The organism is uncultured Aquimarina sp., assembly GCF_947495315.1.
In the GTDB taxonomy this organism is placed as follows: domain Bacteria; phylum Bacteroidota; class Bacteroidia; order Flavobacteriales; family Flavobacteriaceae; genus Aquimarina.
In genome coordinates, this window is the sequence record NZ_CANLYD010000013.1 from 57,672 (window position 1) to 173,014 (window position 115,343).

Genomic DNA, 115,343 nt, shown 5'->3' on the forward strand with positions numbered 1-115,343 from the left:
ATCAATATCATCAATTTTATTGTCAGTTAAGGTATATTCATAGTTCGTTCCCCAACCAATTTTCTCGAAAAACAATATACCTAATATCGTTATTATAGCTGGTAATACTAGGCTACACAGAATATATATCGGTTTACCAATTCTCCAATTGATATATTTTAGTCCTTCTTTTTTCTTTATCAAATAAATTATTGCTCCGATACCAGGAAAGAACATGGAAAGACCAACAAATATTGGAAACAAAATGGACTCTTCTCCTCCGCCTAAAATAGCTATTATCTGGAAAATATAGGTTAGTATAAATAACACTATGATATAAACCCAAACACTTTTTTCTAATTTTATCATTTATCTAAGTTTGTTTTCTTCTTGTATCAATTTTCATTCCCTTTTTTAACACCGATTGAGTATCTGGTTAACTCCAAGAAAATAAACAAAATTATGCCTACTAGTTTTATATAATTGAAAATGTATTCAGATTTCAGATTCTAAATCAGAGGTCGGAATATGAATCATTACTCGGTTTTGACTATTTCCTATACCAGAGATAAGAAAAGGTATCAATACAACAATGCTGATTTTAAATTTCATCTTTTAATGTTACCCAACAAAAATGTAATGTTACTATTTAATTTTTCTACTAGGTTCTAATTGATAAATAGAATTTATTTCTACCGCATCAAAAACAATATTGCTACCATTAGATTTTATCTTTTCCACAACTATATCATTTTGATTGGCTAAATCAGATGACGCTTGTAATGGATTATTAAACAGCATTACATCAGTAAGGCTTTCTAGGTTATATAAAGGCCATAGATTATCAACCTCATTATTTTCCAAAATCACCCATCTAAGATTGTTTTTTTTCGAAAGTGGTACAATAGAATGAATTTTATTTCCATTAAGATTAAGGTTTTCTAACTTAGTAAGATTCGTTAAAGGAGTTAAATCACTTCTCTTATTATTATCTAATCGCAAATAAGTAAGGTTCTTAGCATGTTCAAGTCCTTTTAAATTAGAAATTCCACGATTCACCAGCACCAACCTGGTTAATGATTCCATAGCAGTTTTAGTAATCTCACCGGTAGGCTTATCAAAATGATTTCTAATAGCATTTTCTAAATAAAAATCTGGAATGGTAACCTTTTCATTTTGGGCAATCCCCTGAATTACAAATAAAAACAATCCTATTTTGAGATAATGCTTTAGGTTTTTCACACATATAAATTAGTTTAGTTCTTAATTAGTAATATAGTCAATAACCAATATATAAAAATAAATTATCCAAATCATATTCTTCCCACCCTAAACGGGTAGCTTTATTGATTTTTTGAGATAATATTTTCCTTTTCTTTCTAATTGATCAATTTATATTTACATTGAAATTATTACTGATTGTCCGTAATGTCTCATAATAATAACTTGAATGTCGGGTCAAGCGCAGTCGAGACCTTATTTTTAACACTTTAGGTTTAATGACCTCTCGACTGCGTTAGAGGAGACAATGGGTTATAACAAATTACGGATATTCAATAAATTATTTTATTTTTTAGTTGATATGAATGAATACCTTTTTAAATCTGAGAGACTCGGTTTTCGTAACTGGACACGAGATGATATAGATCCATTAGCATCCATGAACAATGATGATGATGTCATGGAGTTTTTTCCTTTTAAGCCCTCTAGAAAAGATACAGAAGAATTCATACTAAGAATGCAAAAACAGTTTACTAAAAATGGTTTCTGTTATTTTGCGGTAGATATTCTTGGTTCTAAAGAATTTATAGGATTTATAGGACTCTCTGAACAAAGTTATTTAGAAAATCAAGGAGCATTTGTAGATATTGGTTGGCGGTTAAAAAAAAGCGTGTGGAATCAAGGGTATGCTACAGAAGGCGCGAAAGCTTGTTTGGATTTTGGGTTTAATACGATTGGTTTGGATCGTATTTACTCTGTTGCTTCAGAAATTAACTTAAAATCTGAATTGATCATGAAAAAAGTCGGAATGACTAAGATCAAAATTTTTGATCATCCTAAGTTAACTGATTATCAAGATTTAGTATCTTGTGTGTTATATCAGAAAATGAAATAGCATGAAATCAATAGCAAAAAAAATCCTTACAATTCTTATTTTAGGTTGTATAAGTTTTTTATCGGCTCAGGAAGAAGAACTTCACCAAAAAATCAATCAGGATATGTATGGTAACTTTTCTGAAGCTTATGAAAAATTAGACTATCCCCTATTTGCATCAATTCATAGTAAAGAAATGATTAGAATAACCGGTGGTAATGGTGGAGAAATTAAAAATGTAAAAAAATATCTGGAAAGTTCTCAAAAAAGATGGAGTGACCCTAAAACGAAAGCATCACCTATTGATTTTAGGTTGTTTGAGAGAGTGACTTCGGACTCATTAGTATCTGACCGAGGCATTTATAGAGTAACCTATAGAAATGATAACGGTGAAACGAAATATTCTTATGGACAATTTCATGTAGTATTACGGTTAGAAGGTGGTTTCTGGAAAATACTTATAGATTATGATTCTAATGAGAAAAACACTATAAATAAACAATCTTTTGATGATGCTTTTTCTCTTTCAGACTATAAAAAATACTGGAAACATAAGTAATGTAGTGCTTTACTGCTACATTTGAAGAATTCTATCGTTAATTAGACTGTATGAAAAAAATAACCAAAAAAATTAGAGTACTACTCGTACTATCTTTAGTATTACTCAATATAGGGTGTGATCAAATATCAAAGACCGTAGTACGACAAACGATTGCACCTAATCAAAGAATTGAAGTATTCCAAAATAATCTGGTACTTACCAAAGTCGAAAACAGAGGTGCTGCTTATAGCTTAGGATCTGATCTCGCTCCTTTACTAAAAATAATTCTTTTACAGATTTTACCTATTATTGTTCTACTCTTTTTATTAAGGCTTATTCTTATTAAAACAAATTACTCTAAGGAAACTATACTTGGTTTTACTTTTATTATTGGTGGTGGGATTGGCAATCTTTTTGATCGTATTGTTTATGGATCTGTAACTGATTTTATGATTATGGATTTGGGAATCATAAAAACTGAAATATTTAATATGGCAGATGTTTCAATTATGGTTGGATCTTTTATCATATTGATTACAGTACTTTTTAATAAAAAAGGATCATTCTTTAAAGAAGTAAATGAATAATATGAGTTGGATCAAAGAAATTTCGTTCGAAAATGCTACGGGTCAACTAAAACGAATATATGATCGTGTAAAAGGTTCCAATAATAATATAGATAATGTTCTATCTATTCATAGTCTGCGTCCACATACGTTGGTAGGTCATATGGGGTTGTACAAAAACGTGCTACATAATGCAAATAACACCTTACCAAAATGGTATTTAGAAACGCTTGGTGTTTATGTAAGTCATCTGAATCAATGTAGTTATTGTATAGATCATCATTCGGCTGGATTGCAACGTTTGTTAGCTGACAATAATAAATTCAAGCAAATTACAGAGTGTATCCAAAATGATCAAACAGAGTCTTTTTTTAGTGATCAATATCTGGAAGGATTGCGATATGCTAAAAAATTGACATTATCACATCATATAATTACCCAATCTGATATTGAGAATCTTAGAAAACACAATCTAACAGACGGAGAAATACTAGAAATCAATCAGGTTGTGAGCTATTTTAACTACGTAAACAGAACAGTGGTTGGTCTTGGTGTCAATACAGATGGTGATATCATTGGCTTATCTCCTAACGATAGTAACGATCCGGATAATTGGGGGCATTCTTAAAAAGTATTCGAAATATTTTTAATTCAGTTTTTTGTTAGTAACCAACTTATTTATACTGGTTATTCTTCTACTACTAGATGAATCTTTGGTTTAATAAGGATAACGATTAGGTATCCGGTTATAAGTCCAATAACCGAAAATATTAAATCATTACTATCATATATATTATCACCTCCCAAATTGTGGAGTTTCAATTCCTGAGATATCACGTAAATTCCACCTAATACTGGAGCTATAACATATATAAGATTTCTTTTGATTTGTCTTTTTCTACTCAGTATCCGTAGATTCAAGTAAAGTCCAATTCCTGTCAAGATTAGAGTTCCAATAACAGCTTCAAAGAAGTTTGGCAGTGATAGTAAAGTGATTTTTATCCATTCAGGAGAACTACTATTCAAAACTGCAGGGCGGATAAATTTAAAAACCACAAACAGAATAATAAGTAAAATCTGAATTCGTACTAACTTTAATATATCAGTCATTCTACTTGTTGTTACCTGTTATACATAAGATTAGTTGTGTTTAATTAACTAATTTAATGATTATAAAAAGAATGAAAATACACCAAGATTTTTATGAGTAATACGAATGATTCTAAAAAAAGCGCTAGTCATTTGGCTAGCGCTAATACTGTTATTTTTTATGTATTGCCGTAGCAAGCTATTTTTAATCATAAACAGCACTTTCAGCTATTTTTCTATTCTTTTCCAAATCGGATTTCACGCTGTCTAACTTCATTCCTATTGTCATTAGTGCTACTTTTCCTAGGGGTAAACGAAGTGTTTGATTTTTCGAATTAATCAAGTTGATAATTGCTTTAGACGCTTTTATAGGATCGCCTTCTTGTTTCCCGTTAACACCTTTTAATTTAGTCCTAAACGCTCCTGCCGTTTCGGAATAATCACCAATTACTTTTTCTGCTTGTCCAAGTCTGTTACCTGCAAAATTAGTTCGAAAAGGACCCGGTTCAACTATTGAAACCTTAATTCCTAAAGGTGCCACTTCTTGTGCCATTGCTTCGCTAAAACCCTCTAAAGCAAATTTACTTGCATTGTATATTCCAAAACCTGCAAAGGCCTTAACTCCTCCGTGAGATGAAATTTGCACAATATGTCCTTTCTTTTCTTTACGCATAAACGGCAAAACAGTCTGTGTCATTTTTAATGTTCCAAAAAAGTTTGGCTCAAAAACGCTTCTCACTTCTTCCAAAGAAGTTTCTTCTACTGCGCCCACAAATCCTATTCCTGCGTTGTTAACCAATACATCTATTTTACTATAATCAGAGATGATTTTCTCAACACAATTTTTAATGCTCTCTTCATTAGTAATATCTAATACCATTGCTTTTGCTTTTTTAGTATACTTTTTATTGAATTCCTCAACTTGTGATTCCTGTCGAAATGTACCGATTACAAAATCTCCTTTTTCAATAACAGATTCTGCAAGTGCTTTACCTAATCCGCTCGATATTCCTGTGATCAACCAAATTTTATTTTTCATTATATTATTTTTTTAAAGTGTTAATAATTTCCGAGACTTCTACGCGATTTCTGTAGTCGCCACCTAAAGATTTTGCAAAAGAAATAGTAGTGTCTTTTTCTATAATGAAAACAGCAGGAATTGGTAATTCTCTGGAATCATCTGAGTAATGAGCGTCAAAATCGAATCCAAGTTCTGTCATTGTATCGACAGGTGCATCGGCATTTGTAAAAACAGTTGTATACTTTCTGGCAACAATATTTCCGTTATCACTCAAAACCTCAAAATCCAGTTCATTTTTTTCTTTTACGTTCAATGATTCATCAGGTATCTGTGGTGATATAGCCACTAATTCCGCTCCCAAAGCTTGAATTTCGGATAATGAATTTTGATAGTGTGCAAGTTGAAGATTGCAATACGGACACCAAGAACCTCTATAAAAAGTAAGAACAACTTTTCCTTTTCTCAGTAAATCTGAAAGTCTAATGGTTTTGTTCGTTGCATTCGAAAGAGAAAAATCTGGTGCTTTTTCACCAACTTCTAGTTTTAGAATTGATTTATGATTTAATTGCAGATTTTCTGCGTCCTTGTCAAAAACATTAAGTGCATCTTTAGGAAGCATCGTTCCTAAATTTGTACGCAGCCCTTTTAAGTTTTCTTGATAAGAATTTGTCTCAGTGTTCATTTTACTTTGTTTTTAGATGAAGTCAAAATTGACTTTACAAAGTTGTGGTAATGCGCCACCTTAAAAAATGAACTGGATTAGGAAATTATCTTGAACTAGTTCAAGATTTTGTTGTGAGACGTTTACGTATTTTGCTTAAAAACTCTGGTGACATTCCTAGATATGAAGCTAAAGTATATTGAGGTACTCTTTGCACAATGGAAGGATATAGATTAAAAAACTCTAAGTATCGTTCTTCAGCAGACTTACCGAGATTGGATAAAACTCTTCGCTGAGAAAAGGCGAATGACTTTTGTGCAACCAATCTAAAAAAACGTTCGAATTTTGGATTTTTATAACAAAGATTCTCAACATCTTCGTAAGCAATTTGCTGAACGGTTGAATCTTCCAAAGCTTCAACAAACAAAGACGCAGGGCTTTGGTTTACATAACTATTAAAATCACTTATAAACCAATCTTCTATAGCAAACTGAATTGTATGCTCTATTCCTTCATCGTTCACAAAATAACTTCTAAAAGCTCCCTTTAACACATAAGTTTGATGGGAACAAATAAAATTCGGTTGCACAATAAATTGTCTTCTTTTTATTTTTGTGGTTCTCACTATTGAAATGAACTGTTTTTCATCTTCTTTGTGCAAAGAGACATAACGCTTAATATTATTTAGTATGTTTTCGTAATCTTTCAATATTTCTTCTAATATGTTACCTCGTCTCTTCCATCGTACTTTTGCATCCAGAATTGTATATACACAATATACAAACCTTATGCATCCGTTTTTTATAAATCAGAATCTGTTAAATTATTTTTAGCCATCCAATCGTCTATTATTTCAGGTGGTTTTATGATATCAAGAAACTCAGTAAAAGTATTAGCAATTAGTTGAGAATTATGTATTAACTCCTTAGAATTTGAACCACAGTCGTGATAAACATATATAACTTTTGGATTTTTTTCTTTCGCTTTTATGTAGAAACCATCTCCGCTTGAATTTTCGTCGGGAGCAATACAAATAAATCCTTTTTTTATTAATTCAAACCCAGGAAAAGTCTCCGTTGCATCAAACTCTATATCTTCAAAGCTATTAAATTTAGTATTTAAAAGTGGTAGCTCACTCTTCTTTTTATTTTTTAAAGATTCCCATCCGTAATTAAAAGGGATTCCAATTTTAAGATCAGTTAGCGGGAAATCAATCATCAGCTGTCTAAACCATTTTGGAATTTTTCTTCGCGTATTCCATTTCAGAATTTTATATTCTGATATAGAAGCTCGTTTTCCAGTATTCAGCTCAGGATAGTCTTTAAAGAGTCTATCTGCTTTATTTGTAATTTCTTTAAACATCATTGTTTATTTCAATCCAATATCCATTTGGATCTTGAAAGTAAACCTGCTTAATTCCATCTTTTCGTATGTAATCTTTGTTTGGTGTACCAAGCCAATCAGAGTAGTCAATTTTTAGTTCTTCTAGATACCCTACAAATGAATTAAAGTCAGGTGTTGTTAATGCAAAATGAACAGCTTTATTAATTTTTATTTCAGAATTTGGACGAGGAATCAGATGAAGCTGTTTACCCTCACCAAAAGATAACCATCTGGTTTTAGAGTCAGAAGCTGTATTTTTAATTTCTTTAAGATGAAGTACCTTTTGATAAAACTCAATAGTTTTGTCGACATCTTTTACGGAAAGTGCTATATGATTGAATAAAAAAGTACGCATTTATTAAAGTTTATGATACCCAAATATCTTAATTATAATTTTATTATTTAAAAAAAACATCAATCCAAAAATTTTCTTCTATGTTCTAATTTTTCAAACCATTATGTAAAACGTTTTTTCTATTCAGACTAAAATCGGTAGCCTACACTTAATGCACGACGATTAATAACATTATGGTCTGTTTTATCGGCATTAAATAAATTCACTCCCATACCAACTAAAACTTCAAAAAAAATTCCGTTTTTGATAACCCATTTGTAACCCAAACTTAAACCAAGTGATAGATCAATTACATCTGGCCCTTCATTTAAAGTAATATTTCCATTCATATCAGTTAATTGTTTTCCATCGGTTGAGCCTAATGTTCCAAATCCTTCAACAAAAAAACCTGAAGCATATTTTTTTCCAAAGTATCTCCTATAAAAAGGAGAAATAAGAAAATTTGTGTCTTCATCATTTCTTTGACTAAAAACATACAAAGCGGTAATTCCAAGGGAAGATTTTTTATTTAAATTTCTTTCGTAAGTTGTTTCGAAAAGTCCCAATACTGTAAAATATACATTAATTTTTACATCATTTCTCTTTTCGAATGGATTTATAGTATCATTTTGGTTTTGTGCTTTCGCAGTAAAAAGAAAGCATAATAAAGCAATTACTGAAATTGTTTTTTTCATATAAACGTTCATTTAAATTTAGTAAATACCAAAACTAAATGAATCGAAATTAAAAAGGTTTCAATAACTTAACATTCAATAAATTGGTACTTATTAATTAGAATTTCGATACGCTTTTGGAGTTATTCCTGTAACTTTCTTGAATGCTTTGTAGAAGGCTTTTTTTGAAATACAACCTGATTCTAAACCTAATGTTAAGTGACTATAGTTTTTAAATTCAGCATCTAAAATCATTTTCTTGGTAGTTTCAATACGATAATGATTTATGTAATTTGTGAAATTTTTCTTTGTAATAGAATTTACAAACTGTGAAGCATAATCTGGGCTTATTCCTAGCTTTTCAGCGACTTTCTCCCTGTTTAATGTATTACCCTATAACCATGATTGTTTTACAAAGAATTTTGAGTTTTTTAAAATGAGTGTTGTCTGATGTAAACGACTCTGTATAGTTCTCTTTTTTTTAAATCAGTATATGTTAAATATCTCTGTTCTTTGTTATAACCAGTTCTAATTTTCTTTTGTGTATTCATAATTTTCTCCATCACAAGCTCCACTTAAAGTATTCTGTAGTTTATCATCTGAAGTAAGAATTAATATTTGTTTTTGTTCATCAAATCCACAGTTAAAAAACCTTACATCAGGAGATGAATATGATAATTCTACAAACTTTTGAATTGTATTGTTCTCATTTCCATAAAGAGGGCTTTCATTTGTAACGGTATAAGTTCCTTCAAGTTCATCAGATATATTATTTTCTATAGATCCTCTATTAAATGTTCCTCCTGGATTTATTTGATAGAAATGAGTATCATTTTCATTAGGTGACATAGACCCACCTGCAGAAGTATTTATTATCTTGGTTAAATTCCATTTACCAATTACTGAAGACTCGTTAGTTTGTTCATCGTCATTATTATCACAACTAAATAATGTTATCATTGATAAAATTCCAATAAATATCTTTTTCATTTTTTGAATTTAATTAATGTTATTATGTAGATGTTTTTATTCTGAAAAGGTTGCGTAAACATCTTGTTTATTGCCAGTTGCGTTGGCTAGCACTAAACTAGTAAAAGAAAACGGACCAAGTAATTAATTATACACGTCTTAAGTTTGATTCTCAATACATTTATATATTAATCAGAAAGTACAAATGCAACAGTTATCCATAGTCCAATAGCAATCAATAAATAATAATAGAAAAGAGCTGTTCCTTCTTGAGAAATATTGAAGATAAAAAATGTAAATGCAGTTAACGTAGTATGCATAATCATCGGTGGCAGTAAACTGTTTGATCTATCATAAAGCCAAACCATTAGTATACGCATTGGTATTAAACCAGCATAATGGAAAAAAAATCCAGGTAAAAATTTTTCCAAAACTAAATTTCCAGAATTATCACCACATCCCCAAATAACAGGTAGAAAGTGCCATACTCCCCATAGAACACCAACGAATATACCTGTTTTAAAAACCCCATATCGTTCTTTTAGGTTGGGGACAGCAAAACCTGACCAACCCAACTCTTCTAATAAACCTCCACCAATAATTCCGTATATCAATGCACTTAAAATCAAATTGACTTTGTTTTGAGTTGAAAAAATATCTGGAATATATGTATTTGAAAACTGGTATAATATAAATAGCGAAAGTCCTGAAAGAATTGGTACCGTTAAAATAGCGATTAAATAAAATTTAGCACTTAATCGCCAATTAGTTAATTTTTCAAATAGTGTTTTAAATCCCTTTTTTCCCTTTGTAACACCAAGCAATATAAAACTTGCGACCACTGGACCCAGTAAAAAAGGAATCATTGCTATCGGTAATAATGTGTCGAATTGTTTTGGAGTTGCCAGAATACCGGTCTGATTACTCACAATAAGAACTCCACTCCACGAAATTATAAATGTCAGAGCGAAAAAGAGTGTAACTGGGTTCTTTTTTATGAATTCTCTCATAATTATTGTCAAAGCGCAGTGTATGAGTAGTTACTAGCGATAGGAAGCCATTACTTATGCACCTTTGGTGGATGTTTAGTATTTATTGTTTCTTCTTTGTTTTTTTACATTCTTTATCATTTTTCCAAAATCTTTATCCTTCTTTTTTCTCTCTTTGGCATCTGACTCAAAATGTGTTCTTTCTTTTTCCATTTTAATGAAGTTCGTATAAGAATCAGAATCTAACTCTTGATTTTCAATAGCAGCCAATACCGCACATCCTTTTTCATTTTTATGAGTGCAATCACTAAATTTACAATTTTGAGCAAGATTCAAGATTTGGTCAAATGTTATCTCAAGACCATCAGAAATATTAGTTATTCCAACTTCTCTCATTCCTGGGTTATCAATTAATAATCCATTTTCTAAAACAATCAATTCTCTATGACTTGTAATGTGTTTTCCACGGTCAATACGCTCACTAATTTCTCCTGTTTCCATCAAATTAGTTCCTATCAAAGTATTAATAAGTGTAGACTTTCCTACACCTGATGAGCCTAGCAAACAATAAGTACTGCCTTTAATTAATTCAGATTTTAGTTGCTCAATTCCCAATTGAGATTGATTACTTATTGTAAATACAGGAACGATTTTAATTCTTTCTTTTATTTTAACTAGTATCTCTTCTAATTTCTGTTTTTCTATTAAATCTATTTTACTTAATACAATAATGGGTTCAATTTTAGATGCATTACAAATTGTTAGGTATCGTTCTAAACGATTGACATTATAGTCTCTGTTTACAGACTGAACGATTAGTCCAAAATCAATATTAGTAGCAATAATTTGAGTTTGACCCAATTTACCAACGGCCTTTCTTTCTACAACTGACTTTCTGGGAAGTATAGCATGAATTAAAGCCTTGTTTTCGTCATATTCTGAAATCGACACCCAATCACCAACAGCTGGAAAATCATTTCTATTTTGGGCCGTAAATCTTAAATTCCCAATGAGTTCAGCATCAAATTCGTTCGTTATCGTTTTTATAATATATCGGTCTTTATGCTCCGAAATCACTCTTCCAATATCAAAGGAATCAAGATTATTTTCTTCTCTGTATTCTCCCAATTCTTTATAGTATCCTAAGTCTTCAAGTGTCATTTCTATTCATTCTTATTAACACAACGGTTTCATATACGTTGTTACGTGCGGTCAATTTTATTCCAATACTATCACTTCGATTTTTTGATTAACGAGACTTTTAAAATGATTCAGTTCTTTACGATTTTTTATTTCGTAATGAATAGGGATAACTTTTTCAGGTTTAATCCTATTTACAATGACAGCCGCTTCTTCTTCATTCATTGTTAAATTGTCTCCTCCAATTGGTATTAAGGCAATTTGAATATTCTTTAGTTCATTCATTTCTGGAATGTAATCTGTGTCTCCTGCATGATATATACTTAGCTTTTTGTCAAGAGTCAATACAAAACCTACATTTTCTTTTGATTTAGGATGCGCTTTAATCCACAAAAAAACAGATTTTGTATTGTAAGCCGCTATTGTATTTATACTAATTCCATCAAAATCTATGGTTTCGTTTGGTCTGACAACTTGTATTGTATAATCATTACCTTTTAGTTTTTTAGCAACTCCTTTGGAACAAATAATTTTTGTTTCCGATTTGAGAATTTTTTCTAAATCTTTAATTGATAAGTGGTCAGGATGTGCATGAGTTATCAATATGTAATCCGCTTTTTCAGTAGTTTCGATTTCAACTGGATCAATGTAGACTATTTTATTACTCGTTTTTAGCTGAAAACTAGAAGGAAAGAAATGGGATTTATTTACTTTAATTGTTCCCCATGTGGTCAACGTAGCATTTTCTCCTATATTAATTTGTCTTAGGGTTGAGTTTCTTTTTTCGCTGATTGATATCTTTACCATAGCACAATTTTGAGTTAATAGAGGTATTAGTATAACAAGAGTTAGCGCAAGTATTTTTTTCATTATATAATTTCACTTTGCTTAGAACAAGCAAAACTAGCATGATAGCCAATTATGGACTATGACTTTTGTCATTTTGAGAAAAACAAAAGTGATGTTGTTAGTATAAAAAGAGGGTTGTTCTATGTTTACTAAAGAGACTCCTTTGCTTGCGTATAATGGTTGTATATGGTTAGTTGTGTGGCTCGCTCACCTAAAATAGCAAAAGGAAACCGAACCTTAGGGAAATCCTATGGATTTTCCTAGCATATGCAGATCCAAGTAAATAGTTATACGCTTGGGCACTGCTTTTATTTTATTTTACCATCATGAAACGCTGCCCTTTTCCAATTCCCGTCTTCATTCACCCAAACATTGGTTATTCTATATTCATTTTTTTGGATCTCTTCCTTTTTTTTATTTGAAACGGCTACCTTCCCAGTTACAATTGCCATATTTCTATAAAATTCAATTTTTATTTCATCCATTTCATACCGAATAACATCGAGATTTCCTGAATTGATTTCATTTTCTCTTTTACTCAAATAATTAAGCCAACTCTTTTTTCCAATGGATTTTGAATTTCCATTTGTGTGCAAATAGTTTTCAGTTATCATTGATTCTAGTACTGAAACATTTCCATTCCGAAATGCTTTATTGAATTCACTAATCGTCTTTAGCAATTCTTGTTTAGATTTTTCTAATTCGTTATTGGTTGCATCATCATCTTTACATGAAGATAAATTCAAAGCTATAATGACAGCTAATATTACTTTAAAGAATCTCATATGTTAGTTTAGCTTATTGAGTGAGGTTGTATCCAACATGCGTATATAATTACTAAAAATAACTATATATTATATCTTCATTTATAACCCTTTAATTCTACAGCTAGTTTTTATTTTTCGTTTTAAAAATAGTATAAAATCCCCTACAAAACAAAACAGTATTTACTCGTAATACTTCCTTAAAACAAAAATGCGCGACTAAAAAGTCACGCATTTTATATATATCTTAAAAAAAGTAACCTACACCACAAACAATGGTTTATCTGCCATCATAGCATTTACATCATTTGCAATACTATGCAACTCTTCTTCATTTTCTACATTATTGATTACTCTATCAATTAATTCTACAATTTCCAGCATATCATCCTCTTTTAATCCACGAGTAGTAACCGCTGCAACTCCAATACGAATACCGGAAGTTACAAATGGTGATTTATCATCAAAAGGGACCATATTTTTATTCACCGTAATCTCCGCAACGCCAAGTGCTTCTTCTGCTTGTTTACCAGTTACGTCTTTGTTACGTAAATCGATTAACATCATATGATTATCAGTACCTGCAGAAATTACTTCATATCCCTTTTGGACAAAAGCTTCCGCCATTGTTGCTGCATTTTTCTTTACTTGTATGATATAATGCAAAAACTCATCTGTCAATGCCTCGCCAAAAGCAATAGCTTTTGCTGCAATGATATGCTCTAATGGACCTCCTTGATTTCCAGGAAAGACAGCGCTATCCATTAAAGAAGACATCATACGCTTCTTACCGCTCTTTAGTGTAATACCGAAAGGGTTTTCAAAATCTTTACCCATTAAGATTAACCCGCCTCTTGGTCCTCTTAATGTTTTGTGGGTTGTAGTAGTTACTACGTGACAATGAGGAACTGGATCAGCAATTACACCTTTGGCAATTAGTCCTGCAGGATGTGCAATATCAGCTAATAAAATAGCTCCTACGCTATCTGCAATTTCTCTAAATCTTTTATAATCTATTTCTCTAGAATATGCAGATGCTCCAGCAATAATTAGCTGTGGCTTTTCTGCTGTAGCAATCTCTTGAATTTTATCGTAGTTTAATCTACCTGTCTCCTTCTCTACTCCATAAAAAACAGGATTGTACAATTTACCGGAAAAATTAACTGGTGATCCATGTGTAAGATGTCCTCCGTGAGAAAGATCAAAACCTAGTATTTTATCTCCTGGTTTCAGACACGCGTGATAAACCGCGGTATTCGCTTGAGATCCAGAATGAGGTTGTACATTAGCATATGCTGCTCCGAACAATTCTTTAGCACGATCTATAGCAATTTGCTCTACTACATCTACTACAGAGCATCCTCCATAATAACGTTTTCCTGGATAGCCTTCTGCATACTTATTTGTTAATACAGAACCAGCTGCTTCCATTACTTGTTCACTTACAAAATTTTCTGAAGCGATCAATTCTAATCCATTAATCTGACGTTCTTTTTCGTCCTGAATTAAATCAAAAATCTGTTCGTCGCGTTGCATGTTTTTTTATTTATAAAATAGATGCCCAAAAATAGGAACATTCCTTAAAATAAGCTGATGGAATATTAATAAATATGAACATTTTCTTCACAATTAGAAATATCACATTTTTTAATTAACTTTCACATAAATAAAATATGTAAAACGTTCTAAAATTATATATTTGATGATGAGAAGTACCAACAACTTATTAAAAAAACGACAATGCCCATAACTGCAAATAACCCAAATAGAAAAACGTGGATCAAAACTCCTACTAATACTGATTTTCCAATTCAAAATATTCCTTTTGGGGTCTTTCTTACCAGAGATGACATCATTACTATAGGAACTCGAATCGGAGATACCGCCATTGATCTGGGAGCACTTCATCAACTTGGCTATTTTGATGGAATTCCATTGACCGATGATATATTTTTACAGGATTCTCTTAACGACTTCATATCTGATGGAAAAAAGACGTGGAGATTAGTACGTAATCGTATTGCCGATATTTTTGATACCGAAAACGACGCCTTAAAAAGTAATAAGGAACATTGTAAAATAGTACTATTTACGTTGGATGAAATAGAAATGCAATTACCGGTGACTGTAGGAGATTACACAGACTTTTATAGTAGTATTGAGCATGCAACCAATGTAGGTACTATGTTCAGAGATCCTGAGAATGCTTTACTTTCTAATTGGTTACATATACCTGTTGGATACCACGGACGTAGTAGTTCTATAATTCCATCAGGAATTCCTGTACATCGACCACAAGGTCAGAAACTAATCAATGGTACAGAAAATCCAATTTTTGGCCCTTCACGATTAGTAGACTTCGAATTGGAGATGGCGTTTATTACTACAGATGCTAATCAGCTTGGAGAGCCTATTCCAATTGAAGAAGCTGAGGATTATATTTTCGGATTGGTATTGTTTAATGACTGGAGCGCACGAGATATTCAGAAATGGGAATATGTCCCTTTAGGCCCTTTCCTTGCTAAAAACTTTGCTTCATCCATATCACCTTGGATTGTTACGCTCGATGCTTTAGAACCGTATCGAGTTACTGGACCAAAACCGTTAAAAGAACAGCTTCCATATCTTCAATACAAAGGAGACAAAAGTTTTGATATTAATCTGGAAGTTGCCATACAACCGGAAAAAGCAAAAGAAACTATAGTTTCTAAAAGTAATTTTAAACATATGTATTGGAATATGTCTCAGCAACTTGCTCATCACACTGTTAATGGATGTCCGGTTAATTCTGGAGACATGATGGGTAGCGGAACGATTTCCGGACCAACTCCTGATTCTTATGGTTCTATGTTAGAATTAAGCTGGAGAGGTGAGAAACCAGTACAACTTAAGGAAGGTGGTAGTCGTAAATTCATAGAAGATAATGATACTGTTATTATAAGAGGGCATTGCAAAAAAGATGGTGTTAGGATAGGTTTTGGTGAGGTATCTACCAAATTACTTCCTGTATTTAAAAAATAAAATCAATTATCATCCATATGAAAACCTCAAAAAGTTACTTTGAGGTTTTTTTGTTACCTTTTGGCACCAAAATTGAATAGATGTCCCCCAAACGTATTACATTATGAAAAGAACTCTACTTTTATTTTTAATTACTACCCTTACCTTCTCTTGTGGAGGAAAAAAAAAGACATTCACTGCTCTTAATACAGGAAACTATGATCAAGCGATTAATACTTCAGTTAATAAATTAAGAGCTAATAAAAACAAGAAAGGGAAACAAGATTATATTCTAATCTTAGAAGAAGCATTTTTAAAAGCAGTTGATCGTGATATGAATGCTATTGCTTTTCTTGAAAAAGAAGGAAACCCAGCCAATTTAGAGCGAATTTATAATTCTTATAACACTTTAAAAAACAGACAAGAACGCATTCGTCCCCTACTACCACTATATCATGTAGAGCAAGGACGTAATGCAAATTTTTCTTTTGATAATTATGATCAAAGAATTCTAGATACTAAAGAAAAATTATCTACTTATTTATATAACAACGCTAAGAATTTACTCTCTAACGCAAAAAGAAAAACAGATTATCGTAATGTTTATAACGATCTGGTATATCTAGAAAAAATCAGTCCTAACTATAAGAATACAAACGATCTTATTGAGGAGGCACATTTTAAGGGAACAGATTTTGTTAAAGTTGCCATGAAAAATAATACGAACGTAATCATACCAAGAAGATTAGAAGACGATTTGCTAAATTTCAGCACGTATGGTTTGAATGATCTTTGGACGGTTTATCATAATAAACCTCAGCGTTCAGTAAAATATGATTACCTGATGGAAGTGTCTTTTAGAGAAATTAATATCTCACCAGAACAAATTAGAGAAAGACAACTAGAAAGAGAAAAGTTGGTTAAAGATGGTTGGGAATATCTATTAGATGAAAATGATGAATTTGTTCGTGATGAAGAAGGCAATAAAATCAAAGTAGATAAAATGGTAACTGTACGATGCGAATACTATGAATTCATGCAGTTTAAGGAAGCACAAGTAGTAGGTAATGTGCAATACAAAGACCTTAATACTAAACAATTATTAGATGCTTTTCCACTTTCAAGCACATATGTCTTCGAACATGTTTATGCAAACTATAATGGTGATAAACGCGCACTAGATGATGATTTGATTAGGTATTTGGGATTACAAGCGATTCAATTTCCCACAAATGAGCAAATGGTTTATGATTCTGGAGAGGATCTAAAAAATAAATTAAAAAGTATTATTACCAGATATCGTTTTAAATAATAATGTAATCCAAAAGTGTTTTAATCTGAAAACTGAGAAATGATTGACAAAGAAACATTACTTAGTGCAGGTGCTACTTTAAAAAAATACGTAAAAGGAGAATCACTTTTTTACGAAAACAATGATGCGCGATATTATTATCAGGTACATTCTGGTGAGATAAAAATGAACAACTATAATGATGAGGGCAAAGAATATATTCAAGGTATTTTTGACAATGGAAAAAGCTTTGGAGAACCTCCATTATTTGCAAACTTTAGATATCCCGCTAATGCAGAAGCCATTATAGATACTGAAGTCTGGCAATTACCAAAAGATAAGTTTTTAAAGCTTTTAGAAGAAAACCCAACAATTCACCACAAATTTACCAGTACTCTTGCCACTCGTTTGTATTATAAAGCCATGATGGTTTCGGAAATATCAACTCAGGAACCAGAACATCGTATCCTAAGGATTTTGGATTACTTTAAAAAAAATAATCAAAGTTCCTCGATAGAAACTTCTCGCTATAAAATAGAGCTTACCAGGCAGCAATTAGCTGATTTAACAGGTCTACGAGTAGAAACGGTAATCAGAGCTGTTAAAAAATTAGAACAAAAGGGAGAGCTATCTATTAAAGAAAGAAAAATATATCGGTAAGTTTCCTTTTTCCCAACCTTTATGATTAAGGTCATAAACTAAACGCCTCTTCCGGAAATATCTTTGAACATAACTTTAAAACAATACGTTATGTACTCAAAACTATTAAAAGATTTCAGAGAAATGTATATGGTCTATATTCCATTAATGATCATTCTTTCTAGTTGTTTAGGATCAGTTGCCGCAATGTATATTTTAATGCAGGACAGATCTTCGATGCAGGTAATTCAACTAACAGTTTGTGTTATTATTTGCATGGCATTTAATGCATCAATTCTAGCTCAAATGAAACCAAAATTTGTTTTTAATTTACTAATTGGTAGTCTTGCGATTAACACACTCTTAGTACTATTAAACTTTGGATATTATTCTTAATAAAGATGTGTAATGAAACAGATGAATGAACGAGATATTGAAACTAGAGATGATATTTTCAATATAGTATCACAATTCTATACTAAAGTAAGAAAAGAGAAAGTACTTGGTCCCATTTTTAATCACGTAATAAAAAATTGGGATGAACACCTAGATAGACTAACCGATTTCTGGGAAACAAATCTATTGTTTGTTACTAAGTATAAAGGGAACCCTATTAAGGCACATCAAGAAGTTGATGCTACTTTTCAGGGTAATATCACAGAACATCACTTCGGTATCTGGCTAAATTTATGGTTTACAACTATTGATGAATTATATTCCGGAGAAAAAGCTGATACTGCTAAAAGAAGAGCCAGAAAGATGTCTACTCATTTACATATAAAAATGTACGAATCCAGAACATCTCGTAAAAAAAATTGCCCTTTTAATAATAGCAAAAATGTTGTTAAACAAATTGATGCAAAACCTGTGGAGTAATTGCACTGTGCGATGCATGATGTACCGCAACTCCATTACGAATCACAATAAATTGCGGAGATTCATGGTATACCTGAAACTTTGCAGATATTTCTGAAGAAACATCTCGATAATTTAACAAATCGAGATAATAAAGATCTACTTGATTTTCAGTAATATCAAAACTGTTTTCAAAATTTCTGATCACCATTCTACTTATTCCACATCTTGTAGAATGCTTAAATATTGCTTGTGTTTTGGTACTCGAGGCATCTGTAATTTGATTTAATTGCTCCAAAGATTTTAGCTCTTGCCAAGGCAGCGCTTGTTTTTCTTCTTTAGGTTCTTTATCCTCTGATCCAAATATTTTTCCAAATAATCCCATAAAATCAATTTTCTAACGGTAAAGGTCGGATAAAAACAATAATAATTACATTTTTATTTAGCTCATTTTTATATAAATTTCCTAAATACAGTTATTAATATAAGATCTATAGGAAAATTTAGTTTTTCACAAACTTATAAGAAAAGTTAGTGGCTTTGTCTCTTAGCAAATAAAGTCCTCTTATGAGTTTCGAAACATCTATTTCTTCCTGACTATCTGAAGTATAGAATTGTTTCACTACCCTTCCGGTAATATCAACTATACTAAATTCTTGATTACTTTTAAGCCCTTGAATAAAAAGCGAATTCTGTACTGGGTTGGGGTAAATATTTACTAGATTTCTATTAAAATTATCAATAGACAATGTAGACAATGAAAATTCAATACTATTCAGGTTTAATAAAAACCCTACGCCTCCACTATAAACCAATCGAATGTTTTGTGTTCCTGAAGTAAGGTTAATATTTGTATTAATCGTTTGCCATGTTTGCCAATCTCCTGTATTGTCAACATTAATACTCCCTAAAGAAGTACCATCGCTCAAAATAGTAATTGTACCACCTTGCGAGCCCGAAGCAACTCTAATCGAAATGATATACATTCCCGTTGTTTCCACAGAACTTTGATACTCTGTATAATCCCCATTTTCTATAAAACCTATGTTCATACCTCCTCCATTATCGGACGTATCTTCTCTTTGAACACCTTGTTGTAGTGTATATTCTTCTGCTTCAATAATACCAGGTAATTCGTGAATTATTGTACAGGTATTTAAATTATCTACAGGACAAGCATCATCAGCATTAGTAACATATCCTGATGGCTGCGTACAGGCAGATTGTGGATCATTTAAATCTCCAAGTCCGTCATTATCGACATCTGCATACCACGTAGAAGGTGTAGTACAAGATTCGCAAGTTTCGCCTGGCAATCCATAGCAACCATTGCCTGTTGGTCCAAATCTCGGATCCCATAAAATCCCAGCTACCCATCTTTCACCTCCATTTTCATAAGCACCGACATCTGGATTTGCCCCAATAAAACCATCTGTAATTCCAGTTATTACCCGACCTTGATCTATAGGACCTGACTCATTTTTTAAATAAAAGTTTCCCATGTTTGGGTTTTCAAATGCAGAAGGATCGGTAACTAAATTATTTTGCTTATCGGATTGTGGTTCCCATTCACCTTTGAATCCCAAATTATTCCAAACCTTTACATTGGTAAAAGAAGTCCCTTCTTTATGCCAGGCTCCCATTTCGTCAGAATTGTCATAAAAGGTATTATTAAAAACATCTATATCTTTTCCATCCCAATTAATCTGAACACCTGCCCACTCTGTATTCCAAACTACATTATGATGAACAGAAAATGCTTCTGCGTCATTATCCAAATAAATACCAGCCGCTTTTCTCTTAGAACCTCTGGATGCTGTATCGTGAAACCAATTATGATGTATTTCAGTGTTTTGGGGTCCTCCCACCGTATAAAAAGTTCCACAATCATCTGCTATCAGATTACTTTTATACACATCGTTATACGCAATTTCACAACGGTTCCCATTATAATTGATACCATCTCTACCGCCATTAAATATGGTATTCCTTAAAATTTTATTGTCAGTACCACCTCTAGCCACCAAAGGAGCATCATAAGATCCTAAGTAATTAAAATCGTGAATGTAATTATTTTTTAACTCATTAAAATTACCTCCTAAACGTACTCCTGTTGCTGCACTAAAAGCGATTTCACATTTTTCGATACTATTCCTTGTACCGTTTACTTCAACACTTGGTTTTCCTGCATTGAAACCCCTAAAAATTCCTTGAGTATGATTTCCATAAAACGATGATATCCCAAAAAGTATATTATTATTAGAATTCGTCTTTAATTCGATAGCTCCACCGAAAACAGCAAGGTTTCTAACCTCAATATAACTTCTTCCGTTAAGATTTATAGTTATTTCTCTCTTTCTCATGCTTACCATTCCATCCTGAGGAGCGGTTCCATTAGGTAGCTGTACAAACAATTCTTTTGTATTCTTATCAAACCACCATTCATTCTGATAATCCAAAGCTGCTTTAACACCTTCTAGATAAAAATCTCCTCCATCTGCGGGAGCATGAAATGTTCTTATCCAATCTGGGTTTTTGTCTAACACAAAATTGACTCTACCTGATGTGCTGCTAGTTATAAAAGCTTTCCAAGCGATCCAACCGGAACCTGGTTTATCCCCATAAAAGAAAACCGAACCACCTGTCCAATCAATAGCAGGAATTTCTGAAGAAGTTAGAAAAGCATTATTTATAACATTACTTCCACTACCGCCATCATTACGTTTCGAATTCAAAGTAAATGGTTTTCCATCATCATTATTAGGCCAACGAGCTAAATCTAAAGCAACATCGCCATTTAAGACAAAGTTTTCTTGACCCAAATCCCAATCTACCTTAGTCTTATACACTACTCCACTATCTTGTGTCCATCCAGATAAAGCTTCCATAGCTGTAATTATTACTTTCTCTCCCGGAAAAGATGTAAAAACAATAGGACTACCTGCAGCTCCAGAATTAGCGGGACTTAGTGTTTCTTCATAAGTTCCTTCTCTTATAAATACAGTATCTCCTGCAACAGCCTCTGATGCCGCTTTAGCAATAGTTAGATAAGGACTATCAATTGTACCTGTATTTATATCATTTCCACTTTTGGAAACATAAATGTCTCGTGCAAAAATATTTCCGCCTATCAAGAATAAAATGAGAGCCAATATTCTTGAAATTCGTTTAGAAAAAATCATTTAAAATAGTTTTAAAATAGAAGTCGAGAATATAAGTTTACTTATAAAAGACTATAATTTTGATTAATAGCGTATGAAGGTATTACATAAAGATCTTGAGCTAATCTCAAAATAGAATCCGTTTCTATTTGATGAGAATTTGTTATCAAATCGTTATAATCCGTAAATAACGTTGGTTACCCAAAATTATTTATTGAAAACACTCTTATATATCTAAGGCTAACTTTTGTAAAATTGAATACCTTTATAATACACTAAGAAATTACCACACGGCTTTATAGACAAAAAGTCAGTAAAATCAAGCCCTTAAAAGACATTTTGACATTAACTTAGTATGGGAATACTATTTGCTCTATAGTGTATGAACACAAAATGAAATGAAATATGAACTTTAATAATTTCACCATAAAATCACAAGAGGCCATCCAACAAGCACAGTTGCTTGCTCAAGAGTATGGTCACCAGCAAATAGAAAATGAACATATTTTTAAAGCTATATTTAATGTAGATGAAAATGTGCTTCCGTTTATTTTAAAAAAGCTTAATGTAAATATCAACATCTTACAACAAGTACTGGATAGCACATTAGAAAGTTTTCCAAAAGTAAGCGGTGGAGAAATACAATTATCTCGTGAAGCAGGAAAATCATTAAATGAAGCAAGTATTGTTGCTAAAAAAATGGATGACGAATTTGTATCCATTGAACATCTTATAATAGCTATTTTTAAATCTAAAAGTAAAATTGGTCAAATTCTAAAGGATCAAGGCGTTACTGAAAAACACCTTAGAGAAGTAATTAATGAAATACGCAAAGGAGAAAGAGTAACTTCACAAAGTGCAGAAGAAACCTATCAATCTCTAAGTAAATACGCCAAAAACCTTAACGAACTAGCAGAAAACGGCAAACTAGATCCGGTAATTGGTCGCGATGAAGAGATTCGTAGAATTTTACAAATCTTATCACGTCGTACCAAAAACAATCCTATGCTAGTTGGAGAACCAGGTACTGGTAAAACTGCCATTGCCGAAGGATTAGCGCATCGTATTATAGCAGGAGATATTCCCGATAATTTAAAAGACAAACAAATATATTCTTTAGATATGGGGGCTTTGATTGCCGGTGCAAAGTTTAAAGGTGAGTTTGAAGAACGATTGAAGGCAGTCGTAAAAGAAGTAACTTCTAGCGATGGAAATATCGTTTTATTTATAGATGAAATCCACACTCTAGTTGGTGCAGGTGGCGGTCAAGGTGCTATGGATGCAGCAAATATACTCAAACCTGCATTGGCACGTGGAGAATTACGCGCTATTGGAGCAACTACTCTGGATGAGTATCAGAAGTACTTCGAAAAAGATAAAGCATTAGAAAGAAGGTTTCAGAAAGTAATCGTAGATGAACCAGATACAGAAAGTGCCATTTCTATCCTTAGAGGTATCAAAGAGAAATATGAAGCTCACCATAAAGTAAGAATTAAAGATGAGGCAATTATTGCAGCTGTAGAATTATCGCAAAGATATATCACCAATAGATTTTTGCCGGATAAAGCTATTGATTTAATGGATGAAGCTGCTTCTAAACTTAGAATGGAGATTAATTCTAAGCCTGAAGAACTAGATGTATTAGATAGAAAGATAATGCAACTGGAAATTGAAATTGAAGCTATCAAACGTGAAAATGATGAGTCTAAATTAAAATCACTCAATGCAGATCTTGCTAATTTTAAGGAAGAACGAAATGAGATTTTCTCTAAATGGCAAAGTGAAAAAGAGGTTGTAGATGCTATTCAAAATACCAAAACCAATATAGAAGAGTATAAACTAGAAGCGGAACGTGCTGAACGAAATGGTGATTATGGAAAAGTAGCTGAACTGCGTTACGGAAAGATCAAGGATTCACAAGAAAAATTAGAGGCATTACAAGAACAACTGAACCAACAACAAAGTAAATCTTCATTGATTAAAGAAGAAGTTACCAATGAAGATATTGCCGAAGTTGTTGCTAAATGGACTGGGATTCCTGTAACCAAAATGTTACAAAGTGATCGTGAAAAACTTTTGGTTTTAGAAAAAGAACTACAAAAACGCGTCGTAGGACAAACAGAAGCTATCCACGCAGTTAGTGATGCGGTTAGAAGAAGTCGTGCGGGATTACAGGATCAGAAGAAACCAATAGGATCTTTTCTTTTTCTAGGAACTACAGGAGTTGGTAAAACAGAATTAGCTAAAGCCTTAGCCGAATATCTTTTTAATGACGAGAGTTCAATGACTAGAATTGATATGAGTGAATATCAAGAACGACATGCTGTGAGTAGATTGGTAGGCGCTCCTCCAGGTTATGTTGGGTATGAAGAAGGTGGACAATTAACCGAAGCTGTAAGAAGAAAACCATATTCTGTAGTACTATTAGATGAAATCGAAAAAGCGCATCCAGATACTTTTAATATCCTATTACAAGTATTGGATGAAGGACGATTAACAGATAATAAAGGAAGAACAGCCGATTTTAGAAACACCATTATCATTATGACGAGTAACATGGGAGGTCATATTATTCAAGAAAAATTTGAAGCAGTAAAAGATGTAGATACTGCGATGGAAAGTGCCAAAATTGAAGTATTAGGGTTATTAAAACAATCTGTACGACCGGAGTTTTTAAACAGAATTGATGATATCATTATGTTCACTCCATTAACAAAGACGAACATTCATGAAATTGTAAAGCTACAATTGAAAAATGTATCTCATATGTTAGCACAACAAAACATAACACTTGATGCTACAGATGAAGCTATTAATTTTCTTGCAGAAAAAGGTTTTCAACCTGAATTTGGTGCAAGACCAGTAAAACGTACCATTCAAAAAGAGGTGTTAAATTCTCTATCAAAAGAGATTCTTGCTGGTAAGGTATCGACAGAAAGTATCATTTTATTAGACGAATTTGATAGTACCTTAGTATTCAGAAATCAAACAGACTTGGTGCTTTAACTGACGATACTGTTAATTAAATCTTAAAGAAAAAGGGTGGTTTTTTGTTAAAAACTAACCCTTTTTCACATTTATTAGGGAAAAAATAACATTGAAGAAGCTTCGAGATAATCATATTTTTACGGTTTTACCGTAGTTATCAACAGATTTATTCTTACATAGTTGATAAGTAATTCTTACAAGAGATAAAGTTTTAAGTAAATTGCTATGCAATGAAACCAACTTTAATATTATCTCTTTGTATACTTACATCGGCGATTTCCCTTGCACAAGAAAAGAGGGAGATTTTGGCTGATATTAAAAGTAAATACTTACTTATTCGGGAACTTGTAGATAATAATACACTCCGACAATATCATTCGGATTATACCTGTGAAGAGTCCCTTGAAAAAGGCACACTAACATTTTACTATAATAGCCGCGAACTAAAGCACATCATCCATCAATATACTCAAGGATATGTATCATACAAAGATGAATATTACATCTGGGATGATCAGTTATTCTTTGAGTTCTCTACACATAAAGTAAAATATCAAGATTATGAAAAAAACAGAAAGAAAAGAATTCAAAAAATAGATGTAACATTAACTCTGGAAGAACGGTTCTATTTTCATAATTTCGAACCTATAAAATGCCAGTTTAAAGATTTTGAAACCAGAAGCAACCGAGCTAAAAATCCAAAAACTAACTACGTAAAAAACCAGATTACTGATTGTAATCAGGCAAGTAGAGTTATTGAAAAATATAATGTTCTTTTGGAATATCAAAACATGACTATTGATGATTCCTGTATACTCCCCAGAAGCATAGCAAGAATCGTATCAGATGATGTGATATATAGTAATCTTGGTAAGAACTAATAGTGTTTTACTTAATAATAATTCTTTTCATCACTGAAGTATCATCGTGATATATTCGCATCAAATACAATCCTGCAGATAGATTAAGATGTATCCTCGTTGTTTCATTAAAGGATTGAGTGACTAACATATTTCCTAAGGTATCAAAAACCTCCACATCTCCGTGTTTTCCTTTTGCCAATAAAGTAATATAATCACTTGCCGGGTTTGGGTAAACAGAAAATTCTGGCCTCTCATTCTCATTTACAGATAATGTATTAGACCAAGTTTGCCCAATATTATCACCCCAAATATATTCTACTAAACTTGGTTGATCAATAAACGGATTACGATTAAACTGCCAGTTATAAATAATATTATTCCGATTCATTTCAAAATCATCAGGTGGGTCATTTCTATGCCAATCCAATAAAGTAGCTAGATCACCGAGTTCCGATATGGTGTTATCTGTATCGTCAGGAAAACCATTAACGACTTGCAAAGCATTATACCTCGTTACAAGGAAAAAAATGCCTCTAGCCACATCACCTTTCCAACTCCCTTGATTTGCCGCTGGACCATTGTATTCTCCATAATGTTGATTTCCTCTAGAACTATTCTCATTAGAATCTGTAGCCCTCAAACCGTGTGCATCTGAATTAGCATGACGTAATGAATCTGCATTTGTAGTAAAAAACCCAGACATACCATCTGCTATGTCATCAAACTCTCTGTAATCTCCAAATTCTCCTCTAGATCTTGGATACGTATGTTCTCGATTCCAGCTATCACTCGCATCTGTAAATCCTGCAAAATCTAACTTCGCACGATTTTGCTCCGTGTACAACAACCAAACTTGATTACTATTTTCTGGGCTTTGATCTGCACTACTTAAAATCTCAACAATATCTGCATAAGAATGAGTTCTTACTGTTGCAGGATCTGCTACAATATCCTGAATAGCTTGCACCAAAGCAGTATCGGCTAATCCTTCTAAAGGATTATAATAATCTACAGGTGCAGTACTAGCAACATTACCAAAGGTTGGATTCACTGGAGTTCCCCAAGATGCTACAGTAAAATCATTATCTGTAATTCTCACCTCCTTATTGTCATTCAAACGTACAAATCCTAAAGGAATTGATCCAAAAGTGATCTTCATCACCTCATCGCCTTCATCATCCGAATCATCAACAATCTGAATTGTATTAATAACGGTATTCATTCCAGTTGGAATAGTTACAGATGTGCTACCAGAATAATCTGAAGTCATAAAACCTTCGTTAGTAATTATAACATCAAAAGTGAGGTCGCTTGTAACATTCATCTCTGTAGTAAAGACAATATCAATACTATCCCCTTCATTATATTCGTCTAATGAGGTACTAATCATAATTCCATTAAACTGAACTCCACTTCCATCATTCAGAGCTCCTGGAGTTGGAGTTTTTACCTCATAAGTTCCATCATCTTTTCGCTGAATAGATTCTGTAGTTTTATTATTATTTTCATCTTCATTGATTTGTTCCATTAATCCTAGTAAAGTCATAAGACCCGTATCATCTGCATCATCAGTATCATGTATTAATGCATCCAATAAATTAGTAGTAGTTGCTACTGTTCCTTCCGGAAAATCAGCTTCATTACCTAAATAAATCGCCACTGCATCCGCTCCATTCTGTATGGTGTTTTCAAATAATAAAAAATCTGGCACTGGTGAAACTTCAGGGCCACCGATTAAGAAAATCCCATTAATATCAGTAGTATAACCGTCAAGATCGAGTGTAAAATAACTGGAATCACCTCCACTAGCAGAACCATTAAACAATACCAAAACTAACCCATCTAAAGAAAAATTAGGAGTATTGGATTTTAATTCTATGAACTCTTGTGTATCCGTACTAGGCGTATCAGAATCTAATTCATTAATTACAACCTGTCCGAAAGAAAAGTGAGAAAATAATATAGTCAAAACTAAAAAGTAGATGTTTTTCATAACAATAAAATTAGCATTACAAGATAGTTATAATATGTAGTTTATGAAGTTATCTTACTATTAAAATTCAGACTAGTAAAAAACACATATAATTAATTAGTAATGTTAAAGTTTAACTCATAAAATATACCATTCGGTATATTTTAGTTATATTTGATTCATTAAGTTTAGATAAATGCATACCAAAGCCGAACAAACTGCAGAATTTATTATCACTACGGTTGCACCTATTTTTAATAAAAATGGGTATGCAGCAACCAGTTTAAGCGATATAACTAAAGCTACTGGATTAACAAAGGGTGCTATTTACGGAAATTTTAAAAACAAAGAAGAATTAGCCATTGCGGCTTTTACGATGACTGTAAAAAACATGCTAAGACGTATTACAGATCATCAAACTCTTAGTGATTCTTCAATCGAAAAGTTATTTTTGGTTACTGATTTTTATCGTAATTATTATGATTATAGTCATGAACTTGGTGGTTGTCCTGTACTTAATATGGGAGTAGATGCCAAGCACCAAAACACTGCTCTTTTTAAATATGTACAGTATACCATAAATAAAATACAAAATAACCTAGTACTGCTTATAGATAATGGAAAACAAGCCGGAGAAATACAATATAAAATTGATTCTATTCTATATGCTAAAAGATTATATACTATGATTGTTGGTGCAATTTTTATGACACATACCATGGAGGATAATAGTTATCTTCTGCAAACAATGGATCAAATAGATGCCATTATTATAAACGAATTAAAGCTTTAAAACATTTTTTTTAAACCAAAATATACCGATTGGTATAAAAACAGTATACTACAATGACAACGTTACCGAAAATCCTAGAAAGCAAAGCTAAAATTAGATTCCAACATTGTGATCCTTTTAATCATCTCAATAATGCAGAGTATATTAATTATATGATCAATGCCAGAGAAGATCAAATAATTGATCATTACAACCTAGATCTTTTTAAAATGGCACAAACACAAGGCATAAGTTGGGTTGTTGGCACTAATCAAATTGCTTACTTACGACCAACATTCTTAATGGAAGATATCATTATTGACTCGCAACTTTTCTTTCACACAGAGAACGAATTACATGTAGAAATACGTATGTGGAATCACGACAAAACAGAGTTAAAAGCGGTGATGTGGAGTTCTTTTGTGCATTTTAATTTACTAAAACAAAAGCGTTGGAATCATACTCCAGAACTGATGGAGTTGTTTAATTCTATATTGAATCCTTTAGAAGCAACTACGTTTAATGAAAGAATTTTACAATTAAAACCACAAAAGGTGTAACATTTACCTTGTGATGGAGTCTTATAAATACATCAATCAACAAAATCTAACCAGTATGAAGTCTTCTGGAGATCTTGGCTCCTCTCAAAAGAAGAGAAGCTCATATTTTTTTATTGGATTTTTTATCATCGCTATTCTTTCTATGACCATAGTTGCCTGGCAATTGGGTCTATTAGGATAATGCTTTGAAACGTTTGCTAACTCCACTAAAACAACATAACCTCAATACAAGTTTTTAAAATGTATTGAGGCTACTCTTGTTTATTTATCTTTTCTTTCCTTATATTAATAGTTAAAGAAAATCACTTCTACAATTAAATTATTGAATATTATTAATCTTTTTAATCAATATTTCAGCGAATAACTTATAATCTCTATACTAAAAATAAAAAGAATTCGTTAACCAAAAATCTGGTTAACCAGTATATTTCATTAACTCAACTCTAAAAACTTAATAATGAAACCCAAATTTACTCTCTTAGGAAAAAACTTTTTTGAAAAACAAAATTTAAAATTAATAGGTATTCTATTATTCACCCTAGTAACTAATCAAACAATTTACTCCCAAACAGTAGTAGAAAGATACGGAAAACTACAAGTTAACGGAAGTCACGTAACGGCAGAAAATGGAGAAAAAATAAGCCTTGCTGGGATGAGTCTTTTTTGGAGCAACGCAGGAGATGGGGGTGATTTTTATAATTCACAAACAGTTAATCATCTTGCAGATGATTGGAAAAGTTCTATTGTAAGAATAGCTTTAGGGGTTAAAGAAACTTGGGATGGAGGAAATGGATATATTGATAGCCCGCAGGCACAAAAAACTAAAATAAAAGCAGTTATAGACGCTGCAATTGCTAAAGGTGTTTATGTAATTATAGATTGGCATACGCATGCAGCAGAAAGTTATGAAACTGAAGCCGCAGCATTTTTTGGAGAAATGGCAGAATTATACGGAGATAAAGACAATGTAATTTATGAAATATATAATGAACCTTTAGACACAACTCCCTGGAATACTGTTAAAAACTATGCAACCCCAGTAATTCAAGCTATAAGAGCAAAAGACCCTGACAACCTTATTATAGTAGGTACACCTACCTGGTGTCAGGATGTAGATAAAGCAGCCGCTAACCCCATTACAGGAGATCCTAATTTAGCATACACGTTACATTTTTATGCCGATTCGCATAAAGAATTTCTTAGAGATCGTGCTATTGCAGCAATGAATTCTGGTATTGCGTTATTTGTTACAGAATGGGGAACAACACATTTTAGTGGAAATGGAGGATATAATCCTCAGGAATCACAAACATGGATGGATTTTATGATTACTAACAATATTAGTTATGTTAATTGGACAGTAGCTCACAAAAATGAAGATTCCTGCGTTGTGAGTCCGGGTATGGATGTACAAGGACTAATAAACGGAAATCTTACGACATCCGGTATCTTTATCAGAAACCATTTAATTTCTCGTGCAGAAACATTGAGCGTAGATAATTTTACTATTAATAATGTAAAACTTTCATTAGATCAAAATCCAGTAAAAGATATTCTATCAGTAAATTCTTCTATCGTAATTGATGATCTTACTGTTTTTGATATGAACGGAAGATCTGTTTTTTATGAAGATATAAATCAAGACAATCCGCAGGTTAATATTGGAAACTTACAATCGGGTAATTACATTTTAAAAGTAAGTTCTAATAATGTATCAACTACTACAAAATTTGTAAAATTATAGATTTATAAAAATCTTATAAAACTTCTATTTGTAAAGCCTCTAAGAACTATCTTAGAGGCTTTATTATTTTATATGATTAAGAAAGTTGTTTTTCATTACACTAGCGTACTATCGATAGTCTATGGATTAATCTCATGTGCTAGCATACCTAATAGTGAATCTGGAAATTCTTTTAAAATTAAATACTTAGATGAGTATGTAATATATAACGATTCCATTTTCGAAGGCTCGAAAATTGGAGGACTTTCTGGTATTGAATATCACAAAGAGCAGAATACATATTATATTGTCTGTGATGATGCTAAAAATCCAAGATTTTACAAAGCATCTATTTCTTTAAAAAACAATAAATTCAATAAGATAACACTGGATAGACTTATAAAATTGAAGGATCCAAATAATCAATTTCTACATAAAAACGTAGCTGATCTAGAAGCTATAAGAACTTTCGGAAAAAACAAATTCATATTTACAAGTGAGGGATCTATAAAGCGCGACTATAATCCAGCTATTTTTATTACAGATGCTACTGGAAATTATCAAAACAAATTTCTACTTCCCCCCTATTTCTTAACAGATAGTACTTCTAAGAACATACCAAGACATAATGGAGTATTCGAAGGATTAGTAAATAATATAAATAACAAAGGGTATTGGGCGGCTATGGAGCTTCCTTTAAAACTAGATGGAGAAGAACCAACGTTTGATAATTCAGGAGCTCCTATAAGAATTACGCATTTTAATGTAGATACAAATCAAGCAGATTTTCAATTTACATATCCTCTGGATAAGCTCGCTAAAGATCCGAATGAAAAATTTGGAGTAAATGGCGTAACAGCACTACTGCAGCTTACTAAAAATCAATTCTTAATTGTAGAACGTGGATATGCTGCTGGCTATGGAACACAAGGAAATACTGTAAGAATTTACTTAACTAATATACAAGACGCAACAAATACATTAGGTTTTGAATCTCTAAAAGACAAAAAGTATCAATCAGCTATCAAGCAATTACTTTTTGATTTTGAATCTATTAGAAATCAACTGACCGATCAAATTGTTGATAATATAGAAGGAATCACCTTTGGTCCTATATTAGCTAATGGAAATCAATCATTACTTTTGATTTCTGATAACAATTTTAATCCTATTTCAGAACAAATCAATCAATTGATATTACTTGAACTCATTAAAACGCTATAGTCATGAAAATAAAATATATCTTAACTACTTTTTTACTGTTACTTCTAGTTTCATTTTCGAGCTGCGCTCAGAAAGCTGTAGAAAGTAAAAACACCACCACTACTTATATTTTAGTTAGACATTCAGAAAAAGATCTTAGTGACACGACCAACAGAAACCCTAACCTAACTGAAGAAGGTAAAAAACGATCAGAAAGTTTAGTAAAAATATTAGCAGATATAGAAATAGATAAAGTATTTAGCACAAACTATGCAAGAACACTTCAAACAGGGGAACCTATTTCTAAAAATAGAAATATTGAGATTACACTATATGATCCAAGAGATTTATATAATTCAGCATTTCAGGCTCAAACAAAAGGTAAAACTTCGGTAATAGTTGGACATAGCAATACCACACCTGCATTTGTCAATAAGATAATCGGTCAAAAAAAATATAATGATATTGATGAAAAAGACTACAGCAAACTATTTATAATCAAAGTTACAGGAGATATAATTACAGATACCGTTCTTAATATTAATTAGCAACAATCCTTCTCAAGATATACATAGATATCTTCTAGTTCAATTTTGGATAGTAGTTTTAATTGTTCATTTTCAAACATCACATCTAATCTAGATAATGATGTAGAAAGATTATCGGTTTTGTAATTCTTATAGTCTACAAATCGAATTCCATTAATTATTCTTGGATTATACGCTTCTCTAAATCGAATACCGCCTCCATCCACAGCGTATTTATACGCTAGGTAATCAATAGTAAAGTTCTCTTTATGAATCCAATACATAAATTCATCTTCAAAATCTGTTCCACCTCCTTCTTGATCGAACGTTACTTTAATTTTATAATACGATATATTTTTAATTTTAGATTCGCCTACTAATTCTTTATTTACAGCTGGTGCGTTCAACCCATAAGGTAAGTTTGCGAAATAATGTACCGAATTTACGCCATCACTAATTTTGGTAACCATCGAATCTACAACTTTTACACTACAGCTTTCAATGAATCTGGACAAACCTCGATTATTTAAGATGTCATGAACCATACCATCAGTACCTGATATTAATCTTTCTAATTGATAATTACCATTACTTCGTACACTTCTATACTCTTTTCCTCTAAACGTAAAACGAATACTAGCTTTATCAAATTTTGATCCTCCAGCATTTTCAATCGTCTTATTAACAATCTGTTCTACAGAAAACTGAACGGTAACTGTCGTAAAAGATGCTAAAAATAATAGTACTACTAAAAATGAAAACTTTCTCATAAACTCATTGTTAACTTGGGAACTAAAATAATTGTTACACTAAGAATAATTGTAATAGTTTTGTTAAACTAAAACATCATACTCACAACCCTATATTTTTTTCAAGGTTATCTAAATGTTACAGACGGTACTTGAGGGAAAAACTTTCATCATATTCATTAATTTTAAGTTTATTTTTTTTTGAAATTTGAAAAAGATAATTATTTTGCAATCCCTAAATCTTATTAATATTATGAAAAATATGTTACTTCTTTTGGTCTGCATAGCTATGCAACCATTGTTAGCACAAGATGCTGCCACCTACGAAAAAACTACGAAAGCTTTTCAGGAAAACTTTAATACTCAGAACATTGATGCCGTTTTTGATTTATATGCTACTGAAATGCAGGAAGAAATGACAAAGGAGGGAGTTTCTCGTTTTATCAAAGGGTGTCACTCACAATTCGGAAACTTAAAAACGTTGACTTTTATAGAATCGGCAGAAGGAATTAATAGTTATACCGCTGCTTTTGATAATATTAGTTTGGTAATGGAGCTAAAACTAAATGCAGATGGTAAAATTGCTACCATACAATTTCAGGAACCTTAGTAAAGTTTTTATCACAATATGAATCACAAAGCTTTCTTTAGGGAAAGCTTTTTGTATTTTTGTACTCTTTGCAAACTTTTTGCGCGCACAAATTATGAGTCAGAATAAGATTAACATACTTAATAGAAAAGCCAAATTCGAGTACGAATTTTTGGATAAATATACAGCCGGTATTAAACTTGTCGGGACAGAGATCAAAGCAATTAGAGAAGGAAAGGCTGGTATTGCAGAAAGTTTCTGTGAGTTTCATAATAATGGAGAACTCTTTGTGATTAATATGAATATCGAAGAATATTCGCACGCTACCTATTTTAATCATAATCCTAAAAGTGAGCGAAAACTACTACTAAACAAGCAAGAACTAAAGAAACTCGAAAAAGAAGTTAAAAATTCTGGACTTACAATTATACCTACTCGATTATTTGTAAATGATCGTGGCTTAGCTAAATTAGATATTGCGCTAGCTAGAGGTAAGAAATTGTACGACAAAAGAGAAACAATAAAAGATAGAGACAATAAGCGTACACTGGATCGAATTAAAAAGGATTATAAGTAAATTTACCCTACCAACCAGATTACTCTCTTATCATTTTTTCGTAAGCTCTTTGCTCTTCCTGCCGCAACTCAGGATTCTCCGGATCTTGATCTAATCGTTTAACTGCTTCAATATAATCAGGATGATTTTTATATTTTAATTCTAAAAAAGTGTAATCTGACAGAAATATAAATAGATATCCTAATAAACCGAAAAAAACTACTCTTACCATAAGTCTTTGGTAAAATGATCTTTTCTCTTTTATAATCTTAACAAAACCAATTACAAATACAACATTTAGAAAATTAACTCCAATAATCAGCAACTGATTTCCAAATGGCCAACGAAATATTTTAAACATTACTCCTAATAATAGAATGGAAATCGAAAATCCTGTGCATATAGCACCAATTATTCTCCAGGCTGAAATTCCTTGATACGACTCTTTTTTAAAAATTCTTCGGAAAGGTATCTCATTGAAGATCGCAAAGCCGAAATAAAAGTATAAACAAGATAATCCAAATAGTGATATTATAATCAATTCATTTCCGTAAGGCCAACCCAAAAAGTATATCACCATCCCTACTAAGTAAATAACAGGAAAAATATAGAGCTCTAATATTCTCATTACAATAAATCTAATTCTTATCCTCTAACAAAGGAACAAAGCGAAACTCTCCAAATTCGTGTTTTTCGAATTTAGTTTCACTTTTACGAATAAACAAAGTCATAACTTGTGGATCATTACCTACGGGAATCACTAACCTACCTCCAATTTCTAATTGAGCAAGTAACGGTTTGGGAACATATGGAGCTCCTGCAGTGACAATAATACCTTTATACGTTGCGTATTCTGGCAACCCTTTATAACCATCTCCAAAAGATAGGTATTTAGGGCGATATCCTAATTTAGGTAAAAACAACTTTGTCTTTTTAAACAATTCTTGCTGTCTTTCTATACTATACACTTTACAACCTAATTCGCATAAAACAGCTGTTTGGTACCCAGAACCTGTTCCTATTTCTAATACTTTATCGCCGCGCTCTACTTCTAATAATTCTGACTGAAAAGCAACCGTATAAGGCTGCGAAATGGTTTGATCAGCACCAATAGGAAATGCTTTATCCTGATACGCGTGATCATCAAAACCAGAATCCATAAATAGATGTCTGGGTATCTTACCAATAGCCGCAAGAACGGATGGGTCTTTAATTCCTTTGTCGATTAGTACATCGACGAGCTGTTTTCTTTTACCAGCGTGTTTTAATGTATCTTTAGATTTCATTAGGGTAGATTAACAGGCTAAAATTACATAAAGATTTTAAAGAATAAAGAACAATTTTAGCATTAAACTGATTATTTTACATTTTAGATAGAATTAAGATTTAGAATTTATAAATAATACTATTTTTGTGTAAAATCTTGAATTATGCTCAAAGCCGGAGTACTTGGCGCAGGACACCTTGGAAAAATTCACCTACGTCTCCTGGAACAATCCGAAAAATACGAACTCATTGGTTTCTATGATGCCAGTGACAAACAAGCAAAAGCTATTACTGAAGAGTTTGGTTACCAACTATTTAATTCTGTTGAGGAATTAATTAATGCGGTAGATGTTGTAGATATCGTAACACCAACTTTCGCACATTTTGAAGTTGCGAAACAAGCTATACAAGCTGGAAAACACGTCTTTATAGAAAAACCAATCACCAATACCGTTGAAGAAGCAGAAAAGCTTATAGCATTGGCCAATGCTAATAACGTAAAAGGTCAGGTAGGTCATGTAGAACGTTTTAATCCTGCATATACAGCGGTTGCTAATAAGATCGATAACCCAATGTTTATTGAAGCACATAGACTGGCAGAATTTAATCCTCGTGGAACCGATGTTCCTGTAGTATTAGATCTAATGATTCACGATATCGATGCGATTCTTAGTGTAGTACATTCTAATGTAAAACATATTAGCGCAAGTGGAGTTTCTGTAATTAGTGAAACACCAGATATCGCAAATGCAAGAATTGAATTCGAAAATGGATGTGTCGCAAACCTTACTGCAAGTCGTATTTCATTAAAAAACATGCGAAAAGCAAGGTTTTTTCAGAAAGATGCCTATATCTCTGTAGATTTCTTTGAGAAAAAATGTGAAGTTGTAAAGATGAAAGATGCTCCGGAACAACCGGGTGACTTTGATATGATTTTACAAAATGCAGAAGGTGTAAAAAAACAAATCTATTTTGATAACCCCGAAGTTCCGTCTAATAATGCCATATTGGATGAATTAGATACTTTTGCGGATGCCATTAATAATAATACTACTCCAATCGTATCCTTAACTCAAGGTAAAAAAGCATTAGAAGTAGCGTTACAGATTATAGCGTGTTTTAGGCAAAAATAAAGATATCAGAAAACAGGGAAGTCATACAATCAAAAAGCAAATTAACGGAAGAGGTTATTTTTGTATGATTACATTAGAAATCGTTCCTTCAAATAAAGGATTAGAGTTCTTTTATGAAAAAAATGAAGCAACTTATTGGAATGTTGCTATTGAATTAGGAGTTCGGCTGGCTTTCGAACAACATATATCTGGAAAAACACATTCTAACTATTCTATATTCGTAAAAGAATTTAAATGGATGGATGTGGATACGAATTTAATAACCGTTTGTTATGCATCTTGCAGAGCAACTTACAGTGCTTTTGACGTAGAAAAGGAATTTAAATTTCCTAAAATAAATAACGAAGGAGAATTTATTTTTAAACAATAAACAAACAATAGATTTCCGCCTACGCGGAAATGACATAAATTATAAATTTACTAATGAAAAACATAGCAGTAATCGGAGCAGGAACCATGGGAAATGGTATTGCCCATACTTTTGCACAAAAAGGATTTAAAGTTCAACTAATTGACATCTCTCAGCAATCTTTGGACAAAGGGTTAGCGACCATCACGAAGAACCTGGACAGGATGATTGCTAAAGAGAAAATTTCTGAAGCTGATAAAGAAGCAACGCTTGGAAATATTTCTACTTATACTAATATCAAAGAAGGTGTCGAATATGCAGGTCTTGTTGTAGAAGCAGCCACTGAAAATATTGACCTAAAACTAAAAATATTTAAAGATTTAAGTGAAGCTTGTTCGGAAGATACGATCCTGGCGACAAACACTTCTTCTATCTCTATCACTCAGATTGCTGCGGTTACCCAAAGACCAGATATGGTGATTGGTATGCATTTTATGAACCCTGTTCCTATTATGAAATTAGTAGAGATCATTAGAGGATACAACACATCAGATGAAGTTACTAATACGATCATGGAAATGTCTAAAACTTTAGGAAAAGTTCCTGTGGAAGTAAATGACTATCCTGGATTTGTAGCTAACAGAATCCTAATGCCAATGATCAATGAATCTATTGAAACTTTATACAATGGTGTTGCCGGAGTTTCTGAGATTGACACGGTAATGAAATTAGGGATGGCGCATCCTATGGGACCATTACAATTAGCAGATTTTATTGGATTGGATGTATGTCTTTCTATACTTAATGTAATGTATGATGGTTTCAAAAATCCTAAATACGCACCTTGCCCTTTATTGGTCAATATGGTAATGGCTGGAAAGCTTGGAGTAAAAAGTGGTGAAGGTTTTTATGATTACTCAGAAAGCAGAAAAGCGGAAAAAGTAGCGAAGCAGTTTGTGTAGAGGTATTTTTAGTTGATGGTTTATGGAAAAATAATAAATTTACTATATGAAGGTGTTTCTCTCTATTACAATAATAGTATTATTTTCTCTATTCTGTAAGACAGAAGATACAATCACGTTGAAGGATAAAGCTTCAATACAAACTCAGGATAAGTATGCCAAATACGATGCTCTTTTTAACAAACATCAGGAATTTATTGCAAAAGATTTTGACTTTCCGGTAGGCAAACCAAATGGGCGTAGTTATTATAACGCTCAAAAGTTTAGAACAAATAATCATTTGGGTGATGACTGGAACGGTGTTGGTGGCGGTAACTCTGACCTTGGTGATACTATTTATTCAATTGCTAATGGCTATGTATCTTTTGCAGAAGATATTGATGGTGGTTGGGGAAATGTAATACGTATCATTCATCAATACAAAGGCAACTATTATGAATCTGTGTATGCTCATTGTCAAACCATCAAAATAAAAAAAGGAGACTTTGTTAAAAAAGGAATGTCGATAGCAACTATAGGAAATGCAAACGGGCAATATTTAGCGCATTTGCATCTGGAACTTAGAGATGATATCTTTATGGATATCGGTGGCGGATATTCAGAAAACACAGAAGGATATTTAGATCCTACAAAATTTATAAATGAGAATTAATGGCAAAAATAAATCCATTCAGAGCAGTTCGTCCTACACGAGATAAAGTAAGTTTGATCGCTTCACGTTCTTATCAAAGTTATACTCCTGTAGAAAGAGATTCTAGAATGGATTATAACCCCTATTCTTTTTTACACATTGTCAATCCAGGTTATAAGTATCACAAAGAAATTTCGGGAGAAGAGCGTTATAAACTGGTTCGCAATCGATATTTAGAATTTAAAGAAGATGAGATTTTTATGCAAGATGAAACTCCTTGTTTCTATATATATAAAATTGTGAATCGTGAAAAAGAATCCTTCTCTGGTATTATTGCAGCCGCAAGTGCAGAGGATTATGAAAACGATATCATCAAAAAACATGAAGATACTTTATCAGATCGGGAGACCACTTTCAAACAATATCTAAAAACGGTAGGATTTAATGCAGAACCTGTACTTCTTACCTATCCAGATAATGACATAATCGCTCAAATAATTAAAAACGTTGCTCAAGAAAGAGCAGAATATGAATTTACAACTACCTACCGTGACACGCACTATGTATGGAAAGTGGATGATAAAAAAAGTATTGAAAAAATTCAATCTGCCTTTGATACAATGAAAACTATCTATATTGCAGATGGACATCATAGATCTGCCTCTTCTTATTTATTAGCAAAGGATCTAGCATCCGACAACTCAGAACATCAAGGTACAGAACCATACAACTTTTTCATGAGTTATCTGATCCCTGAATCAGACCTCAGAATATATGAATTCAACAGATTAATTAAAGATCTTAATGGCTTATCAAAAGAAGAGTTCTTAATTCGACTAGATGAATGGTTCAGAATAGAAAATCGAGGGATCGAAGTATACAAACCGTCACAACCACATCATTTCAGTATGTATCTTGATGGTGAGTTTTACTCTTTATACCTTAGAAAAACAATCTATGAATTCACGAATGCCTTAGAAGAATTAGATGCGCAGATTCTATTTAAAACTGTATTAGATCCTATTCTTGGCATTAAAGATCTCAGAACTGACAATCGGATAGAGTATTCTCATGGAAAGAATGATATTGTATATGTAAAAAGTAAAATTGATCAAGGAGAATTCGAAGTTGGTTTTGGATTATTCCCAGCCGCTGTAGAACAAATCAAAAAGATAGCTGATCAAGGATTGAAGATGCCACCTAAAAGTACCTATATCGAACCAAAATTGAGAAGTGGTATCACGATTTATGAATTCTGAAATTAGAAATTAAGGATAACCTCTTAAAAAGCATCATCCCAACTCTTTCTTCAAAGGAAGGTAATTAAAAAAGTGCGTCCTTTGAAGGAAAATATAGAAGTATATTATAGGTGATAAATTCAAAAAAAATAAGCTAAAGTATTAATATTATCTCCTTTCACTAAAATCAACATTACAATTCAGTTTTTGTAAATTTAGGTATCTTTGCACCTTATGAATTCTATCGAGGAAAACCTAAAACACATACGCAAAACGATTCCTAAAGAGGTAACTCTTGTAGCTGTATCTAAAACTAAGCCTGTTTCAGATTTATTAGAAGCTTATCAAGCCGGACAAAGAATTTTTGGAGAAAATAAGATTCAGGAAATGACCCAAAAATGGGAAAAAATGCCTAAGGATATTTCCTGGCATATGATAGGTCATGTACAGACTAATAAAGTAAAGTTCATGGCGCCATATGTAGATACTATTCATGCTGTTGACAGTTTTAAGCTTTTAAAAGAAATCAATAAACAAGCTATCAAAAATGATAGAACAATCAATTGCCTATTACAGATCAAAATAGCTCAGGAAGAAAGTAAATTTGGACTTAATACTAACGAAGCCATTGATTTATTGAATTCTCAAGAGGTTAAATCACTTGCTAATATTAACATTACAGGATTAATGGGAATGGCAACCTTTACTGATAATAAAGAACAAATCAAAAACGAATTTAACAGCATACAATCCTTTTTTGAAAAACTTAAAACTGATCATCCTACATTAAAAACACTATCAATTGGAATGAGTGGAGACTACCAACTTGCAATAGAATGTGGTAGTACCATGGTACGCATAGGAAGTTCTATTTTTGGTGCAAGAAATTATAGTCATTAAAAAATGTTACTTTAGGTCGAGAAATAAACTAATATATAAAGACTACCCCACCAGAAAAGAATGATGTACGCAATTTTAGATATAGAAACCACAGGAGGAAAATATAATGAAGAAGGAATCACAGAAATTGCGATCTACAAATTTGACGGCCATAAAGTAGTCGATCAATTCATTAGTTTAATTAATCCAGAAAAGCCGATACAACCCTTTGTGGTTAACTTAACAGGAATAAATAATAAAATGCTTCGTAATGCTCCTAAATTTTACGAAGTAGCTAAAAGAATTGTTGAAATCACCACAGATTGCATTATCGTGGCACATAATGCATCTTTCGACTATAGAATTTTAAGAACTGAATTTAATAGACTTGGTTTTGATTTTGAACGCCAGTCACTCTGTACAGTAGAACTCTCTCAAAAACTGATTCCTGATCAAAAATCATATAGTCTCGGAAAATTAGTTCGTAGTTTAGGAATTGCAATTTCAGATAGACATAGAGCTACTGGGGATGCACAAGCTACTGTAAAACTCTTTAAACTACTCTTATCCAAGGATGTAGAAAAAAACATTCTTAAAGAAACTGTCCGCTTGGACACTAAGAAAAAAGTAGACGATAAACTGCTTAAACTTATCGAGAATGTTCCATCAACAACAGGAGTCTATTATATGCACCGAGAAGATGGCACCATAATCTATATTGGAAAAAGTAAAAACATTAAAAAACGAGTTACTCAGCATTTCACTAATGATAATAGAAAATCAAAAAATATTCAGGAAGAAGTAGCAAATGTAACTTACGAAATTACTGGCAGCGAATTATTAGCGCTTTTAAAAGAAAATGAAGAGATAAAACTTAACAGACCCAAATATAATCGATCACTTAAAAGAACCAAATTTGATCAGGCATTATATCAATTTACAGATAGCAATGGTTATATAAATCTACAAGTGAACAAAGTTGATAGACGTAAATCTAGTATTACAACATTTACGAATAGACAGCAGGCTAAATCTTTTATGTATCGATGGACTGAAGAATATAACCTATGTCTAAAGTTAATGGGGTTAGATAAAGGAAAAGAAAATTGTTTTAATCATACTATTAAACAGTGTAATGGCGCGTGTATTGAAAATGAATCTATTGAGGATTATAATAAACGTGTACAAGAATTTATTTCTGATCATTCCTTTGAAAATAAAGACATGATCGTGATTGATCGTGGTCGCGATATCGATGAGCAAAGTGTAATACTAATAGAAGATGGCGAGTTTAAAGGAATCGGATATTTTAATCTTAATCATCAGATTAACAATATTGATATCCTAAGATCTATTATTGCTCCTATGGGTCACAATCCCGATGCGCAACACATTATTCAAAGTTATGTGCGGCAGCATAAAAAGCTAAAGATAGTTGCATTGGATAAAAATAAAACCGATTCAAAGGAGTAACATTTCTATCATAAAAGCTACTAAATATTATATACCAAATTACATTCAATGCATCAGTCCTTTTTTTCTGTTTTTTTTCTATTACTTTCCTTTTTAAGCATCGCTCAAGAAAATTACAACTACAAAAACCTGGTCGTAAGCGAAGCTGATTTAAAAGGAACTCGCTACGAAAACGACACTACAGCTAACGCCTTTTATATATATGAAAAAGGTTTTAGTAGAATAGAAAATGGTGGAAACTATAATTTATTAACGGACTATAGTGGAAAAATTAAAATTCTTAATAAAGAAGGGTTTGATAAAAGTACAATAGAGGTCTTTTTATACAGAAATAAGAGTAGAAAAGAAATCCTTAGAAATCTTATTGCATTTACTCATAATCTGGAAAATGGTAAAATCATAAAAACGAAACTCGAAGAAGACAAAGTATATAGAGAAAAATATGATGAGCATTATACATTAGTGAAATTCACTTTCCCTAATGTGAAACCTGGTTCAGTTATTACGTATTCATATCAAACAGAATCTCCTTTTATTTTTAATTTCAACGGATGGGATTTTCAGGATGACATCCCCAAAATGTATAGTGAATGTATTGCAGATCTTCCTGGAAATTACGTCTACAATATTAGATTAGTTGGTCCACTAAAGCTAGATGTAGAAGAAAGTTCCATAAAAAAAGAATGCATTGAACTAAGTAATAGCGCTACAGCAGATTGTGCCCATAATCAATATATTATGAAGAACATTCCTGCCTTTAAAAAAGAAAAGTTTATGACTGCCAAGAAAAATTACTTTTCTCGTGTAGAATATGAACTCAAAGAATATAAAGGTTTTGATGGAGTTAATAAAAAATATACCGAAACCTGGAAAAACGTAGATAAGGAACTTAGAACCGAAAAAACAATTGGACTACAACTTAAAAAAGTAAATGCCACTAAAAACATACTTCCTGATACAATAAAAGCAATGCCTATTGGTTTAAGCAAGGCTAAAGTAATTTATAAATACATTACTGACAACTATACCTGGAACGAAAAATATCATATTTTCAGAGATGTTGAAATAAAAGAAATAATAAAGTCTAAAGTTGGAAATGTAGCAGAAATGAATATTCTTCTACATAACATATATAAGGAACAAGGGTTTGCCGTAAAACCTGTTTTATTATCGACTAGAAATAATGGATATGCTACCAAAATTCACCCTGTACTTACTGATTTTAACTACTTAATCATTCAATTAGTAATCAATCAGGAAACTTATTTACTAGATGCGACAGAAAAAACTTTAGCATTTGGTCAAATTCCTTTTAGATGTTTAAATCAATATGCTCGCCTTTTAGATTTTAAAAATGGAAGTTCTTGGATAGATGTAAAACCCAAAAGTCGTTCATCCTACTATTATAGAGAAAAACTTAAATTAACCGATGAGCTAACACTTGAAGGAGTTGCAAAATACACTTATTATGGATATCACGCCAACTCTAAAAGAAAAGCATTTGATAAAGTATCAGAGGAAAAGTTTTTGGACAGAATTCTGATTCCAGATGAAAACCTTTTTACATCAGGAGCAAATGTGCAAAATCAAAATGATGTAGAAAAACCATTTATAGAAGAAATTAATTTTACAAAATCGACAGAAAAGATTGAAGATATCATTTACTTAAAACCATTTACCAAATCATTCTTTAAAGAAAACCCTTTTAAGCTAAATGAAAGAACCTATCCCGTCGACTTCGGATATAAAGACTCTTATACTTATATCGTTTTAATTGAAATCCCTGATAGCTATCAGTTTCTGGATATTCCTAAAAATCAAAATTATGCACTTCCAGGAAAATCTGGAAAACTAAGTTTAAACTTTCAACTGCAAGGTAACAAACTACAGATTAATCATACCATTACATTTTTATCGTCTTATTACCCTGTAGAATACTATGATTCTTTAAAGGAATTCTTCAATTTAATAGTCGACATGGAAAACAACACTGTAATCACGATAAAAAAAACTAGCTAATTTTTTAGTATTTTCGTTAAAATAATAAATTTTGAATAATCATTCGAAAAACAAAACCTGGAAGCATAAATTACACGAAGTAATTTATGAAGCTGACACAAAAGCCGGTAAATCTTTTGACTTAATCATTCTTATAATGATTCTAGCAAGTATCGTGCTGGTAATGCTAGAAAGTGTTTCTTATATAAACGAAAAATATGCTTCATTATTCAATATATTAGAGTGGATTATCACTATCGTATTTACTATCGAATATGTTTTAAGAATTATTACTATTAGTAAACCAAAGACCTATATTTTTAGTTTTTATGGTATTATTGATCTTTTATCTACCATTCCCAAATACTTATCCATTCTATTTGTAGGTACCCATGCACTTGTAGCATTAAGAGCATTGCGTCTATTAAGAGTTTTCAGGATTTTAAAATTGGCTCGTTTTATTGGAGAATCTAATAGCCTGGCAAAGGCGTTAAAAGCTAGTAGAGCTAAAATATCAGTTTTTTTATTCGCCGTTTTAATAGTTGCCATTATACTGGGAACTGTTATGTATTTAGTCGAAGGTCCTGAACACGGTTTTAATAGTATTCCTAGAAGTGTATACTGGTGTATAGTTACACTTACTACCGTAGGATATGGAGATATTTCTCCAGAAACACCTTTGGGACAATTAATCGCCTCTATGGTAATGATATTGGGTTATGGAATCATTGCCGTACCGACTGGTATAGTTAGCGCAGAATACGCTCAACAAGCTAAAGAAAATAAGATAAATCTTAACACACAACATTGTGCCAATTGTAATGCAGATAATCATTTAGATGATGCTAAATTCTGCTATAATTGTGGACATACTTTATTTAATGACTAATACATTAATTGTAGTTGTAGGCCCTACAGCAATAGGAAAAACAAGCTTAAGTATCCAACTAGCGAAGCATTTAAAATGTGAAATTGTTTCTGCAGATAGTAGGCAGTTTTATAAAGAAATGCGTATTGGCACAGCTGTTCCAAACTCTAATGAACTACAACAAGTCACACATCATTTTATTCAACATAAAAGTATAGAAGAAACTTATTCTGTAGGTGATTTTGAAAAAGATGCTTTAGATACACTGAACAAACTTTTCGAAAAAAATGAATTTGTGATCTTAGTTGGTGGTTCTGGGTTATATGTGGATGCAGTCACCAAAGGATTGGATAGTTTTCCTGAAATATCTGAAGATGTTAGAAAAGCTTTGAATAAGCAATATGATACTGAGGGAATAGAAAGCTTACAGCAACAATTAAAAACATTAGATCCTGTATATTTCGAAAAAGTAGACATACATAACACACATCGAGTGATGAGGGCTTTAGAAGTCTGTATCAGCAGTGGTAAGCCTTATTCTTCGTTTATTACTAAAACTCCAAAAAAGCGTCCGTTTAATGTTATTAAAATAGGCATTACTGCAGAAAGATCAATTATCTATGATAGAATAAATGAAAGGGTCGACATAATGATTAAAGAAGGGTTACTTGATGAAGTAAAGAGCTTATATTCATATAAATCATTAAACGCATTAAACACTGTGGGTTATAAAGAAATTTTCAATTTTATTGAAGGAACCTGGGATCTAGATTTTGCTATTTCTGAAATAAAAAAAAACACCAGACGTTTTGCCAAGAGACAACTTACCTGGTTTAGAAAAGATCTGGAAATACAATGGTTTGATTATCTATACAATCTTGAATCAATATTATCATATATTAAAAATCGCTATGAAGAATAACTCATAGCGATTTTATATATAATTAGTTACCGTTCGTTACCTAAGATTCGTCACTTCGTACAACAAGTCTGAATCCTTCTCCGTGGATATTTAGAATTTCCACATTTTCATCTTTCTTTAAATACTTTCTAAGCTTAGCAATATATACATCCATACTTCGAGAAGTAAAATAATTATCATCCCTCCATATTTTGGTTAGCGCTAGTTCTCTAGGCATCAAATCATTAAGATGCAATGCTAATAGACGCAATAATTCGTTCTCTTTAGGAGATAGTTTTATAGGATCTTCTTCTCTAAAAGTTAGAAATCTAAGTTTAGAATTAAGATGGAATCCTCCTATTTTGAATTCAAATTGTTTGCTATCTGCAACAGATTCTGTACTCTTACGCTGCATGATTGCCTGTATTTTCATCAATAAGACTTCGCTATCAAATGGTTTATTTAGATAATCATCTGCTCCTACTTTATATCCTTTTAGCACATCTTCCTTCATAGCTTTTGCCGTTAAGAAGATGATAGGAACTTCCTCATTTTTATCCCTAATTTCTTTTGCTAACGTAAATCCATCCTTATAAGGCATCATTACATCCAGGATACACATATCATAATCATCCTTTTTGAATTTTTCGAAGCCTTCCATCCCATTTTTAGCATGTACAACATCATAATCATTCATAACAAGATAATCCTTTAGTACAGTACCAAAATTCGGATCATCTTCGACAAGCAAAATCTTTTTGTTCTCTGTTTCCATATTTTAAGATATTAACGGTAATTTAGTTATAAATGTGGAGCCTTTTCCCCGTTCACTCTCCACCCATATTTGACCATGATGGTCGTCTATAATTCTTTTTACGTATGTCAACCCCAGTCCGTGACCTTTTACATTATGTAAATCTCCTGTATGTTCTCTAAAGAACTTCTCGAAAATCTTTTTCTGAGCTACTTTACTCATTCCAACTCCTTGATCACGTATTTTTAAGACAATACTATTTTTTACATTTTCTGTATATATATCAATTTTAGGTGCACCTTCTGAGTATTTTATTGCGTTGTCCAATACATTAACTACTACATTGGTCATATGGCTATCATTAGCCAATATACTAGATTTAAGTGCTCCTAAATGTGTTTTTATATAGCCTTTCCTATCTTCTACAATTAGAGAAACGTGTGTTATTGCATCTTCTATTATATCATGCAATTCTAGACGTTCCTTCTTAATATTTAACTCATTTTTCTCAAGTTGTGATATCCTCAAAACATTTTCTACCTGCGTAAGCATTCTCTTATTCTCTTCACGAATCATAGTCATATAACGATTCACCTTTTCTTGATCATCAGCTATTTTAGGATTTTTAACAGCATCTAATGCAAGGTTAATTGTTGCGATTGGCGTTTTAAGCTCATGAGTCATATTATTAATGAAATCGGTCTTTATTTGCGATATCTGTCTTTGCTGTAACAATTGAGATAAAGCACTTGAATACGCCACTACAATAACCAACGTAAAAATTATTGACAAAATTGCCATTCCCTTTATGGTCGATAATATATATCTATTCTTACCTGTAAAGTTTACATACAACTGATACAGACTCGAACCATCTTCATTATTCACAAAAAGAGGGACAGCAAAAGTATTACCATCACTTTCATTTGCACTAAAATCATCAGAACGTACTCGGGTAGCCAAAGCGTTACTATATATGGCATACTCGAAATCAACCTTCATATCGCGTTCAGCCAATTCTTTCTTAAGCAATCTCTTAACCTCTTCTTTCTTTACCCTACGATGTATAGGAATAAAATTTGCAAGTTGATCAATGACAATTTCATAATCACGTCTATGCAAATCAGTAAGAGCACTCAATCTGTCTAACTTTGATTTAGACCTTTGTCTTGTTTGATAACTCTGCTCCTTATCCTCTACTAATTCTGCATTTCGATTTAGTATATCCTTTAATCTTACAGTATCAATATTAAAGTCTATAAAAGAAGAAAATAATTTAGAATCTTCTTCTAGAACACCATCACCAAAAGCAAATGATCCTTTATCAAAACCTATGTCTAAGAGCTGCTGTATTGTTTTATTATCAGGTTCTTTAATACTATCTAAAATCTCCTGTAAGGGATAATACATTTCTTCAAACTCCCTATACTCAATCTTATTAGAGACAGAAATCAATATTTGCTTTGCATTAAAAGAAAACTGTTCCCTGTTATTCTCTACTGTATTTTGAATCCAATATCCCTGAACAAAAATAATACCGATTAATGATAAACTCATCAGAAGGATCAGTAATGCGAATAACCTTTTATTCATAGGTCAAAAGTAAGACTTTAACATTTAGCTACTTTAGGGTTTAACCAAATGTTAACAAAATGAAAGATTGGAAAAATAACGCAATTAAAGGGTGAGTTTATTATGGATTTTTTTAATTTGAAGCCAAGTTTCTTCTAAATTCGTATTAATAATTACAAAATCTGCTAATGGAATCTTTTCAGAGTCTTCCCATTGATTCTTCAATCTAGCAAGAACCTGCAATCTTGTAGTATTATCTCTTTTTAAAACTCTTTCTATTCTTGTTTCTTTAGGAGCGGTTACAAGAATTGTATAATCACATCGTTTGTAACCGCCATTTTCGAACAATATAGCTGCTTCTTTTATTACGTACTCAGACTTTTGTTTATTCTTCCATTTGGTAAAATGAGTAGCCACTGCTGGATGTACTATAGCGTTGAGTTTTTCTAGAAGTTCTTTATTATTAAAAACTTTATCTGCAATAAATGGGCGATTTAATTCTTGTTCAATATATGAATTCACACCTAACAGATCTATAATCTGCTTCTTTACACTAACATCTTCATTCATCAATTTTTTGGCCTCATCATCTGCAATATAAATAGGTACTCCGAGTTGTGCAAACATCTTTGCAACGGTTGATTTCCCGCTTCCTATTCCTCCTGTTAGTCCTATTATTTTCACGCTTAATTCAAAATTACAAATTGTACCTGTTTATCTTGTAAACGTACATCATGAATCGATGTTGGCATATCTATTAATTCTAAAATTAAGAAGGAACTATCCTCAGCCACCTTATTATAGTCTGCTATGACTTTAAAATCCCTTTGATTGATTTCATTATACTTATCAAGTCCTACTCTATACACTACTTTTACTTCTTTAGGGAAAATCTTAATTTCCTTACCATCAGGAACATTTATTAATGTTATTGGGATTTCCTGACTTCCTTCAGTAAATTTACTAACTAAAATATTTGCTTCTACTTCTTTTGGAACTACTTGAATTCTTGGTGGTAGACTATCAATCTTAATTGATAATATTTTTTTATAATCTGTATTTACCCCATCAAGTTTCAGGTTTTCGGTCGTTACGTGATGTATTGTATCTATGATTCTTTTAGGACCACTAATCATAATTGAATCCGGAGAAAGAACAACTCCTTCGTCACTACCATATCCAGGAGCATATTCGATTTCTTTTGTTAATCGTATTGGAATTTTCTTTTTTAAATTAATATCCAATATCACATTTAAGGTATCTTTTTGGACAGAAAGCACTCTGCCTTTAAAATTTAATTTATCTTTTAGAGATTGGTTTGCTTCGCCTAAATAAAAATAATAGTCATTTTCTTTAGTCTCTATAGCATTTGTAATATCAAATTTCAATGAAGGCTTACTCCAAGTATAGTTTATCAACCTAAAACCATTACCATTAAGTGTTAGTTTTAGGCCTTGATCACTATTCTCATCCAAAATTCTATCGTCTGGTAAATTGGTATACCGAACATCAAATGCAACTTCTTGTGTATAATTTTTAGAAAATTGTATAAAAAGCCATAAAACAGAGGTAAATGCCAAGAAAAACAGAAACGTTTTGACATTATTTCTTTTTAAAGAAAATCTACTTAATTTAGTTTTAGACATAGGCATTACTTTGAAAAAAACAACTTCTTAAATTGTTGTTCTGGAACTTTTTTCAATAGATGAATATAATAATAAGATTTTAGGAATCCTTTCCCATACCCATAAAATTGAACAAACACAGCAATAACAGACTGAATACCGATATTAAAACTACTATAATTTGTTAAGGCACTTACAAAAACAACAATAAAATACAACATCCATAATGCTAGAAAATACCAATGTCCTATAAAAACGGTAATCAAAGAAAATAATGTATACGCCATAAATAGTGTTGGAAACCAATACGTGATTTTTGATGTCTCGGGATGCCATAAATTAAGAATCGGTCTAACCAATCCAAATTTGTTAACCTGTACATAAAATTTATCCCAAGAAATTCTTCGTTTATGAAAAACTTTAGCATCTGGTATCAACGCAGTTTCATAACCAAGTTTCCAAAGTCTTATAGTAAGATCAGGATCTTCACCAGGATGAATATTTCCAAAACCTTTAGAAGCTTCAAAAGCTTCTTTAGATATCCCCATATTAAAACTTCGAGGTTGAAATTTACCAAATGTATTCTTTCTTCCTCTAATACCACCAGTGGTAAGATATGAAGTCATACTAAAACTTATAGCTTTCTGCAAATCAGAAAAATCCTCGTGCGCATCATCTGGACCTCCAAAACAATGAACAAAGTTTATTGACAAGAAATTTTCTACTTTACTCAGATAATCAGAAGGCAATAACACATCACTATCCAGAATTAAAAAATAGTTCCCTTTCGCCTTACCCATACCGTAATTACGAGAATCTCCAGGACCTGTATTTGGCTTTTTATAATAGCTAATATGTAACTTATTATCATATTTCTTAATAACATCTTCTGATGTTTCGGATGAACCATCTTCTATAATTACTATTTCATATGATTTATCATAATCCAGCAAGATCATACTATTTAACAACTCCTCTATTTCGTTGGGTCTATTAAATACAGGAATGATAAAAGAAAAAGAAACATTCATAGAGCAAAGGTAAATAAACGAAAGAATCCTAACATAGTATGGTACTAGGATTTTAGTAACTTATAGAGAATAATTGTATAAACCTACTTTATGCTATAGAAAATCTATTTCATCTGTGAGCTACTGTAAATACTATCGTTTCGCTACTTTTTTTTGATTTCACCGTAGCTATGCTATGCTAAAATCAAGAAAAAGCTAGTATTTATTGTATCTCAAAGCTTCATAACGAAGTTCTATAGCATAAAGCAGGTTAAATTAAAAAGCTCAATTCTGCCAGAGTTGAGCTTTTTTTAAGATATATTTTCTGTATACTATTATTCTTCATCTACAAATTTCTCCATAACCATCTGACTAACTCCCATATTAGAGAACCCTCCATCATGATATAGATTTTGCAGTGTAACTTTTTTAGTTAAATCCGAAAATAATGTGATTGTATAATCTGCACAATCATCCGCCGAAGCATTACCTAATGGAGACATTTTATCGGCATATTCGATAAATCCATCAAATCCTTTTACTCCCTTTCCTGCAGTTGTGGCTGTCGGAGATTGAGAAATAGTATTAACTCTTACTTTTTTATCACGACCAAAAAAATAGCCAAAACTACGGGCTATAGATTCGAGATACGCTTTATTATCTGCCATATCATTATAATCAGGAAATACTCGCTGAGCAGCCATGTAGGTAAGCGCAACAATACTACCCCATTCATTCATCGCTTCTTTTTTAAACAAGGTCTGCATTGTTTTATGAAACGAAAGTGCTGAAACATCCCATCCTTTTTCACTCCAATCATAGTTTAAGTCTGTGTAATGACGCCCTTTTCGTACATTAACTGACATTCCAATAGAATGCAGAACAAAATCAAGCTTTCCTCCTAATATCTCCACTGATTTTTCAACCAGATTTTCCAGATCTTCCAATGAGGTCGCGTCAGCTGGTATGATTTGAGAATTTGTTTTTTCAGCTAATTCCTTAATAGTTCCCATACGCATTGCAACAGGAGCATTAGTAAGCACAAAAGTACCTCCTTCTTCAAAAACACGTTCTGCTGTTTTCCAGGCTATTGAATTTTCATCAAGTGCACCGAAAATTATACCTCTTTTACCTTTTAATAAATTATATGACATTTAATAGTAAATTATAAATGATTTTATGAATTGTAAAGATAACAAAACGACCTAAACCAATACTATAACAGCATTAGTTTTGATAATGTAATAATGATTTTGCATGAGTCAAAGCTGAATCAGAAATATTCTTACCTCCTATCATTTCTGCAATTTCTCGAATTCTATCTTCATCACTTAACAACTTCAATCTAGTAACTGTAGTATTGTTTACGTCTTCTTTAAAAACTTTGTACTGACTCTGCCCATTAGCAGCTATCTGTGGTAGATGAGTGATACTAAAAACCTGTAAGTTCTTACTCATAGCCATCATCAAATCAGCCATCTTATGTGCTACCTCTCCAGAAACTCCAGTATCTATTTCATCAAAAATAATCGTTGGTAATTGTGTATATCTAGAGAGTATTGCCTTTATACCTATCATGATTCTAGAAAGCTCTCCGCCAGAAGCTACTTTCTTTAATTCTCCAAAAGATCCTCCTTTATTTGCCGAGAACAAAAACTCCAATACTTCTTTCCCATTAGAAAGATACTTTTCTTGTAACGTTAATGAACTTTTAAAACTGGCATTAACCATACCCAATGCTTTTAGGATATCTTCTAATTCTGACACTAATTTGGGTAGTGCTTTCGCCCTTTTTTCATGAATTTTAATAGCAACTTTATCTAATTGATCTTTTATAGTTTCTATCTCTTTTCTTAAATTTTCAATATCTCCTGTCAGAGACTCTGTTTTTGAAACTTTTTCCTGAAGCTCTTCTTTAATTTTTATAAGTTCCTCTACCGATGACACTGTATGTTTAGTCTGAAGATTATGTATCATCTGCAATCTTTGACCAACTTCTTCTAATTGTTCAGGATCTGCTTCTAATCGCTCTAATTCATTCTGTAATGAATCATTAATATCTTCTAACTCGATGTATACACTCTGAATTCTATCTGATAGTTCTTTTAATGCTCCAGAATATGGAGCTACTTTAGAAATATTAGTTTTTATGGTATTCAAAAGATCAGAAACTCCAACTTCTTCTGAAGAAATTAAAGAAACAGAGCCCGATAATCGTTCCTGTATTTCTTCAATATTAATGAGTGTTTCGTAACGCTCTTCTAGTTCTAATAGTTCTCCAGGCTTAAGCTTTGCTTCTTCCAGTTCATTTAGTAGAAAAGAGTTGTAATCATGTTCTTTAGTCAACTCTTGTTGACTATCGAGTAGCACTTTTTCTTCTTTTTCTTTTTGCTTTAACAGCGACAAACCTCGTTTATAAGATTGTATTTCTCTATTAGATTCCGACAATGCATCTAATACTTCGAATTGAAAATCATTAGTAGTTACCTCTAATGTCTGATGCTGACTATGAATATCAATTAAACGAATACCTAATCTGTTTAGAGAATTTAGCGTAACAGGTGTGTCATTAATGAATGCCCTAGATTTTCCGGAAGGTAAGATCTCTCTTCTAATAATAGTTTCTGTCTCATAGTCCAAATCCTCTTCGTCGAAAAACGCTTTTAGAGCGTACTTTTTTATATCAAAAACACCCTCGATACTACATTTTACGGAATTATCTTTTACACTACTAAGATCAGCTCTTTTACCAAGCAAAAGACCTAAAGCACCTAATAGCAGAGATTTACCTGCTCCTGTTTCTCCAGTAATTGTAATCAAACCGGTATCAAAAGAAACCTGTAGTTGTTCAATTAAGGCGAAGTTTTTTATTGAAAGACTTCTAAGCAAAAGATAATGATATTTTGTTATTGTTAAAGGAAGTAAATATACTATAGTTTTTAAAAAGATTACAAAAAAGAAAATCTTAAAACTTTATCTCAGCCCAGTTGCTTGTATAGGTTGGAGCTATCCTTCCGAGTATTGCCATCGTCTCGGCAATATTAAGTGAAGGACCTCCTGAAAGAATTCCAGATACTTCATCAGCCTTAGCATCAAAAAACACTCTCATTATATAAGAATTAGGTCTGGTTCTATGCATACTTTCTAATGTCTTCATTGATTCTAGAATAGACTCTTTTCCTTTTTTTAAATCGTTATTCATAATATCAAGACCTTCTCTATGATATGTATACAAGGCTGTTCTATATCCATCAAAAGTACCAGATAACAGATCATCATTCAATCTGAATCGTGTTTGTGCACCATCTTGTCCATTCCACCCTAATGTATTACTTCCTTGGGCATTATTTACTATATTTTTAGCTTCTTGATAATAATTAGTTCCTGAATTCAATTTAAAAGTATCTGCATCTACTCCTAAAATTGTGTATAAGTAAAAAGCAACTACAGAAATAAGATTAGATTCATAATTATTAGGATTATAATTCAAAGGTTGAAATTCCAGATAATTAAAATTAAACTGTTTATCGTTAATATTTAAAATCGTTGTCTTATAACTAGCTCCATACACAGGTCTTGAAGCTTGCACCTGTATAGTAGCAGAGAAATTATCGTTGGTATTACCTAGAATATTAATAAAAAAGCTGCAGTCTATTCTTTCTTCTGTTCGGTACTCTAATTCGGTCCACTTCGTGTTATTAATAAACTCTGTTACAGATCTTTCTAAAGTTTTAAAAACTTGCAAATTGGGGTTTCCTGTTTGCTCAGCATTTACTACTACAGTAGCATTAAATTCCTGGGCACTAAGCCCAATACCACATAAAATTGTAATAAAAAGAAAAAGTTTATGCATTACGTAGTTCATTAATTTCATTAAAAATATCCAGTGCAACCTCTGTCTTGGTTTTTAGTTCAAACGCTTTAATTTCTAATTTATGATTAATCAGTGTTACTTTATTAGTTTGCCCTTTAAAACCTGCTCCTTTATCATTAAGCGAATTAAGAACAATGAGATCCAAATTCTTCTTTTCTAGTTTATTTTTTGCATTTTCTTCTTCATTTTCTGTTTCCAAAGCAAACCCAACCAAAAACTGATCTTTTTTTACAGACCCCATCCATTTAAGAATATCTGTAGTACGTTCTAATTCAATAGAAAAATTAGTATCTGATTTTTTTATTTTCTGATTTGATATAACTTTAGGTCTATAATCAGCAACTGCTGCTGATGCTATTGCAATATCGCAACTATCAAATTCTTTCGCAACAGCTTCGTACATGGATGCCGCACTAACAACAGGTACAACTGTAATAAAATCATGTGTTACTTTTAGTGAAGATGGTCCTAAAACCAATGTTACTTGTGCTCCCAGATTAGCTGCAGATGTCGCCAACTCTATTCCCATTCTTCCACTAGAATGATTTCCAATAAATCTTACAGGATCAATCGCTTCATATGTAGGACCTGCAGTTATTAATACCTTTTGCCCTCTTAAAGGAAGTTTTCTTAGAATATCTTTTTCTATAAAACTAACAATCGTAGAAGGCTCGGCCATTCTTCCTTGTCCCACTAATCCACTTGCCAGCTCACCAGATTCCGCAGGGATCATTATATTTCCGAACTGCTGTAACTTACTAAAGGTTTCGTGAGTTGATGGATGATTATACATATCCAAATCCATTGCAGGAGCAAAATAAACTGGACATTTAGCCGATAAATACGTTGCCAACAATAAGTTATCACTATTTCCTGTTGACATTTTGGATAATGTATTAGCTGTAGCCGGAGCTATTACCATTACATCTGCCCAAAGCCCAAGCTCAACATGATTATTCCATTCTGCATTCTCATCTTCTTCGTTATAAAAAGAAGAATGAACAGGATTCTTGGATAAAGTAGAAAGTGTAAGTGGCGTTACAAAATCTTTTGCTTTAGGAGTCATTACTACCTTTACTTCTGCGCCAGTTTTAATAAAAAGACGTACTAAGGCAGCTGTTTTATAAGCAGCAATACCAGCGGTAACACCTATTAAAATCTTTTTACCGCCTAATATCGATGACATACTTATAGAAACTTATAGAAACTTATAGAGATTCCGAATCTGTCTTAGTATTCCTGTAGTATATCTTACCATCTAACCACTCTTGTGCAGCTAGAGAATGAGGTTTAGGCAATCTTTCATAGAACTTAGAAACCTCGATTTGTTCTTTATTTTCAAAGATTTCCTCTAGACTATCGTTATATGTTGCAAATTCATCTAGTTTCTCTAAAAGCTCTTTTTTAATGTCTGTATTAATTTGATTAGCTCTCTTAGATATTACAGAAATAGCCTCATAAATATTATCTGTAGGTTGATCTACTAAATTCTTATCGATAGTAGTTGTATTTACTGGGGCATTACTTTTTTTCAAATCCATCTTCTCCTATATTTTCTATTTATATTTTTCTAATCTTGTTTTTATATCTTCTGATATTTCTTCAGCATCGGCAGTAAACTCGCCTTCTTTAAAATATTTTTTATAATTATTATAAAAATCATTAGCTACTTCTAACCTCTCTTTTACAAAAACCTCATAACTACCAATAGCCAATAAATATTGTGATTCTAGCTTGTAATATAATGCTTTTTCTCTAAAAGCAGATCCCGGATAATCAATTAAGTAATTATCAAAAGCGTTAATAGCTACTTTATAATTTTCTCTATGGTGATATTGCTTTGCAATCTCGAAAGCTTTCTTTTCTTTTTTATTTCTTAGTTCAGCAACCAATTTATTCGCTTCTTCAAGGTTTTCACTTTCTGGAAACGTATTGATATATGCCTGGAGTTTCTCTAAAGCTTCATCTGTTTCTTTTTGATCTAAACTATATCTAGGTGACAAATAATAATAGCTCTTCGCTCCTTTATATGACGCTTCTTCTCTTTTTTCACTATTAGGATAAGATTTAGCAAATCTTTCAAACTGATATCCCGCTAGATAATAATCTTCTAAATTATAATATGTATCAGAATAGTAATACATTACCCTTTCAGCTTGAGGCTTCCCTCTAAACTGAGGAACAATCTGTTCAAAAAGACGCAATGCCTTTTTATACTTCCCTTCTTTATATAACTCTTCTGCTAACTTATATTTGGGTCCAACTTCTTCTTCTTTTAGCACTCTTTGGTATTCACTACAAGAACCAAGGGCTAACACAAAAATCAGCAAAAACAATAATCTCTTCATATCTTAAAAAAACATCTGGCAAAAATAGATATTTCTGCCGTATTACAAAAACTTTAATTCATCTATTAAATAACTAAATAAATGTCTGCTTGTTGCAAAATAAAAAAGAAAAAAGAATCAAGCTTAACTCTCTGATTTATAATTTTCTGTTTCCCCGATTTTATCATGATCCAAAACAGTGAATCCGTCTTCATCGTAATGAAATGCTGGAACAAACGCTTCATCTAATCTTAAATTATTCAATACATATGAATGCACCTGATGTAGTTCTTGTGCAAAAGACTCATCATAATAGGTCACCAATATTAAGATCTCTCCGTGTAATCTGGATAAATCTTCTCTATGAAACTCACTCAGAGGACTAGATTCGTTAATTGGATGAACCACTGTCCACGTTGTTGGTAAATATGTAATTTCGTTTCTTTCTAATTTTAGATTATAAAAATTATTGACATACTTTTTATCTTTAGACTTCTGAGATAGTGTTAATGTAACCTCAACTTTAGGACGAATCATCACATTAGTACTCCTACTCATTAATCTAAACATAATACAATCCACTCCTTTATGCTCTCTCACAACCATAACATCACTAAACTTGATACTCGATTTAGGCTTAGAAAATCTTCCATATAATAAACCGGTGATAAAAGAAAAACTCAATAATCCAATTAAAGCTTCGAAGGAAGAAATTGCACCAAAAATAACTCCTGTCGGTGCCATAGCACCATATCCTACGGTAGTTACAGTTTGAGCAGAAAAAAAGAAAGCCTTTAGGAAATCCCTAAATAAGCTTCCTGTAGGTTCTGCGATCGCAGAGATTCCTATTGTGGTATATATTATTGCAAAAAATGAATTTATCAATACATACCCTAATATAACCCAGCCAAAAAACTCTGTCCAAGTAATACTGATTAAATAGTTATAACTTCTGGAAATAGAAGTACGTCTATTGATATGCTTAATATTAAAAGAACCATCTGAATTAATAAACCGTTTAGCTTGTTCATCAGAAGATAAACCGATTCCCGGATCTTTAATTCTTTTTGCCATAAAAGCCTTTTAGTTATTATTTACGAATTCTTCTATTTTGTTAGCTAAATTCTTAGAAACTGAAATTAAAGGCAATCGCAAATGTTCTTCACAGATTCCTTTTACCTTTAAAATATTTTTGATTCCAGCTGGATTTCCTTCTTCAAAAGCATAATCCAAAATTGGTAACATTTTGTATAGTATATCAAATGCCTTTTTTGTTTCTCCAGAAAGTCCTAAACGAATCATTTCTGAAAATTCTTTCGGAAAACCTTGACCGACTACGCTGATCACTCCATCTCCTCCAGCTGCCACAGCAGGTAACGCCAAGGCATCATCTCCAGAAATGACAAGAAAGTCTTTTGGTCGATCTTTGAGAATTTTAAGTACTTGGGTAAAATCTCCTGTCGCCTCTTTGATTCCCACAATTTTATCCAATTGCGCCAATCTAAGTGTAGTTTCGGCTGTCATATTGGTACCGGTTCTTGATGGAACGTTATATAACAAAATCGGCAATGAAGCTTCTTCATTAATCGTCTTATAATGCTGATAAACACCTTCTTGGGTTGGTCTATTATACATAGGAACCACGGATAATATAGCATCAAAATGAGACAAATCAGTATCCCTCATCTCTTGAAGAATAGCTGCAGTATTATTGCCACCAATACCTATCATAAGTGGCAGCCTTTTGTTGTTTATTTTTACAATATGTGCGACTAAGCTCTTTTTTTCTTCTTTTGTAAGCGTTACGGACTCTGCAGTAGTCCCTAAGACTACCAGATACTCTACTCCACCATCGATACAAAATTCGACTAACGATCCAACTCCTTCAAAATCAATTGAACCATCACTATTAAAAGGCGTTGCCAATGCTACACCAGTTCCTCTCAGAAAAGCACTCATATTATATTATCTGTAAAATTTTTAAATATTTTTTTAATTCGGAAATAAAAAGATTTATGTCTTGGTTAGCAGCACCTATCACTAAATCATTGATACGATTATCAATTTCTGCAAAGCCAACTTTAAACTTGGCTTTTGATGCCGCCGCTACATAATCCAGTTCTAACTTGCTTTCAGAATAAAAGTTGATCAAAACATCGTAATCATTATTTATAAAGTCATTTAGCGAATTACTTTTAACAGATCCATTTACGCCAAAGCTCCTATCATTATAATATGCCGCATCTTTATCGTCAGAAATTTCTTTCTGATCTTCTTTATACCCCATTACTTTTAGTCGTTCTGATTTAACTCCCAACTCATTAGCCAGCTTAACAACTGATAGTACATTCACAGATTGCGAAGCATCTATCAGAACTGCTAAACTCTTTATACCAGAAACCTCTTTTGCAAGAGATTTTCTTTTTCTAATATGAGATTCAATGCTTTTTTTTAGCGCATTTCTTTTAAGACCCTTTAAAATCATTTATAAATAAAGATTAAGACACAAATGTAGCTATTTTACATTTCAAAAGTATGTTGTATACACTAAGAAAAATAGAAAAACAACAAAGTATTTAACTTTTAGTTATTTAAATAACAATACAAGCACAATCTGTTTTATTATGCGATTAGCGTATATCTTATATCTTAAAAATACTTGCTTTTTTCGTATTCGAAATCAATTGGTTTTGCTTCCATCAGAAATCTAAGAAAAAAGTATAATCCAGCTACTTCGGCAATATTAATGAGTATCGTAAATACTCTGGTATGAAAATAAAAATAATTAATTAACAATAGGGCACTAACAAAAAGACAACAGCTTGCTGAAACAAAAAGCCGAAAATTACCCTCATATTTATCAATAATATATATAAAGAAACAAGCTGCAACAAAAAGCAGAAGTATTATTAGGATCATAAAAAAGGAAAATATTGAATCCATTAGGCTGGGAAGCACTAATTCGGATATTGAAAAAATCAAATATGATATAAGAGTTAAACTGATTATAATGGGAAAAGTCACAAATTTCTTTATTTGTAAATCTGCAAGATTTATATATTTTTTCAGCAAAAAAACACATAGCAAATAAAATATTATGATCGTTATGGCAACTAGATCAAAATACTTAGCAAAATCAATATAAATCAACGTATCGTTAACCAGAAGCACTAACATGCATACTACATAATACGGATTTATCGGTTTAACATTAAAAACATGGATAAGTATCAAAGAGATCGGAACCAAAGGCTTAACATAAACCAAATACTCTTCTTCTAAAAATATAGCAACTAGAACAACAATCAAAAAAGAAAAACAAAACAGTATGTATACCCCTTTAATACTTCTGAATGTTAATAAAAGTTTTCTCATAGACCCTAATACCCGTTTAATATATTAAAAATCAACAATTAAACTAAAAAAACTCCACATTATTAGGTTTTAAATCCTCTTGTTCGATAAAGAATTTAATTAAAAAGTAATGACCGAAAACTTGTAAAACGTTGGTAATAACAACAAAAATGTCCAGATAAACATACAATTTATTGAGTACTGTAAGAATATTTACGATAAGAAAACAAGATGCAGCAATCATTAAGGATGAACTAACCACAGTCCTACTGTTAAGATAGATATAATAACAAAAACCAATAAACAATATAAATAGTACAATTAAAATATTAAGATACACTTGATCATCATTAATATTCAAAGAAATCATATCAGCCACAGAATAAACAACATATGTAATCAATCCCATCGTTATTGCCAATTGAAGTGTGAAAATTTTCTTAAGCTGTATTTTGACTTTCTGAAGACTCTTCCACAATAAAATCATATTTAAAATATAATATAATGACCCAAGAATATTTATTACTCTAAAATGTTTTTTAAAATCTATAACAGATAGAATTTCTGCTGATAAAATTAGCAGCAATGCTACTAATACTAAATAATTTATTTTTTCTACTTCTACAACATAAAAAAAGGAAACTGAACAAATAACCAAGGTTTTAGTATAAATCAACCATTCCTCCTTAAAAATGGACGTTAACAACAGTAAAGCTCCTGAAATAAACAACAATTGATATGCAAGTTTTCTTTTATTCAACAGTATTTTAATTTATAATTTAAAACCCTTCAAATTCTTCAGACTTAAGATATTTATATTTAGTAATCATATAGTTTACTAAAAAAATCAGCGCAAGAGGTAAACAAATCAATCTAATCACCTTTAACTCATTTGACTCGAGATAAAATTTATCGATCAATAAAATAAAATCGCTAAAAGCAAAATTTAGCATTGCTAAAAAAAACCATAGTGATTTTTCTGATCTAATATTTATATAATGCATTGCTCCGACGATTAACAAAACATAAAGCAATAGCAAATGAAGAAATCCTATCAGATTTAAATCCCCCATCGGCCCCCTTATAACCGAATATGTAATAAAAAATATAACTGTATACAAAGAACTTCCTAGTACCAATGTAAAAACATCTCTGCGATTATATTTAAAAGACTTATTATTATAATACAAAAAATAAAACAACAATATGTAACCAATTATACTAATCAACATTTTGTGTTTTACAGTAATTACATCACTAATCGAATGGATCAATTCTGAAATAAAAAATACACAAAGAACAATAATATGAAGTGCTTTTATTTTTTTACTACTCCATACATAGTGTAAAGTGATTAATATAAATAATATTGGTTTACTGTAAGCGCTTAAAAAAGGAATACGAAATACAAATCCTAGCACCTGCAATACAATCAAAAAAGAAATTAAAAATTTTAGTAGTTTCCCTTCATTCATTAAATTTAGATTGCATAAAAATAAGGGAATATCCCCCTATATACGCCATATTAAACAATTTTTCCTTTTGTTAATATACTAAATTTCAATTAAATAAATAAAATCATGCCAACCAACTACTTCTAATTCTTAATTTTCAAGGGATCTGCGCTTGAGATTTTAAACTTTACTAAGAAAAACACTGCTAATAATTGATATATGGAATTTATGATCTTTAACTCTAATGAAGGAACATAAAATCGATCCAATGCAAAACATGCATCACTGATAACAAAATTTAAAATCGCAATAGCAAACCAAAGAGACTTGGGAGATCTTATATTTATATATTGAAAAATAGCTCCAATTAACAAAGAATAAAGAATGATTAAATAAGCTATCCCAAAAGGCCTTATATCTCCCATATTTTGATTTGTAACAACATATATAGCATAAGCTATAATAGTCCAAAACACAAAGAAGACTGCCATATAAATTATATCTGTGTTATTATAATCTATTGGTTTATGATTTTTATATAAAAAATAAAAAAGGATAAAATAACACAAGGTATAACTAAGCAAAACATACCTAAAACCATTCTCTATTCCTGTTAACAAGAATATATCTCCTAGAAAGCAAAGCGATAAGACCACTACAAATAAAGCATCGACTTTATCAACATTAAACCAATACAACATGAAAAACAAAGGCACGGTCATTGGCTTTGTGTACAATTCTATAGTTGGGTTTTGTAAAATTGTACTTAGAACACACAAGCTTCCGGTGATCAATAGTAATATTTTTATAAGCGTCCTTACCTTCATTACCCAATCAAGTTAAGAAAATCATCTTCACTTATAATTGTAATCCCCAGTTTATTTGCTTTTTCCAATTTACTAGGCCCCATATTAGCTCCAGCAACAACATATGTTGTTTTAGAAGAAATAGAACTAGACACTTTACCTCCATTATCTTCTATCAATTTCTTAAGTTCATTGCGAGATACTTTTTCAAAAACACCAGAAACTACAAAGGTTTGACCTTTTAATGTATCTGTTTGATTAGCCAGTTTATCTGCAGAAATCTGTAATTGAACTCCATAATCCATTAGCCTGTTTACTAACATCCTATTATCTTCTCCTTCAAAAAATTCTCGTACGCTTTGCGCAATTTTAATCCCTATTTCATCCACATTCACCAGTTCTTCTTCTGTAGCAGCAATAATTGCCTCAATTGATTTATAATGCTTAGCTAGTTTTTTTGCTACTGTTTCTCCGACATATCTGATTCCCAATCCAAACAAAACTCTTTCGAAAGGGATTTCTTTAGACTTTGCTATTCCTTCTATTAAATTATCCGCACTTTTTTCTGCCATTCTCTCCAGCGGAATCACTTGCTCCTTTTTTAGGTCATACAAATCTGCATAATTTGTAATTAACCCTTCTTTCACCAACAGAGCAACAGTTTCTCCTCCCAAACCTTCTATATCCAGAGCTTTACGTGAAATATAATGTTGTATTCTACCAATAATCTGAGGAGGGCACCCATAAACATTAGGACAATAATGTTGTGCTTCGCCTTCTTTTCTGATTAATTCAGTATCACATTCTGGACATGATGTTATATATTTAGTAGGAACAGAGTTCTTATTTCTTTTAGTAAAATCAACACTTATAATTTTTGGAATAATCTCACCTCCCTTTTCTACAAAAACGGTATCCTCTTCCCTTATATCAAGTTTGGCAATCTGATCTGCGTTGTGCAATGAAGCTCTTTTTACCGTTGTCCCTGCCAATTGAACAGGCTCCAGATTTGCTACTGGTGTTATAGCTCCAGTTCTACCAACCTGATACGTAATTTCATTAAGTTTAGTAACAGCCTGTTCTGCTTTAAACTTGTAAGCCATTGCCCATCTTGGCGCTTTAGAAGTAAAACCTAACTCTTCTTGTTGTTGTAGATTATTTACTTTTATAACTACTCCATCTGTTTCGTATGGCAAATCTCTTCTTTTCTCATCCCACATATTAATAAACTCCAGAACTCCATCTATAGAGGTAACTAAACGTGATTCTTTTGGAACTTTAAACCCCCATTCTCTGGCTTTCTCCAAACTTTCATGCTGAGAAGAAATCCCTAATCGATCTCCAGCAAGATTATATAACAAGCAATCCAAAGGACGCTTTGCTGTTTCACTACTATCCTGAAGCTTTAAACTACCTGAAGCTGTATTTCTAGGGTTTGCGTATGGTTCTTCTCCAGCTGCAATTCGTTCCTGATTCATCTTTGCAAAACCTTCATATGGCAATACAATTTCTCCTCGTATATCAAACTTTGGAGGGTAATTTCCTTTTAATTTTAACGGAACAGATTTAATAGTTTTTACATTTGTAGTTACATCATCTCCCTGAATCCCATCACCTCTGGTCACCGCTCGAATCAATTCTCCATTTTCATAGGTAAGACTTATCGATGCTCCGTCATATTTTAGTTCACAGGTATAACTCACATCGCCATCTACCAATTTTTTAATTCTTGTTTCCCAGTCCAGCAAATCTTCTTTAGAATACGAATTATCCAAAGAATACATACGCTGCTCATGAACCACCGTATTAAAATTCTTGGTAACCTCTCCTCCTACTCTTAAGGTAGGCGAATTTGCATCGTAAAATTCAGGATGTTTTTCTTCTAACGCCTGAAGATCCTTAAGTTTCATATCAAACTCATAATCACTTATGGTAGCTGCGTCGAGCACGTAATAGTTATAGTTATGTTGCCTTAATTCTTCTCTTAATTGATTGATCTGTTGTTCTACACTCATTGTTCTGGTATCAGTTTTCTGCTATCAGTATTTTTTATTTATATCTTATGTCTATGTTCTATCCGATTTCAACCATTTTGGTACTTGAGCAGGTTTAAATGCTCGCATTTTTTGTAATAAACGATCTATATCATCGTCAACTAACAGTAATTCATAGTTATCCATTTTCAAAAAACCATTACGTACCATAGTCTCTAATAACTGTAACAAATGGTCATAAAATCCATTAATATTCAAAAGACCAATAGGTTTTTGATGTAATCCTAATTGTGACCAAGTGATAATCTCAAACAATTCCTCTAGCGTCCCAAAACCTCCCGGTAATGTAATAAATCCATCACTAAGCTCCTGCATTTTCATTTTGCGCTCGTGCATATTATCAGTGGTCACTAATTCTGTCAATCCTAAATGAACTACTTCTTTTAACTTAAGAAAATCCGGAATCACACCTATCACTTTTCCTTTATGAGTAAGCGCACCTTCTGCCACTTTACCCATTACACCAATTTTTGCTGCTCCATACACAAGAGTAATATCTTGATGAGCCATTTTTTCTCCTAATAGCAACGCTTCATCAATCACCTGGATATCATTACCTTCGCTGCTTCCGCAAAAGACACAAATAGAAGTTAAGTTATTCATAAGCTACGTATATTTTAAATTAAATCTGCTCGGATCATACGATCATTGTTATACAAATCTTTACGCAAGGTAACAGACCGGAATCCATATTTCTCAATCATATTTTTGGTTTCGATTCCAAGATATTGATTAATTTCAAAATACAACAAACCTTCAGCAGCCAGACTCTTTTCTGCTAATGCTGTAATTGTTCTGTAAAAAATTAAGGGATCTTGATCTGACACAAAAAGCGCTACATGAGGTTCATTCTCTAACACATTAGGCTTTATTTCTTGTTTTTCGAGCTCTCGAACATATGGCGGGTTAGAAACTATAATATCAAAAACATCTTCTAACTCATCCAGTCCAAGTATATCTTCTCTTAGAAAATTTATTTCAACATTATTATGAACTGCATTTGCTTTAGCAATTTTAAGCGCTTCTTCAGAAACATCAATTGCGTACACATCTGCTTTAGGTAAATTTTTAGCTAATGAAATTGCAATACATCCGCTACCGGTTCCAATATCTAAAATCTTTAGTTTCCTGCTTCCTCCTTTGTTCTTATAATCTTTGATAATCCAATCCACCAATTCTTCAGTTTCTGATCTTGGAATCAATACATTTTGATCTACCATAAATAATAGTCCATAAAAGTCTGTGTCTCCGACAATGTATTGAATTGGCTCCTGGTCCTCTAACCGGTTTCTAGCATTAATAAAGTTCGACAATTCGTCTTCACCAACCACTTTATCCAAAGTCATAGCAACATCAACGCGTCTCAACCCTAAAAGCTTTTCTGAAAGTATATAAAAAAAAGATAGCACTTCTTCTGGCTCATACAAACCGGATAAAGAATCTATAAAATCTTTTCTAAGGTCTTTAATTTTCAAACTTATAATTCTTTTATCATCCAAGCTTGACAACTATAATGGCCAGTATCACCCATAGGTGCATCGAGAGATGTAAATCCAACCTTACCATATAATTTTCTGGCATCTTCCATATAAGGCATTGTTTCTAAATAACATTTAGTAAACCCTTGTTCTTTGGCAAATCCCAAGCACTTGTTCATCATTTGAGAACCTAACCCTTTTCCTCTAGCTTCTGGAAGAAAGTACATTTTCTGAAGTTCGCAGATTTCTGAACTTTCATTTTCTAATTGAGCAATCCCAGCTCCTCCAATAATCCTTCCATTATCTTCTACTACATAATATATTTTTCTGGGAGCCTCATAGGTTTCATACATCATATCCAAAGCCTCATCTTCGTATGCAGTCCCAACTTTAGGAACTCCCATTTCTATTAAAACATCTCTAATCACTTGTGCTAAAGCTTTATTATCTGCCGGAGCAACTGAACGAATTTTTATGGCACTCATTATAATATAAATACTACTTTTGTTAATCTAAAAACTAATGATCTTTCATCTTTTTAATCAGATGAAATATACATTAAATCTATACAGCAATCAATGAAGAAGCTTTTATTATTATCAACAATATTCGCAGTGATAACAAGCTGCTCTGTATCTAAAAAACCAGAGTTTAAATATGTAGCCAATATTGATGTTAAAAATATCAGTATGCGCAATGTAACGATTAAGGCTGATGCTGTTTTTAACAACCCAAATAACCTAAACGGAAAACTTTCTGTGGATGATATTCACGTTTTTGTTGATAACATCGATGTAGGCACCATATCTTCTCAAGAGTTTGATGTTCCTTCAAAAAAAGAATTTACGATTCCATTAGAAGGTACATTTTCTTTATCCAAGATCTATAAAGAAAATAAAAACAATCTTTTGGGCAGTGTACTAAAAATGGCACAAACGGACTCTCTTCTTATTCATTACAAAGGAAATATCAGGTATCATTTAGGAAATTTTTCTTATCCCTACAAAATTGATAAAGAACAAAAAATATCTTTAAATCAATAGCGTGAGTATACACGAAACATACATAAGACGTTGCCTTAAAATTGCTACAAATGCATTGGGCAATGCAAGACCAAACCCAATGGTTGGTAGCGTCATTGCTCATAACCAAATCATTATTGGCGAAGGATACACTAGTGCTTATGGTGGTAATCATGCCGAAGTAAATGCTATAAACTCTGTAAAAGACAAATCACTCTTAAAAGAAGCCACCATATATGTAACTTTAGAACCTTGTTCACATTTTGGAAAAACACCACCCTGTAGCGACCTTATCATAAAACACAAAATACCTAATGTAGTAATTGGCACCATCGATATACATAGTAAAGTTGCCGGAAAAGGTATCGAAAAACTAAAAAATGCAGGATGCCAAGTTATTGTAGGTATTTTAGAAAACGAGTGCCAGAAACATCATAAACGTTTTTTTACATTTCATAATAAACAGCGGCCATATATCATCCTAAAATGGGCACAAACATCTGATGGATTTATCGCTCCTGAAAAGACCGAGGAAAGATCACCCGTATGGATTACGAATTCCTACTCAAGACAATTAGTCCATAAATGGCGTGCAGAAGAGCAAGCTATTTTGGTAGGGAATAAAACCGTTATAGAAGACAATCCAAAACTTACTATACGAGATTGGTCTGGAACAGATCCTGTTAGAATTCTGATTGACCTTTCCAATAAAACTCCTGAAGATTCCGCAATTATAGATAAAACCGTAAAAACAATTGTGATCACCTCTGATGATCATAAAAAAGAAAATAGCGATACTTTATTCTATGAAACAATTAGTTCAGAAAAAGAAGTCGTCCAGGAAGTATGCAATATTCTCTATAAACATGAAATTCAATCTGTGATTATCGAAGGTGGTAGCTACACGATTCAATCCTTTATCGATACAAACCTTTGGGATGAAGCACGAGTATTTACCGGAATTAATACTTTTACAAAAGGAATAAAAGCTCCAACATTTAAAGCCAAACTAATTTCTGAAGAAAAAATTTTAGACGACATCTTAAGAATATATCAAAATGATTAAAACCATTATTTTTGATTTTGGGGATGTCTTTATCAATCTAGATAAAACAGCAACCAAAACAGAACTTTCCAAATTAGGTTTGTTCCCACTAACAAAAGAATTAGAATCTATTAACAATCTCTATGAAATTGGAAAAATCACTACAGTAGAATTCATCAATCATTATCAAAAGCTATTGCCAGACGCTTCTGAAAAACAAATAATAGATGCTTGGAATGCTATTCTAAAGGACTTCCCTAAACATCGTTTAGAGTTCATTCAAAAATTAGCTACTGAAAAGGAATACAAATTAATCTTACTGAGTAATACGAATGAATTACATATTGATTGGATTAAAGAAAATATATCTTTTTATTATGATTTTAAATCTTGTTTTGACACTTTTTACTTATCACACGAAATCAACTTAAGAAAACCAAATCTGGATATTTTTCAGTTTGTTTTAGACAATCATCGCATAAAACCTTCAGAAACTATTTTTATTGATGATACACTTGTAAATACAAACGCAGCTAAACAACTGGGTATCCACGTATGGAATAACAATCCAAAAACAGATGATATCACAAAGCTGTTCGCTATAAAATCTGACTTATTTTGACACATCTATTATTAAGTATATTAGCTTCAAGTTGGATCTTAATTACATTCAAGTTATTCGCAAAATATAACGTAAACACCTTACAAGCCATTATTGTTAATTACATAGTCGCTTGTATTTCGGGGTTAATTGCATATACCGAACCTATAGACATCACTTCTATAACAAACTCTAGCTGGTTTTATGGAACCATTATTTTAGGGTTCATTTTTATTTTAGTATTTAATTTTATGGCAATCACTACTCAGAAAAATGGCCTTTCTGTAGCAGCTGTAGCTAGTAAAATGAGTGTTGCGATACCCGTTATATTCGGAATTATTGTTTATAAAGAAAGTACCGGAATTCTAAAAATTATAGGAATCATCATAGCATTGATTGCTGTTTATATGACTTCCATGAAAACCGTTGGAGGAATTTCTATAAAAAAAGAGAATCTAATTTACCCTTTACTTGTTTTCATTGGAGGTGGTATCATAGATACAAGTCTAAAATTTATGGAAACTAATTATGTAGCAAAAATGGATATTCCAATTTTTTCTGCAACTATTTTTGGTTTTGCTGCTATTTTAGGAATGCTTATACTAATATATCATGCCTTGAGAGGGACACTGAAGATAACTGCTAAAAACATCATCGCAGGAATTTGTTTAGGTATCCCTAACTACTTTTCTATTTACTTTCTAATTCAGGCATTACGAAATGAAAATATGGATAGCTCTACAATATTTATTATTAATAATGTAGCTATACTATTGGTTTCTACATTTGTTGGAATTCTTTTTTTCAAAGAAAGGTTGATTATGAAAAACTGGATTGGTATTATACTAGCGATAATAAGTATCTTGCTGGTTACTTTTTCTATTTAACTGTAAAACAATTGGACACCACAGACACTTATAATACTATTGATATTCCGGGAAAAGAAGTATTGTTTAAAGACAAAAACAGCAAATTCTTTGGATATTCTTTTCCAATTACTTCAGAAGAAGAGGTGAAACCAATTATTGATTCACTAAAAAAACAACATCATGCTGCGAGGCATTGGTGTTATGCCTGGCAATTAGGAACAGAAAACATACGATATCGAAGCAATGATGATGGAGAACCCTCTAATTCTGCAGGCCAACCAATTTATGGTCAGATTCAATCTTTTCAGACAACTAATATCCTAGTGATAGTGGTTCGTTATTTTGGAGGTGTTAAGCTTGGTGTAGGAGGATTAATTAATGCTTATAGAACCACTGCTCAATTATCCTTAGTAGCTTCTAAGATTATAGAAAAAACCATTAATATAAATTTTTGTATTAGTTTTGAATATAAAAACATGAATAAAGTGATGCGAATAATTAAAGAGCGTCAACTTAGTATTACAGATCAAAAGTTAGAATTAGACTGTAAATTATTTATTTCAGTAAGAAAAACGATAGCAGATGAAATAAATAATCTTTTCTCAACGTTGTACGAAATAGAGATTAAACGATTAGACAGCTAATCCTTTTTCGATTATTTTCAATAAATATTGCGGACATAAAATTGGTTTTCTTGTTGTAGCATCAACAAACACTAACGTAGAAGAAGCAATTGTTAATAAATCATGATTTTGATTGTAAATTTCGTAGTCAAAAACGATGCGTACTGTAGGAATTTTCTTTAAAAAAGTTTTAACAGTTAATTCATCGTCAAAGAATGCAGATTTCTTAAATTTAAAATCTAATTTAAATACGGGGAGCATAACACCGTTTTCCTCCATAGATTTATAAGAAACACCTAATCGGGATAACCAGTCAATGCGGGCTAACTCTAAATATTGTGCATAATTGCCGTGATGAACGATCCCCATTTGATCTGTTTCAGAATATCTAACTTTTAATAAAGTTTCGGAAGTGATTGACATGTATTTGATTAATAAAAAGATGAAGTATGCAAAATTACAGTCTTTAAAGTATGCGAAAAAAATAATTAAAATTCAACCCCTAAATCGTTTTTTTTTTACATTTTTTGTTCACATATTTGTCAAGCAAAAAAAGAAGGAACTTTTTCAACAATTTTCCGTTAATAACCTAATAAAAGTAATCTAACCATTCTAATGAATATAACTGCGCAATCAGTTTGGGATAATTGCCTGTCTTTTATAGAGGACAACATTACCCCTCAAGCTTTTAAAACCTGGTTTGAACCTATTAAAGCTGTAAAGCTTACAGATAGCGCTTTAAGTATTCAAGTACCTAGTAAATTTTTCTACGAATGGCTAGAAGAACATTATGTTAATCTTCTTAAAGTGTCTCTTACTAGAGAGTTAGGAGAAACTGCTAAATTGGTATATATTATTAAAATGGAAAACACTTATGGTAACAAAAAACCATTTACTGAGAAAATACCAAGTTCTAACAGAACGGCCGTAAGCTCTCAGGAAGTTGATGTGCCCATAAAGAGTAAAAATCCTGAACTTAAAAATCCATTTGTAATTCCAGGAATTAGAAATGTGAAAATTGAGTCTCAGTTAAACCCAAGCTATAATTTTGATAATTTCTTAGAAGGAGACTCCAACAGATTGGCTCGATCAGCAGGAATGGCTGTCGCTAACAAACCTGGTGGAACTTCTTTCAATCCTTTATTGATATTTGGGGGTGTAGGATTAGGAAAAACACATCTTGCACACGCAATTGGCGTAAACATAAAAGATAATTATCCAGAAAAAACAGTGCTATATATTTCAGCTGAAAAGTTTACTCAGCAGTATATAGAGTCTGTAAAAAAGAACAATAGAAACGATTTTATACATTTCTATCAGATTATTGATGTATTAATTGTTGACGACATTCAGCTTTTATCAGGAAAAGCAGGAACACAAGATGTATTCTTCCATATATTTAATCACTTACATCAAAATGGAAAACAAGTAATACTTACTAGTGATAAAGCTCCTGTAGACATGCAGGATATAGAACAACGATTGCTTTCTCGTTTTAAGTGGGGATTATCAGCAGAATTGCATCAACCAGATTTCGAAACTAGAATTTCTATCATAAAAAACAAACTATATCGTGACGGTGTTGAGATGCCAGAAGATATTGTAGAGTTTTTAGCAAATAATATCAAAACCAATATTCGCGAATTAGAAGGTGCCATTATTTCACTAATAGCACACTCCTCTTTCAACAAAAAAGATATTACAATTGATCTTGCAAAAGCAATTGTAGACAATTACGTAAAAAACACTAAGCGAGAAGTATCTATTGATTATATACAAAAGGTAGTAAGTGATTATTTCCAAATGGATGTAGAAACACTACAATCTAAAACACGTAAGCGTCATATAGTTCAGGCTCGTCAATTAGCAATGTTTTTTGCTAAAAAACTAACCAAAGCTTCATTAGCTAGTATTGGTACACAAATAGGAAAAAGAGATCACGCAACAGTACTTCATGCTTGTAAAACTGTAGACAACTTATCCTCTACAGATAAACAATTCCGAAAGTACGTTGAGGACCTTGGCAAAAAACTTACCCTTTAATTTTTAATTTACATGAAGATTAAAATTTTAATGGTGTGCCTAGGAAATATCTGTAGGTCACCATTAGCAGAAGGAATTTTAGCATCCAAACTGGACCCTAAAAAATTCCAGGTAGACTCTTGTGGCACTAGTAACTATCATATTGGCACAAAACCCGATGTACGGTCTATAGAAACTGCAAGAAAACATGGGATTGATATTACCAATCAAAGAGCTATGCAGTTTAAAGTAAGTGATTTTGACATCTATGATCTCATCTATCCAATGGATCGTTCTAATTATAACGATATTATAAAGCTTGCTCGTAACAACAATGACAAAGAAAAAGTAACACTTATTCTGAACGAATTAACACCTAATGAAAATTTAGATGTTCCAGATCCATATTACGGAGGAGAGCAAGGTTTTGAAGACGTATACGACATGCTAAATAAAGCCTGTGACTGCATAATAAAAAAGCTATAAGAGAGATTAAACATAAAAAACAAAGTTTTTGTATATTTAGTAACAGTTAATCCAGCTTAAATATATCATTCGTTGAAAAAGACTTTAACTTTTTATCCAAATTCGACTCTTCTTAAAAACAAATCTAAATCTATTTGGATTAAGCTATTTGAAATCACAATTAGCAATATTATAATATGCACAAAACAAAATTCATTTAATCAAAAACTAGTTATTATATAAACTATGGAATCCAAACCCCTAGATCCAAAAGGAAAATTATATTTAATACCAACCAGATTAGGTGATGATGTACCCCTGGAAGTATTACCAATATCTATAAAAAAAGTTTTAGAACAGGTTAATCATTATATAGTTGAAAACGAAAAACCAGCAAGAAGGTTTATAAAAAAAGTTAGTCCTAGTAAATCTCAACGCTCTCTTATCATTCACTCAGTAAACAAATATACAGATGCCTCAGAAATACCCAACTATCTAGCACCTTGTCTTAATGGGGAATCAATAGGACTACTATCCGATGCCGGATGTCCTGGAATTGCGGATCCAGGTGCAGAAGTAGTAAGATTAGCTCACGAGAAAGGAATTCAAGTAACCCCATTAGTGGGGCCATCTTCCATATTTCTAGCAATGATGAGTAGTGGCATGAATGGACAGAATTTTTGTTTCAATGGATACCTTCCAATTGACAAAAACGAAAGAAAATCTACAATAAAATTTCTTGAAAAAAATTCTTTAGAAAAGAATCAGGCACAAATTTTTATTGAAACTCCATATAGAAATGACAAAATGCTTGCGGATCTTGTTTCAATTCTTAACCCCAATACCAGATTATGCATCGCAAGTGACATTACACTAACCACAGAATACATAGTTACCAAAACTATTGGAGAATGGAAAAATGAAGAAATAGAGCTACATAAAAAGCCCACAATCTTTATTATCCAAAGAGATCTTTAAAGTAAAGAGAAAGAGCTAAATTAAGCTTTTGCTTTTCTATTAGGAACAACAAAAGAGGTGTCAAATCCAGAAAAACGTTTCATATAATAACGAATTGTTGTACCAAATGCATCAGCAAAACCATCTACCCCGCCGCTACGTAAATATTTTTTTACAGCACCAGGTCCTGCTAGATGTGCGGCAGCCAATACTCCTGACTCAGTAACCACAATACCATTCATTCGTTTACCTACAAACCATTTTAAGTCTCTGCGTAAAATCCATTTGTTCCTAGAAAGATTTGCATAGAAGGCTCTTTCTTGAAGCTCGGGATTACTAAGAAAAGTATTTTTGTTTTTTATTCCGATCATCGCAAGGGTTCCAATACCAAATTGATATTTACCCATATATCCAAATTGATTTACAACTCCATAATCTCCACGTGATTCTTTAAAAGCTAAGGCTTCTTTAAAACCAACATAAGATTTACCTAATTCTGGGTAAATAAAATTGTCCACCAAATCGTCTTCTATCTCGTTAAAGTTAGGAGCGATATAATAGAGATCTAAACCAGCAGTGCTGTATGAGCTTAAATCTGTGCGATTTTTTGGTGTAAAACTTACTAATACGATTCCCCCGATTGTAAGAATTACAAAAAGTCCAATTATCCTTTTTATCATATAAAAAATTTCTAAGTAGACATCAAAAAGACGTTCCCCTCTACTTAAATTTTTGCGGTGCAAATATACGGCTTTCTTTTAAAGTATACACCAACAAGTGTTAAATTTATTATAACGCTGAAAAACAGCAATTTAGACTAAAAAAAACGTTAAAAATCAGTAAAAAAACACATAAAAAGTCTTAAAACTTGTATTTTAACGTCAAATAAGTAGTTTTAGTCGATAAAAAGCAAAAAGCATATACATCAAGTAATTCACAGGATTTCAAACGATATTGTTAATAAATTCATGGAAAAATTACGAAGAGTGATAAAAAAACTTCTTTTTTTCCTACAAAAACATTGAGTAAATTCTAACGTTTTACCCCTTGTTTATTAATCCAATTTACATACTGTTTCTTATTCCTTGCATGCTGAGTCAAGGTTTTAGCAAATTTGTGATACCCAAAATTTTCTACATTAGCTACAAAGAAGTAATAGTCATGCTTTTCATGGTTTAAAACAGCATCAATAGAAGAAATATCAGGCATAGTAATAGGCCCTGGTGGTAAGGTTTTATATTTATAAGTGTTATAGGGACTATCTAGCTCAAGATCTTTATAAAGCACCCTTTTTATAACGATATCCCAATCATTTTTATGTTTTTTGAGCGCATAGATAACCGTAGGATCCGCATCCAACTTCCATCCGTTTTTATAGCGATTCATATATACACCTGCTACTCTTGGGCGCTCATCCACCTTAGCAGTTTCTTTTTGAACAATCGAAGCAACCGTGGTCACCTCATTAAAAGTTAAACCAATATTCTTCGCCTTTTCCTTTCTTTTGTCATTCCAAAAACGTGTATATTCCTTTAGCATACGATCTCTAAACTGTTCTGCTGATGTGTTCCAAAAAAACTCATATTTATTTGGAATATACATTGCTAAAGCATTATCAATCGTAAAACCTTTCTCTTTAATAAAAGTCTCATTCTTAAATGCATTAATCAATGATATACTATCCGCTTCTATTTGTTGCGCAACCCTACCAGCCAGATTTTCTAACCTTTCTTGATTATTAAAACTTAACTGAATCGGTGTGTTTTTACTTCTTAAAAGATCAACAAGCTCGTTATTATTTAAACCTTTTTTTACAATATACCTTCCAGCCTTCACTTTATTAGTATATCCTTTTTTATTCGCTATTTTATCAAAACTTGAGGTGTTTTTCAATAAAGGATATATAATTTCTCTCAATTCAGGATAAGTGGTTCCTGAAGGGATATACACCGTAGTTGTTTCTGCTTCGAAATTTGTATTAGGAGAAAAAACTGCTTGATACACATAATACGCAAACAATCCTCCTACAATTAAACCTATTACGGCTATTAACAATAATAATTTCTTAATGTACATATATGAGTTGATATAAAAGTTCATCCTTGTATACACCATCTACAAGGTTCCATTCATTTTTTGTTCCAATTTTTTTAAACCCTTCCTTCTCAAACAATTTAATACTAGCTAAATTATCCTCTGCAATATTTGCATATAATTGATGTAAGCGAAGATGTGTTTTGCCATAATTTTTAATAAGAGTCAAGGCTTCTTTTCCATAACCTTTACCTCGATGTACTTGTTCTGCGATAAGAATACCCACACCTGCTCTATTGTGAGTTGGATTAAAATCAAATAAATCAATAAGCCCTAGCGTAGCTTCATCATAAGAACATATCACAAGTCGTAACTGTTTAGCTTCATAAATATCTTGATGCGCATTCTCTAAATATTGCTTTATCAAAAACCTCGAATACGGTGTCTGTGTAGTACTCATCTCCCATATCCGTTCATCATTTTCAATCAGATAAACAAAATCAAGGTCTTCTGGCTCTAATGCCCTTAAATAAATATGCTCACCCTTAAGTGTTAACATGTAATCTCTCCTTTAAAAACTTGTTCTGCCGGGCCTATAAGAAATATATCTTCATATCCATTAGCAGCCTCTCTAAAAGTAACTTTTAGCTTACCTCCAGGAGTTTTAATATTCACCTCTTCTTTATCAGTCATTTTTGTTGTATACATAGACAATGCTACGGCAGTAACTCCGGTACCACAAGATAAAGTTTCATCTTCTACTCCTCTTTCGTATGTCCTAACTGCAAACAAATCTTCTCCTGCTTTCTCTACAAAATTCACATTACTTCCTGTTTCGAAATAAGGTGCTCCATTTCTAATTTCACGACCAACATTTGTAACATCATAGTGAATCAAATCATCAACCATAGTAACATGATGAGGAGAACCAGTATCCAAGAACAGATGTGAATCGTATTGCTCTATCTTAGAAACATTCTGCATTTGTAAATAAACCAATCCATCTTTAATTTCTGCTTTGTGTTTCCCATCTATTGCAGTAAATGTAGCCTTATCTTCTATAACTCCAAGAAATGCTGCAAATGCCACAAGACATCTTCCGCCATTACCACACATAGAGCTCTCATTACCATCTGCATTAAAATACACCATTGTAAAATCGTCTTCATCATTCTCAGGAAGCTCTAACAACATTAATCCATCTGCTCCTATTCCAAATTTTCTGTCACAAAGTCTCGAAAAAATTTTGGTATTATTTTTGGTCAAAATTGACTGTCTATTATCGATGATTATAAAATCATTACCTGTTCCTTGGTATTTATAAAAAGTAAGATTCATTCTTTTTGTTCAATTATAAAGGACAAAGGTACAAAGAAAGTAACCATATTATTGTTGTTAATAGAGCGTTAAATGTCAGAAAAAAATATACTATAGTTGTAATTTTAATAGTTATTAAGAGTCTATATTATAGTACTAGTCAAATTAAACGAAAAAAGAAAAGAAGATGAAAAGATTTTTGAACTTATTGGTTGTCGCTATTTTAGCAGGTGTAATTACATTAGGAGCTTACAAGGCTTTTTTAGAACCTGAAGCTGTTGTTTTTACAGAAAACAAAACTACACCAAACACATCATTAATTCCGGCAACATATACCACTACCAATTTAAATACTGCAAATACAAATGCTGATTTCACAATAGCTGCAGAAAAAACTGTAAATGCGGTAGTCCACGTAAAACAATATGGAATTACTAAAAGTCCAAGAAATCTTATGGAGTATTTTAGAAATGGTGGAACTACAGAAAGAAGAATTCAAGGAGCCGGTTCTGGCGTAATTATCACAGAAGATGGATATATCGTAACTAATAATCATGTAATAGATGGCGCGACTGATCTGGAGGTAACCTTAAACAATAATAAATCTTACAAAGCAGAAGTAATAGGTACTGCTCCACAATCGGATATTGCTTTAATTAAAATTGATACTAACGAAAAATTAACCTATATCCCTTTTGGTGATTCTAATAACGCTAAAATAGGAGAATGGGTGTTAGCGGTGGGTAATCCTTTTAATTTAACCTCTACGGTAACAGCGGGTATTATTAGTGCAAAATCCAGAGACCTTAATGAATATGATGGAAATTTTCAGTCTTTTATCCAAACAGATGCAGCCATAAATCCTGGAAATAGTGGTGGTGCTTTGGTTAATATTAAAGGTGAATTAATAGGAATTAACACAGCGATTACTTCACAAACCGGTAGTTATGTTGGCTATGCTTTTGCAGTACCATCCAATAACACTCGTAAAATTGTAGAAGATATTTTAGAGTTCGGAGATGTACAAAAAGGAATACTTGGAATAAATGGAGGTAATCTAACTTCGGAAATTAAAGCAAAATTTAATCTAAAAGAAACACAAGGTGTAGTTATCACGAATGTAGGAGAAGATAGTGGTGCTAAAAAAGCTGGACTTAAGGTTGGAGATATTATTAAAGAAATAGATGGTATAAGAATCAAAAAGTTCTCTGATCTAACTGGCTATGTAAACACCAAAAATCCTAATGATGTAATTAATGTAAAAATTAAGCGTAACGACGGCGAACTAAATTTACCTGTTACTTTATCCAAATATGTAATCCAAAGATATAATATTGAAGATGTTGGCGTAGAAGTAGCTAATCCAAACCCAGAATATCTAAAGAAATTCAATCTGGATCACGGTGTTATAATTAGTAAAGCTTTAAGCCAAAAAATGCAACGCTACAATCTAGAAGGATTAATCATAAGTGAAATTGATGGCAAAAAAGTTAAAAATGTTTTACAAGTAAAACAGATTATAGAAAATAAATATCCTGAAGAAGATATCACTATTAGCTTAATAGACCGAGATGGAGAAAAACGTGAATTTGTTTTCCAGAATTAAGTAGAATACCATATAGAATCAACGATCCCATTACCCACAAAAAGTAATGGGATTTTTTTATTCAAAAAGCTTTACGAAAACGTTTGAAATTCATAATTTTGCGCGAAATTTCAAGATTGTAAAACACAACACATTATGAGTTCTAACGAAGTTTATGAGAAAGAACTTGCCTTTCAGGCAGACAGACGCCGCGCAACAGTGGCTTTCATTAAAACTGTAAGCGATTTATGGTACGACAATTCCATCGAATTAGTACTATTCCGCAATCAGTTAATTGATAAAAATGTAAGTGAAATTCTTAATTTACACGAATACGCCGGTGAGTTTGTTCAAAAACCAATTTCGATTTTTGACTCTGTAGAAATTGCCCAAGCTATTAAATTAATGGATTTACCTCCTGCCAAATTAGATATTGGCAAGCTTACTTACGAGTATCATCTTGCTGGAAATGAATTTGATTCGGCAACTAGTTTTGTGATGAACAAACTAAAGGATGCTAAGAAGTTTAAAAATATTTCTCCTAAAGATGTAGTTCTTTATGGTTTTGGGCGTATTGGACGTTTAGTAGCACGAGAACTTATGACTATTACCGGAAAAGGAAGTCAATTAAGATTAAGAGCCATTGTAACCAGAGGATCTATCACAGAAGAAATTTTGGAAAAAAGAGCTTCGTTACTAAGAAATGACTCTGTTCATGGGGAATTTGCTGGTTTAGTAGAAACTGATATTGCAAACAGTTCTTTGATCATAAACGGAACTACAGTAAAAATTATAAGCGCCAATAATCCTGAAGATATAGATTACACTTCTTTCGGAATTGATAATGCATTATTAATAGATAATACTGGAGCTTTTAGAGACAAAGAAGCTTTAAGCCGACATTTAATCGCTAAAGGAATTGATAAAGTTTTACTTACTGCACCAGGAAAAGGAATTCCTAACATTGTACATGGAGTAAATCATAAAGAACATGATCCGGATAAAGTAAATATCTTTTCTGCTGCATCTTGTACTACCAATGCAATTACTCCAATTCTACAAGCAGTAGATGAAAGCTTCGGAGTCATAAATGGCCACCTAGAAACCATACACGCATATACCAATGACCAGAATTTAGTTGACAATATGCATAGCAAATACCGAAGAGGTCGTGCCGCCGCTTTAAATATGGTAATCACTGAAACGGGAGCAGGAAAAGCAGTTTCAAAAGCATTACCAAGTTTCGAAGGAAAATTGACTTCTAATGCCATTAGAGTACCTGTACCTAATGGATCTCTAGCAATTCTTAATCTTAATTTAGATAAAAAAGCTTCTAAAGAAAGTATGAATGCTATTATCAAGAAATATGCTTTAGAAGGGAATCTGGTAGAACAAATCAGGTATTCTATAGATAATGAATTAGTTTCAAGTGATATTGTAGGTTCATCTGCACCATCCATATATGATAGTAATGCAACCATTGTAGATGCTAAGGGTAATAATGCAATCCTATATGTATGGTATGATAATGAATATGGATATAGTCATCAGGTAATTAGATTATCAAAATATATTGCCAAAGTAAGACGTTATACGTATTACTAGAGAACATAATTATTTATAAAAAATTAAAGAGGCTGTCTGAAAAGGCAGTCTTTTTAATTTAAATACAGTAAACTCTTTAATCAATTTCCAATCTTAAATTTTCAGAAAACCGGGATATCACTCATTAAATTATTTCTCCCATAAATGATGTGTAATATTATTAATTAACCGTACTCTCATCTATGGCAAGCATATCAACATTTTCATTTAATTTAAAACTCCAAGAACATAACCGTAATATATACACATTAAATCTTTTAAATTATTCACAATATCGTATCTTTATTAGCGTTAAAATTAATTAAAGACTGACGCAAAAAAGAATAAAGCTTTTAGAATAATGAACAACTTCATTCAGCAAGTACCGTGAAGTTTATTTCATCAAACCTAAGGTTTTAATCAACCATTAAAAACAATTAAAATTCACACATGAAATTATCAAAGTACCTATTAGTTTTAATAACTCTATTCCCCATTTTTGAAACCATTCAGGCACAAGAAGAGAACCTAACGGCAGAACAAGCGTTGCAACAGGAAAATATTCAAACGCAATTTGATGTCGTAATCAAAAAATCAGGAAGATATCAAGAATACAAGGTAGTAAAACGTGTTTGGCTTGATAAGTTAAAAGGGAACACCATAGATTCTCTTAAAACATTAGAAGCTAAATTAAATAGCTCTAATCAAAAAATTACTGAACAACAAACCTCTATATCAAATCTGGAAACTTCTCTGGCAAAAACAAATGGAGATCTTTCTGCTGTTACCGAAGAAAAAGATAGTATGACTTTCCTTGGAATCTCATTTACTAAAGGTAGTTACAAAACGATGATGTGGACCATCGTTGGGGGGCTTTTAGCTCTATTAGCCTTTTTTGTTTTTAAATTTAAGAACAGTAACTCGGTTACCATTCAAGCTAAAAAAGCTTTAGCAGAGACAGAAGCAGAATTTGAAGATCACAGACGTAGAGCTTTAGAAAGAGAGCAAAAAGTAATGCGTAAGCTTCAGGATGAAATCAACAAACAACGTAAAACCGGAGCTAAGTAATATCAATTTTCTGGAATATTAATGTATTGTTTTTGCATCTTTGCAAATCTTAATCGAAAAAGATGCGAATAGATATAATAACGGTAGTACCTGACATTTTAAAAAGCCCTTTTGAAGCCTCCATTATGAAGCGTTCTATAGAAAAAGGATTAGTAGAAGTGCATTTCCATAACCTTAGAGACTACACCACTGACAATTATAAACAAGTGGATGATTATCAATTTGGTGGTGGTGCCGGTATGGTAATGATGGTAGAACCAATCGATAAATGCATCTCTGGGTTAAAAGCCAAAAGGACGTATGATGAGATCATCTATATGACACCAGATGGAGAAACCCTAAATCAAGGTATCGCTAATCAACTTTCATTAAAAGGTAATTTGATTATTTTATGTGGCCATTATAAAGGTGTAGATCAACGAGTTCGAGATCACTTTATTACAAAAGAAATATCGGTTGGAGATTATGTTCTTTCTGGAGGAGAATTAGGCGCTCTGATTTTGTGTGATGCAATTATCAGGCTAATTCCAGGTGTTCTAGGCAACGAAACTTCCGCATTAACAGACTCGTTTCAGGACGACCTTTTAGCACCACCAATATACACAAGACCTGCTGATTATAAAGGATGGAAAGTTCCGGAAGTACTTACCTCTGGAAATTTTCCAAAAATTGAAGCTTGGCGAGAGGAACAAGCATATCAAAGAACCAAAGAGCGTAGACCTGATTTATTGGATGATTAAACATTATCCTTTCTACTTATTTATATCTTGATAAGACTCAACCTAAAACCAATTATATTTAACTGAAATTCAATAATGTAACAAGCCTTTATTCCTTAAAAAGAATATTCATAAAAAATACTTGCAAATCATTAAATAATACTTATTTTTGCAGCCTGATTAAAACAACCTCTGGCGAGAATCGTGAATGTTGCTTTAATAAAACATAAGTAAACTATCTCAAAAATGGAAGATTTAGTAAAATTCGTACAAGACGAATTTGTTACAAGAAAAGATTTACCTGAATTCGCAGCAGGTGATACAATCACAGTATATTACGAAATTAAAGAAGGAAACAAAACACGTACACAGTTCTTTAGAGGAGTTGTAATCCAAAGAAGAGGTTCTAGTTCTAGTGAGACTTTTACAATTAGAAAAATGTCCGGAACTGTAGGTGTAGAGCGTATTTTTCCAGTAAATTTACCTGCACTTCAGAAAATTGAAGTTAATAAAAGAGGTAAAGTTCGTAGAGCACGTATATTCTACTTTAGAGAACTTACTGGTAAGAAAGCACGTATCAGAGAAAAGAGAAACTAATTCTCACTTCTTATATCATATAAAAGGTTGCCTAACGGCAGCCTTTTTTTATGAACAAAAGTTAACAACTATAGTTCATAACCGGTTGATAACTAAAGTTGTACGAAAAATTGACCCATCTATTCATTTTCGTTATTTTTATACAAGAAATGATATAATAATATCGAGATGACACAAGGATTCCGGGTATATATTTTTTCTAAACACGTTCTTTGAACATTTACATAAACCATCTTAAGGTTAGGATAAATATAAAACGAAAGTTATTTTTTTGAGTACATCGTTGAAATAAATTTAAGGGTTCTCTTTAAAATCGTTTCAGAATGAAATTCAAAAGAAAAAATTAAGTTTTGACACCTTTTTAATTTTAAGTGGCATTAGACTATTCGGATGAAAAAACGAAAAATTACATTCGTAATTTAGACACAAAAGTGTTCGCAATAGTCTCCCGAGTAGTATTTAGGTTAACATCGTATTTTCTTTTACAAATTTAAATCTACTCAAAAACAGAAATAAAAATATTGGTATAAACTAACGAAAGTTATTATTTCATAGCGGGTAAAACAGCTAACAATCCTATTATTTCTGGACAAAAGCCATATCAAGGTATTCGTATTATGATATGGCTTTTTATTTTTTACAACTATTCCTAAATCAGCCTCCTTTTTTTGCGACTACCGTTTTTTCTACCCTCTCTTTTTTAAAGATTTACAATTCAATTCCTTTAACGCAAAACTAACAATATACAGGTTGCATTTGCTTCCCTATATTTGTATCTTCGCGCTCGGAAAATCTTACAGCAAATAATATTAGACAACACAAAGTGTTCCACTAGTATAAATAAGAAGAGGTAATATTATTTGTCCAAGAAAAGTTAAACGACTAATTATTTCCTTAACATATAGTATAATACATAAGATATTAAGCTTTTTTGCTCAAAAGAATATCTTATCAAAAATCAAAAAATATGGGAATTGAATCCTCAAAAATTGTTTACACAAAAACTGATGAAGCACCTGCATTAGCTACCTATTCTTTTTTACCTATTGTAAAAAAATTTACTAAAGCTGCCAATATAGAAATAGAGACTAAAGACATATCTCTTGCAGCGAGAATTCTAGCAGTTTTCCCAGAGAATCTTTCAGATAAACAAAATCAAGCTAATGCTTTAGCCGAACTTGGTGAACTAGCACTAAAACCAGAAGCCAATATCATCAAACTCCCAAATATTAGTGCTTCTGTTCCTCAGTTGAAAGCAGCAATAGCAGAATTACAATTACAAGGTTTTAATATTCCTAATTACCCAGAAGAACCTAAGAACGATGCCGAAAAAGAAATTAAGGGTAGATATGATAAAATTAAAGGTAGCGCAGTAAATCCTGTTTTAAGAGAAGGTAACTCTGATCGTAGAGCTCCTAAACCTGTAAAACAATATGCAAGAAAGAACCCACACGCTATGGGTGCTTGGAGTAGTGATTCTAAAACACATGTAGCAACGATGGCTAGTGGCGATTTTCGTTCTAACGAAAAGTCCGTTACTATCGCTGAAACTGGTGATGTAAAAATTGAATTTGTAGATACTAACGGAAATACTACAGTTTTAAAAGAAAAGACTGCATTACTTGCTAGTGAGATCATCGATGCCTCTGTAATGAGTAAAAAAGCATTGATCTCCTTTCTAGAAGAGCAAATTGCAGATGCTAAGGAGAAGAATGTGTTATTTTCATTACATATGAAAGCAACTATGATGAAGGTATCAGACCCTATTATCTTTGGACATGCTGTAGAAGTTTTCTTTAAAGATGTTTTTGCAAAGCATAGTGAAACACTTGAAGAAATTGGTGTAGAAGTAAATAATGGTTTTGGAGACCTTATAAACAAAATAAAGAAAATACCAGATGCTGCTAAGAGATCTGAAATCGAAGCTGATATAAAATCATGTTACGAAAACGGACCTCAATTGGCTATGGTGAATTCTGATCAAGGAATTACCAATCTTCATGTTCCTAGTGATATTATTATCGATGCTTCTATGCCGGCTATGATCCGTACTTCAGGTCAGATGTGGGATGCAAATGGTAATACACAAGATACTAAAGCTGTTATTCCAGATAGCAGTTATGCCGGAATATATCAAGAAACAATAGATTTTTGTAAAAAACACGGGGCTTTTGATCCAACTACTATGGGGACTGTACCTAATGTAGGCTTAATGGCTAAAAAGGCTGAAGAATATGGTTCTCATGATAAAACTTTTGAAATTAAAGCAAGTGGATCAGTACGTGTGGTAGATGCAACAGGCACTGTTTTAATTGAACATGCAGTAGAAGAAGGCGATATCTGGAGAATGTGTCAAACCAAAGATGCTCCAGTAAAAGACTGGGTAAAATTAGCGGTAAGCAGAGCTCGAGCTACAGGTACTCCTGCAATATTCTGGTTAGATGAAAATAGAGCACATGATGCTAGTTTAATAGAGAAAGTAAATAATTATTTACCAGAACATGACACAACAGGACTTGATATTAGAATCATGTCTCCTGTAGAAGCTACTAGGTTCTCTTTAGAAAGAATAAAAGATGGAAAAGATACAATTTCTGTAACAGGAAATGTATTACGTGATTATAACACAGACCTCTTCCCTATTCTAGAACTCGGAACTAGTGCTAAAATGCTTTCTATTGTTCCATTAATGAATGGTGGAGGTTTATTCGAAACTGGTGCTGGAGGATCTGCCCCTAAGCACGTGCAGCAATTTAACAAAGAAGGACACTTACGTTGGGATTCTCTTGGTGAATTTTTAGCACTTGCCGTTTCCTTAGAACATTTAGGAGAAACTAATGACAATCAGAAAGCTTTAATAATAGCAGAAGCATTAGACCAAGCTACAGAAGAGTTTTTAGAGAATAAAAAATCTCCTTCCAGAAAGGTCAATGAATTAGATAATAGAGGTAGTCACTTCTATCTGGCTTTGTATTGGGCTCAAGCACTTGCAGAACAAAATAAAGATGCAGATCTTCAAGCGGAATTCGGTTCAATAGCAAAGCAATTAGCTGATAATGAAGCTACAATAATCCAGGAGTTAAATGATGCTCAAGGAAGTGCTGTAGATATGGGCGGTTATTACTGGCCAGATGTTACTAAAGTTGCGAACGCCATGCGTCCTAGCGAAACATTAAATAAGATTATAGGATAAACTAATCTTTCACATAAAAAAACGCCATATAAAAATTTTTATATGGCGTTTTTTTATAAGGCTCCAGGTTCAATTTATTAAAAATAACACGCTACTAAACAATTAAAAGATTTAAAATTGTTCAAATAAAAATTGTTTAGTTTTACCAAAGAAAGTAGTACCAGCTTTTAACAAAGATCAAAACTTTTATAGACCAGTAAACCCATGTTACAACTTGTTAAATTATTCAGATTTTTTAGTTTCATATTTTTAGTAGGCATAATATCTTGTAATGAAAAGAAAACAGATACAATTGATAAAACTAAAACAGAAATAGATGGAGAACAAGAAAAAACCTTATTCACCTTAACAGACCCTAAAGAAACTGGTTTTTATTTTGTCAACAAGCTTAAAGAAAATGAAACATTTAATATTATAACGTATGAATATATCTATGGCGGTGGCGGTGTTGCTGTTGGAGATATTAATAATGATGGATTACCAGATGTTTTTCTTTCTGGAAATCTATCTGGCGGAGGACTGTTCGTAAATAAAGGGAATTTAAAATTTCAACAGATTTCTAAAACTGCAGGAGTATTATATTCTGGTTTTAGCACTGGAACTTCCATGATAGACATCAATAATGATGGTTACCAAGACATATACATCTGTCGTTCTCTAGCCGGAGAACCTGAATTAAGAGAAAATATTTTACTTATCAATAATCAAGATCTCACTTTCACAAATAAAGCAGCAGAATATGGTCTAAATGATCAGAGTTTTTCTAACCAAGCTTCTTTTTTTGACTATGATAATGATGGAGATTTAGACATGTACCTACTTAACCATCGAGTAGATTTTATTGATGCTCAAAATATAAAAACAACTAAAGATAAAAAAGGGAATACCATATTATACAAAGACATTAACTATGAAGATGTTAGTGATCGGTTATATAGAAATAATGGAAACGGTACATTTACGGACGTTACTAAAAAAGCAGGTTTACTCAATAGGGCCTTTGGCTTAAGTGTTACTCCTACTGATATTAATAAAGATGGATGGACCGATCTTTATGTAGCTAATGATTACTTAGACAAAGATCATTTTTATATCAATAATGGAGATGGATCATTCACCGATGCTATAAGTGACATGTTTTTTCATATGAGTAGAAATTCCATGGGATCAGATATCGCTGATTTTAATAATGACGGACATTTAGATGTAATTAATTTAGACATGATGGCAGAACATAACTATCGTCAAAAACAACTAAAAGGTCAGAGTCCATACGATTTGTATCATATTGCTGTAAAATTTGGATTAGGTCATCAGGTAATGCGCAATACATTGCAACTAAACAATGGTAATGGTACTTTTAGTGAGATTGGTCAGTTATCAGGAATATCACATACAGATTGGAGCTGGACACCTTTACTTGCCGATTATGACAATGATGGCTTTAAAGATCTCTTTATCTCTAATGGGTTTTATAGAAATATAACCGATATGGATTTTTTAAAATATGATTCTAATACGGCTATTGCGTCTGGAGGAGGCTCTAAAAAGTTTAATAATATGAGGTTATTAGACTTACTATCTTCAACTCCAGTAGCAAACTATATTTATAAAAATAATGGTGACCTTTCATTTTCCAAAAAGTCTACTTCCTGGGGATTTGACAAACCTTCGTTTTCCAATGGTGCCGTATACGCAGATTTAGATCAGGATGGCGACCTGGATCTGATTACTAACAATTTTAATCAAGAGGCATTTTTATACAAAAATAATAGTAGAGAACTAAGAGCTGATCATCATTATTTATCTATTCAGCTAAAGGGCAACAAAAATAACGCTTCAGGTATTGGTGCTAAAGTAACGGTTACCACTGGAGATGGCATACAATATCAGGAATGTTCCCCATATCGAGGATACCTTAGTTCGGGAGAATCCATTTTACATTTTGGAGTAGGATTAAACAAAAACATTACTTCGGTATCGGTAGTATGGCCGAATGGTAAATACCAACAACTAAATAATATTGCTTCCAATCAACGTATCCAATTAAATATTGAAGATGCAATCGATAAACCTCCTGTAGAAAAGGTTGAAAAAACTTTACTAACCAAAGTCAAAAACACTTTTTCTCCTGAATTCCAGCATCAAGAAAATGATTACATAGATTTTAAGCAAGAACCGCTACTAGAACATAAATTATCTAATAAAGGGCCTTTTATATCTAAAGGAGATGTTAATAATGACGGATTAGAAGATATATACATAGGCGGCGCAACTGGATTTTCCGGAACTTTATATGTTCAAAATAATCAGGGTAAATTCGTACAAAAGAAAATTAATGCATTTGAAGCAGATAAAACTTATGAAGATGCGGAAGCCCTCTTTTTTGATACTGATGCTGATCAAGATCTTGATTTGTTTGTAGTAAGTGGTGGCTATGCTTCAGCATCTAGTTCTTCATTATATCAAGACCGATTATACTTAAATGACGGAAAAGGTAATTTTAGTAAAGCTGAAAATGCGGTACCAAAGAATTTTCAAAACGGGACCTGTGTTGCAGCACATGATATTGATGGCGATGGCGATTTGGATTTATTTGTAGGCGGCGGAGCTAAGCCTCTATCCTACCCTATTGAAGAGCAAAGTCAATTACTTATCAATAATGAAGGTAGTTTTACAAATGCTACCAATATGTTGCCAAATAACGGAAATTTAGGAATGGTTAATGATGCGCTGTGGATGGATTATGATAATGATGGGAATAAAGACTTGATTCTGGCAGGAGAATGGATGCCAATCACTATTTTAAAGAATAATAACTCGAAATTCACTGAGATTACAAAGCAAGCTGGCCTTTTAAAAACAGCGGGATGGTGGAATACTATTACCACAGCAGATATAGATAAGGATGGTGATCTGGATTTGATTGCCGGGAATCGCGGTGAAAACTCATTTTATAAAGCTTCTGAAGATCAACCAGCTACTATTTATGCCAAAGATTTTGACCATAATGGTCGAATCGATGCATTTCCTTTTTATTATTTCAGTGATGGAAAGAGTTATCCAAAACATGTTTTAGATGAATTAGCAACACAGTATCCTGATATCAAAAAGAAATTTAGAAGATATCATCAGTATTCACAAGCAACGCTGGATTCCATATTTTCTAAAAAAGAAATGGAAGATGCACTGCAATTTTCAGCACATACATTTAGTAGTGCTTATTTTGAAAATAAAGGTAATGGAACATTCGAAACTCACAACTTGCCCAAATCAGCACAATTTTCTGAAGTTCGCGGTATTTTACCCATAGATATTAATAAAGATGGAAACCTAGACCTTATTTTAACTGGAAATAATTACCACACCGATGTAGAAATGGGCCGCAGTGATGCAAGTATAGGCACAGTATTATTGGGTGATGGGACAGGTGATTTTGAAGCTATTCCAACAAGCAAAAGTGGTTTTTCGGTAATCGGAGATGCTCGTGGTGTAAAGACCCTTCAGAAAAAAGATGAAACGTTAATCATCGCTATATGTAATGAAGGAAACTTACAATATTTCACCTATCAGTAAATCATAAAGTACATCTTCACATAAGTCTGAGCCTGTAAAACTTGATGTTTTACAGGTTTTTTTTATTGTTTTTAAAGAAAACACAAATAGGATGCAACCCTTTACTTTTTGTTTTGTCAATAGTAATAACTAGAAAAGAAAAGTAACTTTAAAGAAACGTACAATCAATCATAAATAATTGAAAACTAACATTCTTTATACACATAAGGATCTTATAGAGAAAAGCAAATCTGGTGATCGGAATTCGCAATATAAGCTATATGAACTGTATATAGATGCTATGTATAACGTAAGCATGAGGATATTAGGTATCAGAGAAGATGCAGAGGATATTATTCAAGATAGTTTTGTTGATGCTTTTAAAAACTTAACCTCTTTTAGATATGAAAGTACGTTTGGTTCCTGGTTAAAAAGAATAGTAATTAATAAAAGTATTAATCATTTAAAACTAAAAAAAGTACCGGTCACACCACTAGAGCAACATGAATATTATATAGGTGAAGAGATCAATGAACCTGTTAAAACGATGGATATAACTAAAATTAAAAAAGGCATAGCACAGTTACCAGATGGATACAAACAGATTATTAATCTATACCTAATTGAAGGATACGATCATATTGAGATTTCGGAGATACTAAAAATTTCTAGTTCTACATCTAAATCACAATATCATAGAGCAAAGAAAAAACTAATTCAGATTATAAATACACTAGAATAAGATGGATGATTTTGAAAAACATATCAAAGAAAACAAACTTCTTTTCGATGAACATAAGCCGGATAAAGCAAAACTCTGGCAACATATCGAGTCAGAACTCAATGTTACCTCCAAAGTAAAAACCGTGAAGCTTTGGCGATCTTCAATGATGAAAATAGCTGCAACAATAATTATTTTAATTGGAGTATTTTCTTTGACTACTACTTTTACAGCTTCAAATGAGTCAAATGATTTCGCAAATCAAGAGTTAAATGATATTGATACTTATTACAAAGGTCTTGTTTCATTTCAGGTAGAATTGGTGAAAAACAATTCTAAACTATCCACGGAAGATAAAGAAGAGTTCCTCTCCTTTATGGAAGAGTTAGATAAAGAACATCTTTTGCTAAAAAAAGAAATGACAGCCAACCTTAATAATGAATACATCCTAGAAGCCATAGTTCAGAACTATAAAAAAAGAATTGAATTAATAGAAAATCTTTTAGAGCAAATTAAAGATTCAAAAAAATCCGATGATAATGAAGGATATATTTTATAAAAAATTAATACTCTCCCTTTTGATAATCTTCACTGTACATTCTATAAATGCACAGGAAGAACTATCTAAATCAATTGAAAAGATTTATGATTTTACCAATGCCGGAGAACTACAACTAGAAAATAAATACGGTAACATTATTATCAACGGATGGAACCAAAACAAGATAAAGGTTTCTATAGACATTGTAGTTAACAAAAAAGATAAAGATGATGCCGAAGATCTTTTAGCTAGGATAAAACCATCTATAACAACTTTAGATCAGTCTATAATCATATTCTCTAACATTGAAGAGAAAAGTGACAGCTTTTTCTCCAAAGTATTTAATCGCGTAAACCCTTTTGATTTTGACAAAGGAAGCATACAAATAGATTACCAAATCAGTCTACCCCTTAATGCGGAAATTCAAGTAACAAACAAATTTGGAGATATTGTTATCAATGATTGGAATGGAAAGTTAAAAGCAAACTTACAACACGGTGATATGTGGATTAATAACAACATCATTAATGCTAATATCGAAATGAAATTTGGGAAACTGCAAACCAAGTCTATTACATATGGGAAGATAGAATTAAAAAATAGCGAATTTGATCATCAAACTTCTAAAAACCTTAGAATTATAAGTAGTGGGTCTACGATTATGATTGAACAAGTTTCTAATCTTGAAATTTATTCTAGTAAAGATAAAATCTCCATAGAAAATATTGAAGAGATAAAAGGAGAACTAAAGTTTTCAAATATCGTATTGAAAAACTTAAGAAATGACGTAGATCTCATAATGGATGTAGCAGATTTTAAGATTAAAAATATTCTAAAACCGAATGCAACTATTAATATCAACCAAAAATCTTCTGAGCTAAGCATCAACATATCTGATCTTAATTTTGATTTCAGTGCTTCGTTGGAACAAGGGCTATTGAGAATCCCTAAGACATTTAAAAACATTAAAAACAAAGTAATAGATAATAAAAAAAGAATACGAGAGATCAAAGCCAATTATGGAATAGATTCTAACAAAGGGACCTTTCATATAAAAGGTATTAAAGGAGTTATCATCCTAAAAGAAGAATAAAAGACAATCAAAACTATTTATCAATTCAATAATCAAAACAAATCAATACTCATGAAAAAATCAATCAAATTACTAATTACTTTTCTATTCATTAGTATATACCATATCAATTCTCAAGAATCCACAGATGAAGATTATATAGAATTTAATGACCGTAAAAATATTGTACACGGAGTCTATCTTGGTTTTAGTGCTAGTTATGGAGAAATTGAAGGAGAAGATACGGCATTAATCGGCCTTAAATTAGCATATGTAGCCAATAGACAATTCGAAGTAGGTTTTGGTATGAAGGGTTTTTATTCTCAACAAAATCTACCAGGTATATCTATTTCTAATGATGAAGATTTAATTGGAGGGTATATAGGGATGCACTTAGAACCTATATTCTTCAGTAAATCAAGAGTAAATCTATCATTTCCTTTACTAATTGGAATTGGAGGGGTTGGTTATATAGATGGACAGTTCGATGATAACGATGAATTTGACGAGGATGATTATGACTGGGATGCAGTGTTTGTTGCCGAACCTGGAATAAATCTACTATTTAATGTATCTAGATTTCTACAATTGGAAGCTGGCGTAAAGTATAGATTCTCGAGTAAATTTAATATCCATCCTAGTGGTATAGATCGAATCAATGGATTTTCTGCAGGGTTAGGAGTCAAAGTTGGAGTTTTTAATCTTGGTAAAAACAGATATAAGAAAAAAGCTCCAAAAAAATAACTTAACAGTACGGAGTAATTCTTTAAATATTCATTTTCAAAAGATTACACCGAAAAACAATCATTTTTAAGTATATAAAAATCAAATTAAATATAATTAGGCATAAAAATTGATATCATGAATTTGCATAAAAAAGAAATGTTACCAAAGCCCCAAATGAAAACTAAAGTTATTGTAAAAACCGAAAAAATTGATACTAACTATGTATTTTCAGACAACAGCCAAGTATATCTTAAACGCAAATCAAGTGTTAAATCCGCAAATAGTAATTCTTTACACTCCCAAGAATGGTATCCCGTTAATTTTTGCTGGAAATCTTAATTAGGAGAAACACTCTTTGGTTTTCAAAGTATTTATTTTAATAATTAAATAACATTTGTATACCCAAATTGTCTGTAGATTTATAAAATAAAAAATGCTGTAACAAGTCTCGTACTTTACAGTCTCCTTTATACACTTATCTGAAAAACATATCTTTTGAAAAAATATATCTCTATTAATACACTGCTAGTAATGCTATGCACACTAGTTCATTATTCCTCTATTGGTCAAGAAAAATTTACTATTAACGGCACTATAACTGAGCAATCCAGTAATGAAACTCTAATCGGTGTTAATGTCCTTTTCCCTGAAATAGGCAAAGGAGTCGTCACCAATGAATATGGATTTTACTCTATTACTTTACCCGAAGGAACTTATAAACTGCAGATTAGCTACTTAGGTTTTAAAGACATTATTCAGGAAATCACTCTGAATGAAGATAAAAAGCTGAATTTTCAATTATCGGAAGCTTCAGAAATGTTAGACGAAGTGGTAATTACCGAAAATGTAGAAAAAGTGAATATTAAGAATCCCCAGATGAGTCTTAACAAACTAACAGCGGGAACTATTAAACAAATTCCAGTAGTTCTGGGTGAAGCGGATGTCATTAAATCCATCATACTACTACCAGGTGTAACCAGTGGTGGTGAAGGTGCTTCAGGATTTAACGTTCGTGGTGGTGCAGCAGATCAAAATTTAATTCTACTAGATGAAGCTACGATATTTAATTCTTCACACCTTTTCGGATTCTTTTCGGTTTTTAATCCAGATGCTATCAAAGATATCAAACTCTACAAAGGAGGCATTCCTGCGAAATATGGAGGCCGTGTATCTTCTGTACTAGATATTTACCAAAAAGAAGGAAACAGTAAAGAATATCACCTTAGTGGAGGGCTTGGACTGGTATCTAGTAGACTACTTGCAGAAGGTCCGATTGTAAAAAATAAAGGAGCATTTCTGGTTGGAGGTCGAGCATCCTATGCACATCTTTTCCTGCCATTATTAGATGATGGTAACGACAACGTAGCTTATTTTTATGACCTCAACGCAAAATTGAACTATAAGATTAATGAGAATAACAATATTTTTGTATCTGGATATTTTGGACGAGATGTGTTCTCTATTAGTGAAAGTTTTAGAAATACATACGGTAATACAGTCTTAAATCTAAGATGGAATCATCTATTCTCAGATAAACTATTCTCTAACTTATCCTTGATATATTCAGATTATTTTTATGGATTAGAACTTGATTTTGTCGGTTTCGAATGGGACTCTGGTATTAGAAACTTTAACGTAAAATATGACTTAAAACATTATCTGAGTGATAATTTTCAGCTTAATTATGGTATTAATGATATCTACTATCGTTTCAATCCAGGAGAGATCAAACCGAATAGCGAAGATTCTGGAATTATAAGAGATAAACTTATCGATAAATATGCCAATGAATTAGGGGTTTATATAGATGCTGAGCATAAAATTTCAAATAATTTGTCATTACAATATGGAGTGAGGCTTAGTAACTTTACTAGATTAGGACAAGATGAATTGAATATCTACGAAAATGAAAATCCACTATTATTTAATGAGGAACTGCAGATTTATGAAGCTGCAGATCCAATTGGAACTGAGAGAATTAGTAGAAGTGATCAGATAGAAAATTTTACTAATCTCGAGCCAAGAGTAGCATTAGCTTATGCTTTTAATGATAATACCTCTATAAAAGCAAGTTACAACAGAATGGCACAATACCTACACCTATTATCTAATACCAACTCTCCTACTCCTCTTGACGTTTGGACACCAAGTGGAAAGTATGTGAAGCCTCAATTGTTAAATCAATATGCGTTAGGATATTTCAAAAGTATAAAAGATGATGCCTATTCTTTAGAAGCAGAAGTGTTTTATAAAGATATAGAAAACAGAATTGATTATATCGATGGAGCAGAGCTTATCGCAAACGATGCCATCGAACAAGAGATCCTTAGTGGAGAAGCTAGGGCCTATGGTTTGGAATTATTAATCCGAAAGAATCAAGGTAAGTTTAAGGGATGGTTAGCATATACATTATCCAAATCTGAACAACGAACGCCAGGAAGAACACCAGTAGAAATTGGTATTAACGATGGAGAATGGTATAATACTCCTTTTGATAAGACTCATGATATTTCTTTTAATGGAAGTTATGAATTGAATAAAAAATGGAAATTTAATGCTAATTTCCTTTTTCAAACAGGACAACCAACTAATTACCCGTCTGGACAGTTTGAATATCAAGGATTAATAGTACCTATTTTTGATGGCTTGCGTAATGATCAACGTTTACCGGCTTATCATCGTATGGATATTTCTGCAACATTAACACCAAGAAAAAATAAAAATAGAAAATGGCAGGGAGAATGGGTTTTTAGTATTTATAATTTATATAATCGTAGAAACGCTGCCTCAATAACCTTTAGTCAAAACACAGAAACTCGGGTTAATGAAGCTGTAAGGACTTCTATTTTCGGAATTGTACCCGCAGTAACTTATAATTTTAAATTTTAGTAAGATGAAAAAACTATTATATATCATAATCGGACTGGCCATATTTACGAGTTGTGAAGATGTTATTGATGTGGATGTTCCTAACGGTGAACCAAGATTAGTTATTGATGCTTCTTTTGAAATTTATTTAGATGAAACCCCAATCGATGCATTAGGAGGTGTACGACTTACATTATCTGCTCCTTTTTTTGATGATGATGTACCAACAGTAAGCAATGCCACTGTGTTCATTACTAATCTTTCTGATAACGCTATCTTTAATTTTGTAGAATCATTAGCAGAACCTGGACTTTTTATTCCGGAGGACTTTAATATTATTCCAGAATTTGATACAGATTATGAACTAACTGTTATATATGAAGGAGAAACATATAAAGCTACCACTCAGCTTATCCCAACTGCTACTATTGATAACATAGAGCAAGGAGATGGAACATTGTTTGATGGAGACGAAACTGAAATTATAGTTTTCTTTACTGATGATGGTACACGAGATGATTTTTATTTATTCGATTTTGATTTTAATTTATACCTTCCTAGTGAAGATCGATTCTATCAAGGCGAGGCTTTTAATTTCTCTTATTTTTATGAAGATATGGTAGGAGGCGAAGAAGTAACTATCAAAATTCTCGGGATAGACGAACGATACTATAATTATTCTAACATCCTAATAGAACAAAGCGAACAAGAAGGAGGAAATCCTTTTCAGACACCTCCTGTACAAATACGAGGAAATATTATTAATACCACGAATCCTGATAATTTTGCTTTAGGATACTTTAATTTATCCGAAGCCAATCGTTTTCAATTTACTATTGAAGAGTGATCAGGAAAATCAGTATTTTTGAAGCATGACGTTTACCAAGACAACAGAACAAGCTTCAAACTATGATCATCTGGAAAAGATGAACATTTCCGAATTATTATCTAACATCAATAAGGAAGATAAAACTGTTCCAGAAGCCGTAGAAAAATCTATTCCACAAATCGAAGCATTAGTGTTTCAAATTGTTGAAAAATTAAAAAATGGCGGAAGACTTTTTTATATGGGTGCCGGAACCAGTGGTCGGTTAGGTGTAGTAGATGCCAGTGAATGCCCTCCCACTTTTGGAGTTTCTTATGATCTGGTAATCGGATTAATTGCTGGTGGTGATCCTGCTATAAGGAAAGCTGTAGAGTTTGCTGAAGATAACACGGAACAAGGCTGGAAAGATCTCGAAGATTATCAAATTTCAGAAAAGGATGTTGTTATCGGTATTGCAGCTTCTGGAACAACGCCTTATGTTATTGGAGCTCTAAAAAAGTGCAATGAATCTAACATAATTACTGGTTGTATCACCTGTAATGCAGGAAGTCCATTAGCAACAACCGCACAATATCCAATTGTGGTCATTGTCGGGCCAGAATTTGTTACTGGAAGTTCACGGATGAAAGCAGGTACTGCTCAAAAATTAGTGCTAAATATGATATCAACTGCTACTATGATTCAGTTAGGAAGGGTAAAAGGCAATAAAATGGTCGATATGCAACTCAGCAATAACAAACTGGTTGATCGTGGTACACGGATGATTATGGAAGAATTGAAAATTGAAAGAGCATTAGCTTCAGAACTATTAGAAAAATATGGTAGTGTTCGTAACGCAATAAACAATTATGGAGCCTAAAAGAACGGATAAAGAATTACTTGGTAAAGGAGTACAGCGTATGGCAATTGCGTTGATATTTATGTTTATTAGTCCAGTTATTATACACTCGGCGTTTAAGAATCAAGATCATCCCTACTATATACCTATTTTAATTTTGGGATTGATTGGAGCTGCTTTCGCTATATTCATGGCCTTTAGAGGACTAAAAACAATTATGGATTCAATATTTGGTAAGAAATAGATTCTGTTTTTAATACAGTACTTATTAAAAAACAGAAAAAAGAGTGATTTTATCCAAACCACTCTTTCTCTTGAAATATTTAAAACGAAAGTGCTCTTCATACTATATAATAAGCACTTTTAATATTCTAAACTTATTTATTAATTACCTGCATCTGCACAATCAGTTGGTAAAGCATCGTACTCTGCAGCAAATGCATTGTCTGGAATACACTCAAAACCTCTGTACGTTTCAATAGCTTCTCTAAGTATTACACAAGTAGTCTGATTCTCAGTAGCATCATAAGATGTAATAGCTGTCTCAACAGATAGTTTAGAAGCCAAAGTCTGATTTTCGCAAGCCACGTCATCTATTAGATCTTGAGCATCATCACTACCACAAGAGGTTATGAATAAAACAGATGCTACTAATGTCGCTTTTCCTAAGTTTTTCAAAAAATTGTTTTGGTATTTCATTACTTTTTTTGTTTAAAATGAATTGTTAAATCGTTAGTAAACCTAACGGCCTGATTAATATTTATTGTATGATTGTGAACCTTTCTCTAAATTATTTTTAAAAGACATAAATTTTGAAAGGAAGAATATTTTTGTATAACAAATTATATTGTCATCATCTATTCGATACAAATCATTGAATTCCAGCTTTATTGAAAATCATTTTAATATTACAAACTTAATTTTCATTAACTATCTTTTGATTTTCTATCCTTTCCTTTAAATCATCAATATATCGTAAGGCATTTTTATTTTCATAATCTGTATACGCTTTTGTTGCCCATTCTATAGCCTTGGTATAATCACCTTTAATTTCATTATAAAAAGCCATATTAAAACAAGCTTGTCCAGCAATCTCCGGATCTGGATTGGATGTTTCCTTCTCCCATAACGCCGCAGCACCATCCCACTGCCCGGTTTCTACTTTTCGTTTTGCAATTTCAAAATTAGGTGTTGCTTTTACATAATAATCACGGTATACTTTAGCTTTATAGGGCAATAACCTCAGCGCGTAATCACTTCCTATTTTTTGGCTAATCTGTAAGATTGATTGTTTTCTGTTTGTTGCAGCTTCAATTGCTTTTATTGGATTAATACCTTTACCATTGGATCTTGTTTTCTCATTAACAGAGAGTTGATCACATACTTTTTTACGAATTGGATCATAAATTCGCCATCCAGTCTTAATTTTTGTATCTATATTTACTATATGTTCAATTGCCGGAATTTCTATTCCCAAAGGACCTTCTATCTTAGTATTTTCTACATTATATGTTGCCTTGGCATCTGTATCATATATTGCTAAACTAAAAATAGCCTCTACATTGTTTTTTTTGCATAAATCTTCTATTTGATTCCAGTCTAAAGATGAAGGAAAAACGCCTCCACCTGGATTTTGGTCTAACTTTACTGGTAATATAACAACATCGGTAAACCTAGGATTTTGTAGTAATGCATTTTTCAAAGCAATAATGGCCTGCTCTGCTCCTTCTTTATCCAATTTTTTACCTTCTAAAGATAATATTTTATCTACTTGATCTAATCCACTATTTTCATCAGAAGGTATACTCCTGTTAAGGATTCCAATTTTTTTCACTGCTGAATCCAGTGTAACGATGGGAGGTTTAATTACCTCCGTTTTTAATGATTTTTTACTACCGCATCCAATCATTATGATACAGAAAAATGCAAAAGTAATTGTTTTAACTATGAGTTTACGTTTCATGTTTTTTGTGAATTATAATATCTTAAAAAGACATAATATTACTATTAAGCAAAAATTAGAAAGAGTGGTCTTCCCCAAAACCACCCTTCCCTAAAAATATTAAATAAAAAATTAGTTAGTAGAAAATGCCCAGGTATTTCCACTATTAGTTGCTCCAACTGCCAAATCTCCATCTTCCACAGAAATACCGGTAGTTGATTGACCTGCTGATGCAGATACGAAGTTATTATTAGGACCAGCTAAAAAAACAAGTCCACTAAGTGAGGGAACCCCATCACTAAAACTAATTGTATATGTATTTCCGGACACTGCAACAGTCGCGGTGCCACTTGTATTGATAATCGGTCCTGAACCATCACCAGGGGTATATACTAAATTGCCAGTATACGATGTGAGTACTTGTGTAGGAAGAGTTACAAATTGATCTACAGCAGTTCCATCATCGTCATCACCACAAGATGCCATTAATAAAACAGATAATACCAATACTACTTTACCTAAGTTTTTAAAAAAATTGTTCTGAGTTTTCATTGCTTTTAAATTTTAAAATAAATTATTAAATCGGTCATAAACTTAAAAGTCTTATTCTCAAATAAAGTCTAACTGAGGACATTCGAACCAATTTTGTTGACCAACAGCTAATTTGAAAGGAACAATGCAATTCTTCTATATTTTTTTAGATTAAGGCTGAACAACTATCCTATAAGAAGTTACCTATCCTATTATAAGCTAGTTATTTAAGTTTTTATTTATTTAAGACCACAAAATCCGCTACAAACATCCTTAGATAACTACCATTCGTCCTCATCTCTTAGTTTAGAATACTGCTTAATATTAATTTAATGGAGCAAATAGAATATTCTCTATGTCAATACAAAAATACTATGGCAACAGATACACAAGTACAAATATTTATAGACGGAGAACGAATTCCGGCATTCCAAAATCTATCGTTACATCAGGAAATTGATGCGCATCATAGTTTTGAGTTAACCTGCAGAAAAGATGTGTTAGAAACTGTCACGGATAATATTACCGGAGAAAGCGCTAATTTTTTAGGAGCTATTTTTTTATTAAAAATTCAATCAGTTAATGGTTTTTCCGATGATGAAATATTAGAATTTAAAGGGATTGTAACTACAGTAAATACCGTTAAGGGATTTTATCAAAAAACTGGTGACCTTGTTCATATCATAGGTAAAAGTTGTAGCATTATTGCCGATGACGGACCTCATTATACTTCTCATCAAGATATTGGAATATCAGAAATTTTAGAGAAAACCTTCTCAGGGTACGATAGAGGAATTTTACAATACAATATTTCTCCAAAAAAAGCAACTCCCATTCATTATAGTGTACAACAAGAAGAAAGTGCATTCCAATATGCTAGTAGACTAGCCGCACAATATGGGGAATGGTTTTATTATAATGGTACCGAATTGGTGTTTGGAAAACCAGAGAATAAAGATTCTGTAAAATTGCGTTATGGATACGATCTTCTTGAATTATCCATGAAACTAGAAGCTATTCCGAATAATTTCAAATATTTCACTAATGATTATCTAACAGATGGTTTTCACGAAGTAAAGACCAAAGAATTAAGTTCTAACACAAAAGGATTTATATCCACTATTAGTCAAAAAAGCGACAAACTATTTCGGAAAGAAACACAAGTTTTTGTAAGTGCTCATGATGATCCTCAAATGAAATCAAGGATCGATGATCAGATATTACATCAAAAACAAGCTAATGAAGTTAATCAGGTAAAAGTAACAGGGAAAAGTAGCAATCCAAGTATTACAGTAGGCAGTACTATAGTAATAGACGGAGAAACCTCATCCTATGGTGGTTATAGAATCACAAAAATAAAGCACAGTTGCACTGAAAATGGCAGATATGAAAACACTTTTGAAGCCGTTACCGCAGAAACTGATGCTTATCCTAAAACTTCTATTAAAGCATTTCCCAAGGGTAAATCCCAAACCGCAGTGGTAGTAGACAATGCTGATCCTGAGGGAATGGGACGTGTAAAAATACAATACGCTTGGCAAAAAGAAACAGGAGAAACTTCGCCATGGATTAGACAAGCCAGTCTTGCAGGAGGTCCAGGACAAGGAATGTATTTTGTGCCAGAAAAAGGAGATGAAGTTATTGTTGATCACGAAGGAGGCAATGCAGAAACACCGATTGTAAAAGGGAGTGTAACCAATGCTTCTTCTGTGCCTGAAAGTTTTAAGAGTGGTAACAATCACTTAAAAGCGATCAAAACCCGAAGTGGGAATCAAGTAACACTTAATGACGCTGATGGTAGTGTAACCATAGCAGATCCCAGTGGGAATACCATTGTGATGGGTGGTAACGGAGAAATTACGATCAACGCACCTAATAAGATCACCTTCTCCTCTACGGATATAGCTATTGAAGCCAGTAACAATCTAACAATGAATGCTGGGAGTAATATTAATGCTAGTGCGGGTAGTAATTTTAGTGCTAGTGCGTCATCTAGCATTTCATTAAACGCAGGGAGTAGTTTAAGAGCAAAAGCAAAATCTACAGCTTCATTAAGTGGTAAATCCGTAAGGATAACTGGTAAGCATGTTTCTATTACTGCCTCTGTTATGGCAAATATACAAGCAACGGCAGGACTTACTTTAGGAGCACTTGCAGTAGGGATTATTGGAGGTGTTACCAAAGTTATCGGTAGGAGCAAATGTTCTGTAGAATCTCCAGAATGTAATATTAATTGATACCCATAATACTTATTAAAAATGGCTAGAAAATTTGTTCCAAATGGACAGAAAGTTAAATGTAGTTTTGGTAAAGGAGAAACGGCTAAGATTAACATAAGTAGACCCAGTACAACCAAATTACATGACGAAATCTGGGCCACAACAGCGGATAAAGAAATTACCCCTTTTGATGTGTGTTCTTGTCCAACTAATGCTTCTAAAAAATGCTTACCGCTATTACAAGAGTGGTTGCCTAATACTGTTGCTATAAACGTGAAAAATGGTGGGAATAATTTTCTACTGGGTTCCAGTCAAAATACTTGTATTGCAAATGTAACTTTTATTGGGCTTGTTGAGATAGATCTTGAAGAAGCCAACGTTTCTAAAGATGCTCAAGATTTTGCTAAAAATAATCCAACTAGCAATGAAGGAGAAGGTTCTTCATCTAGTCCTACCTCAAACCAATTAGGAGGTGGCGGAGCAGAATCAGAAGCTATGCAAACAACAGATTCGAGTACTGATGACTCTTCATGGAGGGATCTCGAAGAAGGAAAGGATATAAAAGACGACTTAATAGCCGCTGCTAATAAAAAGACTGAGGAGGAAAAACAACAAACTCAAGATTATATAGATGCAGGTACAAATCGAATCGATGAAGGTCATGAAATTGAAAGAGCAGATGAAGCTTCTATTGAAGAAGCTATAGAAGATGCTAATAGATTAAGAGCGGAAGCTATTGTGTTAGATCATAAAAGTGAGAATCCAGATCCAACGGTAACGGCGGAACTCGAGGAAGAACTTGAAGCAGGGATGCCTGAATATTCTTTGCAAGGTTCTTTAGGGGCAGGTGTTGGTTATGTCGAAGGAGCAGTAAAAGAAGGAATAATTGACCCCGTAGTAGGGGCTTATAAACTTTCAAAGGGGATTGCTACATCTTTAGATGACATAGGAATGTTTTATATGCATAGGGATCCTGTTTATCTGATAGCTTTACAAGCTTATGATCCAGATAGGCTTGAAGAAAGATTGGTGCTTAATCAGATTCAGGATGATGCCCTTTGGGAAAGAGTGAAAAACTTGCCTAAAGAAGCTAAGGATCAATATGTTAAAGATTATAAAGAAATAGGAAGAGACTTGCAATCAGGAGATGACCAAGTTGCAGGAAAAGCTGCTGGAAAAGGTGTAGTAAAAACAATTTTTCCTCTTAAAAAAGTTATAAAAATGGGTAGTAAAATCTTCAATAAAGATTTTATGAAAGAATTGAATTTGAAATCAGTAGTTCAGGGAGCTAAGGGAGAATTATTGGATCATCTTACTGGAAACATATATAGTAAACTTCCTTATATGGGGAAAATTAAGGAGATCATGAATTCGGCTAAAACTTATAAGAACAAAATTGCTGAAATTAAAGGAGTTTTAAAATCGTTTAATGAAGGAGCCCATCCTAGCACATATACTAAGACACCTGCTCCAGTCCCTTCTACAAAAACACAAGGAGACACTACCAATGATAAGGCAAATGATCCTAAAAATTCTCAAGAAGGCTCACAGAAAACAAACAAAAATAGCATTTGTAAAGGTGATCCCGTAGATGTAGTTACCGGAGTAAACATCTACGATTATGTTGATTTTGAGATTCCAGGAACTATTCCAATACACTGGAAAAGAATTTGGTATTCTGATTCTGCATACAAAGGTTCATTAGGCCATGGTGTTCATTATAATTATGATATTCACCTTACAACTAGATCAGAGGATATATTACTTACACTTGGAGATGGTAGACTTGCTTTTTTCTCTTTGGTAAACGAAAAAAACAAATCAGAATTTAATAGAGCAGAGAAGCTTAAGCTTACATATGTTGATTCCTCCAACTATCATTTGTTTGATTACGAAGAACAACTTACGTATGTATTAACCAATTATTCAGGAAGCTATAAACTTTCTAGAATCATAAAAGATGAGCATACAAGTGTTCAATTTAACTATCAAGGTAATAATTTAAAAGAAATTGTAGACACTGCTGGAAGGCTTATCAAAATTCATCATAATGATGACAACAAAATCATAAAAATCACTCAGCATCATCAATCAGAAGAGCGAACATTAGTTACCTATGAATATAATAAGGTTGGAGATCTTACCAAAATTACAGATGCTACAGGAAAATCTGTAATAGCAGTCTATAAAAACCATTTGATGATTTCTAAAACACATCGTGAAGGAGCCACTTGTTTTTGGGAATACGAATCTTACAACACTGGAGCTAGATGTACTCGTACCTGGTTGGAAGGAGGAACTTTGGACTACAGTTTCGAATATCACGATAAATACAATTATGTATGGGATTCTTACGGACACAAAACGACCTATTACCACGAAAATAACATACCTGTAAAAATTGTTGATCCGTTAGGCGGTATTACAACCAAAGAGTATAATGAATTTGGCGAACTAATAAAAACAACGGATCAAGAAGGACTACAAACACAATATAAATATGATGATTTTGGAAATGAAACATCTATACGGTACCCCGATGGAGCCAATGTAGAATTTGCTTATGATGATGAAGGGCATTTACTTTTACAAACATCACCAGAAGGAGGTATACTTTCTAGATATTTTAAAAATAATAAGTTGGATACTATTATGTATCCAGACCAAACCATGCAAACTTTTGAATATAATGAGTCTGGTTTGGTTTCTAAAATCGCGGATGCCAATGAAAACACAACACATCTTTTTTATGATGAAGACCATAACCTAAATCGCATGGTTTCTCCAAACGGAGAAGAATCTTTTTGGGAATATAATGCTTGGGGTCAATGTATCAAAACTATTAACCCTGCAAAGCATCAACAATTATTTTCTTATGATCCTTTAGGTAATGTATCTACAATTAGACTACCTGATAAAAACGCGATACAACTAGAATATGACAGTTATGGAAGAGTTAGAAAAGCAATTGATAATGAAAGAATTCTTACATACGAATACACCTCTCAAGGGAATTTGAAGTCCAGAAAACAAGACGGTCGAAAAGTTTTGTTTAGGTATAATAAAGAAGAACAACTTATTGGAGTAATCAATGAGCATAAAGAAGCTTATAATTTTACTAGGGATGCAATGGGTAATATCATCAAAGAGGAAGGTTTTGATTATATTTCTAGAGGTTTCATAAGGGATAAGGCTGGAAAGGTAATTAAAGAGGAAAAATCCAATGATAAATTCAGTATCTATGAATATGATAAAGGGGGTCGTGTATCAAGGGTAGAATATCACGATAATTCTTGGGCTACATTTGATTATAATAAAGATGGATTGTTAATCCAAGCTGTAAACCCAAATAGCCACGTGAAAATTAATCGTGATGAAGCAGGAAGAGTTTTATCCGAGGATCAGGATGGTCATACAATATCTTATGATTATAATGATGAAGGGCAGCAATCAAAAATAAAAAGTAGCTTAGGTGCTTCTATAGATCTTAAGTACACAGATCTGGGAGAAATCTCATCGGTAAAAGCTAAAAATCAGCATAATAACATCTGGAAAGCTAATTTTAAGTACAATAGCTTGGGTATGGAAACAGAGCGTTCCTTACCAGGAGGTATAAAGGCAAGCTGGAGTTATGATCATGCTGGAAGACACAAGCAACAAGTAATCAAAAAACAAGAGGTTCAAACCAGACGAAGAACATATTCCTGGGATGTCAATCATAAATTAAGAAAAATTGTAGATAATCTCTCTCAAGGAGTTGTCACTTTTGATTATGACGATTTCAAGAATCTTGCGTGGGCACAATACGAAGACAAATCATACGACTATAAATTACCAGATGAAGTAGGGAATCTATATCGCACTAAAGAGAAAAAAGATCGTGAGTATGGTCGTAATGGTCAATTATTGACTTCAGGGAATAATAAGTATGAATATGATGATGAAGGAAATCTAATTAAAAAATCATCTCCAAAAGGAATCTGGAAATATGATTGGGCAGCAAATGGAATACTAAAAAGCATCTATCGTCCGGATCGGAGTATTGTTGAAATAGAATACGATGCACTAGGAAGAAGAACTGCTAAAGTTATTAAGCAGTGCCCTTCAAAAAAGTCAGAGAACAATCCAGATCTAATTACTCGTTTTGTTTGGAATGGAAATACACCATTACACGAATGGAACTATAAGTTAAAAGATCGTCCACAAAGCATTATCAATGAAACGGATCAGTTATCTATAAATCAAGAAGAACCTATAGAAAATTTAATTACCTGGGTCTTTGACCATGGTACTTTTAAACTTGCAGCAAAAATCACTAAGGATGACACCTACTCTATCATTACAGATCATCTGGGCACACCTGTAGAAATGTACAACAGTAAAGGTGAAAAAACCTGGCATGCAGAATATGACATATACGGAAAAATTCGTAACCTTGTAACAGGTTCATTGAATGATTGTCCTTTCCGTTTTCAAGGTCAATATGAAGATTCTGAAATCGATTTGTATTATAATCGTTTTCGATATTATAATCCTGAAGAAGGTATTTATATTTCTCAGGATCCAATACGATTGGCTGGTAATAATCCAACAATGTACGCATATACCCATGATACTAACGGTTGGGTAGATCCATTTGGACTTAATAACATAAAAACGGGTTCAGGTCGTGATCATGTAACTTATGAAGGTATTAAAAATGGGAAACCTTACGTAGGTTATGCAAGCGCACCTTCTTCCGAAGGGCTAACTTCTGCTCAAATTATAAGTAGAAGATATAGTGCAAATTTTAATAATTTTGGTGGAATCCCACCGGAATCCGTTTATGAAGGTTCAGGAGTTAGAGGAAGAAATACTGCTAAAGGTTTAGAGCAACAAATTTACGAGACTAATGTTAATAAATATGGCAAAAAAGGTGTAGCCAATATAGATAACCCTGTTAGCGAGAGGAATCCGAAAAAAGATGTTTATGCTAGAGCAGCAGACAGACATTGTAAAAAGACTAAACCCTCTTAAATTATAAAATATGTCAGGAAAAATGATTTCTTGGAAAGAAAATAAAGTTATAAGTATTGAAACGAGAAAAAATGTTTTTGTTCTAGCTCAAATGCTTAAAAGGCCCTATTTAAAGTTTTATAATCTTTTCAACTTAGATAATAATTGGGAAAATGTCGATTTAAATAAAATTGACACCCTATTTGTAAATGCTGTTACTAATCAGTTTCTTAAGTTTAGTAATATTTCTGAGGTTAAAAATATTAATCCAAAAACCTCTAATAAAGATGTTAAACTTTGGATTAAAGGATTCTCAGGTAATAGAAAAGTTGTTGTTTTTGAAAATACCGAATTCGAGAAAGAAATTATTATACTTGGCTCTACACCAGGCGGTTTACTTGTTGAAAGAAGTATATATAAAAAAGGGAAATATGAGCATCCTAGCGGACTTTTTGATAAAGTAGTAATCGATAATATCCCTTTAAATAAATCTGAACTAATCAATAATCATGAGCTAATGTCCTTAGCAGTGTTTCCTTCAATGAATGAAAGATTGTTTTTATGTTATAAAAAGAAAAAAAATGTTGATCCATTTAAAGATTTAAGGTTTGATAAAAAACTAGTTATTGATGATCATAAAATTTTTATTGAAATAATATCAAGTTCTGACAAGTCAGATCAAGAAAAAATTTTACAAGATTATTTTACAAATTAATGAAAACCTACCTAAAAGATATTATCAAAGAAAAGCAGTTCGACGGAATCATTTCCAATGTGAATGAGGTTACAGCATATTTCAAAGATTTATCTCCTGACTCTAACTCTTTCATCAGTATTATCAATAACAACAATAATGTACTAAGATTTACTTGGGTTGCCGAGCAAAAATGGCTGGTAGAATATCCAGTAGTCACTAATCAAATACATCAACAAAGATATGCTAATGAATCAGAATCTTTAGTATTGATAAATCGTGTTAATGATAATGAAAGTTTTGATAATTTCTCAGGGTTTACAGAAGTACCCGTTGGAGAATTCACTCTAGATGAAATTCTAGAATTTAAAGAAGAAGATGCATACCTTTTAAGAGAAGAAGAACCTCCTACAAAAAAAGTAGTTACTCCTAAAAGCACAAGTACAGTATCAAAATCTAAAAAAACTTCCAAATCATCTCTAATCTTTGGAGATATAACTATTCCCAAAGAACAACCTAGAACCAAATACGTTCCCAGAGTTACTTCCAAAAAAAAGCCAAAAACTTCTACTTCTCCACTTAAACAGTTTAAAACATCGGCAGAAGAATTAAAAAAAGAAAAACAACAACCTAGTACAGCTAAAGCTCCTGTAAAACCGGTAACTAAAAAAGCTGCTAAACCTAAATCAACTAAGGATAAAACTAATCATACCAACCTTCTACATCTAGGAAAAACTACAAAACCTAAAAAAGATAATAAACCTTCTTTAGTCATGGGAGAACAACTTGGCACAGATCAAAAATCAACAACCGCTCCTACTCCATCAAAACCTAAAAACACCAGTAGTAGTTCGAAAAAACCAAAACCTTCTAGTGATAATAGCTTTTTTAGTATTTAACTAATTTTATGTATTAGAAATTCTATTGCTTCTTTGAGGTATTGTAAATTTTCGTATTCAACATTTCATCACTAAATTTCAGAATACAGATTTAAGTTATGCAACCTATTATGCACATCCACATCAATCTGTTGTTTATCCACAATTTTAGACCAAAGCCCCACTATACGCATAGTATCTTATTTCTAAATAATACCTTAAGTATACTTATTACATCGCGTAATAAATAAACTTAAATTTTTTACATTATGATTAACAAATTATCAAACTTAGGAAAAGCTTTAACCAGAGAACAACAAAAAACAATCAATGGAGGGTTACTCTTACCGTGTCATAATAATAGGGATTGTGAAGATCTTACTGCTAGTTATAATTATCAGTGTGTTGCCGTTCCTAGTTCTCCATTCGGTAGACTATGTGTTTTAAGATAACACAAAACGTTATAATAATTAAAATTTTTACACAATGAAAAAAAACATTTTAAACTTAGAAGGAGTTAAAGTGCTCGGAAAAAAAGTACAGAAAACTGTTCATGGTGGTTATGATGGATGTGACTGCGGAGTAGTTACTAATATGCCATTTTTTTGTCCATATAGACCATGTAACTAGAAGAAAATAGTTGGTTATTTTTTAACGGAGAATAACAGATTAAAACCCTCATCTATTTATAAAAATAGATGAGGGTTTTTTATTAATTGATTGATGAAATAAAATGATACAACTAATAAAAATAAATATCCAATATTAATCTATAACCGTAAGTTCATAGGCTGGCAAATACGTTTTCACGTTACTAAATTCTGTATTAAATAATCGAACACGGTATGTCCTTCCTTCGGGTAAGTCTTTATTCGGAACAGATGGTGATATTAGTTCATATGACAAATTATTAGTTCCATTGATGAATTGTTGTGTAGCACTTTCAAAAACAAGCACCTGATCTGGTGTATCTTCTCTTTTTAGGACATCAGATATATTTACTTCATGAACCTGAAAACCTATCTCTCCAAAATCTATATCAAATGGACCATCTCCGTCTATAAAAACAGGATCTATAACAGCATCTAAAACAACATCTATAAAAAATAAAGAACTAACGCCTACTTCTGTTGTATTGAAACCATACTCAGAACTTACTCTCAAGTCACTACACTCTCCTTCACTAATAATCATAGCGCCAAGATCTTCTAGAATACATACTTCCTCTGGGATTTCATTAAGCTGTAGATTACCGGATATATCTAAAACATCTAAAATAGTAAGTGCTCCTAGCTCCTTAGGAATATCGGCAATCATATTATTACTTAAATTAATCGCTTTAAGGTTTATTAGCTCTCCTATCTTAGGACTAATTGTATTAATGTGGTTGTTTTGTAAATTTAGATCGGTTAATTGAGTCAGCATGCCGATTTCGTCCGGCATCACACCATCTGCATTCGTTAGAAACCCTATTTTATTATCTGATAAATCTAATTTCTTAAGCGTACTAGCGCCAAAAATGCTTCTATTAAAAGTCTGTATGCCCTGACTTCCTGTAATTGTCAGTGAAATTAGTTTCTCCAGTGAATTAAACCCTTCAGGTACAGTAGTAAGGTTTGCGTTATCCATTAGTGTAATCAATTCTAGATTCTTTAATGCAAAAAATCCTTCAGGAATCTCGAAAAAATTACCATTGATGAAACTTAATTCTACTAATGAAGAAAGCTGACCTATATCACTAGGAATATTATCTAATGTAGTATTTTCTATGAACAACTTTTCTAAATTAGCCAAGACTCCAATTCCTTCTATTTCTCCAATTCCAAACTGATCTAAAACAAGTTCTTTTAAATTCGATAAAGAAAACAAACCTGGTAAAAAGTCATCCGATTCGATGATAGCACTATTACCGGATAATGATAATTGTTCTAGCTTTTTTAAATCAAATAACTCATTAGGAATACTTGTGAGTCCATTATCTTTTAGTTTTAATATTGCTAAATCGTCTAACAAATTGATTGTTGGAGTAAGTATTGTAATACCTTTATTTTCAATATTTAACCCAATTAGCTTATTGTTTTCTATAATAAGTCCTTCCCAATTCTCTATATTATCCGGATTACCATCCCAATTCAAAGTATTATTAGGGTTATCTTCTAATATTTTTAAAAGTACACTATTTACATCCTCAAAATCATCCTCAATTACAATGGTAATAAGATCTTCATCTATTTCTTTAGTACAGGAAACTAATAAACCTACACACAATATAAAAACCCTCAAATATAAACTCTTCATAATCTTATATTTAATTATACATTACTACTCTTAATATTACAAATATGTCCGAAAAATTTATCATACAACTTCACGAGTGGTCTAATGACAATATTTTGTGGATGAATGCACATATATTTAATCCTAGGTAACTGACATCCCTTTATTGACAATATCTTTTGGAGAACGAATTCACACTTATATCTAAGCTGAGTAACATCATGCTTGCAAACAAAAAACCCAAAAAACAATACATTGATCCATAAAATGCTCACCAAAATCCTCAAACAACTATTTTACTTTAAAATAAGTACTTAATTCGTCTTTTGAATATTCTATTAATTTTTGAAAACAAAAATTTAACTCAAAAAGCATTATTAATGAATCATCTGATACGAACGAAAAACCTAGTATCCAATACTTGGATAGCATTAGTACTTTTATTTTTATGCTCCAATGAATTGTTTGCTCAAAGTCATAAAATAGCACTTTCTCTAACTGGAGGTGTGGTTCAAGATGGTTTTGGCGGAATGATTACGGGAGATTATAAGGTGAATGAGTTTGATTACCTTCAATTTAATGTACAAGCTAGTTTTGCTACCTTCGAACAAAACAGTATAGATATCCCTGTAGACACCTATTCTTTTAATGCTGGTTTCTTTTTTGATATTTTAAGAAATAATTCCAGAACTTTTGCACTATCCTTAGGAGCCGGTGGTACTATAGGATATGAAACGATCAACAATGATGACCCCAATATAGCTGTCAATCAAATTCTTAATATCAAAACAAATACCTTAGTTTATGGAGCATATGCAGGTCTGGATGCTGATCTTTTTATTTCTCCGGTAGTGGCGATAAATATTAAATTAAATGAGACCTATCACGTTAATAGTGAAATTGGAGAATTTACACCCTATGCAGGTTTAGGAGTCAAATTAATTATAAAATAAATATCCTGCCTGTCGATCAAAAAACATCAGTTAGCAATGTATTAAAGCGGGACAAGCCCGCTTTAATTTTATATGCTATTTAATACAAAGGGTCTCATTATTCCTTCATTCATACACAAAACTCTTGCAAAACTCCACAGCCTGAGTTTTCGTATTCAAATATGCTATAGTTTAGTAGTATTAAAACATAAATCATGGAAAAAACACAAATTGTAAAAATAAGTAGGCTTTTAATTTTAACTAGTATCCTTTTGTTGGGATTTCAGATTCCTTCTGTTTCGGCACAGGTATCTTCCAAATTATCTGATTACTTGATAACCAAATACACAGGTGTACTAACCAGTACAGGTAGTAGAACTAAAGTAAATGCTAATGGTAGCTGTACGATCAAAACCAGAGGATATAGGACGTATGCCTTTTATTTTAGTGACGGTATCTCTCCTATTACAAGTGTAAAATTTATGAAGAATGGAGACACGTATACTTCTACTATTATTTACAAAGGGAAAACACTTGCTGTTAGTCTAGATGAAGAAGGGGACTTATCCATTGGAGCTACATCTATAGGAGCTCTTGCTTTCTCTGGAAGCATAGAGAGTAATCATTCTGATGATACAGATTCTTCTGAAGACACAACAATAGAAACCGGAAATACAGGAATTTTAATTAATGAAGATCAAACCAGTATCGGAACAGGAAATGTTGGAATCCAAACAAGTAATGGTACTATATCAATTGGTTCTGGAGACAATGGAATTCAAATAGAAAATGGAAATATATCATTAGGAACCGGAAACACGGGAATTTCTATAAATTCGAATGATAGTACTCATAACGGAAGTTGTATTATTGATCACAATCATAACTATGGAAACTTGATAGATTGTGGTTCTGGTGAAATTAGTACGCTCCCAAAAAATGTGGTAGGAATTTATAAAGGAAAATTAAAAACTTATGATACCGAAACCAGAAAAGGGATATGTACTATCGTTAAAACCGGATGTAAAACATATCGTTTAGATTTTAGCAATGGTGTACCTTCTATCCGTAACATACAATTTGGAAGAAAAAATGATTTTGATGAATACGCTTCGGTAATTGTAGAAGGTGAATATTCATCAGCAATAGAAGTAGATATGACATTTGATGACCTGGAAATAGATGGCGAAATTCTGAGGGTGTCATTCGATGGAAAAAGGAATTAAGGTATCCTATAATGATGAAGAGATTTGTGTTTTGTGTGTTAAGAGGATTCATCAAACTTCTCTGCGAGTTTGATGAATCTTTAAACAAATTTATATCACTCGTATTCTTTTATATAATTCTTCCTTATATGTTCTGCCCACAGGAATATGATACTTCTGGATCTCTATAGTTTGATCCTGCTCATAAAATAAATCTATCCTATGCCAATTAATAATATAAGACCGATGCGTCTGAATAAAAAAATCACGATTTAATGCTTTAAGTAAACTAGTTATGGAATGACGAACAGAAAGTTTTTTTCCGTCCGAAGTAATAATGGAACAATAATTTTTAGAATCCGTATGCGCAAAAATTATAGTATCCATAGCTACTTTAATCAACTTATTGCCGCATTTAACAAATAAGTAAGAAGGCTGCTTCTTTTCTTTTTTCTCTATTTTAACTTCTTCCTGAAATGTAGGAAACTGCATTGGATTTTTATAAAGTGAATTAACCTTTTTGGTCAACCCTAAACTAGCATGTTTTGATCGAATATAAAACCCTATAATTATCCCATCTGGAGTATGCTTAATTATTTGCTTTTGTACGGTAAGAGAACTACCTAAATTACTCAAGGATGCATTCTTGAGATCATTAATATCAATATCTAATCCCTCTAAATATGAATCATTTGCATCTACATTATAAGTATCCATGTTATCTGCTTTTTATTGTTCACTTTCTCAAATCTAACTCAGTTCTATTGTACAATGCAACCCATTATTAGTGATATTTATAAATTAAGAGTTGAAATTTATAAATATCAACTCTTATAAATTCCTTAGATTATTTCTATTGATACTTATTAAATCTTTACATTCGTAATGTAATATATCGCAAACAGATATACCCTAAAAAAGTCCTCTATCGATGAAGATGAAATGTTTCGCAACAATATTTTTAATTATCCTGTCACTATCAAAACATGCAGTGATTGCCCAGGATAATTACATTGAATTAAAAGAACTTGTTACTAAAGAGAAAGTAGATTCTTTAAAAATAAAAATTGCTCAAACTTATCTTGATCGTGCTATCAGCAAATCCGACACATTAAACAGAACAAATGCATATTTTATCTTATCCGAAATTAAACTTGAAGATAAGGTAGCTTATATAGATAGTATTATTGCTTTTACAGAAAAGAAAAATTATTTTAGATACCCAGCACTGGGATATTTGTATAAGGGTAATATAAAATTTGAATTAGGGGATTATATAGAAGCTTTAGAATTTTATGTAAAAGCCTCAGAAGCAGCTAAAAAAAGTGGAAACAATAGATTATATCTTTCTGCTAAATTCAATATTGGGCTACTAAAAAACACATCTGGTGATCGAGAAGAAGCACAAACTATTTTTGCGGAGTATATAGAATTTCTAGAACAAAACCCTAAGTATATAAATAGACTCAATTACAACCGAGGGTTATTTGCACTTGCCGATTCTTATATACATACCAAAAAACTAGAACTTGCTGAAATAACCATCGATAAAGGAATTAAAAAACTATAAAAACAGGTGATTCGGTAGTCTACTCATATATCTTAGTAACTTCTGGAATACATCAATACTTATTAAATAATTATCAAAAAGCAATCGATAGCTTACAGAAAGGAAAAAAAATTATACAAAAATTTGATCCTTTAGAAACAAGAATAGCAACCTGTGATTATTACATTGGCCGAAGTTATAAAGGTCTTGGCGAGGAAGAAAAAAGTATATCTTACTTTAAAAAAACAGATACCATTCTAAGAAAAACAAAAGATATAATCCCTGATATTATTGATGTTTATGACTATTTAAGAGCATATTCAAAATCAAAAAACGATTACGAATTACAAATAGAATATATTAATATGCAACTGGAGCTAGATAGTATTAAGCATGCTAATCAAGTATATTTAACAAGAAACATCACTAGAAAATATGACGCTGCCGAACTCATTTCCGAAAAAGAACAACTTATAAAACAATTTGAAAAAGATACTTTTTTAAAAGATAACACTATTACATTCCTCATAATATTATCGATTATATTAGTTCTAATAGCGATATATGGTCTAAGAAAAAGTTACTTAAATAAAATACGGTTTCAGAAACTACTCAAACAGCAAAAAAAACCTAAAACAAATCAATTGGAGGTTATAACAAATATTAATAATGATCTCAACAAAAAAGAAGAGATTGATATCCCTTCAGATGTGATAGAAACTATATTAAAAAAGCTTCACGATTTTGAAGACAAAAATCAATTTT

Annotated in this window: 113 protein-coding genes (2 of these 113 cut by a window edge); 61 read left to right on the forward strand and 52 right to left on the reverse strand. The window is 32.2% G+C overall.

What is annotated here, in order from left to right; translation table 11 throughout:
* Both Q0910_RS20100 and Q0910_RS20105 read right to left on the reverse strand, forming a co-directional pair.
* Positions 1-348 carry the start of a type II CAAX endopeptidase family protein gene (locus Q0910_RS20100; protein WP_299220500.1) on the reverse strand. It extends 534 nt beyond the left edge of the window, so the window shows 348 of its 882 coding nt (coding positions 1-348); it begins with the start codon at positions 346-348; its stop codon lies off the left edge, out of view.
* A gap of 276 nt (positions 349-624) precedes the next feature.
* Entirely contained in the window at positions 625-1,221 is a 597-nt protein-coding gene (locus Q0910_RS20105; protein ID WP_299220503.1) for a hypothetical protein, read from the reverse strand.
* 340 nt (positions 1,222-1,561) lie between these two features.
* Here Q0910_RS20105 and Q0910_RS20110 point away from each other — a divergent pair, with 340 nt between their 5' ends.
* From Q0910_RS20110 to Q0910_RS20125, 4 genes are read left to right on the forward strand one after another with little or no spacing between them, the layout of a single operon-like run.
* Positions 1,562-2,095, forward strand: a complete 534-nt coding sequence (locus Q0910_RS20110) for a GNAT family N-acetyltransferase (RefSeq protein WP_299220506.1) — start codon at positions 1,562-1,564, stop codon at positions 2,093-2,095.
* Position 2,096: 1 nt separating this feature from the next.
* Entirely contained in the window at positions 2,097-2,633 is a 537-nt protein-coding gene (locus Q0910_RS20115; RefSeq protein WP_299220509.1) for a hypothetical protein, read from the forward strand.
* 50 nt (positions 2,634-2,683) lie between these two features.
* The gene (lspA, locus tag Q0910_RS20120) at positions 2,684-3,202 is read left to right on the forward strand and encodes a signal peptidase II (RefSeq protein WP_299220513.1); all 519 of its coding nucleotides are present in this window, start codon (positions 2,684-2,686) and stop codon (positions 3,200-3,202) included.
* Position 3,203: 1 nt separating this feature from the next.
* Complete coding sequence (locus Q0910_RS20125) at positions 3,204-3,809, forward strand: peroxidase-related enzyme (RefSeq protein ID WP_299220516.1); 606 nt, start codon at positions 3,204-3,206, stop codon at positions 3,807-3,809.
* A gap of 59 nt (positions 3,810-3,868) precedes the next feature.
* Here Q0910_RS20125 and Q0910_RS20130 read toward each other — a convergent pair whose 3' ends face one another.
* From Q0910_RS20130 to glyA, 14 genes are all read right to left on the reverse strand, one after another.
* Positions 3,869-4,291 carry a hypothetical protein gene (locus Q0910_RS20130; RefSeq protein ID WP_299220518.1) on the reverse strand — a complete coding sequence of 141 codons (423 nt, stop codon included), beginning with the start codon at positions 4,289-4,291 and terminating at the stop codon, positions 3,869-3,871.
* Between the two features lie 184 nt (positions 4,292-4,475).
* Complete coding sequence (locus Q0910_RS20135) at positions 4,476-5,309, reverse strand: oxidoreductase (RefSeq protein WP_299220521.1); 834 nt, start codon at positions 5,307-5,309, stop codon at positions 4,476-4,478.
* Between the two features lie 4 nt (positions 5,310-5,313).
* Positions 5,314-5,973, reverse strand: coding sequence for a peroxiredoxin-like family protein (locus Q0910_RS20140; RefSeq protein WP_299220523.1), 660 nt, complete (start codon positions 5,971-5,973; stop codon positions 5,314-5,316).
* 100 nt (positions 5,974-6,073) lie between these two features.
* Positions 6,074-6,661: a Crp/Fnr family transcriptional regulator gene (locus Q0910_RS20145; protein WP_299220526.1), complete on the reverse strand. Its 588-nt coding sequence runs from the start codon at positions 6,659-6,661 to the stop codon at positions 6,074-6,076.
* Between the two features lie 92 nt (positions 6,662-6,753).
* Positions 6,754-7,317 carry a hypothetical protein gene (locus Q0910_RS20150; RefSeq protein ID WP_299220529.1) on the reverse strand — a complete coding sequence of 188 codons (564 nt, stop codon included), beginning with the start codon at positions 7,315-7,317 and terminating at the stop codon, positions 6,754-6,756.
* Positions 7,307-7,690: a VOC family protein gene (locus Q0910_RS20155; RefSeq protein ID WP_299220532.1), complete on the reverse strand. Its 384-nt coding sequence runs from the start codon at positions 7,688-7,690 to the stop codon at positions 7,307-7,309. The genes Q0910_RS20150 and Q0910_RS20155 overlap by 11 nt, the downstream gene beginning before the upstream one ends.
* Before the next feature lie 128 nt (positions 7,691-7,818).
* Entirely contained in the window at positions 7,819-8,364 is a 546-nt protein-coding gene (locus Q0910_RS20160) for a DUF3575 domain-containing protein (protein ID WP_299220535.1), read from the reverse strand.
* Between the two features lie 93 nt (positions 8,365-8,457).
* Positions 8,458-8,694, reverse strand: a complete 237-nt coding sequence (locus Q0910_RS28680) for a helix-turn-helix domain-containing protein (protein WP_366142694.1) — start codon at positions 8,692-8,694, stop codon at positions 8,458-8,460.
* 177 nt (positions 8,695-8,871) lie between these two features.
* Positions 8,872-9,333 carry a hypothetical protein gene (locus Q0910_RS20165; RefSeq protein WP_299220538.1) on the reverse strand — a complete coding sequence of 154 codons (462 nt, stop codon included), beginning with the start codon at positions 9,331-9,333 and terminating at the stop codon, positions 8,872-8,874.
* 167 nt (positions 9,334-9,500) lie between these two features.
* Positions 9,501-10,322, reverse strand: a complete 822-nt coding sequence (locus Q0910_RS20170; protein WP_299220541.1) for a CPBP family intramembrane glutamic endopeptidase — start codon at positions 10,320-10,322, stop codon at positions 9,501-9,503.
* A gap of 75 nt (positions 10,323-10,397) precedes the next feature.
* Positions 10,398-11,462, reverse strand: coding sequence for a ribosome small subunit-dependent GTPase A (gene rsgA, locus Q0910_RS20175; RefSeq protein ID WP_299220544.1), 1,065 nt, complete (start codon positions 11,460-11,462; stop codon positions 10,398-10,400).
* Between the two features lie 57 nt (positions 11,463-11,519).
* Positions 11,520-12,311 (reverse strand): MBL fold metallo-hydrolase, encoded by a 792-nt coding sequence (locus tag Q0910_RS20180; RefSeq protein WP_299220547.1) that lies wholly within the window; start codon positions 12,309-12,311, stop codon positions 11,520-11,522.
* Positions 12,312-12,598: 287 nt separating this feature from the next.
* A complete protein-coding gene (locus Q0910_RS20185; RefSeq protein WP_299220550.1) occupies positions 12,599-13,075 on the reverse strand; it encodes a nuclear transport factor 2 family protein in 477 nt (158 codons plus the stop codon).
* A 240-nt stretch (positions 13,076-13,315) separates the two neighbouring features.
* Positions 13,316-14,590, reverse strand: coding sequence for a serine hydroxymethyltransferase (gene glyA, locus Q0910_RS20190; RefSeq protein ID WP_299220553.1), 1,275 nt, complete (start codon positions 14,588-14,590; stop codon positions 13,316-13,318).
* A gap of 204 nt (positions 14,591-14,794) precedes the next feature.
* On the opposite strand from glyA, the gene fahA reads away from it, so the two are divergent.
* From fahA to Q0910_RS20215, 5 genes are all read left to right on the forward strand, one after another.
* Positions 14,795-16,075 carry a fumarylacetoacetase gene (fahA, locus tag Q0910_RS20195; protein WP_299220556.1) on the forward strand — a complete coding sequence of 427 codons (1,281 nt, stop codon included), beginning with the start codon at positions 14,795-14,797 and terminating at the stop codon, positions 16,073-16,075.
* Positions 16,076-16,178: 103 nt separating this feature from the next.
* On the forward strand, positions 16,179-17,366 hold the full coding sequence (locus Q0910_RS20200; RefSeq protein WP_299220558.1) for a hypothetical protein: 1,188 nt from the start codon (positions 16,179-16,181) through the stop codon (positions 17,364-17,366).
* Between the two features lie 39 nt (positions 17,367-17,405).
* Positions 17,406-18,005 carry a Crp/Fnr family transcriptional regulator gene (locus Q0910_RS20205; RefSeq protein WP_299220574.1) on the forward strand — a complete coding sequence of 200 codons (600 nt, stop codon included), beginning with the start codon at positions 17,406-17,408 and terminating at the stop codon, positions 18,003-18,005.
* Between the two features lie 90 nt (positions 18,006-18,095).
* Entirely contained in the window at positions 18,096-18,380 is a 285-nt protein-coding gene (locus Q0910_RS20210) for a hypothetical protein (RefSeq protein ID WP_299220576.1), read from the forward strand.
* A gap of 12 nt (positions 18,381-18,392) precedes the next feature.
* Positions 18,393-18,860, forward strand: a complete 468-nt coding sequence (locus Q0910_RS20215; protein ID WP_366142692.1) for a group III truncated hemoglobin — start codon at positions 18,393-18,395, stop codon at positions 18,858-18,860.
* Here Q0910_RS20215 and ytxJ read toward each other — a convergent pair.
* Complete coding sequence (gene ytxJ / locus Q0910_RS20220; RefSeq protein ID WP_299220578.1) at positions 18,829-19,224, reverse strand: bacillithiol system redox-active protein YtxJ; 396 nt, start codon at positions 19,222-19,224, stop codon at positions 18,829-18,831. The genes Q0910_RS20215 and ytxJ overlap by 32 nt on opposite strands.
* 118 nt (positions 19,225-19,342) lie before the next feature.
* The gene (locus tag Q0910_RS20225; RefSeq protein ID WP_299220580.1) at positions 19,343-22,021 is read right to left on the reverse strand and encodes a carbohydrate-binding protein; all 2,679 of its coding nucleotides are present in this window, start codon (positions 22,019-22,021) and stop codon (positions 19,343-19,345) included.
* A 384-nt stretch (positions 22,022-22,405) separates the two neighbouring features.
* On the opposite strand from Q0910_RS20225, the gene clpB reads away from it, so the two are divergent.
* Together clpB and Q0910_RS20235 are read left to right on the forward strand one after the other, a co-directional pair.
* Positions 22,406-25,006 (forward strand): ATP-dependent chaperone ClpB, encoded by a 2,601-nt coding sequence (gene clpB / locus Q0910_RS20230; protein ID WP_299220582.1) that lies wholly within the window; start codon positions 22,406-22,408, stop codon positions 25,004-25,006.
* 212 nt (positions 25,007-25,218) lie between these two features.
* Positions 25,219-25,869, forward strand: coding sequence for a hypothetical protein (locus Q0910_RS20235; protein WP_299220584.1), 651 nt, complete (start codon positions 25,219-25,221; stop codon positions 25,867-25,869).
* A gap of 7 nt (positions 25,870-25,876) precedes the next feature.
* Here the strand turns inward: Q0910_RS20235 and Q0910_RS20240 are convergent, their stop codons facing one another.
* The gene (locus tag Q0910_RS20240; protein ID WP_299220586.1) at positions 25,877-27,844 is read right to left on the reverse strand and encodes an endonuclease; all 1,968 of its coding nucleotides are present in this window, start codon (positions 27,842-27,844) and stop codon (positions 25,877-25,879) included.
* A gap of 175 nt (positions 27,845-28,019) precedes the next feature.
* On the opposite strand from Q0910_RS20240, the gene Q0910_RS20245 reads away from it, so the two are divergent.
* The 6 genes from Q0910_RS20245 to Q0910_RS20270 all read left to right on the forward strand — a co-directional run bounded on the left by Q0910_RS20245 (position 28,020) and on the right by Q0910_RS20270 (position 32,629).
* A complete protein-coding gene (locus Q0910_RS20245; protein ID WP_299220588.1) occupies positions 28,020-28,616 on the forward strand; it encodes a TetR/AcrR family transcriptional regulator in 597 nt (198 codons plus the stop codon).
* Positions 28,617-28,669: 53 nt separating this feature from the next.
* On the forward strand, positions 28,670-29,155 hold the full coding sequence (locus tag Q0910_RS20250) for an acyl-CoA thioesterase (protein WP_299220590.1): 486 nt from the start codon (positions 28,670-28,672) through the stop codon (positions 29,153-29,155).
* 55 nt (positions 29,156-29,210) lie between these two features.
* Positions 29,211-29,336, forward strand: coding sequence for a hypothetical protein (locus tag Q0910_RS20255; protein ID WP_299220592.1), 126 nt, complete (start codon positions 29,211-29,213; stop codon positions 29,334-29,336).
* A 276-nt stretch (positions 29,337-29,612) separates the two neighbouring features.
* Positions 29,613-30,899 (forward strand): cellulase family glycosylhydrolase, encoded by a 1,287-nt coding sequence (locus Q0910_RS20260; RefSeq protein ID WP_299220594.1) that lies wholly within the window; start codon positions 29,613-29,615, stop codon positions 30,897-30,899.
* 72 nt (positions 30,900-30,971) lie between these two features.
* On the forward strand, positions 30,972-32,102 hold the full coding sequence (locus Q0910_RS20265; protein WP_299220596.1) for an esterase-like activity of phytase family protein: 1,131 nt from the start codon (positions 30,972-30,974) through the stop codon (positions 32,100-32,102).
* A gap of 2 nt (positions 32,103-32,104) precedes the next feature.
* Positions 32,105-32,629, forward strand: coding sequence for a histidine phosphatase family protein (locus Q0910_RS20270; protein WP_299220598.1), 525 nt, complete (start codon positions 32,105-32,107; stop codon positions 32,627-32,629).
* Here Q0910_RS20270 and Q0910_RS20275 read toward each other — a convergent pair.
* Positions 32,626-33,378: a DUF6503 family protein gene (locus tag Q0910_RS20275; RefSeq protein WP_299220601.1), complete on the reverse strand. Its 753-nt coding sequence runs from the start codon at positions 33,376-33,378 to the stop codon at positions 32,626-32,628. The genes Q0910_RS20270 and Q0910_RS20275 overlap by 4 nt on opposite strands.
* Positions 33,379-33,610: 232 nt before the next feature.
* Here Q0910_RS20275 and Q0910_RS20280 point away from each other — a divergent pair, with 232 nt between their 5' ends.
* A complete protein-coding gene (locus Q0910_RS20280; RefSeq protein ID WP_299220604.1) occupies positions 33,611-33,967 on the forward strand; it encodes a DUF3887 domain-containing protein in 357 nt (118 codons plus the stop codon).
* Positions 33,968-34,061: 94 nt separating this feature from the next.
* The gene (gene smpB / locus Q0910_RS20285) at positions 34,062-34,523 is read left to right on the forward strand and encodes an SsrA-binding protein SmpB (RefSeq protein ID WP_299220607.1); all 462 of its coding nucleotides are present in this window, start codon (positions 34,062-34,064) and stop codon (positions 34,521-34,523) included.
* A gap of 19 nt (positions 34,524-34,542) precedes the next feature.
* Here smpB and Q0910_RS20290 read toward each other — a convergent pair whose 3' ends face one another.
* Positions 34,543-35,130, reverse strand: coding sequence for a hypothetical protein (locus tag Q0910_RS20290; protein ID WP_299220610.1), 588 nt, complete (start codon positions 35,128-35,130; stop codon positions 34,543-34,545).
* 10 nt (positions 35,131-35,140) lie between these two features.
* Positions 35,141-35,788 carry a protein-L-isoaspartate(D-aspartate) O-methyltransferase gene (locus Q0910_RS20295; RefSeq protein ID WP_299220613.1) on the reverse strand — a complete coding sequence of 216 codons (648 nt, stop codon included), beginning with the start codon at positions 35,786-35,788 and terminating at the stop codon, positions 35,141-35,143.
* A 144-nt stretch (positions 35,789-35,932) separates the two neighbouring features.
* Between Q0910_RS20295 and Q0910_RS20300 the strand changes: the two genes are divergently transcribed.
* The 10 genes from Q0910_RS20300 (at position 35,933) to miaA (ending at position 46,221) form a co-directional block, all read left to right on the forward strand.
* Positions 35,933-36,901, forward strand: a complete 969-nt coding sequence (locus Q0910_RS20300) for a Gfo/Idh/MocA family oxidoreductase (protein WP_299220616.1) — start codon at positions 35,933-35,935, stop codon at positions 36,899-36,901.
* A 64-nt stretch (positions 36,902-36,965) separates the two neighbouring features.
* Positions 36,966-37,271 (forward strand): hypothetical protein, encoded by a 306-nt coding sequence (locus Q0910_RS20305; RefSeq protein ID WP_299220619.1) that lies wholly within the window; start codon positions 36,966-36,968, stop codon positions 37,269-37,271.
* Positions 37,272-37,324: 53 nt separating this feature from the next.
* Positions 37,325-38,212, forward strand: a complete 888-nt coding sequence (locus tag Q0910_RS20310) for a 3-hydroxybutyryl-CoA dehydrogenase (protein WP_299220621.1) — start codon at positions 37,325-37,327, stop codon at positions 38,210-38,212.
* A gap of 46 nt (positions 38,213-38,258) precedes the next feature.
* Positions 38,259-38,864, forward strand: a complete 606-nt coding sequence (locus Q0910_RS20315) for a M23 family metallopeptidase (protein WP_299220624.1) — start codon at positions 38,259-38,261, stop codon at positions 38,862-38,864.
* Positions 38,864-40,102, forward strand: a complete 1,239-nt coding sequence (locus tag Q0910_RS20320) for a DUF1015 domain-containing protein (RefSeq protein ID WP_299220626.1) — start codon at positions 38,864-38,866, stop codon at positions 40,100-40,102. The genes Q0910_RS20315 and Q0910_RS20320 overlap by 1 nt, the downstream gene beginning before the upstream one ends.
* Positions 40,103-40,315: 213 nt before the next feature.
* Positions 40,316-40,981, forward strand: coding sequence for a YggS family pyridoxal phosphate-dependent enzyme (locus Q0910_RS20325; RefSeq protein ID WP_299220628.1), 666 nt, complete (start codon positions 40,316-40,318; stop codon positions 40,979-40,981).
* 63 nt (positions 40,982-41,044) lie between these two features.
* On the forward strand, positions 41,045-42,433 hold the full coding sequence (locus tag Q0910_RS20330) for an exonuclease domain-containing protein (protein WP_299220831.1): 1,389 nt from the start codon (positions 41,045-41,047) through the stop codon (positions 42,431-42,433).
* A 48-nt stretch (positions 42,434-42,481) separates the two neighbouring features.
* Positions 42,482-44,452 (forward strand): hypothetical protein, encoded by a 1,971-nt coding sequence (locus Q0910_RS20335; RefSeq protein WP_299220631.1) that lies wholly within the window; start codon positions 42,482-42,484, stop codon positions 44,450-44,452.
* A 31-nt stretch (positions 44,453-44,483) separates the two neighbouring features.
* Positions 44,484-45,320 carry an ion transporter gene (locus Q0910_RS20340; RefSeq protein ID WP_299220632.1) on the forward strand — a complete coding sequence of 279 codons (837 nt, stop codon included), beginning with the start codon at positions 44,484-44,486 and terminating at the stop codon, positions 45,318-45,320.
* Complete coding sequence (gene miaA, locus Q0910_RS20345) at positions 45,313-46,221, forward strand: tRNA (adenosine(37)-N6)-dimethylallyltransferase MiaA (RefSeq protein WP_299220635.1); 909 nt, start codon at positions 45,313-45,315, stop codon at positions 46,219-46,221. The genes Q0910_RS20340 and miaA overlap by 8 nt, the downstream gene beginning before the upstream one ends.
* A 40-nt stretch (positions 46,222-46,261) precedes the next feature.
* Here miaA and Q0910_RS20350 read toward each other — a convergent pair whose 3' ends face one another.
* From Q0910_RS20350 to Q0910_RS20445, 20 genes are all read right to left on the reverse strand, one after another.
* Positions 46,262-46,975 carry a response regulator transcription factor gene (locus tag Q0910_RS20350; protein WP_027393600.1) on the reverse strand — a complete coding sequence of 238 codons (714 nt, stop codon included), beginning with the start codon at positions 46,973-46,975 and terminating at the stop codon, positions 46,262-46,264.
* 3 nt (positions 46,976-46,978) lie between these two features.
* A complete protein-coding gene (locus Q0910_RS20355; RefSeq protein WP_299220638.1) occupies positions 46,979-48,547 on the reverse strand; it encodes a HAMP domain-containing sensor histidine kinase in 1,569 nt (522 codons plus the stop codon).
* Positions 48,548-48,631: 84 nt separating this feature from the next.
* The gene (coaE, locus tag Q0910_RS20360; RefSeq protein ID WP_299220641.1) at positions 48,632-49,210 is read right to left on the reverse strand and encodes a dephospho-CoA kinase; all 579 of its coding nucleotides are present in this window, start codon (positions 49,208-49,210) and stop codon (positions 48,632-48,634) included.
* 2 nt (positions 49,211-49,212) lie between these two features.
* Positions 49,213-50,172, reverse strand: a complete 960-nt coding sequence (locus Q0910_RS20365; RefSeq protein ID WP_299220644.1) for a CdaR family protein — start codon at positions 50,170-50,172, stop codon at positions 49,213-49,215.
* Between the two features lie 5 nt (positions 50,173-50,177).
* Positions 50,178-51,182, reverse strand: a complete 1,005-nt coding sequence (locus Q0910_RS20370) for a glycosyltransferase (RefSeq protein WP_299220646.1) — start codon at positions 51,180-51,182, stop codon at positions 50,178-50,180.
* 314 nt (positions 51,183-51,496) lie between these two features.
* Positions 51,497-52,315: an SDR family oxidoreductase gene (locus Q0910_RS20375; protein WP_299220649.1), complete on the reverse strand. Its 819-nt coding sequence runs from the start codon at positions 52,313-52,315 to the stop codon at positions 51,497-51,499.
* A 73-nt stretch (positions 52,316-52,388) separates the two neighbouring features.
* Positions 52,389-54,050, reverse strand: a complete 1,662-nt coding sequence (gene recN, locus Q0910_RS20380) for a DNA repair protein RecN (RefSeq protein WP_299220652.1) — start codon at positions 54,048-54,050, stop codon at positions 52,389-52,391.
* A 76-nt stretch (positions 54,051-54,126) separates the two neighbouring features.
* The gene (locus tag Q0910_RS20385; RefSeq protein WP_299220655.1) at positions 54,127-55,014 is read right to left on the reverse strand and encodes a DUF4835 family protein; all 888 of its coding nucleotides are present in this window, start codon (positions 55,012-55,014) and stop codon (positions 54,127-54,129) included.
* On the reverse strand, positions 55,007-56,221 hold the full coding sequence (gene coaBC, locus Q0910_RS20390) for a bifunctional phosphopantothenoylcysteine decarboxylase/phosphopantothenate--cysteine ligase CoaBC (protein ID WP_299220658.1): 1,215 nt from the start codon (positions 56,219-56,221) through the stop codon (positions 55,007-55,009). The genes Q0910_RS20385 and coaBC overlap by 8 nt, the downstream gene beginning before the upstream one ends.
* 22 nt (positions 56,222-56,243) lie before the next feature.
* Positions 56,244-56,576 (reverse strand): DNA-directed RNA polymerase subunit omega, encoded by a 333-nt coding sequence (locus Q0910_RS20395; protein WP_118456596.1) that lies wholly within the window; start codon positions 56,574-56,576, stop codon positions 56,244-56,246.
* 15 nt (positions 56,577-56,591) lie between these two features.
* Positions 56,592-57,383 (reverse strand): outer membrane protein assembly factor BamD, encoded by a 792-nt coding sequence (gene bamD, locus Q0910_RS20400; RefSeq protein WP_299220661.1) that lies wholly within the window; start codon positions 57,381-57,383, stop codon positions 56,592-56,594.
* Between the two features lie 123 nt (positions 57,384-57,506).
* On the reverse strand, positions 57,507-58,436 hold the full coding sequence (locus Q0910_RS20405; RefSeq protein ID WP_299220663.1) for an ion channel: 930 nt from the start codon (positions 58,434-58,436) through the stop codon (positions 57,507-57,509).
* 9 nt (positions 58,437-58,445) lie between these two features.
* Complete coding sequence (gene dapA, locus Q0910_RS20410; protein WP_299220666.1) at positions 58,446-59,321, reverse strand: 4-hydroxy-tetrahydrodipicolinate synthase; 876 nt, start codon at positions 59,319-59,321, stop codon at positions 58,446-58,448.
* Between the two features lies 1 nt (position 59,322).
* Complete coding sequence (locus Q0910_RS20415; RefSeq protein WP_299220668.1) at positions 59,323-59,847, reverse strand: hypothetical protein; 525 nt, start codon at positions 59,845-59,847, stop codon at positions 59,323-59,325.
* Between the two features lie 933 nt (positions 59,848-60,780).
* The gene (locus Q0910_RS20420; RefSeq protein WP_299220670.1) at positions 60,781-61,476 is read right to left on the reverse strand and encodes a hypothetical protein; all 696 of its coding nucleotides are present in this window, start codon (positions 61,474-61,476) and stop codon (positions 60,781-60,783) included.
* An 837-nt stretch (positions 61,477-62,313) separates the two neighbouring features.
* On the reverse strand, positions 62,314-62,997 hold the full coding sequence (locus Q0910_RS20425; protein ID WP_299220672.1) for a lysoplasmalogenase family protein: 684 nt from the start codon (positions 62,995-62,997) through the stop codon (positions 62,314-62,316).
* Entirely contained in the window at positions 62,997-64,991 is a 1,995-nt protein-coding gene (gene ligA / locus Q0910_RS20430) for an NAD-dependent DNA ligase LigA (protein ID WP_299220675.1), read from the reverse strand. The genes Q0910_RS20425 and ligA overlap by 1 nt, the downstream gene beginning before the upstream one ends.
* 51 nt (positions 64,992-65,042) lie before the next feature.
* A complete protein-coding gene (locus tag Q0910_RS20435; RefSeq protein WP_299220678.1) occupies positions 65,043-65,633 on the reverse strand; it encodes a TIGR00730 family Rossman fold protein in 591 nt (196 codons plus the stop codon).
* A 14-nt stretch (positions 65,634-65,647) separates the two neighbouring features.
* Positions 65,648-66,505, reverse strand: a complete 858-nt coding sequence (prmC, locus tag Q0910_RS20440; RefSeq protein ID WP_299220681.1) for a peptide chain release factor N(5)-glutamine methyltransferase — start codon at positions 66,503-66,505, stop codon at positions 65,648-65,650.
* 2 nt (positions 66,506-66,507) lie between these two features.
* Positions 66,508-66,993: a GNAT family N-acetyltransferase gene (locus Q0910_RS20445; protein ID WP_299220684.1), complete on the reverse strand. Its 486-nt coding sequence runs from the start codon at positions 66,991-66,993 to the stop codon at positions 66,508-66,510.
* A gap of 93 nt (positions 66,994-67,086) precedes the next feature.
* On the opposite strand from Q0910_RS20445, the gene Q0910_RS20450 reads away from it, so the two are divergent.
* Genes Q0910_RS20450 through Q0910_RS20470 form a run of 5 tightly spaced genes read left to right on the forward strand, consistent with a single transcriptional unit; the run spans position 67,087 to position 70,689 of the window.
* Entirely contained in the window at positions 67,087-67,551 is a 465-nt protein-coding gene (locus Q0910_RS20450; RefSeq protein ID WP_299220686.1) for a hypothetical protein, read from the forward strand.
* Between the two features lies 1 nt (position 67,552).
* On the forward strand, positions 67,553-68,596 hold the full coding sequence (gene ribD / locus Q0910_RS20455) for a bifunctional diaminohydroxyphosphoribosylaminopyrimidine deaminase/5-amino-6-(5-phosphoribosylamino)uracil reductase RibD (RefSeq protein WP_299220689.1): 1,044 nt from the start codon (positions 67,553-67,555) through the stop codon (positions 68,594-68,596).
* Complete coding sequence (locus Q0910_RS20460) at positions 68,589-69,197, forward strand: HAD family phosphatase (protein WP_298315400.1); 609 nt, start codon at positions 68,589-68,591, stop codon at positions 69,195-69,197. Before ribD ends, Q0910_RS20460 begins: the two co-directional genes overlap by 8 nt.
* Positions 69,194-70,063, forward strand: a complete 870-nt coding sequence (locus Q0910_RS20465) for an EamA family transporter (protein WP_299220691.1) — start codon at positions 69,194-69,196, stop codon at positions 70,061-70,063. The genes Q0910_RS20460 and Q0910_RS20465 overlap by 4 nt, the downstream gene beginning before the upstream one ends.
* A gap of 11 nt (positions 70,064-70,074) precedes the next feature.
* Positions 70,075-70,689: a YigZ family protein gene (locus tag Q0910_RS20470; RefSeq protein WP_299220693.1), complete on the forward strand. Its 615-nt coding sequence runs from the start codon at positions 70,075-70,077 to the stop codon at positions 70,687-70,689.
* Here Q0910_RS20470 and Q0910_RS20475 read toward each other — a convergent pair.
* On the reverse strand, positions 70,678-71,091 hold the full coding sequence (locus Q0910_RS20475) for a thioesterase family protein (RefSeq protein ID WP_299220696.1): 414 nt from the start codon (positions 71,089-71,091) through the stop codon (positions 70,678-70,680). The genes Q0910_RS20470 and Q0910_RS20475 overlap by 12 nt on opposite strands.
* A gap of 192 nt (positions 71,092-71,283) precedes the next feature.
* On the opposite strand from Q0910_RS20475, the gene dnaA reads away from it, so the two are divergent.
* The 3 genes from dnaA to Q0910_RS20490 all read left to right on the forward strand — a co-directional run bounded on the left by dnaA (position 71,284) and on the right by Q0910_RS20490 (position 74,133).
* A complete protein-coding gene (gene dnaA / locus Q0910_RS20480) occupies positions 71,284-72,711 on the forward strand; it encodes a chromosomal replication initiator protein DnaA (protein WP_118456613.1) in 1,428 nt (475 codons plus the stop codon).
* Between the two features lie 12 nt (positions 72,712-72,723).
* On the forward strand, positions 72,724-73,176 hold the full coding sequence (locus Q0910_RS20485) for a low molecular weight protein-tyrosine-phosphatase (protein ID WP_299220700.1): 453 nt from the start codon (positions 72,724-72,726) through the stop codon (positions 73,174-73,176).
* Between the two features lie 225 nt (positions 73,177-73,401).
* Positions 73,402-74,133: an SAM-dependent methyltransferase gene (locus Q0910_RS20490; RefSeq protein WP_299220703.1), complete on the forward strand. Its 732-nt coding sequence runs from the start codon at positions 73,402-73,404 to the stop codon at positions 74,131-74,133.
* 20 nt (positions 74,134-74,153) lie between these two features.
* On the opposite strand, the gene Q0910_RS20495 is transcribed toward Q0910_RS20490, so the two are convergent.
* From Q0910_RS20495 to dapF, 4 genes are all read right to left on the reverse strand, one after another.
* Positions 74,154-74,792 (reverse strand): peptidoglycan-binding protein LysM, encoded by a 639-nt coding sequence (locus Q0910_RS20495; protein ID WP_299220705.1) that lies wholly within the window; start codon positions 74,790-74,792, stop codon positions 74,154-74,156.
* Positions 74,793-75,144: 352 nt separating this feature from the next.
* The gene (mltG, locus tag Q0910_RS20500; RefSeq protein ID WP_299220708.1) at positions 75,145-76,188 is read right to left on the reverse strand and encodes an endolytic transglycosylase MltG; all 1,044 of its coding nucleotides are present in this window, start codon (positions 76,186-76,188) and stop codon (positions 75,145-75,147) included.
* Positions 76,178-76,705, reverse strand: a complete 528-nt coding sequence (locus tag Q0910_RS20505) for a GNAT family N-acetyltransferase (RefSeq protein WP_299220711.1) — start codon at positions 76,703-76,705, stop codon at positions 76,178-76,180. Before Q0910_RS20505 ends, mltG begins: the two co-directional genes overlap by 11 nt.
* The gene (dapF, locus tag Q0910_RS20510) at positions 76,699-77,484 is read right to left on the reverse strand and encodes a diaminopimelate epimerase (RefSeq protein ID WP_299220714.1); all 786 of its coding nucleotides are present in this window, start codon (positions 77,482-77,484) and stop codon (positions 76,699-76,701) included. The genes Q0910_RS20505 and dapF overlap by 7 nt, the downstream gene beginning before the upstream one ends.
* A 166-nt stretch (positions 77,485-77,650) precedes the next feature.
* Between dapF and Q0910_RS20515 the strand changes: the two genes are divergently transcribed.
* The 15 genes from Q0910_RS20515 (at position 77,651) to Q0910_RS20585 (ending at position 97,600) form a co-directional block, all read left to right on the forward strand.
* Positions 77,651-79,069, forward strand: a complete 1,419-nt coding sequence (locus Q0910_RS20515) for a trypsin-like peptidase domain-containing protein (protein WP_299220717.1) — start codon at positions 77,651-77,653, stop codon at positions 79,067-79,069.
* 135 nt (positions 79,070-79,204) lie between these two features.
* Positions 79,205-80,653, forward strand: coding sequence for a glyceraldehyde-3-phosphate dehydrogenase (locus Q0910_RS20520; RefSeq protein WP_299220719.1), 1,449 nt, complete (start codon positions 79,205-79,207; stop codon positions 80,651-80,653).
* A gap of 429 nt (positions 80,654-81,082) precedes the next feature.
* Entirely contained in the window at positions 81,083-81,700 is a 618-nt protein-coding gene (locus Q0910_RS20525; protein ID WP_299220722.1) for a tRNA (guanine-N1)-methyltransferase, read from the forward strand.
* Between the two features lie 62 nt (positions 81,701-81,762).
* Positions 81,763-82,440 carry a tRNA (guanosine(37)-N1)-methyltransferase TrmD gene (gene trmD / locus Q0910_RS20530; RefSeq protein ID WP_299220725.1) on the forward strand — a complete coding sequence of 226 codons (678 nt, stop codon included), beginning with the start codon at positions 81,763-81,765 and terminating at the stop codon, positions 82,438-82,440.
* 225 nt (positions 82,441-82,665) lie between these two features.
* Positions 82,666-83,016, forward strand: a complete 351-nt coding sequence (rplS, locus tag Q0910_RS20535) for a 50S ribosomal protein L19 (RefSeq protein ID WP_299220727.1) — start codon at positions 82,666-82,668, stop codon at positions 83,014-83,016.
* Positions 83,017-83,983: 967 nt separating this feature from the next.
* Entirely contained in the window at positions 83,984-86,209 is a 2,226-nt protein-coding gene (locus Q0910_RS20540) for an NADP-dependent isocitrate dehydrogenase (RefSeq protein WP_299220729.1), read from the forward strand.
* Positions 86,210-86,413: 204 nt separating this feature from the next.
* Complete coding sequence (locus Q0910_RS20545; protein ID WP_299220732.1) at positions 86,414-89,785, forward strand: VCBS repeat-containing protein; 3,372 nt, start codon at positions 86,414-86,416, stop codon at positions 89,783-89,785.
* 178 nt (positions 89,786-89,963) lie between these two features.
* Entirely contained in the window at positions 89,964-90,506 is a 543-nt protein-coding gene (locus Q0910_RS20550; RefSeq protein ID WP_299220735.1) for an RNA polymerase sigma factor, read from the forward strand.
* A gap of 1 nt (position 90,507) precedes the next feature.
* Positions 90,508-91,044 (forward strand): hypothetical protein, encoded by a 537-nt coding sequence (locus Q0910_RS20555; RefSeq protein ID WP_299220737.1) that lies wholly within the window; start codon positions 90,508-90,510, stop codon positions 91,042-91,044.
* A complete protein-coding gene (locus Q0910_RS20560) occupies positions 91,025-92,119 on the forward strand; it encodes a hypothetical protein (protein ID WP_299220740.1) in 1,095 nt (364 codons plus the stop codon). The genes Q0910_RS20555 and Q0910_RS20560 overlap by 20 nt, the downstream gene beginning before the upstream one ends.
* Positions 92,120-92,170: 51 nt before the next feature.
* Positions 92,171-92,842 carry a hypothetical protein gene (locus Q0910_RS20565; protein WP_299220743.1) on the forward strand — a complete coding sequence of 224 codons (672 nt, stop codon included), beginning with the start codon at positions 92,171-92,173 and terminating at the stop codon, positions 92,840-92,842.
* A 513-nt stretch (positions 92,843-93,355) separates the two neighbouring features.
* A complete protein-coding gene (locus Q0910_RS20570) occupies positions 93,356-95,713 on the forward strand; it encodes a TonB-dependent receptor (protein ID WP_299220834.1) in 2,358 nt (785 codons plus the stop codon).
* A 4-nt stretch (positions 95,714-95,717) separates the two neighbouring features.
* Positions 95,718-96,539: a DUF4249 family protein gene (locus Q0910_RS20575; RefSeq protein ID WP_299220746.1), complete on the forward strand. Its 822-nt coding sequence runs from the start codon at positions 95,718-95,720 to the stop codon at positions 96,537-96,539.
* Between the two features lie 25 nt (positions 96,540-96,564).
* Positions 96,565-97,377, forward strand: a complete 813-nt coding sequence (murQ, locus tag Q0910_RS20580) for an N-acetylmuramic acid 6-phosphate etherase (protein WP_299220748.1) — start codon at positions 96,565-96,567, stop codon at positions 97,375-97,377.
* Positions 97,367-97,600, forward strand: a complete 234-nt coding sequence (locus Q0910_RS20585; protein ID WP_299220751.1) for a DUF6095 family protein — start codon at positions 97,367-97,369, stop codon at positions 97,598-97,600. The genes murQ and Q0910_RS20585 overlap by 11 nt, the downstream gene beginning before the upstream one ends.
* Positions 97,601-97,740: 140 nt before the next feature.
* Here Q0910_RS20585 and Q0910_RS20590 read toward each other — a convergent pair whose 3' ends face one another.
* The 3 genes from Q0910_RS20590 to Q0910_RS20600 form a co-directional block, all read right to left on the reverse strand.
* Positions 97,741-98,055 (reverse strand): hypothetical protein, encoded by a 315-nt coding sequence (locus Q0910_RS20590; protein ID WP_299220753.1) that lies wholly within the window; start codon positions 98,053-98,055, stop codon positions 97,741-97,743.
* 217 nt (positions 98,056-98,272) lie between these two features.
* Positions 98,273-99,319, reverse strand: coding sequence for a DUF6340 family protein (locus Q0910_RS20595; protein ID WP_299220756.1), 1,047 nt, complete (start codon positions 99,317-99,319; stop codon positions 98,273-98,275).
* 111 nt (positions 99,320-99,430) lie between these two features.
* Positions 99,431-99,850, reverse strand: coding sequence for a hypothetical protein (locus Q0910_RS20600; protein ID WP_299220759.1), 420 nt, complete (start codon positions 99,848-99,850; stop codon positions 99,431-99,433).
* A gap of 311 nt (positions 99,851-100,161) precedes the next feature.
* Here Q0910_RS20600 and Q0910_RS20605 point away from each other — a divergent pair, with 311 nt between their 5' ends.
* The 5 genes from Q0910_RS20605 (at position 100,162) to Q0910_RS20625 (ending at position 109,067) form a co-directional block, all read left to right on the forward strand.
* Entirely contained in the window at positions 100,162-102,066 is a 1,905-nt protein-coding gene (locus Q0910_RS20605; RefSeq protein ID WP_299220762.1) for a phage baseplate assembly protein V, read from the forward strand.
* A gap of 21 nt (positions 102,067-102,087) precedes the next feature.
* Complete coding sequence (locus Q0910_RS20610; RefSeq protein ID WP_299220764.1) at positions 102,088-107,064, forward strand: DUF6531 domain-containing protein; 4,977 nt, start codon at positions 102,088-102,090, stop codon at positions 107,062-107,064.
* A 10-nt stretch (positions 107,065-107,074) separates the two neighbouring features.
* The gene (locus Q0910_RS20615) at positions 107,075-107,758 is read left to right on the forward strand and encodes a hypothetical protein (protein WP_299220767.1); all 684 of its coding nucleotides are present in this window, start codon (positions 107,075-107,077) and stop codon (positions 107,756-107,758) included.
* On the forward strand, positions 107,758-108,636 hold the full coding sequence (locus tag Q0910_RS20620) for a hypothetical protein (protein ID WP_299220771.1): 879 nt from the start codon (positions 107,758-107,760) through the stop codon (positions 108,634-108,636). The genes Q0910_RS20615 and Q0910_RS20620 overlap by 1 nt, the downstream gene beginning before the upstream one ends.
* Positions 108,637-108,884: 248 nt before the next feature.
* Complete coding sequence (locus tag Q0910_RS20625) at positions 108,885-109,067, forward strand: hypothetical protein (protein ID WP_118456640.1); 183 nt, start codon at positions 108,885-108,887, stop codon at positions 109,065-109,067.
* 313 nt (positions 109,068-109,380) lie between these two features.
* Here the strand turns inward: Q0910_RS20625 and Q0910_RS20630 are convergent, their stop codons facing one another.
* Positions 109,381-110,913: a hypothetical protein gene (locus Q0910_RS20630; protein ID WP_299220774.1), complete on the reverse strand. Its 1,533-nt coding sequence runs from the start codon at positions 110,911-110,913 to the stop codon at positions 109,381-109,383.
* A 359-nt stretch (positions 110,914-111,272) separates the two neighbouring features.
* On the opposite strand from Q0910_RS20630, the gene Q0910_RS20635 reads away from it, so the two are divergent.
* Positions 111,273-111,845, forward strand: coding sequence for a conjugal transfer protein TraO (locus Q0910_RS20635; RefSeq protein WP_299220777.1), 573 nt, complete (start codon positions 111,273-111,275; stop codon positions 111,843-111,845).
* 194 nt (positions 111,846-112,039) lie between these two features.
* Entirely contained in the window at positions 112,040-113,050 is a 1,011-nt protein-coding gene (locus Q0910_RS20640) for a hypothetical protein (RefSeq protein ID WP_299220780.1), read from the forward strand.
* Positions 113,051-113,140: 90 nt separating this feature from the next.
* Here the strand turns inward: Q0910_RS20640 and Q0910_RS20645 are convergent, their stop codons facing one another.
* Positions 113,141-113,746 carry a LytTR family DNA-binding domain-containing protein gene (locus tag Q0910_RS20645; RefSeq protein ID WP_299220782.1) on the reverse strand — a complete coding sequence of 202 codons (606 nt, stop codon included), beginning with the start codon at positions 113,744-113,746 and terminating at the stop codon, positions 113,141-113,143.
* Positions 113,747-113,960: 214 nt separating this feature from the next.
* On the opposite strand from Q0910_RS20645, the gene Q0910_RS20650 reads away from it, so the two are divergent.
* Positions 113,961-114,599, forward strand: a complete 639-nt coding sequence (locus tag Q0910_RS20650) for a tetratricopeptide repeat protein (protein WP_299220785.1) — start codon at positions 113,961-113,963, stop codon at positions 114,597-114,599.
* A gap of 344 nt (positions 114,600-114,943) precedes the next feature.
* Positions 114,944-115,343, forward strand: the 5' portion of a protein-coding gene (locus Q0910_RS20655; protein WP_299220788.1) for a helix-turn-helix transcriptional regulator. 290 nt of this gene lie beyond the right edge of the window; the window shows 400 of its 690 coding nt (coding positions 1-400); it begins with the start codon at positions 114,944-114,946; the stop codon falls past the right edge of the window.

Coding starts and splice junctions, on each gene's coding strand:
- Q0910_RS20200 (WP_299220558.1), top strand. CDS start 16,179: ATGAAAAGAACTCTACTTTTATTTTTAATTACTACCCTTACCTTCTCT.
- Q0910_RS20310 (WP_299220621.1), top strand. CDS start 37,325: ATGAAAAACATAGCAGTAATCGGAGCAGGAACCATGGGAAATGGTATT.
- trmD (WP_299220725.1), top strand. CDS start 81,763: ATGCGAATAGATATAATAACGGTAGTACCTGACATTTTAAAAAGCCCT.
- Q0910_RS20450 (WP_299220686.1), top strand. CDS start 67,087: ATGAAGAAGCTTTTATTATTATCAACAATATTCGCAGTGATAACAAGC.
- Q0910_RS20165 (WP_299220538.1), bottom strand. CDS start 9,333: ATGAAAAAGATATTTATTGGAATTTTATCAATGATAACATTATTTAGT.
- Q0910_RS20605 (WP_299220762.1), top strand. CDS start 100,162: ATGGAGCAAATAGAATATTCTCTATGTCAATACAAAAATACTATGGCA.
- Q0910_RS20565 (WP_299220743.1), top strand. CDS start 92,171: ATGAAAAAATCAATCAAATTACTAATTACTTTTCTATTCATTAGTATA.
- Q0910_RS20635 (WP_299220777.1), top strand. CDS start 111,273: ATGAATCATCTGATACGAACGAAAAACCTAGTATCCAATACTTGGATA.
- Q0910_RS20485 (WP_299220700.1), top strand. CDS start 72,724: ATGAAGATTAAAATTTTAATGGTGTGCCTAGGAAATATCTGTAGGTCA.
- Q0910_RS20205 (WP_299220574.1), top strand. CDS start 17,406: ATGATTGACAAAGAAACATTACTTAGTGCAGGTGCTACTTTAAAAAAA.
- miaA (WP_299220635.1), top strand. CDS start 45,313: ATGACTAATACATTAATTGTAGTTGTAGGCCCTACAGCAATAGGAAAA.
- Q0910_RS20250 (WP_299220590.1), top strand. CDS start 28,670: ATGACAACGTTACCGAAAATCCTAGAAAGCAAAGCTAAAATTAGATTC.
- Q0910_RS20325 (WP_299220628.1), top strand. CDS start 40,316: ATGAATTCTATCGAGGAAAACCTAAAACACATACGCAAAACGATTCCT.
- fahA (WP_299220556.1), top strand. CDS start 14,795: ATGCCCATAACTGCAAATAACCCAAATAGAAAAACGTGGATCAAAACT.
- Q0910_RS20515 (WP_299220717.1), top strand. CDS start 77,651: ATGAAAAGATTTTTGAACTTATTGGTTGTCGCTATTTTAGCAGGTGTA.
- Q0910_RS20445 (WP_299220684.1), bottom strand. CDS start 66,993: ATGAGTGCCATAAAAATTCGTTCAGTTGCTCCGGCAGATAATAAAGCT.
- mltG (WP_299220708.1), bottom strand. CDS start 76,188: ATGTACATTAAGAAATTATTATTGTTAATAGCCGTAATAGGTTTAATT.
- Q0910_RS20490 (WP_299220703.1), top strand. CDS start 73,402: ATGGAATCCAAACCCCTAGATCCAAAAGGAAAATTATATTTAATACCA.
- Q0910_RS20265 (WP_299220596.1), top strand. CDS start 30,972: ATGATTAAGAAAGTTGTTTTTCATTACACTAGCGTACTATCGATAGTC.
- Q0910_RS20575 (WP_299220746.1), top strand. CDS start 95,718: ATGAAAAAACTATTATATATCATAATCGGACTGGCCATATTTACGAGT.
- dapF (WP_299220714.1), bottom strand. CDS start 77,484: ATGAATCTTACTTTTTATAAATACCAAGGAACAGGTAATGATTTTATA.
- rsgA (WP_299220544.1), bottom strand. CDS start 11,462: ATGACACTTGAAGACTTAGGATACTATAAAGAATTGGGAGAATACAGA.
- Q0910_RS20570 (WP_299220834.1), top strand. CDS start 93,356: ATGCTATGCACACTAGTTCATTATTCCTCTATTGGTCAAGAAAAATTT.
- dapA (WP_299220666.1), bottom strand. CDS start 59,321: ATGAGTGCTTTTCTGAGAGGAACTGGTGTAGCATTGGCAACGCCTTTT.
- Q0910_RS20275 (WP_299220601.1), bottom strand. CDS start 33,378: ATGAGAAAGTTTTCATTTTTAGTAGTACTATTATTTTTAGCATCTTTT.
- Q0910_RS20375 (WP_299220649.1), bottom strand. CDS start 52,315: ATGTCATATAATTTATTAAAAGGTAAAAGAGGTATAATTTTCGGTGCA.
- Q0910_RS20170 (WP_299220541.1), bottom strand. CDS start 10,322: ATGAGAGAATTCATAAAAAAGAACCCAGTTACACTCTTTTTCGCTCTG.
- Q0910_RS20560 (WP_299220740.1), top strand. CDS start 91,025: ATGAAGGATATATTTTATAAAAAATTAATACTCTCCCTTTTGATAATC.
- Q0910_RS20495 (WP_299220705.1), bottom strand. CDS start 74,792: ATGATAAAAAGGATAATTGGACTTTTTGTAATTCTTACAATCGGGGGA.
- Q0910_RS20630 (WP_299220774.1), bottom strand. CDS start 110,913: ATGAAGAGTTTATATTTGAGGGTTTTTATATTGTGTGTAGGTTTATTA.
- Q0910_RS20610 (WP_299220764.1), top strand. CDS start 102,088: ATGGCTAGAAAATTTGTTCCAAATGGACAGAAAGTTAAATGTAGTTTT.
- Q0910_RS20185 (WP_299220550.1), bottom strand. CDS start 13,075: ATGAGATTCTTTAAAGTAATATTAGCTGTCATTATAGCTTTGAATTTA.
- Q0910_RS20300 (WP_299220616.1), top strand. CDS start 35,933: ATGCTCAAAGCCGGAGTACTTGGCGCAGGACACCTTGGAAAAATTCAC.
- Q0910_RS20520 (WP_299220719.1), top strand. CDS start 79,205: ATGAGTTCTAACGAAGTTTATGAGAAAGAACTTGCCTTTCAGGCAGAC.
- Q0910_RS20155 (WP_299220532.1), bottom strand. CDS start 7,690: ATGCGTACTTTTTTATTCAATCATATAGCACTTTCCGTAAAAGATGTC.
- Q0910_RS20600 (WP_299220759.1), bottom strand. CDS start 99,850: ATGAAAACTCAGAACAATTTTTTTAAAAACTTAGGTAAAGTAGTATTG.
- Q0910_RS20335 (WP_299220631.1), top strand. CDS start 42,482: ATGCATCAGTCCTTTTTTTCTGTTTTTTTTCTATTACTTTCCTTTTTA.
- Q0910_RS20235 (WP_299220584.1), top strand. CDS start 25,219: ATGAAACCAACTTTAATATTATCTCTTTGTATACTTACATCGGCGATT.
- Q0910_RS20650 (WP_299220785.1), top strand. CDS start 113,961: ATGAAGATGAAATGTTTCGCAACAATATTTTTAATTATCCTGTCACTA.
- Q0910_RS20110 (WP_299220506.1), top strand. CDS start 1,562: ATGAATGAATACCTTTTTAAATCTGAGAGACTCGGTTTTCGTAACTGG.
- Q0910_RS20260 (WP_299220594.1), top strand. CDS start 29,613: ATGAAACCCAAATTTACTCTCTTAGGAAAAAACTTTTTTGAAAAACAA.
- Q0910_RS20590 (WP_299220753.1), bottom strand. CDS start 98,055: ATGAAATACCAAAACAATTTTTTGAAAAACTTAGGAAAAGCGACATTA.
- Q0910_RS20180 (WP_299220547.1), bottom strand. CDS start 12,311: ATGAAAAAAATACTTGCGCTAACTCTTGTTATACTAATACCTCTATTA.
- dnaA (WP_118456613.1), top strand. CDS start 71,284: ATGAATATAACTGCGCAATCAGTTTGGGATAATTGCCTGTCTTTTATA.
- Q0910_RS20370 (WP_299220646.1), bottom strand. CDS start 51,182: ATGAATGTTTCTTTTTCTTTTATCATTCCTGTATTTAATAGACCCAAC.
- ligA (WP_299220675.1), bottom strand. CDS start 64,991: ATGAGTGTAGAACAACAGATCAATCAATTAAGAGAAGAATTAAGGCAA.
- ytxJ (WP_299220578.1), bottom strand. CDS start 19,224: ATGGGATTATTTGGAAAAATATTTGGATCAGAGGATAAAGAACCTAAA.
- Q0910_RS20595 (WP_299220756.1), bottom strand. CDS start 99,319: ATGAAACGTAAACTCATAGTTAAAACAATTACTTTTGCATTTTTCTGT.
- Q0910_RS20160 (WP_299220535.1), bottom strand. CDS start 8,364: ATGAAAAAAACAATTTCAGTAATTGCTTTATTATGCTTTCTTTTTACT.
- coaBC (WP_299220658.1), bottom strand. CDS start 56,221: ATGTCATCGATATTAGGCGGTAAAAAGATTTTAATAGGTGTTACCGCT.
- glyA (WP_299220553.1), bottom strand. CDS start 14,590: ATGCAACGCGACGAACAGATTTTTGATTTAATTCAGGACGAAAAAGAA.
- Q0910_RS20425 (WP_299220672.1), bottom strand. CDS start 62,997: ATGAAGGTAAGGACGCTTATAAAAATATTACTATTGATCACCGGAAGC.
- murQ (WP_299220748.1), top strand. CDS start 96,565: ATGACGTTTACCAAGACAACAGAACAAGCTTCAAACTATGATCATCTG.
- Q0910_RS20315 (WP_299220624.1), top strand. CDS start 38,259: ATGAAGGTGTTTCTCTCTATTACAATAATAGTATTATTTTCTCTATTC.
- Q0910_RS20115 (WP_299220509.1), top strand. CDS start 2,097: ATGAAATCAATAGCAAAAAAAATCCTTACAATTCTTATTTTAGGTTGT.
- smpB (WP_299220607.1), top strand. CDS start 34,062: ATGAGTCAGAATAAGATTAACATACTTAATAGAAAAGCCAAATTCGAG.
- Q0910_RS20140 (WP_299220523.1), bottom strand. CDS start 5,973: ATGAACACTGAGACAAATTCTTATCAAGAAAACTTAAAAGGGCTGCGT.
- Q0910_RS20225 (WP_299220580.1), bottom strand. CDS start 22,021: ATGATTTTTTCTAAACGAATTTCAAGAATATTGGCTCTCATTTTATTC.
- Q0910_RS20505 (WP_299220711.1), bottom strand. CDS start 76,705: ATGTTAACACTTAAGGGTGAGCATATTTATTTAAGGGCATTAGAGCCA.
- Q0910_RS20585 (WP_299220751.1), top strand. CDS start 97,367: ATGGAGCCTAAAAGAACGGATAAAGAATTACTTGGTAAAGGAGTACAG.
- Q0910_RS20645 (WP_299220782.1), bottom strand. CDS start 113,746: ATGGATACTTATAATGTAGATGCAAATGATTCATATTTAGAGGGATTA.
- Q0910_RS20270 (WP_299220598.1), top strand. CDS start 32,105: ATGAAAATAAAATATATCTTAACTACTTTTTTACTGTTACTTCTAGTT.
- Q0910_RS20350 (WP_027393600.1), bottom strand. CDS start 46,975: ATGGAAACAGAGAACAAAAAGATTTTGCTTGTCGAAGATGATCCGAAT.
- Q0910_RS20620 (WP_299220771.1), top strand. CDS start 107,758: ATGAAAACCTACCTAAAAGATATTATCAAAGAAAAGCAGTTCGACGGA.
- Q0910_RS20215 (WP_366142692.1), top strand. CDS start 18,393: ATGAAACAGATGAATGAACGAGATATTGAAACTAGAGATGATATTTTC.
- Q0910_RS20240 (WP_299220586.1), bottom strand. CDS start 27,844: ATGAAAAACATCTACTTTTTAGTTTTGACTATATTATTTTCTCACTTT.
- Q0910_RS20320 (WP_299220626.1), top strand. CDS start 38,864: ATGGCAAAAATAAATCCATTCAGAGCAGTTCGTCCTACACGAGATAAA.
- lspA (WP_299220513.1), top strand. CDS start 2,684: ATGAAAAAAATAACCAAAAAAATTAGAGTACTACTCGTACTATCTTTA.
- Q0910_RS20525 (WP_299220722.1), top strand. CDS start 81,083: ATGAAATTATCAAAGTACCTATTAGTTTTAATAACTCTATTCCCCATT.
- Q0910_RS20130 (WP_299220518.1), bottom strand. CDS start 4,291: ATGACTGATATATTAAAGTTAGTACGAATTCAGATTTTACTTATTATT.
- Q0910_RS20330 (WP_299220831.1), top strand. CDS start 41,045: ATGTACGCAATTTTAGATATAGAAACCACAGGAGGAAAATATAATGAA.
- Q0910_RS20540 (WP_299220729.1), top strand. CDS start 83,984: ATGGGAATTGAATCCTCAAAAATTGTTTACACAAAAACTGATGAAGCA.
- rplS (WP_299220727.1), top strand. CDS start 82,666: ATGGAAGATTTAGTAAAATTCGTACAAGACGAATTTGTTACAAGAAAA.
- Q0910_RS20125 (WP_299220516.1), top strand. CDS start 3,204: ATGAGTTGGATCAAAGAAATTTCGTTCGAAAATGCTACGGGTCAACTA.
- Q0910_RS20150 (WP_299220529.1), bottom strand. CDS start 7,317: ATGATGTTTAAAGAAATTACAAATAAAGCAGATAGACTCTTTAAAGAC.
- Q0910_RS20305 (WP_299220619.1), top strand. CDS start 36,966: ATGATTACATTAGAAATCGTTCCTTCAAATAAAGGATTAGAGTTCTTT.
- Q0910_RS20555 (WP_299220737.1), top strand. CDS start 90,508: ATGGATGATTTTGAAAAACATATCAAAGAAAACAAACTTCTTTTCGAT.
- Q0910_RS20625 (WP_118456640.1), top strand. CDS start 108,885: ATGATTAACAAATTATCAAACTTAGGAAAAGCTTTAACCAGAGAACAA.
- Q0910_RS20365 (WP_299220644.1), bottom strand. CDS start 50,172: ATGTCTAAAACTAAATTAAGTAGATTTTCTTTAAAAAGAAATAATGTC.
- Q0910_RS20245 (WP_299220588.1), top strand. CDS start 28,020: ATGCATACCAAAGCCGAACAAACTGCAGAATTTATTATCACTACGGTT.
- Q0910_RS20280 (WP_299220604.1), top strand. CDS start 33,611: ATGAAAAATATGTTACTTCTTTTGGTCTGCATAGCTATGCAACCATTG.
- Q0910_RS20255 (WP_299220592.1), top strand. CDS start 29,211: ATGAAGTCTTCTGGAGATCTTGGCTCCTCTCAAAAGAAGAGAAGCTCA.
- Q0910_RS20290 (WP_299220610.1), bottom strand. CDS start 35,130: ATGAGAATATTAGAGCTCTATATTTTTCCTGTTATTTACTTAGTAGGG.
- Q0910_RS20475 (WP_299220696.1), bottom strand. CDS start 71,091: ATGTCAATCACTTCCGAAACTTTATTAAAAGTTAGATATTCTGAAACA.
- bamD (WP_299220661.1), bottom strand. CDS start 57,383: ATGAAGAGATTATTGTTTTTGCTGATTTTTGTGTTAGCCCTTGGTTCT.
- Q0910_RS20545 (WP_299220732.1), top strand. CDS start 86,414: ATGTTACAACTTGTTAAATTATTCAGATTTTTTAGTTTCATATTTTTA.
- Q0910_RS20640 (WP_299220780.1), top strand. CDS start 112,040: ATGGAAAAAACACAAATTGTAAAAATAAGTAGGCTTTTAATTTTAACT.
- clpB (WP_299220582.1), top strand. CDS start 22,406: ATGAACTTTAATAATTTCACCATAAAATCACAAGAGGCCATCCAACAA.
- Q0910_RS20395 (WP_118456596.1), bottom strand. CDS start 56,576: ATGGATTTGAAAAAAAGTAATGCCCCAGTAAATACAACTACTATCGAT.
- Q0910_RS20435 (WP_299220678.1), bottom strand. CDS start 65,633: ATGAATAACTTAACTTCTATTTGTGTCTTTTGCGGAAGCAGCGAAGGT.
- Q0910_RS20615 (WP_299220767.1), top strand. CDS start 107,075: ATGTCAGGAAAAATGATTTCTTGGAAAGAAAATAAAGTTATAAGTATT.
- Q0910_RS20355 (WP_299220638.1), bottom strand. CDS start 48,547: ATGAATAAAAGGTTATTCGCATTACTGATCCTTCTGATGAGTTTATCA.
- Q0910_RS20385 (WP_299220655.1), bottom strand. CDS start 55,014: ATGCATAAACTTTTTCTTTTTATTACAATTTTATGTGGTATTGGGCTT.
- Q0910_RS20405 (WP_299220663.1), bottom strand. CDS start 58,436: ATGGCAAAAAGAATTAAAGATCCGGGAATCGGTTTATCTTCTGATGAA.
- Q0910_RS20135 (WP_299220521.1), bottom strand. CDS start 5,309: ATGAAAAATAAAATTTGGTTGATCACAGGAATATCGAGCGGATTAGGT.
- Q0910_RS20295 (WP_299220613.1), bottom strand. CDS start 35,788: ATGAAATCTAAAGATACATTAAAACACGCTGGTAAAAGAAAACAGCTC.
- Q0910_RS20210 (WP_299220576.1), top strand. CDS start 18,096: ATGTACTCAAAACTATTAAAAGATTTCAGAGAAATGTATATGGTCTAT.
- Q0910_RS20415 (WP_299220668.1), bottom strand. CDS start 59,847: ATGATTTTAAAGGGTCTTAAAAGAAATGCGCTAAAAAAAAGCATTGAA.
- Q0910_RS20460 (WP_298315400.1), top strand. CDS start 68,589: ATGATTAAAACCATTATTTTTGATTTTGGGGATGTCTTTATCAATCTA.